Below are 111,068 nucleotides of genomic sequence, written 5' to 3' on the forward strand. Positions count from 1 at the left end.
GTGAGATCGACCTCATCACGAGCGTGCAGAGTCCGGATGCCCTCGCGCAGTTCTCGGGCGACGACTACGTGATCTCGGAAGGCACCTCCACCACCAAGGAGCTGCTGGCGTTCAACGACCGCGTCGCACCGTTCGACAACGCCCTCGTGCGCAAGGCGATCTACTCCGCGATCGACACGAAGAAGCTGCTGAACTCCATCTGGGGCGACTACGGCACACTGATCGGCTCGATGGTCCCGCCGACCGACCCCTGGTACGAAGACCTCACCGCTGTGAACCCGTATGACGTCGACCTCGCCACGCAGCAGCTGGCCGAGGCCGGGTACCCGGACGGCTTCGAGTTCACGCTCGACACCCCCAGCTACGACCCGCACCCGGCCGTGGCCGAGTTCCTGCAGTCGCAGCTGGCCGAGGTCGGCATCACCGTGAACATCAACACGATCAGCGCCGACGAGTGGTACACCAAGGTGTTCAAGGAGCAGGACTTCGAGGCGACGCTGCAGGAGCACGTCAACGACCGAGACGTGGTCTGGTACGGCAACCCCGACTTCTACTGGGGCTACGACAACGCCGATGTGCAGCAGTGGGTGGCCGAGGCGGAACAGGCCACGACCACCGACGAGCAGACCGAGCTGCTGAAGAAGGTCAACGAGCAGATCGCTGCGGACGCCGCAAGCGTCTGGCTGTACCTGTATCCGCAGATCGTCATCGCATCCAGCGACGTCACCGGATACCCTGTCAACGGCCTGAACTCGCAGTTCTTCGCCTACGACATCGTCAAGTCCTGACCTTCTCGACGCCTCGTGGATGTCGTGCCCTCCGGGGCGCCGTCCACGAGGCGTCGCCCGTTTCGTCCCAGAGAACCCATGCTCGCCTATCTCGCCCGTCGTTTCGCGTTCCTCGTGGTGTCGCTCGTCGTCGCCATGATCGTGATCTTCGTGCTGCTGCGGCTCCTCCCCGGCGACCCGGCGAACGCCCTGCTCTCCGTGAACGCGACCGATGAGCAGATCGCCGCGGCGCGGGCCCAGGTGGGATCGGATCAGCCGCTGCTGCAGCAGTTCCTCACCTGGGCGGGGCAGATGCTGCGGTTCGACCTCGGCAGCAGCTACATCTCGACTCTGCCCGTCGGGCCCGAGATCTCCGCACGGCTGGTCGTGACCCTGCCGCTCACGTTGCTCGCCTTCGCACTCGCGTTGGTGCTCTCGCTCGTTCTCGGCATCACGGCCGCGGTGAAGGCCCACCGCTGGTACGGCGCGCTGCTGAGCGGCTTCGCGCAGCTCGGCATCGCCGTCCCGGTGTTCTGGGTGGGCATGATCCTGGTCTGGATCTTCGCACTCGGACTGGGCGTCCTGCCCTCGGGCGGATTCCCGCGCGACGACTGGGAGGATCCCGCCGACGCTCTGCGTTCGCTGACCCTTCCCGTGATCACGATCGCGCTCGTGATGAGCGCTTCGCTGAGCAGATACGTGCGCTCCGCCACCCTCGATGTGCTGGGCAGCGACTATCTGCGCACCGCGCGCGCCGGCGGATCAGGGGTCGGCGAGGCGCTGCTGCGTCACGGCCTGCGCAACGGCGCGGTCCCCGTGATCGCCGTGCTCGGCATCGAGCTCTCGACCACCCTGCTCGGCGCCGTCGTCGTCGAGAGCGTGTTCACGCTGCCGGGCCTGGGCAGCATGCTGCTGAACGGCATCGCGCAGCACGACTTCGCGAACATCCAGGGCGTGCTCGTGGTGAGCACCCTGTTCGTGCTCCTGGTCGGCTTCCTCGCCGACATCGTCCAACGACTCGTCGACCCGCGACTGCGTGCCAGGGTGGCCGTCCGATGACCGCGGTGGTCGAGCAGGTGACGGACGCCGCACCCCGACGTCGCCGTCACACGACCCTGGGCCTCGGTCTGGGCTTCACCGGCGTCATCGTCCTCCTCGCTCTCGTCTCGCTGTTCTGGCTGCCCTTCGACCCCTCCGACATCAGCGGCGGACGCCTCGAAGGTCCGAGCCTCGAGCATCTGCTGGGCACGGACAAGCTCGGGCGCGACCTGTTCACTCAGCTCATGATCGGGGCCCGTATCGCGCTCATCGTCGGCACCGCATCCGTCGCCCTCGCCGCCGTGCTGGGTGTCGCGATCGGCCTGACCGCCGCCTTCGCCCGCCCCTGGCTCGACGACTCGCTCTCGGCCACGCTCGACGTGATCATCGCGTTCCCGGTGCTGCTCCTGGCGATGCTCGTGGTCGCCGTGCAGGGAGCCTCGCTGTGGTCGGCGATCCTCGCGATCGGACTCGCCATGTCGGCCGTCGTCGCCCGACTCACCCGCATCCTCGCCCGCCGCGTGCTGCACGAGCAGTTCATCACCGCAGCGCGCACCAGCGGCACCCGTCTTCCGGGGATCGTCTTCTTCCATGTCCTGCCGAACATCGCGCCGGCCCTCGGCGTGAACCTCGCCCTGCAGTTCGGCGCCGCCGTGCTGGCCGAGGCGAGCCTGTCGTATCTGGGGCTGGGCGCACCGCCGCCCAACGCATCCTGGGGGCGACTGCTGCAAGAAGCGCAGGGCACTGTGCTCACCGCACCGGTCGGGGCCATCGCGCCCGGAGTCGCGCTCGTCGTGCTCGTGCTCGGTGTGAACTTCATCGCCGACGGCCTGCGCGATTTCGCAGACCCGACTCGCAGGAGGAACCGATGAGCCTTCTCGAAGTCGCCGGCCTCACTGTCACCGCGGGCGGTCGACGTCTCGTCGACGACGTGTCGTTCACCGTCGCGGCGGGTGAGCGCGTCGGTGTGATCGGCGAGTCCGGGTCGGGCAAGTCGGTCACCTCGCTCGCGATCACCGGGCTCCTCGGCGGAGGGCTCGAGACATCCGGATCGGTCCTGCTGGACGGCACGCAGGTGATCGGAGCCCCGGATCGGATGCTGCGGCCGCTGCGCGGCCCGGTCGCCTCGTTGCTGTTCCAGGAGCCGCTGACCGCCCTCGACCCGCTCATGCGGGTGGAGCGCCAGATCGCGGAGCCGATCCGGCGCCACCTCGGTCTTCGAGGCGCCGCACTGCAGCAGGCCGTGCTCGGCGCCCTGAACGATGTGTCCCTGCCCGACCCTCGCATCGCCCGCGCATTCCCGCATGAGCTGTCGGGCGGCCAGCGGCAGCGCGTGGCGACCGCGATCGCCCTCGCGGCGAGCCCGAAGCTGCTGATCGCGGACGAGCCGACGACGGCGCTCGACGTGACGGTTCAGGACGAGATCCTGACGCTGCTCGAGCGCCTGGTGGCCGAGCGTGACATGGCGCTGCTGTTCATCAGCCACGACCTCGCGGTGGTCGCGCGGATGACGCAGCGCGTGGTCGTGATGCGACGGGGCGAGGCCGTGGAGCAGGGACCGATCACCGAGATCCTCGGCGACCCACAGCATCCGTACGCCCAAGGCCTCGTGGCGAGCGCCCGGGCGCTGGACTCGGCGCTCGACGCCCCCGCCACCCCGGGAGTGGTGCGATGACCGCCCTGCTCGAGCTTCACGACGCCCGGTTCGCCTACGGCCGGCGCACTGTCATCGACGACGTCACACTCGGTGTCTCTGCCGGTCAGGCACTGGGCCTGGTCGGCGAGTCCGGAGCGGGCAAATCGACGATCTTCTCCCTGCTCCTCGGACTCGCCGCGCCGCACGCCGGCGCAGTGCTGTTCGACGGCGCCCCGTTGGACCGGCGCGACCGACGCATGATGCGCCGGTTCCGCACCGAGGTGCAGACGGTGTTCCAGGACCCGTACTCCTCGCTCGACCCGCGTCAGCGCATCGACCGCATCGTGGGCGAACCGCTGCGGTCCCTGGGGATCGCCCGCGGCGCCGAGGCGCAGCAGTCGGTGGCGGAGGCCGTGCGCTCGGTCGGCCTCGACGCCGACGCCCTGCACCGGTACCCGCACGAGTTCTCGGGCGGCCAGCGCCAGCGCATCGCGATCGCCAGGGCCATCGTGTCGAAACCGCGCGTCCTGCTCGCAGACGAGCCGGTCAGCGCACTCGACGTCACCACCCGCATCCAGGTCATCGAGCTGCTGGCCCATCTGCGCGCCGAGACCGGCATGGCCCTCGTGATGGTGTCGCACGATCTGAGCGCGGTCGCCGCCCTGTGTGAGCGGACCGTCGTGCTGCAGGGCGGGCGCGTCGTCGAAGAGGGGGCGACCCGCGACATCCTCGACGCCCCGACGACCGCCTACACGCGCACCCTCGTCTCGGCGATCCCGCGGTTGCCGCGGTTGCCGCGGGAGGCCTGATTCGGGCACGCCCACGCCGAAGGTGGGATCACCCCCGCCGCGAGCACCGAGGTGCAGCCGCAACGGGTGCGACCTCAGAAGGGCGGCTCGGGTTCGTCGGGAGCTTCGGTGAACGTCACGGTGTTCACCGGCGGAGGCCGGTCGATGTAGATCTGTCCGGTCGGGCTCGTCCACGAGTAGACGCCGCCGTCGAGGTGTTCGACGTGCCACGGGGTGTGATGCTTCAGCACGTGGTGTCTTCGGCACAGTGCACCGAGGTTGGCGTCGGTCGTCTCGCCACCGAAGGCGTGGTCGATCGTGTGGTCGAGGTCGCTGTCTCGGGCCGGCATCCCGCATCCAGGGAATCGGCACCGCTGGTCCCTGGCCTGGAGGTGTCGCCTCAGGTCGGCGGAGGGCCGGTAGCGGTCGACGGCGAGCACGCCACCGGTGACAGGGTGGGTGAGCACGCGATCCCAACCGGATGCTGCACCGACCAGCGCCTTCGCCGTCGCGTCGTCGATCGGGCAGCGGCCGTTCAGCTCGGCAGGAGTGCTGTCGACGCCGGCGAGGCTGAGCACCGGGACCGTGACGGACACGGCCGCTGTGATCGCGGCGAGGAGCCCCTCAGGGGTGTCGTGCCCGGCCGGAGCACCGGTGAGGAGCATGTCGAGAGCGAGATCGCAGCGGATCTCGTCGAAGGTCCGAGCGTCGGGCACCACGTCCGGTTCTGTGGCGGAGTCGCCTGTCGCCGCAGGACCGAACGACGCGCCCGTTGGCACGCAGGAGCCTGTCTGCAGCGCCCTGCCCATCGCGGTGATCCGGTCGTACGCACCGTGGATCAGCGCCGCCGGGCCGTGCATGCCGAGCTCGGCCATGCCGTCAGGGCGATCATTCACCCAGATGCGGCGCTTCGTCCGAGCGTCCTTGTGCCGATCGTCGAGACCGCGCGGCTGGAACCGCTCCGCGACGCGCCGCGCCATCCGCCCCACTCGATTCGGGGACTCCGTCTCCGCGAATCCGATGATCTGCTCGGAGTAGGCGTCCCGGTCGGCCGCGTCATCGAGATGCTCCCCGGCCTCGACGATCACGCGCGCATGCCCGGCGCTGATGCGGCCGGCACCCTGTGCCTGCCACACCCGCGGGAATCGCTCGACCAGGAACGACGCCTCCGCCATCCGGCGCTGCACCGTCCGGTCGGACACCCGCAGCGCCGCCCCCAGCTCCGCGGCCACCGTGCGCGTGGACAGGTCGCCGAAATCCTCGTGACCTGCTTCATCTGCGACCTGCAGCGCCAGACGTGACGCGGTGGCGAGAATGCCATCGCGCACCGCCTGCAGCTGACCGATCGTGCGGTCGACATCGACGAGCATGCCGGTGAGCGCGGCCAGCGCGTCCACCTGTTCGATCGTCGCGTCAACCAGTGCCGTCATACCTACATCATGCTCGGGGCCTCCGACATTGACGCCCTGATCAGGGGCTGAAAACGGGCAGAATCATCACGGAAGGGCAACGAAGCGCGAATGCTCCGAAACGGGCGTTTCGTCTCGCTTCGCTCGCTCGACGACCGCAGGCTCGGGATCCGGCACCTGGGCGAGGACGCCCCGCTGAAACACCGCAGTCACACATACCCTTTAGAGTCGCTGCATGGCTCGACCCTCGCTCCTCGCCGTGTCGCACGGCACCGCCGACGTCGAAGGCGCCGCGGCGATCGCCGCCCTCGTCGCGCAGGTGCGCTCGGCCCTCCCCGACGTCGACGTGATCGAGGCCTTCGTCGATGTGCAGCAGCCGGACGCCGCCGAGCTCGCCCCGCAGCTCGACGGGCCGCTCGTGATCGTGCCGCTGCTGCTGTCCAGCGGGTTCCACGTGCACCACGACCTGCACGGCATCGCGAAGACCCGCCCGTCGACGGTCATCGCGGATCCGATGGGCCCCGATCCGCGCCTCGCCGACGTCCTCGCCCAGCGACTGCCGGAAGGCCAGGATCCGGTGATCCTCGCGGTAGCCGGCTCGCGCGATCCCCGTTCACTGACGGATGCCGAGGGCATGGGCGCGCTTCTCGAAGAGCGTCTCGGCCGAGACGTGCACCTCGCTTACCTCGCCGCGCGGCAGCCCGACCTTCCCTCGGCCCTTGCCGAGCATCCTGACGCGATCGTGTCCACGTACCTGCTCGCCCAGGGATACTTCTTCGACCTCGCCCGGCGGCAGAACGCCGATCGCGCGCTTACGATGCCGCTCCTCGACGGCGGCCCCGTGCCGCAGCCGCTGATCGACCTCGTGGTCGCCCGCTACGAGGCTGCCGCGGCCCGGCTCTGACGGCCCTCCCGCCGCCACCGCGCCGCATCCCGTTCCGGTTGCAGTTCGTGCCGTCGCAGCATCCGTCTCCCTCGTTCCGGGCGCAGTTCGCGTCGCCGAATTCGCGGTCGCCCGGCAGGAACTGCAACCGGAATGAACGGCGCACCGCTGGAGCGGCACGAACTGCGACCGGAAGGGCGCGGTGGCCCGCGCAGCACAGAACCACCGCGAGCACCAGACCCCGACGTCATATTTCACGTTGCGTGACGTCATATGACGCTCCTTGACGTCACATGTCCGTTCGAGTTCTTGAACGCGGTGCAACCTCCATAGCGTGATGCGAAGCCATCCCAGGGAGCAGTGCATGACGATTCAGCAGCCGACGCCGATCCGCGGTGCCCGCACGCGCACCGCGCGCGTCCCCACGAAACCCCACGGCCAGTGGGCGGTCGACGGCAACGAGCCCCTGAACGGCAACGAGGAGTGGAAGCTCGACGACAACGGGCTCAACGTGCGCGAGCGCATCGAGAACGTGTACGCGCAGGGCGGCTTCGAGAGCATCGATCCGACCGACCTGCACGGGCGCTTCCGCTGGTGGGGTCTGTACACCCAGCGCAAACCCGGCATCGACGGCGGCCGCACCGCCCAACTCGAGCCGCACGAACTCGAAGACGAGTACTTCATGATGCGTGTGCGGATCGACGGCGGGCAGCTGACGACCGAGCAGCTCCGCGTGATCGGCGAGATCTCGACCGAGTTCGCCCGCGATACGGCCGACATCACCGACCGCCAGAACGTGCAGCTGCACTGGGTCGAGGTGCAGAGTGTTCCCGAGATCTGGCGCCGCCTCGAGGCCGTCGGCCTGAGCACGACGGAAGCGTGCGGCGACGTGCCGCGCGTGATCCTCGGCTCGCCGGTCGCCGGCATCGCCGCCGACGAGCTGATCGACCCGACGCCGCAGATCCGCGAGATCGCCGACCGCTTCATCGGTGACGTGACTCTGTCGAACCTGCCCCGCAAGTACAAGACCGCGATCACGGGCCACCCCAGCCAGGACGTGGTGCACGAGATCAACGACTGCGCCTTCGTCGCGGTCGAGCACCCCGAACTCGGCATCGGCTACGACCTGTGGGTCGGCGGCGCGCTCTCGGTCGTGCCGCGACTCGGAGAGCGGCTGGGCGTCTTCGTCACCCCCGACCGCGTGGCCGAGGTGTGGCACGGCATCACCCAGATCTTCCGCGACTACGGCTACCGCCGCCTGCGCAACAAAGCCCGCCTGAAGTTCCTGCTCGCCGACTGGGGTGTCGAGAAGTTCCGCGAGGTGCTCGAGACCGAATACCTCGAGAGTCCGCTCCCCGACGGCCCTGCGGCTCCCAAGCCCACGAGCCTCGGCGATCACGTCGGCATCCACGCGCAGAAGGACGGCAGATTCTTCGTCGGCGCAGCTCCCCTGGTCGGCCGCGTCGCCGGCAGCACTCTCACCGCCCTCGCGGACCTCGCCGAGGCGCACGGCTCGCAGCGCATCCGCACGACGCCGCATCAGAAGCTGCTCGTCCTCGACATCGAGGAGAGCCGGGTCGAGAGCCTGGTGAAGGGACTCGACGCGATCGGGCTGTCGGCTCGCCCGAGCCTGTTCCGCCGCGGCACGATCGCCTGCACCGGCATCGAGTTCTGCAAGCTCGCGATCGTCGAGACCAAGGTCAACGCCGCGAAGGCCATCGAGCAGCTCGAGGAGCGCCTCGGCGCGCTCGAGCCCGAGATCGGACGTCCGATCACACTGCACGTGAACGGGTGCCCGAACTCCTGCGCCCGCATCCAGACCGCCGACATCGGCCTCAAAGGTCAGCTCGTGCTGATCGACGGCGAGCAGGTGCCCGGTTACCAGGTGCACCTCGGCGGCGGACTCGCGAACGTCGATCGCGAAGAAGCAGGACTCGGCCGCACGGTCCGCGGTCTCAAGGTGCCGGCAGACGGCATCGCCGACTACGCCGAGCGCGTCATCCGCCGCTACCTCGCCGACCGCGAGAGCGCCGGCGAGACCTTCGCGAACTGGGCGCACCGCGCCGACGAGGAGGCGCTGCAATGAGCACTCCGGTGACCATCCGTCCGGCCCGCCGCTCCCGCGAGGAGCTCCAGGCGCTCGCCGAACGCGGCAACGTCGAGCTGCGCAGCCGGCAGCCCGACGAGGCGAGTCCCGCCGAGGTCGCCGCGTGGGTGGCCGAAAACTTCGCCGTCTCGCAGGCCGCGGTCGCGTGTTCGATGGCGGATGCTGCGCTCCCGCGCCTCGTCGCCGAGCACCTCCCCGGCGTCGACGTGCTCTTCCTCGACACCGGCTACCACTTCGCCGAGACGACGTTCACGCGCAACGAGGTGGCCGAGAGCCTCGACGTGAACATCGTCGATGTGAAGCCCGAGCAGACCGTGCGCGAGCAGGATGCCGAATTCGGCAAGAACCTCTTCGAGCGCGATCCCGGCCTGTGCTGCGCGCGCCGCAAGGTCGAGCCGCTGCAGCGCGCGCTCGGCGAGTACGAGGTGTGGTTCACGGGCGTCCGCCGTGAAGAGGCGCCCACCCGCGCCGAGACCGAACTGATCGTCTGGGACGAGCGCAACGGCCTCGTCAAGGTGAACCCGGTCGCGGCCTGGACCTTCGACGATCTCATCGACTACGCCACCGTGCACGAGGTGCCGGTGAACCCGCTCATCGCGAACGGCTACCCGTCGATCGGCTGCGCGCCGTGCACGAAGCAGGTCGCCCCCGGCGAGGACCCCCGGTCCGGCCGCTGGGCCGGCCTGTCCAAGACAGAATGCGGACTCCACCTATGAGCACCATCACCCGGTCGTTGAGCGAGGAGCGCAGCGACGAGACGAAACGCCCGCAGGGTCTGTCCGCCCTCGACCAGCTCGAGGCGGAAGGCATCCACATCATCCGCGAGGTCGTCGCCGAGTTCGAGCGCCCCGTGCTGCTGTTCTCCGGCGGCAAGGACTCGGTCGTGGTGCTCCACCTCGCCGCGAAGGCGTTCGCACCGGGCAAGGTGCCTTTCCCGGTGCTGCACGTCGACACCGGCCACAACTTCCCCGAGGTCATCGCGTTCCGCGACGAGACCGTCGCCCGCCTGGGCATCGACCTCGAGGTCGCGCGGGTGCAGGACTACATCGACGACGGCCGGCTCGCCGAGCGCCCCGACGGCACCCGCAACCCTCTCCAGACGCAGCCGCTGCTCGACGCGATCGCCGCAGGCAAGCACGACGCCGTGTTCGGCGGGGCCCGCCGCGACGAGGACAAGGCCCGCGCGAAGGAGCGCATCATCTCGCTGCGCGACGAGTTCGGCCAGTGGGACCCGCGCAACCAGCGCCCCGAGCTGTGGAGCCTGTACAACGGCCGGCACCTGCCCGGTCAGCACGTGCGAGCCTTCCCGATCTCGAACTGGACCGAGGCCGACATCTGGAACTACATCGACCGCGAGAACATCGCCCTGCCGCCGCTGTACTACGCGCACCAGCGCGAGGTCTTCCGCCGCGACGGCATGTGGTGGGCAGTCGGCGAGTTCTCGCAGCCGCGCGCCGGTGAAGAGGTCGTCCGCCGCACCGTGCGCTACCGCACCGTCGGCGACATGAGCTGCACGGGTGCGGTGGAGTCGGATGCCGCGGACACGGCATCCGTCGCCGCCGAGGTGCAGCGTTCCACCCTCACGGAACGCGGCGCGACGCGCGCCGACGACCGGATCAGCGAGGCCGCCATGGAGGATCGCAAGAAGGACGGGTACTTCTGATGAGTAACCTCGCTGCAGACGTTTCGTCTCGCTCCGCGCGCTCAACCGCCAGCGAGCGCGCCAGGACCCTGTTCCGGTTCGCGACCGCCGGCTCCGTTGACGACGGCAAGTCGACGCTCGTCGGCCGACTGCTGCACGACGCGAAGGCGATCCTCGCCGACCAGCTCGAGCAGGTCGCCGCGACCAGTCGCCAGCGCGGCTTCGCGCACGGCGAGTTCGACTTCGCCCTGCTCACAGACGGCCTGCGCGCCGAGCGCGAGCAGGGCATCACGATCGACGTGGCGTATCGCTACTTCGCGACCGACCGGCGCAGCTTCATCCTCGCCGACTGCCCCGGACACGTGCAGTACACGCGCAACATGGTCACCGGCTCCGCCACTGCCGACGCCGTGATCGTGCTCGTCGATGCACGCAAGGGCATCATCGAGCAGACCCGCCGCCACCTCGCCGTCGTCTCGCTGCTGCGCGTGGCCCACGTCGTCATCGCGGTCAACAAGATCGATCTGGTCGGCTTCGACGAGAACCGCTTCGTCGAGATCGAGCTCGAAGCGGCACGCGTCGCCGAGCAGCTGGGTCTGCCCGGCATCCACGTGCTGCCCGTCTCGGCTCTCGAGGGCGACAACATCGTCGATCGCTCCGAGCGCACGCCCTGGTATCAGGGCCCGACCCTGATCGATCTGCTCGAGTCGCTGCCCACCGCGGTCGAGATCGAAGACACCGCCGCCCCCTTCCGCCTGCCCGTGCAGCTCGTGCTGCGCCCGCAGGGCGGCCTGTCGCCCGAGATCGCCGACCCCGAGCGCTATCGCGACTTCCGCGGATTCGCCGGGCGGATCGCCGCGGGCACCGTGAGCGTCGGCGACTCCGTCGACGTGTTCCCCGGCGGACACTCCACCACGGTCACCGGCATCCACATCGCGGGGCAGGAGGCGGATGCAGCCACGGCCGCGCAGTCCGTGACCCTCACCCTCGCGGACCAGATCGATGCCGCACGCGGCGCCGTGATCGCCGCATCCGGCACCATCCCTGCCGGCCGCCGGGAGGCCGTCGTCGAGCTGTTCCAGCTCGACCCGCGTGCGACCACCGCCGGGAGCAAGGTCCTCGTCAAGCACGGCACTGCGACCGTGCAGGCGCTGATCGCCGAAGTGATCGACCGACGCGACCTCGAGACGCTCGCCCATCACGACGCCGAGTCGCTCGCCGTGAACGAGATCGGGCGCGTGCGCCTGCGCTTCGCCGCGGACCTGCCGCTCGAGCCGTATGCGCAGAGCCGTGAAGGCGGCTCGCTCGTGCTCATCCACCCCGCCGACGGCGCGACGCTGGCCGCAGCGACCGTCGAGGACTGACCTGCACCACCCATCACTCGCTAAGGAGGCGAAACCGTGAAGATCAACCGCACCACCACCGCTCTCACCGTCCTGGGACTCACCGCGATGATGCTCGCGGGCTGCGCCTCGGCATCCGCTGACCCGGGCTCGGGCGACGCGAAGGGCGACGACCTCGCCGAGGTGCGCCTCGGCTACTTCGCCAACGTCACGCACGCCCCCGCGCTGGTCGGTCTCTCCGAAGGGCTGTTCCAGGATGCTCTGGGCGACGTCGCGTTGAAGACCGAGGTCTTCAACGCCGGTCCGGCCGCGATCGAGGCGCTCTCCGCCGGTGCGATCGACGCGACCTACATCGGCCCGAATCCCGCGATCAACACCTTCATCCAGTCGGGCGGCGAGTCGGCGAACATCATCGCCGGCGCGACCTCCGGCGGCGCGGCGCTCGTCGTGAACGACAGCATCCAGAGCGTCGACGATCTCAAGGGCAAGAACATCGCGACCCCTCAGCTCGGCAATACGCAGGACGTGGCGCTGCGCAGCTGGCTCGCCGACGAAGGCTTCGAGACCTCGACCTCGGGCGGGGGCGACGTCACGATCACCCCGACCGAGAACGCGCAGACGCTGACGCTGTTCCAGGACGGCGGCGTCGACGGCGCGTGGCTCCCCGAGCCGTGGGTGTCGCGTCTGGTCGTCGAGGCGGGTGCGCACGTGCTCGTGAACGAGGCCGATCTGTGGCCCGACGGGAACTTCCCGACCACGGTGCTGCTGGTGCGCAAGGACTTCGCGAAGGAGCACCCGGAGGTGGTCGACGAACTGCTCGAGGGCCACATCGCGTCTGTCGAGTGGCTCGACGAGCACGCCGACGAGGCGCCGGCCGTGATCAACGACGCGCTCGAGGAGGCGACGGGTAAGAAGCTCTCCGACGAGGTTCTTACGCGGGCGCTCGAGAACGTCACGTTCACGGTCGACCCGGTGGCCTCGACGTTCGAGACCCTCGTGGAGAACGGCCTCGCCGCGGGCACGCAGAAGGAGGGCTCGATCGACGGGCTCTTCGATCTGACCGCGCTGAACAAGCTCCTGAAGGATGCCGGCAAGGACACCGTCTCGGCCGCAGGGCTCGGGGAGGACTGATGAGTGCGCCCGCGGGGCCCTTCGGCAAGCTCAGGGACCCAGGTCCCGGTGCCGCATCCGTGGCGCGGCTGACGCCGAGCTTCGACGGCGTCACGCCGCTTGCGGCGCCCGCGCCCGCCGTCGACCCCGCGGTGCGCATCTCGCACGTCACGAAGCGCTACGGTTCGGGCCCGATCGTCCTGGAGGATGTCTCCCTCGACATCGCCCCGGGCGAGTTCGTGTGCCTGCTCGGCGCCTCGGGCTGCGGAAAGTCGACGCTGCTGAACCTCATCGCAGGGCTCGAGCGCACCACCTCCGGCAGCATTCACCTCTCGGCTGGGTCCCTGAGCCCGTCGAAGGGCGGCGCCTCGGTGATGTTCCAGGAGTCCGCACTGATGCCGTGGCTCACCGCGCGGCAGAACGTCGAGCTCGCACTGCGACTGCGCGGTGTCCCTCGTGCGGAGCGGCGCGAGGAGGCCCTCCGTCTGCTGGCGACCGTGAACCTCGCGGAAGCCGGCGACAAGCGTCCGCACGAGCTCTCCGGCGGCATGCGTCAGCGCGTGGCCCTGGCCCGTGCCCTCGCGCAGGACCGCGACGTGCTGCTGATGGACGAGCCGTTCGCCGCTCTCGACGCGATCACCCGCGATCTGCTGCACGAGGAGCTCGAGCGCGTGTGGCGAGCCACCGGCCGCACGATCGTGTTCGTCACCCACAACGTGCGCGAGGCCGCTCGCCTCGGCCAGCGCGTGATCCTGCTCTCCAGCCGCCCCGGACGCGTCGCGGGCGAGTGGCGCATCGCGAACACCCTCGGCCGACGCATCGAGTCGCCCGAGGTCGCGGCCCTCGCCACCGAGATCACCGCCGAGCTGCGGAAGGAGATCGCCCGCAATGCCTCTTGACTCCACGAAGATCTCCGCCGACGGCGACGCCTACGGAGATCTGGCGACGCTCTCGGCCGGTCTCGACCGCCTGCAGTCCGACGACGTGCAGCGCACTCCGCGATGGCGCGAGTTCCTGAGCAAGGCCCTACCGCCGATCGTGCTGCTGTTCGTGCTGCTGGGCGTGTGGCAGCTGTATGTCGTGATCGCGAACCCGCGCCCCGACAAGGCGCCGAGCCCGGCTGCCGTCGTCGGCGCTCTCGACGAGGCCTGGATGTCGGGGCGCCTGCAGGAGGCGGTCGCGACGAGCCTCGAGCGCGGTGTCATCGGCTTCCTGATCGCCATCGTGGTCGGCACCGCACTCGGGATGCTGCTCGCCGAGTGGAAGCTGCTGCGCCGCGCCGCGGGTCCGCTCATCTCAGGCCTCACCGTGCTGCCCTCCGTGGCATGGGTGCCCGCCGCGATCATCTGGTTCGCGCTCAGCGACGCAACCGCGTACTTCGTGATCCTGATGGGCGCGATCCCATCGATCGTGAACGGGCTGCTCTCGGGCATCGACCAGGTGCCGCCGCAGCTGCGCCGCGTGGGCATCGTGCTCGGCGCGAGCCGCTGGCAGCTCGCCACCTCCGTCACGTTGCCCGCGGCGCTCCCCGGCTACTTCGCGGGCCTGAAGCAGGGCTGGGCGTTCTCGTGGCGCTCCCTGATGGCGGCCGAGATCATCACCAGCGGTGGAACGATCGGCTTCGGCCTCGGCACGATGCTGAACCAGTCCCGTGAACTCGCCGACCTCGCAGGAGTCCTGGCCACGATCCTGCTCATCCTCGCCATCGGCATCGTGATCGAGCTGGCCCTGTTCGGCCCGCTCGAGCGGCGGATGCTGCGCAACCGCGGACTGCTGCTGGGAGGCGGGCGATGACCGGACACGTCACGCTCGTCGGTGCGGGACCAGGCGACGCCGGGCTCCTGACCGTGCGAGGTCTGAAGGCCCTGCAGAACGCCGACGTGATCGTCGCCGACCGGCTCGGCGCCCGCGCGGTGCTCGAACAGCTCGCGGCCGAAGGCGTCGTGCTGTCAGCTGAAGTCATCGATGTCGGCAAGCTGCCGGGGCACCATCCCGTGCCCCAGGACGGCATCAACGAGCTGCTCGTCGAACTCGCCGCCGCGGGCAGGAACGTCGTGCGACTCAAGGGCGGCGACCCGTTCGTGTTCGGCCGCGGCCGCGAAGAGCAGCTGTTCTGCGAACAGCGCGGCATCCCGGTCGACGTCGTCCCCGGCGTCACGAGCGCCATCTCGGTGCCTGCCGTCGCCGGCATCCCGCTCACCCATCGCGGTGTCGCCACGTCGTTCACGGTCCTCAGCGGCCACGACCAGATCGATCGGGTGCCCGGCGGAGGCGACCACACGGTCGTCCTGCTGATGGGCGTCAACACGCTCGGGCACTCGGCTCACGTGCTCGCAGCCGGGGCCCGAGGCGCCGACTGCCCAGTCGCGATCATCGAAGACGGCTACGGTGCGACCCAGCGCGTGACGATCGGCACGCTCGGAACGATCACCGGGATCGCTGCCGCCCGACAGGTGCGCTCCCCCGCGGTCATCGTCATCGGCGACGTCGTGCGGTTGAGCCCGCACGCAGCCGGACGATCCACGGATGCGGTGACGATTCACGGAGCATCTTCCGTGAATCCCCCGTCCATCGTCGCCGGCTCCGCAGATCGTCTCTCCTCGAATGCGGATGCCGCGCCCAAACCTCGCTGGACCGATGCCCTCACCGCGGGCCTCGCCGTCGACACCGGACTCGTCCAGGTCGTCGAGACCTCCCTCACCTCCCGCTGAATCACCGAAAGACCAGGCCATGTCAACGACCTCTCTGTCCCTGCGCGTCGCAATCGTCGGCGCCGGGCCCGCCGGCATCTACGCGGGCAATCTGCTCGCCAACGCCGTCAAGGAGCGCGGCGGTCGCGTCGAGATCGACCTGTTCGAGTCGCTCCCCGCGCCTTACGGCCTCATCCGCTACGGCGTCGCACCCGACCACCCCCGCATCAAGGGCATCGTGAACTCTCTGCACGAGATGCTCGACGCGTTCCCCGAGACCGCAGACGGTGACGCTTCGACAGGCTCAGCGACCCAGACCGCGAGTCGACGCACGATCCGCTTCGTCGGCAACGTCGAGGTGGGCCGCGACATCTCTCTCGACGAGCTGCGCGAACGCTACCACGCCGTGATCCTCGCCACCGGCGCCATCCGCGACGCGGCTCTCGACATCCCCGGTGTCGACCTGCCCGGCTCCTACGGCGCCGCCGACTTCGTGGCGTGGTTCGACGGCCACCCCGACGTCGCCCGCACCTGGCCGCTCGAGGCCTCGTCTGTCGCCGTGATCGGCAACGGCAACGTCGCCCTCGACGTCGCCCGCGTGCTCGCGAAGCATCCCGTCGACCTGCGCACCACCGAGATCCCCGACAACGTGCTCGAGGGGCTGGAGTCCTCCGCCGTCACCGACGTGCACGTGTTCGGTCGCCGCGGACCCGCCGACATCAAGTTCACGCCGATCGAGCTCCGCGAACTCGGAGAGGTGAACGACGTCGACATCGTGCTGCACGACGAGGACTTCGACGGCGTCGACCCCGCATCCGCCACCAACAACCAGCTCAAGGTCATGCTGCGCACCCTGAACAGCTGGCGCGAGCGCCCCGCCGGCACGGCGTCGCGCCGCCTGCACCTGCACTTCTGGCACGCCCCCGTGGAGATCACGGGCGACGGCAAGGTCGAGAGCATCCGCTTCGAGAGGACGGCGTTCGTCAAGAGCGAGACGGATGCCGAGGGCGCCCTCGTGCGCACCGGCGAGTTCCGCGACTACGACGTGCAGGCCGTCTACCGGGCCGTGGGCTACTACGGCACCCGTGTCGTGGACGCTCCTTTCGACGAAGCCCGCGGCGTCGTTCCGAACGAGGCCGGGCGCGTCGAGGCCGAACCCGGCCTGTACGCGACCGGATGGATCAAGCGCGGCCCGGTCGGTCTGATCGGCCACACCAAATCCGACGCTCTGGAGACGATCACCAACCTCGTGGCGGATGCCGAGGCCGGGCTCCTCACCGCCCCGACATCCGACGAGGACGTCCTCGATGTGCTCGACGCGGGCGGCACCGAGTACACGACGTGGGACGGCTGGCTCGCCCTCGACGCCCACGAGCGCGCTCTCGGAGAGAACCACCGGCACACGCGCGAGCGCGTCAAGGTCGTCCCCCGCGACGAGCAGGTCGCGGTCTCCCGCGACGCCGAACACGAGAGCGCTCTCGCCCGATGACCTACGTCATCGCGCTTCCGTGTGTCGATGTGAAGGATCGTGCCTGCATCGACGAGTGCCCCGTGGACTGCATCTATGAGGGTGAACGTTCGTTGTACATCCATCCGGATGAGTGCGTGGACTGCGGGGCGTGCGAGCCGGTGTGTCCGGTCGAGGCGATCTACTACGAGGATGATCTGCCTGAGGAATGGGCGGACTACTACAAGGCGAACGTGGAGTTCTTCGACGAGATCGGCTCGCCCGGTGGCGCGGCCAAGACCGGCGTCATCGCCTTCGACCACCCGATCATCGCCGCCCTCCCGCCCCAGGACGGCGGTCATGACTGAGCCCTACGACGTCCTCATCGTCGGCGGCGGGCCCGCAGGACTGTCTGCCGCGCTGAACCTCGGCCGTTCGCTCGTGCGCGTGCTCGTCGTCGACGCCGACCGGCCTCGCAACGCCGCGACGCTGAACTCGCACGGCTTCCTCACGCGCGACGGTGTTCCCCCGCACGAGCTGCGCAAGATCGCGCGGCAGGAGCTCGCGGCCTATCCGAACGTCGCGATCCGCTCGCGCGTGAAGGTGACATCCCTCGCGCAGAGCCTCGGCGGGTTCACCGCTGGCATCGGCCGCACCACGTCCACCGAGACCGTGTCGGCACGCTCGGTGCTGCTCGCGACAGGTCTGCGCGAGACGCTCCCCGACGTGCCGAACCTGCGCGGCTTCTACGGCATGAGCCTGTTCAGCTGCGCGGCCTGCGACGCCTGGGAGCTCCGCGGCCGCCGCATGGCGCTGATCGGAGAGTCCGCGGATCTCGCCGACCGCGCTCGACTGATCGGCCGCTGGACCGAGAGTGTCACCGTGTTCACGAACGGCTCAGACGTCGTCACCACGGCAGAGGAGGCGGAGCTCGCCGCCGCCGGGGTGAACGTGCTGCGGCATCCGATCGTCGAGCTCGTCGGTGAGCGCGGACGCCTCGAGGCGATCCGCCTCGCCGACGGCAGCCTCTTCGAGGTCGAGGGCGGTTTCGTGCGTCCGGAGTGGGAGACCGACCTTTCGTTCCTCGACGGGTTCGCGGCATCCGTCGATCGACACGGCCACCTCGTGACCGACCGATCGGGGCGCACCGACGTCCCCGGTCTGTACGCCGCCGGTGACGCCGCGGCTCCCGGCCCGCAGCAGCTCATCGTCGCGGCCGGCGCCGGCGCCCGCGTCGCCGCCGTGATCGTGCACGACACGATCGGCGTCGCGACCGCGCACTGACCCTCTCCTCGGGGGCGCATCAGGGATAGGCTGACCGGCATGACGCGTACATCGGGGGGCCGTCTCGCCGCGGCGATCGTCGTGGGACTCGCCGTGCTGCCGCTGAGCGGCTGCCTGTACGCGCAGATCCCCGAGCACCCGACGATCGTCGACTACGAGCCCGTCCCGACCGATGAGCCGACCGACGAGCCGGCGACCGGACTTCCGACCTCGATGAGCTTCGCGGACGGCGCGGACCTTCCGTCCACCGCATACGTCGAGTGGGGCGACGGCTTCTTCGCCGATGACGGGTGGAAGGTCACCAAAGCCGACGACGGCAACGGCGGATGGGCCTACGGCACCGTGGACGACGTGTGCATCGCACAGTTCTGGCAAGGCGACATCTCGAGCCTGCCGCTCGTCCCCGGCGACGACAGCGCCAGCTCCGACGCGCTGCTGGCGTACGTGCTCGGCAATTCGACCGCGGCGGAGGTCACGCCTCTCGCCGACACGGTGACGCTCGGATACGGAGCCGGAGGCGACCCGTCACTCGAAGCGCGGCAGGTGGTCGGTGCAGACAGCGGACGCGACTGGTACATCACCGCGCGCGCCTTCACGGCGACCGGCTACGGCGTGTACCTCATCACGGACTGCACGGGCGGCGACGTCGCCGCGACCTTCGCCGAGGTCGTCGAGAAGAACCCGGTCGTCATCACCGGGTGAGGCGCCGAACGGGGCTCAGCCGCAGGAGCAGGGGGCGGAGCCGCCGCCGGGCGGACCCACCAGCAGCAGGATGACGTAGAGCGCGACGACGGCGATCGCGATGAGCGCGCCGAGCACCCACGGCCGTCGCAGGAACCAGCGCATCAGCCTGTCGAACCAGGTGCGGTCGCGCGGGTCGTCGCTCGCGTCCAGACGCCAGTCGCCCGCGAGGCGGCCGGTGCGGTGCAACCAGATCTCCATCGGGATCGTCGCGTAGGGGACGACCGCACTCGCGACGGCGAGCACGGCGGTTCCGGCATGCCAGCGGTTGTTGAGCGCGACGAGGATCGCCGTCGCGCCGTAGGCGAGGAAGACGAAACCGTGGATGCCGCCGCCGATCGTGACCACGATTCCGGGCGCTCCGGCAGCGCGGGCGATGAGCGCGGCGATGAGGATCGTCCAGGTGATCGCCTCGGCGATCGCCAGCGCGCGATAGAGGCGGGAGGGCTGAGTGAACACGGTGCTCCTGAGGTCGGGGGGGTTCCACGCTAGGCGGAGATGCGGCATCCGGAATCCATCGAACGGTTGACACGCCCGTCCGCGGAATAGGCGGAGGCCTCCCGACGTTGCCGAAGGCATGGTGACAGTCGACTCCGAAGCTCTCTCGCAGGTGCTCGGCGCGATCGACCTCAGGGTCGGCGTGGGGCGTCGTGAGCGGCTGGATGCTGGCGGGCTCCTCCCTCTCGCACCGGGAGACGCGACGCTCGTTTACGTCGCAGAAGGTGCGGTGCGCGGCATCCCCCCGCTGGATTCCGGATGCCGGCTCGACATCGATCGCGACTCGCATCGCGTCGAGGTCGACGGGCCGAAGGGATCGGCCGTTCTGCACAGAGGCGACGCGTTCCTCACGCTCGGGCGCGGTCCTGTGGCCCTCGTGTCCGATGAGGCGACGACCCTGATCGTGGTCGCCCTCGAGCTCGCCGACCTCACGCCGGCTCTCCGCAGTGCGCTGCCCGACTACATCACCGTCACCGGATTCGACGTGCTCGAGCCGGCCGCCGCCGCGCTCGCCGAGAACATGGGCCCCGTGGTGCCGTCCGAGCATCCGAAGCGCCAGGGCGACCCGTTGATCTGCCGGCTCATGGCGACGACGGTGCTGCTGTCGGTCATCCGCTCCTGGGCGGAGAACGGCTGCGCCCCGGAAGGCTGGCCCCACGTCTCGAAGGACCCGTTCCTCGACCGCGTGGTCGAGGCGATCCATCAGGCGCCCGGTCGTGAGTGGACCGTCGAGCGGCTGGCCGGCGTGGGCGCCATGTCGCGCTCGGCGTTCGCCGAACGCTTCCGCAGCGCGATCGGCCGCTCCCCCGCCGACTACGTCACCGAGGTGCGCATCGATGCGGCCAAGCGGATGCTCGAGGCGGGCCGCTCCGTGTCGGAGACCTCGCGCGAACTCGGCTACTCCTCGGACGAGGGCTTCAGCCGCGCCTTCCGCCGCCGCACCGGCGTGAACCCGAGCGCCTGGCGCCGGCTGCCGGTCCCCGCGTAGCCCGCGAGGCCGGTGCCCGGCACGCCCGGCACCCGTTCCCACGTTGTGCGAAAAGTCGGAGAGTCCGGCGACACGCCGGGTGCCGCATGCCGTGCACCCGAGTGTCGCGCCAGAACTCCGACTTTTCGCACCGAGCGGGCCGGTGAGACGCGGTGCGCTACGCCACGACCCGCTGCGCGCGCGAGCGGTTCGACAGCCCGAACAGCACCGCGCCGATCACCAGCATCACCGCACCCAGCGCGTAGACGAGTTCGATGCTGAGCGTGTCGACGAGGAGGCCGCCGATTCCCGCCGCGATCGTGATCGCCAGCTGGAAGCCCACGACCACCAGGCTGCCGCCAGCCTCCAGGCGGTCCGGCATCCGATGCCCGACCCAGGTGTTCGCGACGATCAACCAGGACGAGAAGAGGAAGCCCCACACGAGCACGACGATGCCGACACCCAGAACGGTTCCCGAGAGCAGGATCACGGATGCCACGGCCGCCGCGATCACGAGCGGCACGACGACCGACAGGAATGCGAAGGTGCGGTCGATCACGAGGCCGATCACGATGTTGCCGATGAGGCCGCCGAGGCCGAACAGCGCGAGCAGCACCACGATGGTCGACGCGTCGACGTCGGGGATGCGCTCGAGCGCGAGGCGCACGTACGTGTAGGCGAGGAAGTGCCCGAGGACGACGGCGACGTGGCCGATGAGGCCGAGGCCGATTCCCGGCCGGCGGACGGTGTCGACGAGCAGGCGGATGCTCGACGCCTGCGCCGCCGGCACGGAGGGCAGGGTGAAGCGAAGGGCGACGGCGAGCACCACCATGAGCACGCCGGCGAGCGCGAACACCAGGTGCCAGTCGACGAGTTCGGCGAGCATGACGCCGAGCGGAACCCCTGCGACGGTCGCGAGCGAGACGCCCGCTGAGGTGAACATCACCCCTCGCCCCAGGCGCTCAGGGCCGGCGAGGGTCGCGGCGACGGTGATGGACATCGACCAGAACGCGCTGATCGCGGCGCCGAGGAGGAAACGGGCGGCGAGCACGAGCACGAGGTTCGGCGCGATCGCGACGAGCAGGTTCGATACCGCTGCGGCGAGCGCCATCCACACGAGCAGCGACCGCCGGTCGAGGCGAGGGAAGATCAGGCCGATCGTCGGAGCGACGACCAGACCGACCAGTGCCGTGATCGTGACGGTCTGTCCGGCCTGGCCCGGAGTGACGCCGAGCGAGGCCGCCATCTCGGTGAGCACTCCGTTCGGCAGGAACTCCGCCGTCACCAGCAGGAACCCCATGAGCATGAGCACGATCAGCCCGCCGTAGCGGATGCGGTCGGCGCTCGCGACAGGGGTGGTGGGAACAGGAGCGGTGATCGTCATGCTTCCAGACTGGCAGTACGCGGATGCCGTCACCCGACAGGCCGTCCACGGCATCCGACCGATCGTCCGGGTCGGGCGCCCGGCCCGCCGGCGCGCACGCCAGGCCGTCAGCCGAGGAACCGGACGACCCCGCTGACCGTGGCGCCGTCGGAGGCGGCGATGACCATCAGCAGGCCGCGGTCCTCGCCGTCGATCAGACAGCGGAACACCGGATGCCCGCCCGCCCATCCGGAGGGCTCGACGGCGTATCGCGCACCGCGACCGGCGGCGCTCGCACGGAGGAACCGTCCGATCGCTTCCCTCCCGTCGTACCGATGCGGCGCAGGCGGCATCGCGAGCCAGGATCGATCGGTGAGGAGCGCGAGCACCCCGTCCACGTCGTCCGCGGCGTAGGCCCGAGCCAGTCGTTCGGCCAGCCGCAGCTCGTCCTTCGGCGCGGCGAGCGGATCGTTCGGCGGCATCGCGGCACGCGCGCGCTGGAGCAGCCCCTTCACCGCGGTGGGAGACGACTCCAGCATCTCGGCGCACTCGGCCACCGTGAAATCGAGCACGTCGCACAGGACCAGGGCCGCGGTCTGGCGGGGCGGCAGGGAGTGCAGGGCACACAGGAACGCGTACTCGAGACCGTGCCTGACGTCCAGCGGGTCATCGGCCGACGGGGCGGGGTGCGGATGCGGTTCGCACCAGGTCACGCGCTCCTCCCGACTCGGAGCAGGCACGTCGAAGGGCGGCAGCGGAGCAGTCGGAGGGCGCCTGGCACCGGCGCGCACCGCGTTGAGGCAGCGCGATGTGGCGATCCGGTAGAGCCAGGTCCGCAGCGACGACCGCCCCTCGAATCCGGGGAGCGCCTGCCACGCCGAGAGCAGCGTCTCCTGCAGCGCGTCCTCGGCGTCGTGAAGCGAGCCGAGCATCCGGTAGCAGTGCACCCGCAGCTCGTGCTCGTAGGGGCGCACCAGCTCGGCGAACCCGTCGTCGCCGGGTCGTGCCCGAGAGCCCCCGTCATCCGCGCGGATCATGCAGTCATGATGCCACCGTTCCGATCGGCACGCCGCCGGTGTCTACCCGTTCACACCCACCCTGCTGCACGCCATCGAGCGTCGGCACCTGCACCCCTTCGAAAGGATCCGCCATGACCGCTCTCGACACCTCTCTCGACTACCTCCGCCTCTGGACCTCGGGGGCGTTCGACGACGCCTGGGCGCTCCTCAGCCCCGACGTCGTCTGCGTCTCACCCGCCGGTGTACTGAAAGGCCGCACCGCGGTGGTCGCGTTCATGGCGCCGTTCGCCGCAGGACTCGTGAGCTCACAGCTGCTCGGCGCCTTCGGCGACGAGGAGCGCGCCCTGATCCTCTACGACACCGCCACCGCGGCGGTCGAGAGCGCGCCGGCGGCCGAGCTGCACACCGTCGTGGACGGGCGGATCACCGGCATCCGCATCGTGTTCGACCGCCTGCCGTTCGCCCTCGCGCGCGGCGACGTCGCTCCGACGACTCCGGCGTGATCCGCGGCCAGGGTGGACAAAGCGCGGCGCGGGGGCCTAGAGTCGACCGCGCACCGGGATCAGCCCGGAAGGCCAGAGCGAGAGGAGCCGAAGACATGACGAACGTCGTTGTCGCGCCCCTCGCCGACATCCTTCCCTGAGGCCACCGCCTGCGTGGCCTCCTCTTCCTGGAGCCGCACATCGTGACCGATCCCCTCGCGTCGTTCGACGCACTCGAACTCTCCCTCACCTTCGCCGACGTCGAGCCAGGCGAAGGGCAGCGCTGGACCACCTGGCCGGCGACCATCCCCACTCAACGCGGACCACAGCCCTGGCCCGCCTGGATCGTGACGGATGCCGGTGCACTCGACACCGAGCTCGGCATCCTCAAGACCGGCAAGGAGGCCGACGTTTTCCTGCTGGAGCGCGCCGTGCCCGACGATCCCGGGCAGCGCACCCTGCTCGCGGCCAAGCGCTACCGCGGCGAGGAGACCCGCAGCTTCCACCGCTCGGCCGTGTACACCGAGGGCCGCGGCGTGCAGAACACGCGAGATGCCCGTGCCCTCGCCAAGAAGTCCTCGCACGGGCGCGAGGTCGCGGCATCCGCCTGGTCGATCGCCGAGTTCGACGCCCTGTGCCGCATGTACGAGCTCGGCGCCCCTGTGCCGTATCCGGTGCAGGTGAACGGCACTGAGATCCTGATGGAGTTCATCGGCGATGCGTCCGGGGCCGCAGCGCCCCGACTCGCGCAGGTGCGCTCCTCGCGCGAGGAACTCGCCGGGTACTTCGCGCAGATCGCCGAGCTGATGCGGATCTTCGCGGCGGCGGGCTTCGCGCACGGAGATCTGTCGGCGTACAACCTGCTCGTGCACGAGGGCCGGGTGCGCGTGATCGACCTGCCGCAGATCGTCGACATCATCGCGAATCCGCAGGGTCTCGACCTGCTGCACCGCGATTGCGTCAACGTGTGCGACTGGTTCACCCGGCAGCGGGTCGAGTGCGACGCGGAGGAGTTGTTCGCCGAGCTGCTCGCGGCGTCGTTCGCGTGAAGCCGGTCGCGGTGTGCAGCTTCCGGTCGCAGTTGATGCTGCCTCCATCCCGTCATCCCGTTTCCGGGTGCAGTTGATGCCGCCTCGTTCGTGATCGGACGGCGTCAACTGCACCCGGAGCGACTGGGGAGGCGGCCCGGGCGGCAGGAACTGCGACCGGAAGGCGAGAACGGATGCCGGTCGCGGCGTACAGGGGGCGAGCGTCCGCGCCCGTCGGCGGCCTAGCGCGCGAGCTGCGCCGCGAGCAGAGTCACGAGCTCGTAGACGACGTGGCTCGCGGCGATGCCGGTGATCTGCGCGTGATCGTAAGCGGGCGACACCTCCACGACGTCGGCGCCGACCATGTTCGTCGCCGACAGTACACGGATGATGCGCAGCAGCTCTCGACTGGTGAGTCCGCCGGCCTCGGGCGTCCCCGTGCCCGGCGCGTGCGCCGGGTCGAGCACGTCGATGTCGATCGACACGTACAGCGGCCTGTCGCCGATGCGCTGCAGCACGCGACGGATGCCGGCTTCGACGCCATGCTCCTCGATGTACTCGCTCGACACGATCGAGAAGCCGAGACGCGCGTCGTCCTCGAGATCCTGCTTCGAGTAGAGCGGGCCGCGGGTTCCCACGTGACAGCTCGCGGTGAGGTCGATCAGGCCCTCCTCGCTGGCTCGGCGGAACGGTGTGCCGTGCGTGACGGGCGCGCCGAAGTACGTGTCCCAGGTGTCGAGATGAGCATCGAAATGCAGCACGGCCACGGGCCCGTGCTTCGCCGCCACCGCGCGCAGCAGCGGCAGCGCGATCGTGTGGTCGCCGCCGATCGTGACGATCCGCTGCGACCGCTCGCCGAGCGCCTTCGCCGCGGCCTCGATCTCGATCACGGCCTCGGACAGGTCGAACGGGTTCACCGGGATGTCTCCGGCATCGACCACCTGGGCGATCTCGAACGGCGAGACGTCCTGGGCGGGGTTGTACGGTCGCAGCAGACGCGATGACTCGCGCACGTGCGACGGCCCGAACCGGGCGCCGGGCCGGTAGCTGACGCCTGAGTCGAAGGGGATGCCGACGACGGCGATGTCGGCGCGCGGCACGTCCTCGATGCGGGGAAGACGCGCGAAGGTCGCGATCCCGGAGTAGCGCGGGTTCTTGGAGGCGTCGACGGGCCCGACGTTCTCGATCATCTGATGTGTCCTGTTCTGCTCGGTCATGTATTCCTCAGTTCGCCCGCTCGATCGGCCGCTCCGCGGGCGCGGCGACCCTCACGAACCGCGGCCCTTCGGGCCCGTAGGCATCGGCCGGCTCCGGGAAGATCCAGAGCAGCGCGGGGTACAGCACGAGCGCGGTGCCCAGCCCCAGCGGGATCGAGAGGTCGATACCTCCGGCGAGGTTCCCCAGCGGCCCCACGATCTGCCCCGGAAGATTCACGAAGCACAGGCCGACGATCGCGGCGACGATCCAGGCGACCAGCCCGCGGAAGTTCCAGCCGTGCGCGAACCAGTAGCGGCCACCGCGCTGACGCCGGTTGAACACCTGCAGCGAGTCGCTGTCGTACCAGCCGCGACGTACGACCCAGCCGATGGCCATCACGACCATCCACGGCGCCGTGCAGGTGACGATCAGCACGGTGAAGGTGGAGATCGACTGGACGACGTTGAATGCGAACCGTCCGACGAAGATCCCGAGGATCGCGAGGATGCCGATGAAGAGCGTCGCCTGAACCCGGCTGAAGCGCGGGAACACGCTCGCGAAGTCGAGGCCGGTTCCGTAGAGGGAGGTGGTGCCCGTCGACATGCCGCCGATCAGGGCGATCAGGCACACCGGCAGGAAGTACCAGTCCGGCGATATCGACAGCAGTCCGCCGGCGTAGTTGCCCGAGGCGATGAAATCGGGCCCGACGACGGCGACGATGGATGCCGTGACGAGACCGAACAGGAACGGGACGATCGTCGCCATCTGCGCGAGGAACGTGGCTCCCATCAGGCGCCGCGGCGAGGTCTTGCGCGGGATGTAGCGCGTCCAGTCGCCGAGGAAGGCCCCGAAGGAGACAGGGTTCGACATCACCACGAGCACCGAGCCGATGAAGGCGGGGGCGAACGCCGGGTCTCCGGGCGCGATGGCTCCCGCGTACCCGGGGTCGAACGAGCCGCCGAACGCGATCACGCCGACCACGAACAGCAAGGTGGCCGCGATCACGGCGACCCTGTTGACCAGCAGCATGAAGCGGAAGCCGTAGATGCAGACCACCAGCACGAGCACCGCGAAGACGCCGTATGCGAGCCCCAGGACGAGGTCGTTCTCGGGGAGGCCGAAGCCGCGGTGCGCGGCGCCGACGAGGATGTCGCCCGAAGACCACACCGAGATGGAGAAGAAGGCGAAAGCCGTGAGCAACGAGAGGAACGAGCCGACCACGCGGCCGTGCACGCCCAGGTGCGCAGAACTCGACACGGCGTTGTTGGTGCCGTTGCGGGCGCCGAACAGCGACAGCGGCGCGAGCACGAGCGCCCCCACCACGAGCCCGATGACGGTCGCGAGCAGCGCGTTCCAGAATGAGAGCCCGAACACGATCGGGAAGCTGCCGAGCACGACGGTGGCGAAGGTGTTCGCCCCTCCGAAGATGAGGCGGAACAGGTCCATCGGCCGCGCGGTGCGCTCCTTGTCGGGGATCGGCTCGACGCCGTGCGCCTCGACCTCGGTGACGGCCGGTGCGGCGATCAGCGTGGTCGTCGCCGGTTCGGGGGCGCTCATGCCTCCACCTCCGCGGCGTCGGAGAGATGCTCGTGGACGGCGAGAAGCTCGTCGCCGACGCGGGTCAGGACGATCGATTCGCGCTCGACGGTCGATTCGCGGATGCCGTCGACCTCGGTCGTGGTGCGCACGGTGTGCGAGAACACACCCGTGCTGCCGACGATCGTGACGTGCCTGTCGTCGCTCTCGCACGACACGACGCGCCACCCGGCGTCCACCCATCGACTCCAGAGGGCGCGGTAGGCGGCTCGATCCGGGAGGAGGCCCGGTTCGGTGTGGAAGAGGAAGCTCGCCTCAGGGTGGAAGCAGGAGAAGTACGCGTCGGTGTCGGTGGAGCGGAAGGCGTCGATGAGACGATCAGCCGCGGAGAGCACCATCGATGCTGTCAGCGGCGCGGTGCCGGTGGTTGAGGTCATTGCCGTTCCTTCGCAGAAGATGTCGGATTCCGGGATGCTAGGGGCACGCAGACCGGGCCGGCAAGAGCATAAATCTGGCTGAAAGAAGACCAGTCTGGAGTTCTGCCGCCGTGCGCCCGCAGAACGGCCCCAGACAGCATGTGACTGCGGTCGTACACTGTGGATATGCACGCTCGTCCGTGCATCCGCGGGAATCTGGAGGAATCGGTGACTGCCAGGGATTTCGACGCCGACCTGGTCCGATCGCTGCAGCGCGACGGCCGGACGAGCATCCGCTCCCTGGCCGCAGAGCTGGGGCTGACACGGGCCGCGGCTGCCGCACGTCTGCGCGCACTGGTCGACAGCGGCGCCGTACGCGTGGTCGCCGCCGTCGACCCCGCGCTGCTCGGCCAGCACGTCCTCGCCCACGTGTCCATCCGCACCGACCGGGAGGCCGCCGGGATCGCCGAGCGTCTGCGAGCCATGGACGAGACCGTGTTCGTGTCGACGGTCGGCGGCTCGCATGACCTCGTGATCGAGGTGTGGACGGGGTCGATGCCCGAGCTGCACGACCTGCTCGGACAGATCCGCACGCTCGTCGGGGTGGCCGACATCGACACCCTCATCTACACCGCCGTGACCAAGGGCTTCTTCGTGTCGGACTACCACGGGGACGTGAGCCTCGACGCGATCGATGAAGCCCTCGTCGATCGTCTGCAGATTGACGGAAGGACGACCTTCCGGGTGCTGGGCGAAGAGGTCCGCCTCTCCCCCTCCGCGGTGGCGACGCGCGTGCAGCGCCTGATCGGCGGCGGCGTCATCAAGATCAGCGCGGTGGAAGCCCGCGGGCTCTCGCACCGGCAGCTGTCGATGGGCATCGGGCTCAGCCTGACAGACGACGACGAACAGGTTCTCGCCTCTCTTCACGCGTCGCGGGGCGTCGACTTCGTGGCGCGCACTTTGGGGCGCTTCGACGCCGTGGCGACACTCGTCGAGCCCTCGGCCGGCGCCCTGTACGCGAGTCTGGAGAACCTCCGCGCACTCCCAGGGGTCGCCCATGTCGAGAGCTGGCTGCACCTGGCGGTGCTGAAGGAGGACTACGCGCGTCGGCTCGGCTCGCGAGCCGCATCCGCCTGAACACCACGCATCCTGCCCCGCCGCAGCGAGGACGCCGACCGGCATCCGGCGCGCCGTCACCGCCCGTTCACCCGGCGCCGCCAGACTTCGTTCATGAGCGAACCCGAACGGCGCATCGGCGCGCCCGAACCCGCCGCGACTGCGAACAGCGGCGCGGTCGGCGTGATCGGCCTCGAGCTTCGCGGCGACACGCCGGCCCCGAAGAAGCAGGTCTACTCCTGGGCGCTGTGGGACTGGGCGACGCAGCCGTTCAACTCGGTGATCCTCACGTTCATCTTCACAGCCCTCTATCTGGTCGGCCCCGACTTCCTGCCGCCCGAGGTGGCCGCGCTGGGCGACAAAGATCCCGTGCGCGTCGCCGCTGAGGCCGACCTCGCCTCCGGTCTCGGACTCGGCAGCACGATCGCCGCCTTCGCGATCCTTCTGCTCGCGCCGGTCCTCGGCCAGCGGGCGGATGCCGCGGGCAAGCAGAAGCTGTGGCTCGGCATCGGAACCGGCGCTCTGATCCTCAGCATGTTCGGGCTCTGGTTCGTGACCCCGCAGGTCAGCATGTTCTGGGTCGGCGTGGCGCTGATCTCGGCCGGCACGGTGTTCCAGGAGATCGCCGCGGTGAACTCCAACGCGATGCTCATCGGCATCGCCAACCCGAAGACCGTGGGTCGCATCTCGGGTCTCGGCTGGGGCTTCGGCTACATCGGCGGCATCATCGCGCTCGTGATCGTCGTCGTTCTCGACGCTTTCGACTGGTTCGGCATGTCGACCGACAACGGACTGCCGTTCCGCCTGATCGCGGTCGGCTGCGCGGTGTGGGCGATCGTGTTCAGCATCCCGATCTTCCTCAACGTGCCCGAGCCCTCGTTGGGCCGCCCCGAACGCAAAGTCGGCTTCTTCGCCTCCTACGGCCTGCTCGTGAAGGACGTCACGGGGCTGTACCGCTCTCCCGAGACCCGCAACACCTTCTGGTTCCTGCTCGCCAGCGCCGTGTTCCGTGACGGCCTCAGCGGCGTGTTCACCTTCGGCGCCGTGATCGCCTCGACGATCTTCGGCTTCGAGTTCCAGGAGCTGGTGATCTTCGGCATCGCGGCCAACCTGATCGCCGGAGTGTCGACCATCATCGCAGGACTCTTCGACAACCGCTTCGGTCCGAAGCGCATCATCCTCGGCTCTCTCGCGGCGATGGTCGTCGCCGGACTCGCGGTCTTCTTCCTGAGGGATGCCGGCACCACGGTGTTCTGGATCGGCGGCCTCGTGCTGTGCGCTTTCGTGGGCCCGGCACAGGCCGCCGCCCGCTCCTTCCTCGCCCGCGTCACTCCCGCGGGGCGCGAGGGCGAGATCTTCGGCCTGTATGCGACGACGGGTCGCGCAGCGAGCTGGATGGCTTCCGGCGCCTGGACGCTGCTGATCGTGCTCACTTCGCAGACCGCCTACGGCATCCTGGGCATCGTGGTCGTGCTGATCGCCGGGTTCCTCCTGCTGCTGCCGGTGAAGACGCCGCGATCCGCGTGAGCGATGCTCCTCACGCAGGCGACTGGAACTCGCGTGCGGACGGCACGGCCTCATGCCATCCGATCCGTGCGTGCAGCCGCCTCATCGGAGCAGGCGCCCACCAGTTCGCGCGCCCGGCGAGACGCATGAACGCCGGTAGGAGGATGCCGCGGATCACCGTGGCATCCACGAGCACGGCGAGCGCCATCCCGACGCCGAGCTGCTGCAGGAAGGTGACCTCGCTCGTCGCGTAGACGAGGAACGACGTGCCCAGAGTGAGCGCGGCGGCGCCGATGAGCGGCGCAGATCTGCCGATTCCCCGCACCACCGAGGCGCGCGGATCCCCCGTGAGGTCGTAGTCCTCCTTGATTCGGGCGAGCAGGAAGACCTCGTAGTCCATCGACAGGCCGTAGGCGACGCAGAACATCAGCAGCGGGATGCTCGGTTCGATGACGCCGGTCGGCGTGAAGCCGAGCAGGGGCGCGAGCGCTCCCTCTTGGAATCCCCAGACGAGCACGCCGAACATCACGGAGAGCGACAACAGGTTGAGCACGGACGCCTTGAGGGGTGCGACGACGCTGCCCGTCATCAGGAAGAGGAGCACGAAGGTGACGACGAGGATGAGCAGCAGAACCACCGGAAGGCGCTCGAGCACGGCCGCGCGATAGTCCACGAGTTCGGCGGGGTAGCCGCCCACGAGAGCGGGAAAAGCATGGTCGACGCCGCGGACGTCGGCGATCAGTCCACCCGGGTCGCTGGAGAGGCGATCCGAGGTCGGCAGCGCCGTGAGATAGGCCGCGTCGCCGTCACGGAACCGCTCACGATCGGCGCCCGCCGATTCGACGAGGGCGCCGTTCTCGAACGACCCCGTCGCCGAGTCGACCCGCACGATGCCGTCGACGAGCGACACGTCGAGGGCGAACCGGCCGATCTGGGCGTCGGTGGCCGACTCGGCGACGATGTACACGGCATCCGCGTCCTCCGCCTCGAACTCCTCGCGGATCGTGTCGTACATGTCGCGAACGGGCTGACCCGCGCGGAGCAGTCGGTCATCGGGCGCTCCGAACTCGGTGGCGACCGCAGGCGCCCCGAGGGCGATCAGAAGCACCAAGCCGAGCGCACCGAATGCGACCGGGCGCCGCATCACACGTGAGGCCAGGCGCGCCCACCCGCCGGCGTCCACCGCGGTCGCCCCCTCGTTCCTGCGGAGCACCCGCGTGCCGAGGAGGCGGAGAACAGCGGGGAGGAAGACGGTGGATCCGAGGATCGCGGTCAGCACGACGGCGATGCCCGCGTAGGCGAAGGAGGAGAGGAACGGCAGCGGGAACACGAAGAGCACGGCGAGGGATGCGGCGACCGTGGCACCGCTGAAGAGGATCGTCCGGCCGGCGGAGCGCATCGCATCCTTCGTCGCCTGCTCGGGGTCAGATCCACGGCGCAGCTCTTCGCGGAAGCGATACGTCATGAACAGCCCGTAGTCGACGCCCAGGCCGATGCCCATGACCAGGGCGATGTTGGCCGCGAAGGTCGAGATGTCGGTGAAGGCGCTGACGAGGCGGAGGATCGCGAGCGTACCCGCCACCGAGTAGAGGCCGACTGCGAGGGTGGCCGCCGCCACGCGGAAGCGGCGGTACACGAGCCAGAGCAACCCGAGCACCAACGGCACGACGATCATCTCGGCGCGGAGGAAGTCCGCGCGCGCCTGCTCGGCGACCGTGCGGAAGACCTCGTCCGCCCCGCCCAGTGTGAGACGGATGGAGGCATCGTCGAACTGCCTGTGGATCGCCGCGTCCAGCGCCGGCAGCACTTCGCCACGGACCAGGTCGGCGTCGCCCGGCGCCCAGGCGAGGACGAGTGCCGTCGTGCCATCCCTTCCGGCGAGCGACTCCGGCGCACCCGGCGTCCAGTAGGACCGGGCCGCTCCGATGCCCGGGAATCCGGCGAGGAGCGCAGTGACCTCCTTTCCGACCGCGGCGACGTCGGGATCATCGACGTCGGAGTCCGACGTCACCAGCACGGCGATGTTGGGGCTCCCGGTGCCGAACCGCTCCGCAAGCGCTGTGCGCACCTGGAGCGACTCCGAGCCGGGAGCCTCGTAGCGATTCAGAGACAGTGCGTCGAAGACGGCGGCGCTCAGCGCCAGATACAGCGCGAAGATCAACCCCGAGACGGTGATCACCGTTCGCGGACGAGTCGAGACTGCGCGTATGAGCACCAGAGACCTCCGATAGAATGCGAGCAGTTAGTCGCGTTTAGTTTTACGAGCAAATACTCGCATTCAATCGAGAGCAGGTCAAGCAGTGCCCGAAGACGCGGGAGCGCCACGACGCCAGGCGCGCGGACGAGCACGCATCGAACAGATCCTCCTGGCCGCCGCCGCCGTGTTCGGAGAGGTCGGATACGAGGCCGCGACGACGAATGCGATCGCTGCAAGGGCGGGGATCTCCCCCGGCTCGCTCTATCAGTTCTTCGCCAACAAGGACGAAGTCGGGCGAGCTCTCGCCGAAGCCTACGCCGAGCGTCTCGCCACGCTCGAGCTCTTGGGCGGACTCACTCCGGAGAACCTCGACAGGGTTCTGGATGACGCCCTCGCCCGCATCGTCGGCTTCAGCATCGAGCATCCGGGCTTCAAGGCGCTGTTCGCCCGCACCGACATGCCGCCATCGATGCGCGCGGCCGTCGCCCCCGCTCATGACGCGATCGAGGCGAGAGTCCGCGAGGCGATCGCAGCCATCATGCCGGACGCGGATGATCGTCGGATCGCGACCATGGCCACGGTGATCCTGAGCATGGTCAAGGGGCTGATGCCACTCATCGTCGCCGAGGCCGACGCCCCGCAGCGCCGACTCCTCGTCATCGAACTGCATCGCGGCATCGTCGCCTACGTGAGTTCAGCGAGAGGCGACGTCGCCTGATGCGAGGCGCGGAGTAGTCTTCCCGCGTGACCGTCTTCATCGCCTTCCTCGCCAACGTCCTGGTCGCGGTCGCGAAGACCGTCGCCGCGCTCATCACCTCCTCGGCGTCGATGGTCGCCGAGGCTGCGCACTCGTGGGCGGATGCCGGCAATGAGGTGTTCCTGCTCATCGCCGACCGCCGCGGCGGGCGCACGAAGGATCAGCGGCATCCGCTCGGATACGGGCGCTCGGCCTTCGTGTGGTCGCTGATCGCCGCGTTCGGCATCTTCACGGCCGGGTCGATCGTGTCGATCATGCACGGCATCCAAGAGCTGTCCGACACCGGTCCCGTCGAGAGCCCCCTGGTCGCGTACACCGTGCTCGGCATCTCGTTCGTGCTCGAGGGCGCCTCGTTCACGCAGGCGATGGTGAAGTCGCGGCGCCTCGCGCGGGAGCGCGGCACATCGACCTGGGATTTCGTGCTCGAGACGAGCGACACGACTCTGCGGGCGGTGTTCTTCGAAGACGCCGCCGCGCTCATCGGTCTCGCGCTGGCGGGCGGGGCGATCGCGATGCATCAGATCACCGGTCTCGCCGCGTGGGATGCCGTGGGCTCGATCCTCGTGGGCGTGCTGCTCGGCATCGTCGCCCTCATCCTCATCAAGCGCAACGTCGCGTTCCTCGTCGGAACGAACGCCTCGCCGACCGTGCGGACACGAGTGGGCCGGGCACTGCTCGCCTCTGAGCAGATCCAGCGCGTCACGTACCTGCACATCGAGTACGTCGGCCCGAACCGCCTGTTCATCGTCGCGGAGGTGGATCTCGCCGGCGACGCCCGCGAACACGACGTGGCGCGGCGGATGCGCGCGATCGAGCAGCAGATCGAGGCCAACGCTGTCGTCGAGACCGTGGTGCTCTCACTGTCGGTCGACGATGAGCCCTCGCTCGATTTCGGCGAGAGCGCCTCCTAGCTCCAGTTGTCGGCGAGCTTGTTCAGCAGCCGGGCGAGCTCGGTGCGCTCGTCGTCGGTGAAGGCCCCGAGCGCCTTGCCCAGCGCTTCGCGACGCTCGCCGCGGACGCCTTTCGCTATCCGGCGGCCCTCGTCGGTGAGCGCGATGCGCGTGCGGCGCGCGTCGTCGGGATCGGCCTCCCGACGCACGAACCCGTGCGCGACCCCCTGCTGCACCAGGCGCGAGGCGCGAGGCTGATCCACGCCGATCGCCGCCCCGAGGTCGCTCACGCTGAGCGGGGCGGATGCCGCGGCGAGCGCTTCGAGCATCCGCATGCGTGCGGGACCGCCGAAGCGGCCAGCGGGGTCGCCCATCCAGGGCGGTCCCGGGTAGGCGGATCGGCCGGGGTGCCCATGGTGCATGCCGTGATGATCCGGCCCGTCGTGCTCGCCCGCTCGATGGCGCTCCGCGTGGGGGCCGTCATGCCAGCCGGGCCCTCGCCCGCCGGGTCGGCGCCCGCGCAGGCGCGACAGGGCCTCTGCGATGATCTCGGCCGGGTCCTTCTCTGCTGCGCTCACAGGTCGATTTTACATGCGACTTGACATGCATCGACATCACATGTCACTATACATATACATGCACTGTGACAAGCACATGCACACTGACATTCAAGGACTTCACCATGAACAGCACTTCAGATACACAGAACCCCCGCGCGTTCGGCTACTGGATCAAGGCGGTCGACCGCCTCATGTCCGCCGAGTTCGCCACCGCCTTCGAGAGCGAAGGAGCGACGCGCCGGGACTGGCGCCTGCTCAACGTCATCGACGGATCCGCACCGGCCGCCCGGCCGCTGCACCCCGGCAAGCTCCGCGGACTCGTCGAGCGCGGCTGGGTCGCGAAAGACGGCGACGGCTGGACCCTCACCGATGAAGGACGCGCGGCCAAGGAGCGCCTCGGCGCCGTGGTCGACGGCATCCGGGCACAGGTGGCGGATGCCGTCTCGCCCGACGACTTCGACACCACCGTGGCGACGCTAGAGCAGATCGCTCGCACGTTCGGCTGGGACGAGAACACCCCGCTGCCGCGTGGACGCCGCGGCGAGGGCCGCGGCCACGGCAAGACCCACCGCGGCGAGCACCACGGTCACGCCGAACACCACGGTCACGGTCGCCGGCATGGCGCGCCGTTCGGCCGCGGGCACGGTTTCGGCCGCGGCTTCCGTCACGGCTTCGGTCACGATTTCCCCCGCGATGCCGACGCGCACGAGTGCCAGCACCCGCACGCGCACGGCGAGGGCCACGGCCGCTCTCACGGCCGTCCGTTCGATCGCGAACGGGGTCCGCGCTTCGCGCCCGAGTTCGGCCACGGCGTCGAGCACCCGCACGGACGCGATCGCCGCGCCGCTCAGGTCGCCTTCGAGCGAGGCTTCGACGCCGGCTTCTCCCGCGGTCGCGACGCCTGACCTCCGCGCCACCCGGTTCTCGACGCCCCACCGCCGAAGCTGCACACGCAGCGTGGTGGGGCGTCGCCGTCGTGGTGGCGGAGCGCTGAGCCTCAGAGCGGCAGGGCGTAGTAGAACTGCTGCACGGCGCCGGTGCCGTGCACCTGCATGACCCAGGGTTGCGATCCGTCGCCGAGCTTGCTCCAGACGATCGTGGTCTGCGACCCGTCGTCGAACGTGCTCTGCTCGCCCGTGCCGTCTTGGAACGCCGCCCCCGAGTCCGAAGGCTCACCGAGAGATTCGATGAGCAGCTCCTGCGCGTCCTGCGCGGCATCGTCGTCGGTGAAGCGCCAGATCGTGAAGGTCAGCTCACCGTCATCCGATCGATAGTCCGCGCCGGCCGCTTCCTCCGCAGACAGCGACGCGGTCTCGACCGTCGACCAGCCGCCCGTCAGCACCCATGTCGACTCCCCGTCGGCACCCACGATCTGCGGACCGACGAGACCGGCGACCTCAACACAGAGATCCGTGCAGAGCGCCCCGGTGAGGGGCTCGGGCGAGGTCTCCTCACGCGGAGCCTGAGGGGTCGCCGACTCCGAGACCTCTGTCACGACCGGCCGGGGATCAGGATCGGCCGAGGGGAACGACAGCGTCGTGTGCCCGGCGAGGTAGACGATCAGCGCGATCGCGCCCGCGAGCAGCGCCACGAGGAACAGCATGATCACCGCCGTCAGCACGCGGTAGTTGCCGGATGCCGCCACCGATCCGCCGATGTACGGCGAGATCACGGCGTCGGACGGCCACTGCTGATCAGGGGCATCGGGTTCGGCCGATGGCGGCAGCGGGGCGGATGCCGCGGCGTAGCCGACGGGCGGTGCGAGATGGGGGTCGGCGTGCGTGCCGACGGGCGGTGCCGGGGGACGCACGGGCTCCTGTGGCGGGTCCTGCGCGACTGGAGGCGGAGGCACGACCGGGGTCGGAGGCACGACGGGGTCAGGCCCGACGGGAGCAGGCGGCGGCACCGCGCCTCCAGCATCCGCGGGAGTCGGGTCCGTACCGTCGCCGCTCATCTCAGCCGCCGACCGCTCCCACATCGGTCACCCCGACGTCTGTGCGATGGAAGTTCTGGAAGGAGCGGGATGCCGTCGGCCCACGCTGCCCCTGATAGCGGTTGCCGTACGGGCCCGAGCCGTACGGGTTCTCGGCGGGCGAGGTCAGGCGGAAGAAGCACAGCTGGCCGATCTTCATACCGGGCCACAGCTTGATCGGCAGGGTCGCGACGTTCGCGAGCTCGAGGGTCACGTGCCCGGTGAAACCAGGGTCGATGAAGCCCGCCGTCGAGTGCGTGATGAGACCCAGGCGACCGAGCGACGACTTGCCCTCGAGACGGGCGGCGATGTCGTCCGACAGAGTGACCTGCTCGTAGGTCGCACCGAGCGCGAACTCGCCGGGGTGCAGGATGAACGGCTCGTCCGGGGAGACCTCGATCAGCCGGGTCAACTCTGGCTGATCGACCGAAGGATCGATGAACGGATACTTGTGGTTGTCGAACAGTCGGAAGTACCGGTCGAGCCGCACGTCGATGCTCGACGGCTGGATCATCTCCGGCTCGTGAGGCGCGAGGCCGATCCGGCCGGATGCGAGTTCTGCCCTGATGTCGCGATCGCTGAGAAGCACGGCACCAGCCTAGCTGTCGACGTTGCGGCCCCGTCGCGGCGTTGCGTGGTCAGAATGACATCGCCGCAGGGGGATCCGGATGCTCTTTCGACCACTCATCGACGACAGGCCGCGTTCTCGACGCAGTGCCCGGCTCGGATGAGGCTCTGGGCGAGATCGGGTAGGCTGACGGCATCCGCTCTTCACGATGCGGGTGCGGGGCTGTAGTTCAATGGCAGAACTTCTGCTTCCCAAGCAGATAGCGCGGGTTCGATTCCCGTCAGCCCCTCCACATACGGTGCTCCCCCGAGGCCTCCGCAGGCTCGTGGTCCAGCGCCGACGAGTTCATGGTCGAGAATGTTCCCGTGTCGGAACATTCGAACAGCACCGGAACCGCTGGATCAGCATGGGCGCCCCTGCGGCACCCGATCTTCCGCATGCTGTGGTTCGCGCAGACCGGCTCGAATCTCGGCGGCTGGATGCAGACGGTCGCCGCGCAGTGGTTCCTCGTCCAGACCGGCGCGGGCTCTGCGGTGGTGGCCTGGGTGCAGGCCGCGAGCCTGTTGCCCGTGCTCTTCCTCTCGCTGTTCGCGGGAGTGCTCGCCGATCGGTTCGATCGTCGCGGGTGGCTCCTCACGATGAACATCGTGTCGGCAGCGTTGGCGCTCGTGCTCACCGTCCTGTCGGCCGTGGGAGCACTCGGGGCACCGTCGCTGCTCCTCATGACGTTCCTGCTCGGCAGTTCGGCCGCGCTCACAGCCCCGGCCTGGCAGGCGATACAGCCCGACCTCGTGCCCCACGACGAGATCCCGGCCGCGGCCGCACTCGGCGGGATCACGGTCAACGCCGCACGCGCCGTCGGTCCGGCCATCGCCGGCGTCCTCGTCGCGTGGTCCGGCCCGACCTCTGTCTTCGCGATCAACGCGGTGTCGTTCGCCGGCGTCGTGTTCGCGCTGCTGCGATGGCCGCGACCCGAGCGCCCGAAACGCGCGTGGAACGAGCCTCTCGGCGAAGCCATCGTGGCCGGCATCCGCTATCTGGTCGCCGGCCCCGTCGTCCGTCGCCTGCTGCTGCGCAGTCTGATGTTCGCGGTCCCGGCCGGCTCGCTGTGGTCGCTCCTTCCGTCAGCCGCCGACGGCGTGCTGCATCTGGGAGCCGCCGGCTACGGCCTGCTGCTCGGCATGCTCGGGATCGGCTCGATTCTCGGCGCCGTCCTGATGCCGCTCATCACGAGACGACTGTCGTCGTCGGCGGTGCTCGGCGTCTCGGCCGCCGTCTTCGCGTTCGGAACGCTGTGCATCGCCTGGTGGCCCCTCGTCATCGTCGTCCCCGTCCTTCTCGTCGCCGGGGTCGCGTGGACCGCCACCCTCACGACGCTGAACGCGGCCATGCAGCTCAGCGCTGCTCCCTGGGTGCGCGCGCGGGCGATCTCGGTCTACCTCCTCGCGCTCCTCGGCGGCCAAGGCGTCGGCGCCGTCCTGTGGGGCGCGGTCAGCTCCGTGGTCGGGGTGTCGATGACGCTCGTCATCGCCGCCGGCCTCCTCGGGCTGGTCGCGCTGAGCGTGCTCCTGCTCCCGCTGCACCCGAACACCGGGCGCCTCGATCGTTCCATCCAGCCGTACTGCGCCCCCGAGCCGCAGCTCGTCTTCGAACCAGAACCGACCGACGGCCCCCTCACGGTGTCGGTCTCGTACCGAGTGGAACCCGAGAAGGAAGCCGGTTTCCTTGTGGCGATGTCCATCCTCCGCGACAGCCGACGAAGGACAGGCGCAGCGGGGTGGACGCTGGAGCGGTCGGCCGATGCCGCAGGCAGCTTCCGCGAGGAGTTCCGGGTGCGCTCGTGGGGCGAGTACTCGGCCGCCCGCACCGAGCGATGGACCGGACAGGATGCGGCGGTCATGGCGCGCGTCCGGGAGAACGCGGAGGTCGTCACCGAGTCGCACGAGTTCGTCGTGCGGATGCCTCGACGCTGAACTCATCGGCGGGCGCACCGGCCAGCGGGGTCGGTTCCGCGGCGCCTTTCATCGGCACGCGGGCTAGTTTATTGACATCGGCAATTAATGCCGCATACGCTGTCGCTGCACCGCGAATCCCCCGCTCCGACTCGACACACACAGGGACCTTCGATGACCGAGACCCTCCGCCTCTCCTGGGCTACGTCCGCCGCACGCTGGGAGGAGGCGACGCCGCTCGGCAACGGCCGCATCGGCGCGATGGCGTTCGGCGGAGCATCCGGAAGGTTCCAGATCAACGACGCCACGGTGTGGTCCGGCACGCCGGACGGCCCTGCGCTGTCGCTTGCGCAGGTGGTCGCCGCCGGAGCGGGACCGCAGCGGCTGGCCGACGTCCGCGCCGCTCTCGACGCCGGCGACGTCCGCACGGCCGAACGGCTGCTGATGGCGTTCCAGGGGCCGTACTCTCAGGAGTTCCTCCCGCTCGCCGACCTGCTCGTCGCTGTGTCCGGAACCGGAGACGGCGACCAGGCGCGAGTGCTCGATCTCGACGAGGCCGTGTTGACGGAGTCGTTGCGCACCCCGTCCGGTGTGGTCCGGAGACGGTCGTGGGTGTCGGCTCCCGCCCAGGGACTCGTCGTGGAGCTCACCGCGGATTCCGCGTTCGACGTCACGATCGAGTTGACCACGCCACTTCGTCGGCTCGATGGCGAGCCCGAAGACGCGACGCGGCACGGGCTGACGCTCGACGTGCTACTTCCCATCGACGGAGCTCCCCTTCACGAAGAGCAGGTCGACGAGCCGCTGCGCTATGCGGATCAGGATGCGGCCTACGACGCCTTCGCGGCCGTCGCCGCCTCGTTGCGCACCGACGGGATCGCCGAGCGGACAGCATCCGGCCTGACGGTGCACGGTGCCCGCCGAGTGCTGATCGCGCTGTCCACAGGGACACGCGCAGAATCCTGGTGGGCCGAGCCCGAGGGCGATTGGCGCACGGTCCCCAGAGAGGCGATCCGCGGGCTCGCCCGCACGAGAGCGGACGCCGCGGCTCGATGCGAGGCGACGGATCTGCTCGCCGACCACATCGCCGACCACCGGAGCCTCACCCCGACTCGCTTCGCGATCGGCGGGCGGCGCGAAGGCACCTGGGACGTGCATCGCGACGTCCTGCACGGGGACGACCCGCAGCTCCGTGCCACGGTGATCGCCGAGTTCGGGCGCTATCTGCTCGTCTCCTGCTCACGCGCCGGCGGACCCGCGGCGAACCTGCAGGGCATCTGGAACGACCAGCTTCGGCCCGCCTGGTCGTCGAACTACACGATCAACATCAACACGCAGATGAACTACTGGGCCGCGCCCCTGCTCGGCGCTGTCGACGCCTTCGAACCGTTGATCGCTCTCGTCGAGCACCTCGCCCGCACGGGCGCCGACACCGCACGCACCCTCTACGGCGCCCGTGGATGGGTGGCTCACCACAACAGCGATCTGTGGGGCTGGAGCCTCCCGGTCGGCGGTGGACACGGCGCACCCAGCTGGGCGATCTGGATGATGGGCGGGGTGTGGCTCACCCACAATCTGTGGGACGCCTACGAGTTCACCGGAGACCTCGACCTGCTGCGCGCGCGCATCTGGCCTCTCCTGCGCGGGGCGGCGGAGTTCTGTCTCGACTGGCTGGTCGAGGACGCCGAGGGGATGCTGCGCACCTCCCCCTCCACATCCCCGGAGAACTCGTTCTTCGCCGCGGACGGCGCGCCGACCGCACTCGGTCTGACCTCGGCATCCGATCTGCTTCTGATCCGCGCGCTCTTCGAACGTGCGCTCCATGCGGTCGAAGTGCTGGACATCGACGATCCGATCTCTGCGGAGCTCGAACGCGCGCTCGCACGCCTCACCCCCGTCGGGATCGGCGACGACGGGCGCCTGCGCGAGTGGTCTGCGGAAGTCGAGGAGGTGGAGCCGCTGCACCGGCACATGACCCCGCTCGTCGCGCTCTACCCGCTCGACCTGGTCACCCGCAAGCGGACGCCCGAGCTGTTCGACGCATCGGTGCGACTGCTCGACGCTCGGGGCACCGGAGCCATGGGCTGGTCGTGGGCCTGGAAGGTCGCGCTGCGGGCGCGGATCGGAGACGGGGATGCCGCCGCCGGCCTCCTCGCCGAGGCGCTCGCCCCGTTCGAAGGGGATGCCGCTCGGCACGGCCCCGTCGACGGCTCGGAATGGGGTGGGCTGCTGCCGAACCTGTTCAGCACGCATCCGCCGTTCCAGATCGACGGCAACCTCGGCTTCCCCGCAGCGATCGCGGAGATGCTCGTGCAGAGTCATGACGGCGTCGTGCGTCTGCTGCCCGCGCTGCCGTCCGATTGGGAACGCGGCGAAGTGCAGGGTGTCCGCGCACGCACGGCGCTCGCCGTCGCCCTCACCTGGGGCGGTGGACGGCTGAGTTCCGCGCATCTGCAGAACCTCTCCGACACAGAGCGCACGGTCACCGTCGAGCATGGAGGGAATCGGATCGCGGTCGAACTCGCCGCCGGGGCGTCGACAGAGCTTCTGCTTGCGGACTTCCGTACGCCGGCCGCAGCACAGGGAGGTGCGCTCCATGCGCGGTGACCTCTCGATCGTCGATGTGCCGACGACGCAGACCGAGCCGGCCGACTTCGACGCGTTCTGGGCGGACACTCTTGCGGTGACCCGCGGGTTCCCGCTCGACGTCACCCTGACGCCGCATCCCACGCTCCTGACTCAGCTCGAGGTCTTCGACGTCACGTTCCGCGGTTTCGGCGGGACGCCCATCCACGCCTGGCTGCGGGTTCCGGCCCGAGCCAGGGGCCCCCTGCCGGGTCTCGTGCAGTTCTTCGGCTACGGCAACGGTCGCGGCCACGCGCTCCGCGATCTGCGCTGGGCATCGGCGGGGTACGCCCATCTCGTCGTCGACGCCCGCGGGCAGGGTCACGGCCACACCGACGACGACCACCCATCGGGTGGCCCCTCAGCGGGCGGCTTCCTCACCCGCGGCATCCGCTCTCCTGAGGAGTACTACTACCGCAGGGTGTTCGCCGACGCGGTGCGCGCCGTGGAGGCGCTGCGCACGCTCGAGCTGGTCGACCCCTCGCGGGTCGGCGTCGTCGGCGCGAGCCAGGGCGGAGGGATCGCACTGGCGATGGCGGGTCTCGTGCCCGACCTCTCGGCCGTGATCATCCAGGCACCCTTCCTGTGCGAGCTCGACCGGGCCGCAGTCCTCAGCACCGAGTTCCCGTACGCGCTCTTGACCCAGTACCTCGCAGACCGCCGAGAGGATGCCGCCGCCGCTCTCGACACTCTGCGGTACTTCGACGGTGTGAATCTCGCCAAGCGGGCCAGCGCGCCTGCCCTCCTCAGCACAGGCCTGCTCGACGGCATCGCGCCGCCCGAGACCGTGCTGCCCGCGTTCACGGCCTACGGCGGCGAGAAGCAGATCGTGCTGTGGCCGTACAACGGGCACGAGGCGGGCGGTGACCTCGACGAGGAGAACGCCCTCGAATTCGCCGCCGCCCGGCTCGCCCCGCGGTCGCTCGCCGATTCGCTACGATGACCGACAGAGACCGAGGGACCTGATGGATCACGAAACCGCAGCACGAACGACCCTCATCCGCTCCGCCTCGGATGCCGGATCGAAGGTGTTCGCGACGATCCTGACCCAGAGCCCGATCAGCCGCATCGACATAGCCCGCCAGACCGGCCTGTCGCAGGCCGCGGTCACCAAGGCCGTCGCCCCCCTCGTGGCCGCGGGCCTTGTCGACGCCCCGCCGGTGTCTCAGCGCGATGGCACGCCAGGACGCCCCGTGAGCCCGGTGTCGATCGTGCGCGGAGCCATGGTCATGCTGGGGATCAAGGTCAACGTCGACGAAGTGATCGCAGTGGCCACCGACCTCTCCACCCGGATCCTCGTCGACGAACGGCGCACCCTGACCGCGAGCGATCCCGACACGGTCGTCGGCGCCATCCTCGAGGTGGTGGCCTCCCTCTCCGACCAGATCGGCGACAAGGCTCCCTCGATCGCGGGCGTCGGCGTGTCCGTCTCCGGCGACGTCGACACCTCGACAGGTATCGTCCGTGAGTCCACCCTCATGGGGTGGACCGATGTGCCGCTGGGCGACATGCTCGGCGAAAGACTCGGCTGGCCCGTGACGCTGGAGAACGACGTGCACGCGCTCACCGTCGGCGAGCACTGGTTCGGCATGGGTCTCGGAACGGCATCCTTCGCGATCGTCACGATCGGGCGCGGCATCGGCAGCGGGCTTCACCTCAACGGCGAGGTCGTCACCGGCGCGTACGGAGTCGCCGGCGAGATCGGCCACCTCCCGCTCGCGAGCCCCGAGCTCGTGTGCCCCTGCGGCCGCCGCGGCTGCGTCGAGGCTGCCGCGTCCACCGGGGCCATCGAGTCCGCGGTGTCGCGTGCGCACGGACGCCGCATCAGGATCGACGAAGCCGTGCGGCTGGCCCACGCCGGCGATCCCGGCGCGCACGCGGCCTTCCGCGAGGCGGCGCGGATCATCGGCACCGCGATCGCCACGCTCGTGAACCTCACCGGCCCTGAAGTCGTCATCATCGGCGGCGAGGGCGTGTCAGACTTCGACCTCTTCGAGGAGACGCTGCGCGACGCATTCCAGGCGCATGCCTTCGGCGCCGCCGCGCGCTGCCGCATCGTCACCCGCCCGCACACCTTCCAGGACTGGGCCCGCGGAGCCGCAGCGGCGGCGATCCAGTCGCTCGTGCGCTGAGCCCGCAGCCGTTGCTGCGCTCGCCTGCTGACGCCGACACGGCACTGCCCGGGACCCTTCAGAGTCCCGGGCAGTGCCGTGTCGGGGGTCAGATGGCGTCGTAGAGCTTCTTCATCATCTCGAGGTATCGCGGCAGGCCCAGCCCGTCGAGGTCCGAGAGATACGCGTCCCACGCCGCGTCGTCGTTCACGTCGCGCTGCCCTGTCACGAACTCGGCCTGCGCCTGGGTCACGTAGTTCGTGATGTTGGTCTGCAGGTCAGCGAGCTCGGCCGCGCTGTCGAGGTCCGGCCACAGCTTCTCGACGGGGAACAGGATGCTCTCGTCGGGCTTGAACGGATCGTACTCCAGCGTCGCGTTGAGCAGACGGCGCTCGTAGCCGGAGGGCGAGTAGACGTCCTCGGGCACGACCTGCGCGTTGCGATACTCGAGCGAGTCCCAGTACTGCCCCATCGAACGCCATGACGCATTCGACGTCTCGTCGTATGTGAGCGGCTTGAAGGTCGGCTCGAGCTCCGGGTCGAGCGCGACATCCCCCGCCTCCGCGGGCACCCACGCCTCGCCCTCGGGTCCCATGGCGCCCAGCCGATCGCCCTCGTCCGTGACCAGGTAGTCGATGACCTTGATCGCCTTGATGCGCTCCTCCTCGGTCGACTTGTTCGTCAGCGCGAACATGCCGAGCGGGTTGACGGGCGAGCGCCAGGTGGCCAGCTGCGTGCCGTCGGGACCTGCGAGCGGGGCGACCGCGTCGTAGTTCTTGTCGCGGCCGTCCGGGGAGTCGGCCGTGACGAAGTCGTACGGGTGCAGATCGACCGCGGCGCCGAGGACCTCGGCATCCGCATTGTCGCCGAGCGCCTTGAGCGCCTCGGCGTTCTGGGTGAACGCCGCCTTGTCGAGCAGTCCCTCGTCGGCGAGCGACGTGATGTACTTCAGCCCTTCCCGCCAGCCGTCCGACGCCGCGGCCAGCGTGACGTCATCGCCGTCCATCACGAGTCCAGGGGGAGTAGACGGGCTCGTGTACGGCGCGTAGGTGAATGCGTTCATCAGATAGTTGATGATGGGCTGCGTCGATGATCCGCTCAGCGCCACCTCGTCCTGCACGCCGTTGCCGTTCGGATCGTTCTCCTTGAACGCCCTGAGAACGTCACGGAGTTCCTCGGTGGTCGTCGGCTGCGCGAGCCCGAGCTTGTCCAGCCACGTGGTGTTCATCCACAGCTTCGACGGATAGCTGCAGTGGAAGCACTCGCTCCACTGGGTGATCGCGTAGATGTGACCGTCAGGCGCCGTGACTGACTCCTTCCAGTCCGGCTTCTCCTCGAAGCGCTCCTTCAAGGCGGGTGCGTACTCGTCGATGAGGTCGTCGAGCGGCACGAGCACGCCCTGCTGGCCGTACTTCAGGATCTCGCTGCGCGAGAAGGCGTCGACCCACGGCACGAGGAAATACGCGTCGGGGTAGTCGCCGCTCGCCAGCGACACCTGACGCTTCTCGCCAGCCACGCTGCCGTCGTAGGTGGTGGTCTGCCAGTCGAAGTCGATGTCGAACTTCTTCTCGACCTGCTGCGTGAACAGGTTGTCCGCGAGCGATCCGTTGTCTCCCTGAGGCCCGAAGGCGACGAGCTTGCCGTTGTCGTCGTCGCTGGGCGAGGTGCAGGCGGAAAGCGCGAGTGCCGTCGTCGCGACTGCTGTCGCTGCCGCGACGACGCGGATGATGCTGTGTTTCATAGCCGGTGACTCCTTTGGCCGGTTCATTCTGGTGGGTGTCGGGTGTGAACGGGGGGGGATCAGCCCTTTACGGCGCCGATCATGATCCCCTTGGTGAAGTACTTCGCGACGAACGGGTAGGCGATCAGCATCGGCACGGTCGCGATCACGACCGTCGAGAACTTGAGCAGATCCGCGAGTTCGCGGCGACGGAGCTGCTCGGCGACGTCGCCGCCGCCGCCGACGTCGTTCAGGACGAGCAGCCCGCGCAGCACGAGCTGAAGCGGCTGAAGGTCGGCGCTGCGGAGATAGAGCAGAGCGTCGAAATAGGAGTTCCACTGCATGATCGCGTACATCAGCGCGATCACCGCGAGCAACGGCTTGGCGAGCGGCAGCACGACCGTCCACAGGATCCGCAGCTCGCTGGCGCCGTCGAGCTGCGCCGCCTCGTACACCTCGTCGGGTATCGAACTGCGGAAGAAGACGATCGCGATGATGACCTGCCAGACGCCGATCGCGTTCGGCAGCAGCATCGACCATCGCGTATCCAGCAGGCCGAGCGACTGCACCACGAGGTACATCGGGATCACGCCGCCGCTGAACAGCATCGTGAACACGACGCCTGCGGTGACCGCCTTGCGCCCGAAGAGGTTGTTGCGTGACAGCGGATAGGCGATCGCCACGGTGCCGAGCACGCTGATCAGGGTGCCGACGACCGTGTAGAAGATGGAGTTCGCGAAGCCCGTGATGATCGCGGGGTTGCTGAGAGCTTCTGTGTACCCGCGGAACGTGAAGTCCACGGGCCAGAACAGCACTCGCCCCGAGGAGACCGCCTGCGGGCTGGAGAAGGAGCTGGCCAGGATGTTGAGCAGCGGCAGCAGCACCACGAGCAGGAACACCGTGAGCAGGAGGTAGGCCGCGGCGATGAACACCCGATCGGTCCTGGTCTCCTTGACCTTCACGCCGCGCGCGGGCCCCCCGCGTCGGCGTCCGCCCCTCCCCGCTTCGGGAACGACGATCTCCTCTGTGAGGAGGGTTTCATTGCGGAGAACAGTCACCACAGCCCGCTTCCTGTCACTCGCTTGGACACGCCGTTGACGACGAGCAGCAGCACGAGGCTGATCAGCGCGTTGAAGAGGCCGATCGTGGCCCCCAGACTGAAGTTCGCGTTCAGGATGCCGGTCTTGTAGACGTATGTGGGGATGATCTCGGAGGTGGAGAGGTTGAGCGCGTTCTGCAGCAGGAACGCCTTCTCGAATCCGATCGCCATGATGTTGCCGACGCCCAGGATCAGGATGATGGTCGCCGTGGGCAGGAGCGCCGGCACGTCGACGTTCCAGATCTTCTGCAACCGTGTGGCGCCGTCGATCTTGGCGGCCTCGTAGAGCGACACGTCCACCGAGGCGAGGGCTGCGAGGTAGATGACCGCGGAATAGCCCGTTGTGGTCCAGATGTCCGTCGCGACGTAGATGTGGCGGAAGAAGTCGGCATCCGCCAGAAGGTCGACCTGACCGGCGCCGAAGAAGCTGAGCGTGCGCCCGAGTAGGCCGACACGCGGTGACAGCAGGAGGATCGTCATGGAGACGACCACGACGGTCGAGATGAAGTACGGGGCGTATGTGACGAGCTGCACTGTCCGCTTGAAGAATCGCAGCCGCACCTCGTTGAGCGCGAGGGCCAGGATGATCGGGAGCGGGAAGCTCGCGATCAGCGTGTAGCCCGCGAGGACGACGGTGTTGCCGACGAGACGCGGGAAGACCGGGTTGCGGAAGAGCGCCGCGAAGTTGTCGAGGCCGACCCAGGGGCTGCCCCACACTCCGTCGATCGGGTTGTAGTTCTTGAAGGCGATGATCGCGTTGGCCATCGGAACGTAGCGGAACACGATGAACCAGATCACCGGCAGGAGCAGCAGCAGATAGAGCTGCCAATAGCGACGCAGGCTGCGACGGAACCGCGACCGTGCGGTGACGATGCGCGGACTCGTCGTCGGAGCCTCGTGTGTGGATGTGCGCTCAGCAGTGAGCTTCATGGTCGCCCTCCGGGCAGAGTTACTTTACGCCGTAATATAATCATGCCGAGCGCAAAATGCAAACACTTCCGCGAAGTCGGTCCCGCCGTCGGGGCTCTTCCGATGAGCGGGTGGCGGGGACTTCGGCTTCTCACTCGGCACCGCCCCGGGCAGTCCCGCCCGGACGCGACGGCTGCGGGTTGCACCCTTCTCGCAAACATGATTTATTGACGTTGTCAAGTAATACCGGAAGGCCTGCATCCATGAACACCAGTGCCGACAATGTCGTCGCGCTCCGCGCGGACGGTGTCGCCTTCATCCTCGAGCTCGCTCAACCTCTCCCCCGGGTCCTGCACTGGGGCGCCGATCTCGGCGAGCCGGTCGGCGAACTCACCAGCGCACTCGCCCTCACCGCCGTTCCCGCGCTGCTGAACAATTCGCCCGACTCGCCACGAGACTTCTCGGTATTGCCGACGGAGTTCGAGGGCTGGTCGGGGATACCTGCGATATCGGGCAACGCGCAGGGGCGGGCGACCACGCCACGTCCTCGCCTCACCGGCCACAGCGTCGACACGTCCACCACAGGGCACGGAGGCTCGATCACGCTCGAGTTCGCCGATGAGATCACCGGCATCCGCACCGAGGTCCGCTACCGGCTCGACCGCTTCGGGGTGCTCTCCGTCGACCTCTCCCTCGTGAGGGATGCAGGACTCAGCCCGCTCAGCGGCGCGATCCCGTACACGCTCGATGGCCTCATCGCGCTCCTGCCCGTTCCCGACCGCGCCACCGAGATCCTCGACTTCACGGGCAAGTGGTGTCGCGAGAGATCGCCGCAGCGTTCGCCCTTGGGGTTCGGCACACACCTGCGGACCGCGCATCGCGGCAAGCCCGGACATGACTCCCCTTTCCTCCTCGCCTGCGGCACGGCGGGCTTCGGCTTCGGCCACGGCGAACTGTGGGCGGTGCATCTCGCCTGGAGCGGAGATCAGCGGTACCTGGCCGAGCGCCTGCCCGAGGGCGCGGGCGCGCTCTCGGCCGCGCTCGGCGCCGGAGAGGCCCTGCACTCCGGCGAGATCATCCTGGACGACGGGGAACGATACGACGCGCCGACCGCCCTCTTCGTGTGGTCGAACCGCGGACTGGATGCCGTCACCGATCGCCTCCACCGCCGCCTGCGAGCACGACCGTCGCACCCGCGCTCCCCGCGCCCGCTCGTCCTCAACACCTGGGAGGCGGTGTACTTCGACCACGACCTCGATCGACTCACCGCGCTGATCGAGCGCGCGGCATCCGTCGGAGTCGAGCGGATCGTCCTCGACGACGGCTGGTTCCGGGGGCGGCGCCAGGCGGATGCCGGACTCGGCGACTGGTTCGTCGATGAGGATGTCTGGCCGGAGGGACTCGCTCCTCTCGTGGAGGTCGTGCGCGCGCACGGGATGCAGTTCGGGCTCTGGTTCGAGCCCGAGATGATCAATCTCGACTCCGACCTGGCGCGGGAGCACCCCGACTGGGTTCTCGGTCCGAGGCAGGGTCTGGGGCCGGCGTCCCGCTCGCAGCACGTCCTCGACATCGCGAACCCGGAGGCGTACGAGTACCTGCTCGAACGCATCGACCACCTCGTGCGACTGCACGAAATCGACTACCTCAAGTGGGATCACAACCGCGATCTGCTCGAGGCCGTGAGCCGGGGCCGTGACGGCGACCGGCCGAGCGTGCACCGGCAGACTCTCGCGCTGTATCGGCTGCTCGACGAACTCAGACGACGTCATCCGCACCTAGAGATCGAGACCTGCTCCGGCGGCGGCGGCCGCATCGACCTCGGGATCCTCGATCGGACCGACCGGGTCTGGGCCTCCGATTGCAACGATCCGGTCGAGCGGGCGCAGATCGAACGGTGGACGCGCACGATCGTGCCGCCGGAGTTGATCGGATCGCACCTGGGCGCCGATCGATCGCACACGACGGCCCGGAGAACCGATCTGTCCTTCCGGCTGGGCATCGCGCTCACTGCGCACGCGGGCATCGAGCAGGACCTCACGGCCGTGGATGACGAGCAGCTGGCGCTCATCGCCCACTGGAGCGCCATGTACCGCGAGTTCCGCGCCCTGCTGCACAGCGGCAGGATCGTCAACGCCGACCTGGCCGACGACGCGACGGCGCTGTCCGGCATCGTCTCGGAGGACGGCGGCGAAGCGCTCTTCACCTGGGCACGCTTCGTCACCTCCACACCAGGGCAGTCGGGCAGGATCCGCCTCCCCGGCCTCGACCGCGAACGCGATTATCTGGTGTCCGTCCGCGAAGACCTCGGGGCGGCGAGCCGCCACCAGGGCGACGATCCGGCATGGGTGGCGCTCGCGGCCGAGTCCTCGGTGCGCATGCCCGGGACCCTGCTCGCGGATGCCGGCATCCCCCTGCCAACCCTCAATCCGCAGCAGGCCATGCTCATCCACGTGCGCGCGAGCGCCTGACCCTTTCAGGTTCTCGCCCTTGCGCGATACGTGCGCCCTGTGGTTAGTTAACGCCGGAAAGTAACTTCGCCCCGCGACAGAGACGTCGCGTACGAGAGGAAGCCATGCATAATCCCCCATCCGGACGGCGAGCGCTCACGCTCACCTCGGCCGTCGCCGCAGCAGTGCTCGCACTCACGCTCACCCCCGGTGCCTCCTGGGCCACCGGATCGAGCGGCGAGACCCCGACTCCGTCACCCACGGATTCCGCCACCACGACCCGGCAGGCGACGTCGGCTCCTGAGACCACTCCGCCGGCTGACGCGACCCCCACGCCGCAGGCGACGCCGTCGTCCGGGCCCGAGCAGACCGCTGTCCCACAGCCCGAGAAATCGGCAGCGCCGGTGACCCCGCCGGCGGTCGTCGCCGACGACGGTGTCTCGGAACTCTCCTCGAAGCCTTACATGGGCTGGAGCAGTTACAGCATGCAGGTGTACTCCGGCAACGGAAAGTGGATCACCGCCGACCAGATCACGGCGCAGTCCGACGCGATGCACGACAAGCTGCAGGACTTCGGCTACGAGTACATCAACGTCGACGCCGGCTGGAACGACGGTGTCGACGACTACGGACGCCCGCTGCCGAGCGCCACCCTGTACCCGGACGGTCTCGACGCGGTGATCGACCATGTCCACGCCAACGGGCAGAAGTTCGGGCTGTATCTGATCCCCGGCGTGAGCCTGCAGATCGCAGAAGCCGCCTACCCGATCCACAACGCGCCGGGCTGCACGACTAACGACATCCTGAAGCGTCCGCTGCAGCAGGGAGACTACTGGGGCATCGGCTACCGTCTCGACTTCTCCAACCCGTGCAGCCAGAAGTACATCGACTCGATCGCCGATCTGCTCGGCGAGTGGGGCGTGGACTTCCTGAAGTTCGACAGCGTCACCCCTGGCTCCGGAGTGAGCGATCTGTCCCTCGACGCGCGCGATGATGTCGCCGCCTGGTCGCAGGCGCTGAAGCGCAACGGCATCTGGTTCGAGCTGTCCTGGGCGGTCGACATCAACTACGCCGACTACTGGAAGCAGTACGCGGACGGCTGGCGCGTGGACTGGGACGTCGAGTGCTACTGCGAGAAGGAGGCGCTGACGACCTGGGACAACATCGCTCGGCTCTTCCCCCGCACCGCGGAGTGGTGGCGGCACGGCGGCCCTGCGGGATGGAACGATCTCGACTCACTCAATGTGGGCAACGGCACCATGGATGGCTTGACCCGCGACGAACGGCGCACGGCGACGACGCTGTGGGCCATGTCGGCCGCGCCCATGTACCTGGGCAACGACCTCACGAACCTCGACGAATTCGGGCTCAAGCTGCTCACGAACCCCGAGGTCATCGCGGTCGACCAGGCAGGCGTTCCCGCGCAGCCGGTGTCGACGGCGACCAAGCAGCAGGTCTGGTACTCGCTGAACACCGACGGCACGTACACCGTCGCGCTCTACAACCTCGGCCGCACGGAAGCCGACGTCACGGCGTCGTTCTCCGACTTCGGCCTCACCGGGTCCGCCACGGTGCGCGATCTCTGGGCCGGCAAGAACCTCGGCGGCTTCGACGGCTCGTTCACCGCCGAGGACGTGCCGATCCACGGTGTGCGACTGCTCACCGTGACCCCGGCGAAGAAGTCGAAGCTCGCGGTGAACGACGACTCCCTCCGAGTCGCCTACGACGGACAGTGGACCCGCAACGGCGGGGCCGAGGTCGCCGCGACGACTCAGCCGTTCACGGTCGCGGTCACCGATACCCCCGGTGGTGGCCAGCCGAACCCGCCGGAGACGGGACGCACGGTGACGGTGAACGACAACGCGCCCGGCATCACGTACACGGGCAACTGGGGCTACAGCAACAACCGCGGCCTCGGCGACCACGCCGATGATGTGCATTACGCCGAAGCGAACGGCGCCTTCTTCGAGTACGCGTTCCAGGGCACCGGGATCGACTTCGTGACCGAGAAGCATGAGTCGCAAGGAGACGTCGACATCTACCTCGACGGGCAGTTCGTGCAGACCGTGAGCACCTACCTCGACCCCGCGCAAGGACGTGGCGTGCAGCAGACCGTGTTCAGGCGCCTCGGGCCTTGCGAGTGGAAGCCACACGCTGCGCGTCGTGAAGAAGTCGGGATCGTTCATGCTCCTCGACAAGCTCGTGGTGACGCTCGACAGCCTGCTGAGCACGACCTCGGGCGCGTTCAACAAGGCCGACCCCGCAGATGTCGTCGTCGACGTGCTGCGCGATCCAGGCGAGCTGAGCGACGTCTCCGTGAACGGCGAGGCGCTCGAGCGGGGAACCGACTACGAGCTCAGCGGCAGCACGGTGACCATCAGGTCGTCGTTCCTCGCCACGTTGCCGGTGGGCGACGCCACGCTGGACTTCGCCTTCCGCGGCGACCGCCACAGCGACGTCCATGCGACGACGGAGGACGGCGCCTCGGTGTCGTTCACGTTCCGCGGGACCGCGGTGTCGTGGATCACGGCGAAGGGCCCCGACCAGGGCACCGCCGACGTCTACATCGACGGCGTCAAGGTCGAGACCGTCGACACGCACGCCGACACGCGCGTCACCGGCCAGAAGGTCTTCACGGCCGATGGTCTGCGCGACAAGGAGCACACCATCACGATCGTGAAGACCTCGGGAGACGTGCTGCGCACCGACGTCTTCGAGTACACGGTCAAGAAGGTCAAGTGATCCGTCCGGGGGCGGGCCGTGCAGCCCGCCCCCGGATGCCCCGGACACCCCAGAGAAGTGAGGAAAGCGGATGACGAGCACTCCCTCCGCAGGCGATCCGATCGTAGCGGCGCGAGCCTGGATCAGCGACATCGCCGTCGAGACGGTCCGCACGGACGCGATCCAGGCTTTCCTGAAGCAGGAGACGATCTTCGTCGAGATCACGACCGCCACAGGCGTGCAGGGTCTCGGCTACAGCTACACGATCGGGATGGGCGGGACATCCGTGCTCGCCCTCCTCGAGAGCACGATCCTGCCCCTGCTGCTCGGGCAGGATGCGCACCGCCCCGAGGCCGTCTGGCGATCCTGTTTCGCCGCGATCCGCTCGACGACCGGAGGCGTCATCGCCGCCCTCGCCCTGGCCGCGGTCGACACCGCGGTGTGGGATGCGCGATCGCGGAGCACGGGTGTTCCGCTCTGGAAGCTCGCGGGCGGCGCGGACCGGTCGATCCCTGTATACGACACCGAGGGCGGGTGGCTGCACCTGAGCGAAGAGGAACTGGTGGCCCAAGCCCTCGCGACCAAGGCGAGAGGGCTGTCCGGTGTCAAGATCAAGGTCGGACGACCAGACCCGCATGAAGACCTCGACCGGTTGCGCGCGGTCCGTGAGGCCGTCGGCCCCGCCTTCGACATAATGGTCGATGCGAACCAGTCCTTCACGGTCGCCCAGGCCGTCCGGAGAGCGCGTCTCTTCGAAGAGGTCGACCTGTACTGGTTCGAGGAGCCTCTGCACGCCGACGACGTGAGCGGTCACGCGGCTCTCTCACAACGCTCGACGATTCCGGTCGCGGTCGGCGAGAGCCTGTACTCGATCGGGCGGTTCCGCGACTACCTCGAACGGGGCGCCGCGTCGATCGTGCAGGTCGATGTCGCGAGGATCGGCGGCATCACGCCCTGGCTCAAGGTGGCGCACCTCGCCGAAGCATTCGGCGTCGACGTCGCCCCGCACTTCCTCATGGAACTCCACCTTCCGCTGGTCGCGGCAATACCGAACGGCCTCTACCTCGAGCACATCCCGCAACTGCGGACGCTCACCAGCGAACAGGTGCGGATCGTCGACGGACGTGCGGAGACGTCGGATGCTCCGGGCCTCGGGATCGTGTGGGACCGCGACGCCATCAGGAGAGCGCGCGTCTCCTGACGGCGGATGGCGTGCGCAGCCCCCGCCTCACGGCGCGCCGTCGTAGGAGCGGATCTTGTAGTCGGTGGTCGCCAGTGCGAGCGTCAGCTCCTCCAGCTGCCGCGAGATGCGGTCTCGCTGATCGATCATCATCTGCCGCCGCTCGGGCATCGTCTCCACGCCGCGCTCGACTAGTTGCACGTAGTGACGCAGGTCGCTCATGGTCATGCCCGACACCCGCATCCGGATGAGGAAGACGAGTCGGCGCAGGTGGGGCGCGGAGTACTCGCGGTATCCCGACGAGTTCCGGGAGGGACGCACGAGCCCTTCCCGCTCGTAGTATCTGAGCGTGTGCGGGGACTGACCGAGCAGCTCCGCCGCCTCGGCGATTCCGAGGCGCGCAGAGGTCTCCTCGACCGTCGAGTCGTCGAGAAGCGTGTGCAAGGCGTCGATGGCCGAGGCGGATGACGCGTGCGGCTCGGCGAGCATGCGTTCGATCAGGTCAGCGGTCGCCATTCCCACACCCTACTTCCGTCAGAACGCCCGGGCAGCGGGGCCCTGACCGGGGAAGTCAGCGGATGCGCTGAGTTCGGCCCATTTCCGGATCTCGGCGAGACTCCGATCGTGGGCGGTCGTGAGATTCCTCACGGCTTCGGCCCCGAGCGCGAGCCGCAGCGGCGCATCGGGCTCCTGAAGAACCCGCCGGATGATCGAGGCAGCCCTGACCGGATCGCCCTCCTGCTGTCCGTCGGCGCCCGCCATGTCGGCGCGCACGGCCGCGATGACCCCGTCGTACGCGGTGTTCTGCGTGGCCGAGCGAAGCACGTCGCCCGCGTTGAACCGCGTGCGAAAGCGGCTCGGCTCGACGATCAGCACCCGGATGCCGAACGGCGCGACTTCACCCGCCAGAGCTTCCGACCATCCTTCCAGCGCGAACTTCCCGGCGGAGTAGCTGCCGACAGCGGGGAACGACATGCGCCCACCCTGGCTGCTCATCTGCACGATGGCGCCGGATCCCGCCTCGCGCATCCCGGGGAGGACGGCTCTCACGAAGGCGGCGGGACCGAACAGGTGCTGATCGAGCATGTCTCGCAGCTCATCGCCGGTGACCTCTTCCGCGGCGCCGACCTGGCCGACTCCCGCGTTGTTGACCAGGACGTCCACGCCGCCGAACCGGGCGACCGAATGCGCCACGACCGCCGCCGCTCCCTCCGTGTCACGCACGTCGTGTGCGACAGCGGAGAAGCGGTCGGGGTAGTGCGAAGCGAGATCATCCATCCGCTCCGGACGACGGCCCGTGCCGACGACCTGATCCCCCGCCTCGAGCGAGGCCTCTGCCAGGGCTCGTCCCAGTCCCGAGCCGGCCCCGGTGATGAGCCATGTCTTGTGTCGCTGTGCTGTGTCCATGTCCGCCACGCTAGAGAGTGAAGCGCGCTCGAAGGCAAATGGGCGGACTCAGCGTCTCCGCGACTCCAGGAGCCTCGAGAGTGCGGCGGTGTACGCGTCGCCGCTCGCCCGCGCCGCCTCGCCCTCGCGGAGCACAACGATGAACAGTCCCTGATCTCCCGAGGAGATGCGGGCCGCCAGAAGGGCTCGTTCCCAGAGCAGCACGACCTCCAGCCCACCGGCGTATGCAGGCTCGGCCATGGCGCTGGTCGTGAGGAACCGGCGTCGCTCTGTCGCTCCGGCGAGCGCCGTCAGTCGCGCGCGAACCTCTCTGAACGGCTGAGGAGACGGCGCGTCGTGGGTGAACACGTCGGCGAAGACCCGCGCCGCCACCTGGTCGGCGCCACTGGCGAGCAGGCTCGAGATGGGATCGCTCACGGCGTCGTTCCCCTGCTCTCGAGTTGCGCGACGCGCCGTTCCAGCGCTGCGATCCGGTTGTAGAGATCGACCAGCGTGACGCCGTCGGCGACCACTCCCGGTCGACTGCTGAAGCGGCGGACGAAGTCCTCGCGGGACTCCCCGGGCAACTGGTCGAAGTACCCCATTGCGATCTCCAAGTCTGTGACACGGCGGATTCACTCTGCGTCGAACCACCGTAGCCGCTTCGTCGCCGCATCCGATGCTCAGCTCATCAGCGATCGTGCACGACCATCGCTCCGCCCTTGCGCATCAGCCACGCGGCGGCGGCGAGCGTGAGCGCCCAGCCGATCACCTCGATGAGCAGATGATCGGTGGCGTTCGGTACGGACTGCAGCAGGAACACGCGGATGCTGTTGATTGCTCCGTGCGTCAGGACGGCGGGCCAGACGCTGCCGGAGCGCCAGCGGAGCGCGAGCAGCAGAGGGGCCCACGGCAGCATGCCCGCGAAGTAGATGACGATGTCCCAGAGGGGCCGATCCCCGATGACGGCGAGGACCGGAAGGTGCCAGACGATCCAGACGAGACCGCTGACGAGGGCGAGACGCCAGAATCCCCACGATGCCGCACGAGTCGCCAACCAGCCACGCCATCCGAACTCCTCGCCGATCGCGAAGACCGACTGCATGACGAACACCGGGATGATCCACACCGACGCGGCCAGGATCTCGTCGACCGGGTTCAGCGGCCAGATTCCGGATGACACGGCGATGGCCGTCTGGATCGCGGCGATCGCGGCTATGAGGCCGATGCCGATCCCGAGCCACTTCGGTGCGCCCCGCCATCCTGTGGCGAAGGTCTCGCGGAACGTGCCCGGCCTTCGCGCGAGCCACATGATGATGGCGGCGAGCAACGGGGTCAGCTGCATGATCGGGGTGATCAGGTTGTAGAGATCCGTCGGCACGAGCCGGAACACCATCGGCACCGAGAGCGCGAAGCACAGCGCGATCGCGATCGCGAAGAACCAGGTGACGTCGACGACGACCGATCGTCCGGTCGCGCGGTGGGCGGGGAGGGATGTCATCGGTGGCCTCTGTCCGTCGGCTCGGGGCGCGAGAAGTCCCTCGCACCACGCACTCTACGAAGACCGGCCCGGCCACCGGAATGCAGGAAACCCGACACTCTCCGGGGGATATCCGGAACGGACGGCGCCCGACGCCCGCCGCCCGAGGTCAGCCCCGCCCGGTCCCGCGGAGCGCCTCGATCTGTTCGCGGTTGATCTCGGCGGCCTCGGCCAGCAGGTCGCCCGCGAACTCGATCTGTTCGTCGGTGAGCGTGGCGAGATACTCGTTCCAGCGTTGCGCGACCCTGGCGTAGACCGGGCCGACGCCCGCGAGGACCGGTTCGGGGTTGGCCGTGACGATCACACGCCGACGATCGGCGTCGTCCCGCGTGCGGGTGACATACCCGGCGCGTTCGAGCCGATCGATCATGGCGGTGACGGCTCCACCGGCGGTGAGGCCGGTTCGTGCGGCGAGTTCGCCGGGCGTCGCCGGCCCGGAGCTCATGAGAAGCCCCACAGCCTGCAGGTCGGTGCCGTTGAGGCCGACCGACCGGGCGACGGCGTCTTGGAACAGCACCGCGCGCGCCATGAACTCCTGCATCGCCTCACCCTGACGCGCGATCGCGGCAGAACGGCGCGCAGATCCGTCGGTCATCTGATAACCTCTCTATTATCGAGAGACTCTTTCTTCGAGACTCTCTGTCTCCTTCCAGACTATCGAAAGGCCGGACCGATGCCCACAGCGCTCATCATCGGCGGCGGAGTCGCAGGACCCGCCGCCGCCCTCTTCCTGCAGAGCGCGGGCTGGGCGGTCGAGATCTTCGAGGCCAGATCAGCCCCCGATGCGTTCGGCGGACTGTTCCTCAACGTCGCGACGAACGGCCTCGCGGTGCTCGAAACCCTGGGCCTGCGCGATCGCCTCCTCGCCGACGGCCACTTGAGCCCGTACATGGAGATATGGAGCGGACGCGGCCGCAAGCTCGGCACGGTGCCCAACGGCCCCGCCGGAGAGCCGGCACGAGGAAGCGTCGTGGTGCGGCGGGAATGGCTGAACAGCGTCTTGCGCGAGGCGACGGATGCCGCCGGCATCCGCTTCCGATGGGACGCACGTCTCGAACGCATCGAGCAGTCGGATGCAGGCGTCACCGCTTACTTGGCAGACGGCACGAGCGCGACCGGCGACATCCTGATCGGCTGCGACGGCATCGGCTCGCCGACACGACGATGGATCGATCCCGCCGCGCCGGACCCGGACTACAGCGGACTGCTCAGCATCGGCGGGTTCGCCCGGGTCGACGGCCTTGCGCCTACGCCTCTCACGCAGCACATGGTCTTCGGCGCCCGCGGATTCTTCGGCTATCTCGTGCGAGACGACGGCACGGTCTACTGGTTCGCGAATCCCGCCAGGGCCGAGATCGACCGCGACGAGATCCGGGCTGTGCCCGACGAGGCCTGGCTCGACGAGCTCCGCACGATGCACGCCGACGACCCGTACCCCGTGCCGCAGATCCTCGACGCCGCGACCGGCGCGGTGGGCGTCTACGGCATCTACGAGCTGCCCCACGTCCCGCACTGGCATCGCGGTCGGGTCGTAACGGTCGGGGACGCCGTGCACGCGACATCTCCGAGCGCCGGGCAGGGAGCGTCCCTCGCCCTCGAGGACGCGGCAGTCCTCGCCATGTGCCTGCGTGACGAGCCGGATCACGAGCGCGCCTTCGCTCGTTACGAGTCCATCCGCCGCCGCCGGGCGGAGGAAGTGGTCGCCTACGCGCGCGCCATCAGCAGACAGAAGACCGTGACCTCGTCGAAGTTCGCGGTCATCGTGCGCGACGCCCTGCTTCCGCTCTTCCTTCGCGGCGCGATGCGCGACACCCGCAACAATCATCTGTACAACCATGTGGTCGCCACGGAGGGACGGCCTCTCGGCGACTGAGCTCGTGCAGCATGTGGAACACGGGGCCGCACCCGGCATAGTCTCGATGACATGACCCCTGATCCGCGATACGCGGCCCTGCTCGGCGACTGGTCGGGCGACGAAGAACTCTTCCCGACCGCCTGGACGGCCGCGGGCAGGGCGCGCGGCGCCCTCACCGTCGAACCTGGCCCCGACGGCATCCTGATCGACTATGTGGAGCTTCAGGACAGCGGGCATCTGCTCGCACATGCGGTGATCGTCGGCACGGGATTCTGGTGGTTCGACTCCTACGGCTTCGTTCCAGAGACTCCCGGTTCCGCCGTCTGGGACGACGACACACTCGTGCTCGACCGCCGCTCCGCCCGTGGACGCACGATCATGCAGCTGCGCCGCGACGGCGAACGCCTCGAAGTCGCGCTCGATACGGCGGTGCCGGCGGATGCCGACCCGGCCCCGCTCGTGCGCGGAACCTACGCCAAGCAGGACGCCTGATCGCGGGACCTCCGCGAACGTCACCGGTCGCGGTCAGGGCAACAAGATCGTGGCGAGCGTGACCGCTCTCGTGCCCTGCCGGTCCGGGTCGAGGTACGGGGCGAGCATCTCGCCGAGGCGCGCCTGCAGATCGGCGAGATCGTCCGTCGTGACGTGCAGCTGGGTCATGCCGAATCCGAGGTAGTCCCGCGCCCGCGCGTCATCCGAAGACAGTGACTCATCGAAGCGCTCGGCGACCTGACCCAGGTACGTGAGGAAGGCTCGACGCAGCTGCTCGGCGTCCATCGCCTGCAGTTCTTCGCGATCGACGTGCGCCATCCGCTCTCCGAGGGCGAGCGTCCGTTCGACCGCACCACGGATCTTCCGCTCCCCGACCACCGCGACGATGCCGGCGTCGACGAGCGCGGCCACATGACGGTAGAGCGTCGCCGTCGAGACGTCGGGCAGGGTCTCGCGCAGCGCGGTCGTGGTCAGCTCGCGCGCTCCGATCTGCTGGATGATCCGCATCCGCACGGGATGCATGATCACATCGGCGATAGGCGTCGTCTTGCGCATCGGCCCTCGATTCATTATTCTCAGTGTGAGAACATTCGCATCGTTCTCATACGAAGACTACCTGAGGAGCCGAGATGAACCCTGCCCCCACCGACGCGAATGCCGTGCGGATCGAGGTGCGCAGAATCTCGAAGCGGTTCGGCGACGTGACGGCCGTCGACGACATCACGTTCCGGGCCGAGCCCGGCCGGGTCACCGGGTTTCTGGGACCCAACGGCGCCGGCAAATCGACGACCCTCCGCATGCTGCTCGGACTCACCAGACCCGACTCCGGCGACGCCCTCCTCGGCGGGATCCGCTACCGCGACCTGCCCAGGCCTGCCCACACGGTCGGCGCGGTCCTCGACATCGCAGGAGCACACCCGGCGATGACGGCCAGGGCGCACCTCGGTGTCAGCGCCGCCCTCGCCGGCATCCGCGGTCACCGCATCGACGAGGTGGCGGAGATCACGGGCATCGCCGGATTCCTCGACCGCCGCATCCGCGGGTTCTCGACGGGCATGCGGCAGCGCCTCGCAATCGCGAACGCCCTGATCGGCGACCCGCAGGTGCTCGTCCTCGATGAACCGTCCAACGGCCTCGACCCAGCGGGGATCGCCTGGCTGCGCTCCTTCCTCCGCGATTTCGCCAGCCGCGGAGGCACCGTCCTGCTGTCGAGTCACGTGCTGTCCGAGTTGGAGCAGTGCATCGACGAACTGGCTCTCATCGATCGGGGCCGCATCGCCTGGGCAGGCCCACTCGCCGACTTCGTCGCCGACGGCGGAACCCTGGAAGACGCCTTCCTCCGCGCCACTCGACACCCCGAACCCGCCACCCCTTCGCTGGAGCACACGTCATGATCGCCCTCATCCACGCAGAGATCCGCCGACTGTTCGCCACCCGTCTGGTCTGGTGGGCTCTCGTCACCGCAGCTCTGTGCGGCGGCGTCCTGCCCGGCCTCCTCGCCGTCATCGGTCCCGAGAACGCCAATCCTCCCCTGCCGGGGCTCGACACCGCCGCGGGCGTGGAGATGCTGCTGAGCCTCACCTCCGTGCTCCTGTTCATCCCGGCGCTGATCGGCACGGTGGCAGTCACCTCGGAGTACCGGCACCGCACGATCGGCACGACCTTCCTTCTCGCCCCTCGCCGTGTGGGTGTCGTGCTCGCCAAGCTGGCGGTCTACGCGCTGCTCGGCCTCAGCTACGGCGTCATCGCGTCGACGTCTGCGGCCGCGTCCGTCGCCGGCGGTGCGGCGCTCCGCGGTGAGACTCTGGGGATGCCGTGGAGCGATCTCGCCCCCCTCCTCGTCCGGCTCGCGCTCGCGGCCGCGATCTACATGATCATCGGCGTCGCGATCGGCGCCCTCGCCCGTCACCAGCTGATCGCGATCGGCGTCACACTCGGGTACTTCTACGTGATCGAGTACGTGCTCATGCTCATCCCGGGAGTGAACCGGATCTACCCGTACCTGCCGGGCGGCGCGACCTCCGCCCTGACCGACTTCACGTTCCTCCGCGACGCGCTCTCGGCCGAACTCCCCGCGGCGGCACCGCCCGCAGGCCTCAGCGCACTCGGTGGAGGCCTCGTCCTCCTGGCGTACGCCGCAGCGGCCATCGTCGTGGCCGTCGTCGTTCCCCTGCGGCGCGACCTCCGCTGACCGCGGCACGATCGCGCTCCCTGATCATGGGACGACGCTCGGATCGATCGCCTCCACGATCACCGGCCCATGGGCATCCGGCATCCCGACGCTCCAGATCCGCACCCGCGACCTGATCGGGGGCACCTGAGTCTGCAGCAGGGTCGCGTCGCCGTTCTCGGGATTGCTGCGATGCCACCGGGCGCGCAGCGGTGGCCCCGGAGCCTCTGCGACCGTGAGGGTGAAGGCCGAGACCCCGCCGTGCTCGGTCAAGGACACCTCGCGCTCGGATACCCGCCCCATGATCGGCTTCGCGTGCTCGCGAGCACGCGCCCACTCCTGCACGAGGTGCGCCTCGCGCCGCGACAGACGTGCGGACTCTCGCAGCGCGACGCCGCATCCGAAGATGAAGAATGTCGGCATCACGGTGAAGATCACCGAGAACCACCAGGGCGCGTCGCTCGTCCACAGCGCCGTCAGCGCCGCGACGGTGCCGATCGCAGCCGCGCCGACCAGCATCCAGAGCACGATTCGCGTTCGCGGTCGCACCCTGGTCCCGAAGCCGATCGCCGAGGGCGCGGCGTCGTCGTCGAACGACCTGACCAGGTGCACGACGTGCCCGACCGGCGCCTCTTCCTGCATGACCGCTCCTCCGACCTCGATGCCCCGCCCGTTGCCGACGACATCGTAGGGCCTGAAGGTGTCGCGCGGCCGTCGAACGCAGAGATGCCGCGCCCTCCGAAGAGGACGCGGCATCTGTGGTGCAGCGTGGAGTCAGGCGCCGATCTTCTTGGCGTCGTCCGTGTTCAGCACACGGAACAGGACTGCGGCGACGACTGCGCCGACGACCGGAGCGAGGATGTAGAGCCACAGGTTGCTCCACGCGAACTGGCCGCTGATCGAGAGACCCAGCGCCACGGCCGGGTTGAAGCCGCCGCCCGAGATCCCGCCAACCGCCACTGCGCCGACGAAGACCGTGCCACCGATCGCGAGCCCGTAGAACGAGTTGCCGTCGGTGTCCTTCGAGGTGGCGGAGTTCAGAACGGCCCACACGAGGGCGAGAGTGAACAGAGCCTCGACGAGGAAGGCAGGGCCGACCTCGATCTCCGTGGCCTTCTCGGCGGCGGGCCAGACGGCGAAGCTGACGAGTGCGGCGAGCGCGCCGCCCACGAACTGCGCCACGATGTACGCGACCAGGTCGATGGCGCTGAGACCGCCGCGGAGGAAGACGCCGACCGAGACGGCCGGGTTCAGGTGGGCGCCGGAGATGTGCCCGGTGCCGTAGATCAGAACCGCGAGTGCGAGGCCGATCGCGAGCGGCGTCAGCGGGCTGCCGCTGTTCACCGCGCCGATGATGCTGAGAACGAAGAGGAATGTGGCGATCGCTTCAGCGAGCGCCTTGCGTGCTGTCCCGGTCATGGGAGTGCTCTCTTTCTTGATGTCGAATGCGGTGAGCACTTCGACCGCCCGCGCACTCCGGCCGATGCACCCTCCATGGCGTCACCGAGAGTAGCGGCCCCGTATGCCGAATCGAGGGAGCCGCGCGGCGATCCTGTGAATCTCCTGAGCGAAATGCCCGGTCCCGATGGAGTCAGTCCCAGGAGTCAGGCATCCTCTGTCAAGCCCTTCGCCTGTCGCACCGCGCCCGCCTACCGTGGCCGGATGACCGATTCGCTGTCCGACGCCGAGCCTTCCACCCGCCTGCGCCGCGCCGTCACCGGCCCGCTGCTTTTCGCCTTCATCCTCGGCGACGTGCTCGGGGCCGGCATCTACGCGCTGATGGGCGTGCTGTCCGAGAAGGTCGGCGGCATGCTGTGGGCTCCGCTGGTCCTCGCGCTCCTCCTGGCCCTGCTCACCGCCGGCTCGTATGCGGAACTCGTGACGAAGTACCCCCGCGCCGGCGGCGCCTCGGTGTTCGCCGAGCGCGCGTTCCGCAGCCCGCTGGTGTCGTTCCTCGTCGGCTTCTGCATGCTGGCCGCCGGGGTCACGAGCGCGGCCGGGCTCGCGATCGCCTTCGCCGGCGACTACCTCGGCACCTTCTTCGACCTGCCCACCATCCCGGTCGCGATCGCGTTCCTCGCCCTCGTCGCCGCACTCAACGCTCGCGGCGTGCGCGAGTCCCTGGGCGCCAACCTCGTGATGACCGCGATCGAGCTGAGCGGCCTCGTGATCGTGATCGTCGTCGTGGCCGGGTTCCTCACCGCCGGCGGCGGCGACGCCTCGCGCCTGATGCAGACGCCCGAGGGGACGCCCGCAGCCCTCGCCGTGCTCGGCGGAGCGGTGATCGCGTACTACTCCTTCGTGGGCTTCGAGACATCGGCGAACATGATCGAGGAGGTCAGGAACCCTCGCAGGACCTACCCTCGCGCCCTGTTCGCCGCGCTGTTCACGGCGGGCGCCGTCTACCTGCTGGTCGGCCTCGCGAGTTCGATCGCGCTCCCTGCCGCAGAGCTGCAGGAGTCCAGCGGACCGCTGCTCGCGGTGGTCGAGGCGACCGGCGTCAGCATCCCGTCGTGGCTGTTCAGCCTTATCGCACTGGTCGCCGTCGCGAACGGCGCGCTGTTGACGATGATCATGACGAGCAGGCTGACCTACGGGATGGCCGAGCAGGGCCTGCTCCCCGACGCCCTGTCACGTGTGCTGCCACGCCGGAAGACGCCCTGGGTGGCGATCCTCGTCACCACAGCCGCCGCCATGCTGCTCACCCTGATCGGCGATCTCGCGACCCTCGCCGAGACGGTCGTGCTGCTCCTGCTCTTCGTCTTCCTCAGTGCGAACGTGTCGGTCCTCGTGCTGCGGCGGGATCGCGTCGAGCACGACCACTTCCGCATCTGGACGCCGATCCCGGTGCTCGGCATCGCCTCGTGCATCCTGCTGCTCACCCAGCAGCGGCCCGTCGTCTGGCTGTACGGAGCAGGTCTGCTCGCGATCGGCATCGTGCTCCACCTGCTTGCCCGCTGGCGGCGCTCGCGCTCCGCCGTGCCACCTGCGCCTACAGCCACCCGTTCTTCTTGAACACGAGATACAGCCCGCCGCCCATCGCGATCATGAGTCCGATGGCCATGGGGTAGCCGAAGACCCAGTCGAGCTCGGGCATGTTCCGGAAGTTCATGCCGTAGACGCCCGCGACCAGGGTCGGTGCGAACAGGATCGCGGCCCAGCCGGAGATCTTCTTGACCTCGTCGTTCTGACGGATGCTCAGCTCCGTCATCCGCTGCATCTCCGCGTTCTGACGACGGGCGACGATCGTCGACTCGACCGTGAGCGCGTTGTCGAGCAGCGTGCGGAAGGTCGTCGCCCTGTCGGCGATCCGGAGCGCATGATCGAGCACGTCGCGCAGGTACTTCTGCAGTTCGTCATCGACGGCGTACTTCTCGGAGCCGCGCAGCAGCGCCTCCAGCATCCCGGCCAGCGGCTGTGTCGCACGCTGGAAGTCGATGACCTCACGGCTCAGCTCGTAGATGCGCTGAGTCGCATCGGTGTCCTCTTCGAAGAGCTGGCTCTCGATCTCGTCGATGTCGTTCTCGAGCCCTGCGAGCACAGGCGAGTACTCGTCCACGACCTCGTCGACGATCGCGTACAGCACCGCCTCGGGTCCTCGACGCAGCAGCGCCGCATCGCCCTCGAGCCGACGGCGCACCCGCCCCAGATCGGGGGCCTCGGCGTGGCGGATCGTCACGACGAAGTCCGGTCCGACGATCACGTGCACTTCGCCGAACTCGACCTCTTCGACGTCGTCGAGGTAGCGTGCGGGGCGGAGCACCATGAAGAGGATGTCGCCGTAGCGCTCGAGCTTCGAACGCTGGTGGCCCGTGAGGGCGTCTTCGACGACCAGCTCGTGCACGCCGAACTCGTCTGCCACCGCCCTGATCTCTTCTTCACTCGGCCGGTACAGCCCGATCCAGCTCATCCCGCCGCGATCGCGCATGCACTCGAACGTCTCGTTCAGGCTCTGCGGATTCGCGGTGCGCACGCCGTCGACGTAGATCGCGTTGTCGACGATGCTCATCGCAGGGCCCGAGCGGGAAGGCGGATCATTCCGCCGGAGCGACGCACGGGATCGCGGCGTCGGTGATCGCCTGGTTGTACTGCTCGGCCGTGAACGGCAGCCCGAACTCGGGCGCCGTCTGCCCTGACGCGGCCGGGGCCTTCGACGCGATCGCTGCCAGCTCCCAGGCCAGGAACTGGGCGAAGGTCGCGCCTGCCGTCGAGTCGTTCAGCACGACGGCGACCGTGAACCCGGTCGCCGGGTCGGAGTACGCCGCGGTCGCGTACCCGGGCGTCCACCCCTGCTGCCCGATCATGGATCCGGCCAGGAACCCGCCCCCGGCGGCCTGGAACCACGACGGAGCACCGTCGTAGGGGGGCAGCGGCGCGTCGAAGCGGGCGGGCTTCTCGTCCTTGCCCCGCAGCGCCTGCGCGGCCTCGGCTTGCGCGTACCGGCCGAGATCGTCGATCGTCGACACGACGCCCGAATCGGTGTATCCGGTGCTGGACGACAGCTCGGTGATGTCGACGGGGGCGGCGCAGTTGTACCCGCCCTCGACCGCCGAGAGGTAGTGCCCGTTCATGACGGACCCGCTCGACGGCGCAGCGGCCGCCGGCGCGGGCAGAGACGTGCCGGACAATCCGAGCGGGCCGGTGACGTACGTCGCGATCAGTTCTGACGCGGTGAGCTTCGATGCGCGCTCGAGTGCAAGACCGAGCATGAGGTAGCCGGCATCCGAATCGCGATACGTGGTGTGCGCCGCCGTGCGGGCCTGGCCGAGGCCGTAGGACGCGAGTTCGAGCGGAGCCCACTCGCGGGCGGGTGTGTTCAGCCACGCGCCCTTCACCGTGGCCTCCGACGATCCGATCCCGCTCGTGCCGTTGCACAGGTCGAGCAGGGTGACGCCGTCCATGGCGGCGGCGCCTGAGACGTAGTCCTCCACGGGCGCGTCGAGCTTCACAGTGCCCTCATCGGCCAGAGCGTAGAGAACGTCGCAGGTCATCAGTCGTGTCACGTCGGCGATGCGGAACGACATGTCGGTGCTGAGTTCGCCGCCTTCACCGCCCGGCTTCTGCGTGCCGACCCCGGTCACCCAGGTTCCGCTCCACGGCACCCACACGCCCACGATCGCTCCCGAGGCGCCGGAGGCGGTCAGCGCGTGAGACACGGCATCCTGCATGGCGGTGACGGTATCGTCGGGCAGCGAGCCGTCGACCTGAGCGGGGGGTTCGTAGGTGAAGGTGTCGCCGGCGGCGCAGCCGGTGAGCAGGAGGCTGAGCGCAACGACGCCGGCCGCGGCTGCGCGCACGCGGCGCGACGAGAGAAGCTGCATGAAAGGGGACCCCCGGAAGACGTGTCTGCAAAGTCTAGAACGCGGATGCTGAAAACAAGCATCGCGAGACGGCTTAGGGTGAGGTTCGTGACCCACCACTTCGATTCCGATGTCGTCTCCGCCGTCCTGCGCCATATGAACGGCGACCACACCGACGACAATCTGCTGATCGTCCGTGCGTTCGCAACCGAGGCGCAAGGCGACATCACGGAAGCCGTGATGACCGGCTTCGACGGCGACGGCGGCGTCTGGACGTACACCCGAGACGGCGCGGCATCCGAGCTCCGCGTCCCCTGGCCCGGAGGTCCGATCACCGAGCGTCCGGCCGTGCGAAGCGAGGTCGTCGCGATCTACGACCTCGCGTGCGAGCGCCTCGGCGTATCGGCTCGCCCACACGCCTAGAAATAAGGTTAGGTAACCCTTACACTGAACCCATGTCCGAGATCCTCTCCTTCTCCGCAGCCCTTCGCGAGCGCTCCTCCGGTTCGCACTCCCAGAGCGAAGGCGCGGGCTTCATGTCCGACCTGCTCAAGGGCGAGGGCTCGCGCGAGGACTACATCTCGCTGGTCGCGCAGCACTACTTCATCTACGAGGCTCTCGAGAGCGCGGGCGAGCGGATGCGGGCGGATGCCGTTGCCTCGGTCTTCCTGAGCGACAAGCTCACTCGCCTGCCCGCCCTCGAGGCCGACCTCGAGTTCCTGCTCGGCCCCGACTGGCGCGAGCGGATCGCCCCGCTGCCCACCACGCAGCGTTATGTCGAGCGCATCCGCCAGGTCGGTGCGACCTGGGCCGGCGGTTTCGTCGCGCACCACTACACCCGCTATCTCGGCGATCTGTCGGGCGGCATCTTCATCGGTCGTGTCATGGCCCGCCGGTTCGGCTTCGAGACCAACGGCATCGGCTTCTACCTGTTCGACGACATCGCCGACCCTGCCGCGTTCAAGGACGTCTACCGCGAGCAGCTCGACGCTGCCCCCTGGGACGACGCCGAGCGTGAGCGCGTGATCGCCGAGGTGCTCCTCGCCTACCGCTTCAACACCGAGCTGTTCGAAGACCTCGACCGGGCCCGCGCGGCCGCCTGAGGTTCGCTTTCGGTCGTTGAGCGAGGGTTGGTCGTTGAGCGAGCCGCAGGCGAGACGAAACGCAGAGACGAAACGCACCGTGCCGCTCAGGCCTTGGGCAGCTCGGGAGTCGACCTGGCCTCCCAGGCCTCGCGCATGAATCGGCGGACATCCTCGTCGACCTTGATGTCGCTCGGACGCAGAGCCCGGGACAGGTAGAGCCCGTCGAGTGAGGTCAGCCGGCTGAGCGCGACGTAGGTCTGCCCCGGGGCGAACGCACCAGAGCCGAGGTCGATGATCGCGCGGTCGTAGGTCTTGCCCTGCGACTTGTGGATCGTGACCGCCCACGCCAGCCGCAGCGGGAACTGCGTGAACTCGGCGACGACGTCGCGCGTGAGCTTCTTCGTGCTCGGCTCGTAGGAGTATCTGAAGCGCTCCCACACGGCCGGCTCGACATCGACCTCTTCGCCGTCGATCTCGACGCGCACCTTGTCGCCGAGGATCCGGACGACGGTACCGATCGTGCCGTTGACCCATCGCGGCGGCTCCCCCGACATCGCCGTGTCGTTGCGCAGGAACATCACCTGCGCTCCGACCTTGAGCTTCAGCTCGGACTCCGCCGGGAGTGCCGCCTCGCCGCGTCCGAAATCGCCGCTGACCTCGGCGCGCGCCGTCTGCTCCTTGCCGGGGAGCGCCGCGAGGTGCCGGCTGTTGATGCCGTTCACGATGTCGTTGCGGGTGGCGAGCGTGATCATGGGCACTTCGCCCGGCTCGGGGTCGGGGGGCGTTCTGGCGCCCTGCGTGTTCAGCACGCCGGCGATCTCGGCCGTCACCCGCCCGTAGCGCACGGCGTTCAGCATGGCCTTGAAGCCGTCATCGGCCTGGCGGTGGATCTGCACGAGTTCGCGCACGTGCAGATCGGCATGCGTGTCGACCGCGAACAGGCCGTCGCCCGACGCCCCCTCGCGCGGCCCGGCCCACACCTTCGCATCGAAGAACCAGAACGAGCGGTAGTGGTCTCGCACGTACGCCAGCTCGTCTCCGCGCGGTGGCACCGGGGCGAGCTGATACGGGTCGCCGAACATCACGATCTGCGCGCCGCCGAACGGAATGCCCCGCTTGCCGCGCGCCTGCCGGAGAGAGCGGTCGATGGCATCCATCAGATCTGCGCTGACCATCGAGATCTCGTCGATCACGAGCGTCTCGATCGCATTCAGGATGCGCCGCGTGTTGTCGTTCTGATCGATGTCGCTGTCGCCGATCAGGCCGATCGGCAGCCGGAACAGCGAGTGGATGGTCTGCCCCTCGACGTTCAGCGCCGCCACGCCGGTGGGTGCGCAGATCGCGATCTGCTTCTTCGTGTTCCACGCGAAATGCTGCAGCAGCGTGGACTTGCCCGTGCCCGCCCGTCCGGTGACGAAAACGTGCTCGCTGGTGTCCTCGATGAGCCGGAACAGCTCGTGCTGCTCGTCGGACAGGGCGGGAAAGGACACGGCTCACTCACGAAGGAAGGACGGATGCAGGGCGCTCCCCATGGTACGTGGCATGACCGCCGCGCGGCGTCACCCTCGGCGTCGTCCCAGGCCGCGCTCATAGACTGGCGCCATGGACCACGCGGAGACGACGGCGCCTCGGCGCTCCCGTCTCGGCGCCGACCTGGCCATCCTCGCGCTGGTCGGCGTTCTGCTGATCGCCGCCGTGGGGGCAGGCATCTCGACGCTGTACACCTCGTACTACGGCCCGTCCGCGTTCGTCACGCGCTATCTCGATCTGCTCTCCGCCGGTCGTGCGGCCGACGCGCTGCGCATCCCCGGCGTCGCGATCGACAGCGCGACGCTCGAGGCGGCGGGCATCACCGGTTCCCCCTCGGAGGCGCTGCTGCGCGCCGCAGCGCTGGCGCCGCTCACGGACGTGGCGATCGTCTCCGAGAAGAGCGACGGCACGCAGACCTCCGTCACGGTGGCGTACGAGGCGGGCGGTCACGCCGGGAAGACGACCTTCCAGGTCGAGCAGGACGGCTGGGCCGGCATCACGCCGAACTGGAGGTTCTCGACGAGCCCGCTCGCCGTCATCGATCTCACCGTGCGCGGGGCGGACCGGTTCTCCGTGAACGGCTTCGAGGTGCAGCGCGGACAGATCTCCGCGGCCGGGGCGGATGCCGCGCCACTCGATCCGCTGCCGATGCTCGTGTTCACGCCCGGGCTGTATGCGGTCTCGGTGGACACGGCGATCTCCACAGCATCCGGCACCGGCGTCCTCGCCGATACACCGCTCGCCACCACTCCCGTCGACGTGCAGACCACCCCCACCGACGACTTCGTCGCGGTCGTGCAGCAGCGCGTCGAGGAGTTCCTCACGCAGTGCGCGACCCAGGAGGTTCTCCAGCCGACGGCGTGCCCGTTCGGGCTCGAGGTGCGCAACCGGCTCGCGTCGCTGCCCGAATGGTCGATCACCGTGCAGCCGAAGGTGTCGGTGGCACCCGACGGTGCGCAGTGGCAGATCCCTCCCGCCAGCGCGGTCGCTCACATCGAGGTCGAGATCAAATCGCTGTTCGACGGCAGCGTCGAATCGGTGTCCGAGGATGTGCCGTTCCAGGTCGACGGCACGATCACGATCCTCCCCGACGGATCCGCATCGATCAGGGTGGGCTCACCCGGCGATGCCGTCCCGCAGGACTGACGGCGACCCGCGTCAGCGACCTTCGCGCTCGGCCTGTCGCCGGTCGCGTTCGGCGATGCGCGCGAGCCTGGCGTTGTACTCCTCGAGCTCGGCGTCTCCCGTGCGATCGGCATGCCGGTCCCGGCGCTTCTGCAGCTTCGTGTCGCTGCGGCTCCACTGGATCGCGACCGTGATCGCGAGGATGAGGGTGGGGATCTCGCCGATCGACCACGCGATGCCGCCGCCGATGTACTGATCGGCCATCGGGTCGGGTCCCCAGGTGCGGCCCATCGAGCCGAACCAGTCGGCGACGAGGAGCCCGGACTGCATCATCATCGCGATGCCGAAGAACGCGTGCATGGCCATGACGGCGATGAGGGTGATCAGGCGACCGGGGTACGGGAGCCGGTAGGGCACGGGGTCGGCGCCGATCAGGCTCATCACGAACAGGTAGCCGGAGATCAGGAAGTGGATGACCATCCACTCGTGACCCAGGTGCTCGTACATCGACCAGCGCACCAGATCGGTGAAGTAGAACGCCCACAGCGACACGATGAAGATCGCCGCGGCGACGAAGGGGTGCGTGACGATGCGTGCGAAGGGCGAGTGCACGGCCCACATGATCCACTCGCGGCCGCCGCGGGTGCCGTCGTCGCGCTTGTGGATGGCCCGCAGTGCGAGCGTGATCGGAGATCCGGTGACGAGCAGCAGCGGGATTGCCATGGACAGCATCATGTGCCCGAGCATGTGCACGCTGAACAGGTACTCCTGATAGGCGTTGATGGGGCCGCCGGTCACCCACACGAGCATCAGCATGCCGAGCACCCAGAAGACCGTGCGGTGGATCGGCCAGCGGTCGCCCCGCAGCTGCAGGCGGCGGACGCCGGCGAGGTAGAAGAACACCCCGAAGCCTGCGGCGACGAGCCACAGGATGTCGATGTTCCACTGCGTGAACCAGCGGTCGATCGTGAACTCGGGCGGCAGCGCTGAGCCGGTCAGGTGCTCGGCCGGAGTGCGCACGAAGGCGGCTTCTGTGCCCGCGGGCGGCGGGGTGCGAGCCAGCGCGGCCGCCGCGCCGGAAGCCAGGCCCATGAGCCCCACCTCGCACAGCACGAGCAGCCAGAACCACCGAGCGGCACGGTCTCCCTCGAGCTTCGGAATCAGGCGGATGCGGTACCAGGCCCCGAGCACGCCCATCGCGCCGAGCAGCACGACCTTGGCGAGCACGATGATTCCGTAGGGGCTGAACACCGAGCCCCAGTCGCCGATCGCCACGATCGAGCGGGTGACGCCTGACACGGCGACGACGGTGAAGGCTGCGATCGCGAGGGTCGAGTACCGGCGGACGAGGTCGGCCACCGGCATCCGTCCGCGCACCAGCACGACCAGCAGCAGACCGCCCAGCCACACTGCTGCGCCGACCGTGTGCAGAAGGATCGAGTTCACGGCCATGGTGTGACCGGACAGCTCGCCCGAGTGTCCCTGGGTGGCGAGCGGAACGAAGGATGCCGCGGCGAGCACGGCCGTGATGAGCGTCGCCGTCCAGCTGCGCCACGCGAAGGCGAGGATCGTGACGACTGCTCCGACGATGGTCGTGATGAGCCACGACTGCCCGAGGGGCAGGTTGAGCAGGAACTTGCCGAGCTGTGCGCCGAACAGCGGGTCGGCGCTGAGCTCAGGGGTGAACGCCGCCATGAAGGCGAAGAACCCGCTCACCCCTGACGCGACGGTGAACACGGCGGCGCTCACGGAGGCGGTGTTCAGCGCCAGATCGAACGAGCTGTCGCCGCTGCGGAGGGCGAACAGCGCCAGCACGAGCGAGCCGAGCATGCCTGCTGCGGACAGGTTCATCACGAGCTTCACCAGCGGCAGCGCCCACCGCACGAAAGGACCAGGGTCTCCCAGCAGCAGCGGGGCCGCCGCTCCGCCGTACATCATGGCGATCGTGACGGCCACGAGACCGGCCGCCAGCAGGATGCCGATTCCGCCGAGACGGTACGCCGTCGTCGTGGTCTGGGCGGAGGAGGTCATCCCTCAAGCCTAAGCCGCGGTGGAGAGGCGTCCGACCGGTGCCCGGACGCACGAAGGCCGCCGCCCCGAGGGGCGGCGGCCTTCGTGCGGAAGCGTCTTACTTGACGGCTGCCTTGAGCTTGGAACCAGCGGTCACCTTGACGCGCTTGCCGGCCGGGATCTTGATCTCGGCGCCGGTCTGCGGGTTGCGGCCCGTGCGGGCGGCGGTCGCGACCTGCTCGAACGAGATCCAGCCCGGGATCGAGACCTTGCTGCCCTTGGCGACGGCGTCGGAGACAGAGCCGAAGAGTGCGTCGAGGACACCGGAGACGGTGGCCTGGCTCTGGCCGGTGGCGGAAGCGATGCTCGCGACGAGCTCGGTCTTGGTGATGGACTTGTCAGCCATGTCATCCTCCAGCGACGAGGATCCCGTCGCATCGTTGTGTGAATCGGAGCGGATGCTCCTGGTCGAGTGACCGCCTTGAATGTACCAACCACCACCCACATTTCCGCGTCATTTCGCGGGTTTTGGGCTTTTTCAGGGCGTGTCGCGTCACTTTTGTCACTTCAGTCACAGGAATCGGGGTCTGGCGGGGCGCCGGATCGGGTTTGAAGGAGATCACCCGCAACGAAGGATCGGACGCCGGATCGGCACCTTCGAATCATGCGATCTCCTCCGCGGCGCGCGGCGTCATGCGAGATGAAGCTCGCATGCGATGGCGTTCATGATGACGGCTTGCACCTCGGGCCAGCGTTCCATGATCTGCTCGTAGCTGAACCTCAGCACGTGATAGCCGCGGAGCGCGAGCTGCGCATCGTGCTCGATATCGATCGTGCGCTGGGCTCCCGTATGGGTGGCGCCGTCGATCTGGATGATCAGACGATCGCCGATCAGCAGGTCCACCCGGTGCCCGAGCACCCAGGCCTGCGGAATCATCCGCACGTTCAACCACCGCAGTCGCGTGACGAAGATCGTCTCGAGGCCGGAATCCGAGAACGGCGTGGCCTGATCAAGGACCGCTCGAGCGGCGGGCGGCAGATCCAGTCCGCTCAACAGGGCGCGGTCCGTGAGCCCCTTGTTCAACGCCGACTCCCAGATCACGAGTGCAGTCTCCACCGGCTGGCATTGCGCGACCAGTGCAAGGGCATTCGCCAGACAGTCTTCTCCGGCATCGGGGTCCCGCGGCACGATCGGCGTCGACCAGTGCACCACCACGCCCTTCGGCACCGTGATGCGCGCCGCGTTCGGACGTGCCGCCACGTGGATGAGACCGCGTTGCGGCACCCACAGCCCCTGACGTTCCGCGACCGTGAGACAGCTGAGGACGACTCCCCGCCTGATGGCACCGAGCAGCCTCTTGTCGGCATCCGCTCCTGCCACCCAACCCTTGCGGATCGTGCGAATCTGGCCGGACTCCTTCGCACGTCGGAGTGCGTGTGCGCTCACGCCGGCCGCTATGAGCGTTCGGACACGGGCGATCCCGCCTCGCTTGCGAAGTTCGGTGGACAGATCCATCGGCTCAGCTTGAGCCACCCGGGCATACGGTCCTCCCCGAAAAGACAGTGGCGGTGCACAACTCCGCAGCCGGCAGAGGATGTGCAGGCGCAGTCGCGCCGTCGCTGCGAAGGAGTTCGCACGGAACGAAGGAGCGGATGCCGTATCGGCACCTTCGAATCGTGCGATCTCCTTCGCAGCGGCCGGGTACGCGAAAGGGGCGAGGATCCGAAGACCCTCGCCCCTTTCAGGTTGCGATGCTTACCAGCTCGACTTGGTCACGCCGGGCAGCTCGCCACGGTGTGCCATGTCACGGAAGCGGACACGCGAGATGCCGAACTTCGTGAGGACACCGCGGGGGCGGCCGTCGATGACGTCGCGCGAACGCACGCGAGCAGGCGACGCGTTGCGCGGCAGCTTCTGCAGGCCGACGCGTGCGGCCTCGCGGGCCTCGTCGGTGGCGTTCGGGTCGACCAGGGTCTTCTTCAGCTCGGCGCGACGCTCGGCGTAACGCTCGACGATGACCTTGCGCTGCTCGTTGCGAGCGATCTTGCTCTTCTTAGCCATTGATCAACGCTCCTCTCGGAATTCGACGTGCTTGCGGACGACCGGGTCGTACTTCTTCAGCACGAGGCGGTCGGGGGTGTTGCGGCGGTTCTTCTTCGTCACGTAGGTGTAACCCGTGCCGGCGGTCGAACGCAGCTTGATGATCGGACGGATGTCCTGAGCCTTCTTGGCCATTAGAGCTTCACACCCTTCGCCTGGAGGTCCTTGACGACGTTCTCGATGCCGCGGACGTCGATCACCTTGATGCCCTTGGCGGACACGTTGAGCGTGATCTTACGACCGAGCGACGGAACGAAATAAGTCTTCTTCTGCACGTTCGGGTCGAAGCGGCGCTTCGTCCGGCGGTGCGAGTGCGAGACGTTGTGACCGAAGCCGGGAACAGCTCCTGTCACCTGGCACACTGCTGCCATGATGTGACTCCTTCTATACCGTGAGACCGGACGGCCTCACCCAAGATCCCTTGTCTGCGCGCTACCCACGACCCGCCGCCCTTCGACAAGCTCAGGGACCGATGAATAGGGGAAGCACACGAACTGCGCACAGGAGTGTGCGCAGACAAGGAGTCAGTTTAGCACGGATGCGGTCTGCCACCGGTCCGTCCAGGATGGAGGCATGAACTGGACCGGCGTGCGCGCCACCACCGCAGTCTCCGCGTTCCTCCTCGGCCTTCTTCTCGGCGCCTTCGCTCCTGCTCTCCTCCCTCTGCCCGGCAGCTTCGCGACGGTCTATTTCGGGGTGCTCCTGATCCCGCTGCCGCTGTGCGTGATGCTGATCGTGACCGCTGTCCTCTTCGGACGCGTCAGAGAGAACGGAGCCGAGACGATCGCCGCCCGCGCAGAGGGCATCGCGAGCGGGACCCTGCGATCGGAGACGACATCGGCGCTCGTCTGGCGAGTGCCGATGCTCGCACGCACGGGGCCGGTCGGCACGATGCTGCAGAGTCCGACCGTCGCGCCGGCTCGACTGGTTCAGTTTCGCGTACTCCCCGCGAACTCGACGGCCCGCCTGGCCCACGCCCTGGTTCCGGTGCACATCACCCTGGCGAAGGGCATGCCTGCCGCACTGTTGCTCGATCGCGCCCACCCCGACCTCGCTCTGCTCGACGACCGCGCCACTCCGGAGACGCTCGCAGCGGTGAACGCCGACCCTCGCTGGACCACCACGAAGTTCCCGAGCGCGTTCGCACACCAGGGAGGCAGAGAGCTGCTGATCGGCCTCGCCGCCGGGTTCGTCACCGCGGTGATCATCGCCCTGATCCTGAACGCCGCGTACTGACCTCGCCGGAGCTCGCACCCACCCCGAGCTATCCGGGGCTCTGGCGCGATTCGGCCTGAGCCAGCTGCGCCCCGCGCCCCCACCGGAACGGCGAGACCGTGGGGTCGCCGTCGATCCAGAAGCGCCAGGGGAAGGCGTCGGTCCCTGCCACCCCGGCGACCCCGACACGGGGCCCGCTGGCGATCTCGACCGGGGCATCGGGCAGCCAGAGTTCGGCCACGGCACCGTTCAGCTCGGCGCCGATGATCGCATCGATTCCGTCGTGCCGCGGATGCTGCAGCCCTGAGGCCTGGCCGAATCGCCCGGGTCCGCGCGCCAGATCGCGTCGAGCGGCGGCGGTCAGAGGCAGAGCCGCCCTGCGGCGGCGGGCCGCCGCATCCGCCCCCTCGATCACCTCCGCCGCTCGCAGCAGCACACCGCCCGCGACCCCTTCGGGTCCGCACACGACATTGATGCACGAGTGGATGCCGTGGCTCAGGTACACGTACAGGTGGCCTGGTTCGCCCCACATCGTGGCGTTCCGCGCGGTGCGCCCCATACGGGCGTGCGACCCGGGATCAGGAGTGGGGCCGGTGCCCTGTCCGTGATACGCCTCGACCTCGGTGATGCGCAGGCGCACCTCTGCCGCGTCGACGACGGTGCGCAGCTCCGCTCCGAGCAGCCGCGGCGCGGCCTCGAGAGGCAGCGGAGTGAAATCGTCGCGGGTCGCTCGGCGCATCAGTAGTGCGGGGCGGTCGCGCACCACGACGAATCGAATCCGGTCAGCGCGACCAGCTCCTTGCCGGTGCGCAGGTCGAGCAGGTGCGTCTCGACGTTCTCGGGCAGCGGCAGCAGCATCTGGTCGTAGGCGTTCTTCGCGAGGTCGGGAGCGATCGCCACGGCGGCGTACTGTCCGCTCGGCGACGCGCACGCCTGCAGGATCGAGTCGGTCGATCCGACCTCGACGATCGAGGTCGCCGTGCCCGCGTCATCCACCCGGATGATCGCCTGTCCGTTCGGATAGCCGGTCGCGTCGACCGACACGACGTGTCGCAGGGTGCCACCGGGGAAGGGCACGATCGTGATCGCGCTGCCGTAGTCGGGGTTGGATGCCGCGAGCGGCTGCTCCGACCCGTCGGCGAGGTTCAGCTCGACCACGCTGCCGTCGATGCGTTCCACGACCGCGGTGTACGTCCCGCGGGAGATGCCCTGGATGTTGGCGGCCAGCCCCAGGGACTGCACGCCCGCGTCGGTGGAGTGGTCGATGAGCGAGAGCGCGCCGTTGAAGTCGATGAACAGCATCGCCGCCGAGTCGGGGACGAACTGCCACACCAGGATGCTCGTCTGCTCACCGCCGACTTCGGCGATCTTCGGCTTGTCGCCGCCGGAGAGCGACTGCGTCACGAGCACGCTCGCCCGGCCCTCGTCTTCGCTGATCTCCTTGTCGGAGTACGTGTAGCCGACCAGTCCCCCACGTTCGGAGACCTGGATCGATCCGATGTAGCCCTTGCCCGGAAGCTTCAGCTCTCGCGGGTTCTTGCCGTCGCGGTCCATCACGTAGAGCTTGGAGAGGTCGTCGTCTTCCACCGAGACGACGAGCTTCGTCGACGTCGCGCGGAAGTCGTCGATCTTGTCGTGGCTGTACACCGGCACCGCGTTCTCACCGCTGAGATCCGTGAGGAAGATGGTGTCCTTGCCGGAGACGTCACGGCGCAGGATGAACATCGAGGATGCGGGCGTCGTGAAATGAGCCTTCAGGGTGGCGCTCGGCCCGCCGCCCGTCGACTCGACGTCGGCCACGGTGATCGCGTATTTCGTCGAATCGTCGAGGGGAACGGTGAAGCGGATGCCGATGCCCCGCCCTGCCGCGTCGACAGTGAAGGGCACGGCAGGCTCGACGGTCACCTGCGAGGCGTCGATCGCCGACAGCGCCTGGTTCGCGGTGAGGATCACGCGGCTGCCGCTCGACTCGATCGCCTCAGCGGGCGCGACCTGGACGTTCGTGATGCGCGGGCCCTGGGTGAGGCTCACGAATCCGAGAGCTGCGCCGACCACGACGAGGACGCCGAGGACGGCGGTGAGGGCGAGCAGGAAACGGCGGGAGGGGGTGCGGGCTTGCGACACCGACGCGGCGGCCTGCTCGGTCGTTGAGCGAGGGGGTTCCTCGCTCGACGGGCGGGCGGTCGGCTCCTCGGTGGTTGAGCGAGCGGCGCGAGACGAAACATCCTCATCCGACGTCGATGCAGGAGACGCGCGCTTCGCCTCGTCACTGCGCTCCTCGCTCGACGAGCGGGGGGCGTTCTCGTCCGACGGGTGAGCGGGTGATTCCTCGGCCAAGGGGCGGAACGGATCCCTGATCGTCGACCGGACGGGACGCGGCGACCGGTCAGGGGCTGGTGCTGCGGCCTCTCGCGCGGCCGCCTCGGCTGCGGCGGCGGCTTCGACCATGGCGGCACGCATCGCCGCTTCGCGCTCGGCGGCGGGGTCGACGGACCGTCCGCCGGCAGCCGAACCGCCTGCTACGGATGCGGCCGACTCCGACGTCACGCTCGTTCCGCCGTCCGCTCCGGGGGTCGACGCGCCAGATCGGGGGATCGATTCGTGATTCCGTCCGACATCTGGCGTGTCGACCCCTGAAGCGTCTTCGGCGGCCGACTCCGACACCGGTTCGGATGCAGCGGCCTCGGCACCGGCACCAGCCGCGGCCTCGCGCGCGGCGCGCAGTTCAGCGCGTGTGCGCGGGACGACGGGGACCTCGGGCTTCTCGTCGTCAGTACTCATACGGATCCCCCGGCTCGTCGATGGCCTCGACCGTGGTCGGGTCCACGTGCAGAGCGCCGTCGGCATCCGCCTTCACGGTTCCGGTGACCTTGACCCACTGACCGGTCTTGTACTCGCCGGCGTCGATCGTCACTGGCACGTTCGCGGGCTGCGCGTCGATCACGCAGTGCGTGATCACGAGACGGGTCAGGTCGACCCCGCCGTCGCCCGGCGTGATGAACCCGGTCAACGTCACGGTCGTGCCGTCGTACGACGCCGTGTTTGTCGCGGTGGCGAAGACGCTGGCCCAGTCGCCCACGCCGAAAGTGGAGGTGTCGGCCTTGCCGAGGGTCACGTCATCCGCACCCGCGAACAGCGCCGCAGACTCACCCGCACGCGACATCGCGAGCTCGACCGACAGCGACGCCGGCGGCAGCACCAGCGCGGCGACCACGACTCCTGAGGCGATCACGCCGCCGGCGACGGTCGCGGTCGTGGCGAACACGCCCGACTCCGCATGCTCGTGACCGTGGTCGTGTCCCTCTTCGGCCCCGAGCGGCAGGGTGCACGACCAGATCGCCCCGACCAGCGTCACGACGGCCGCGGCGCACGCGAACCAGACCGACTCGGGGCTGATGTAGAGCGTGAGCCTTCCGGTGAGGCCGAGACCGAGGGTGACGACCGACAGCACCGTCGCGAGGCCGATGCCCAGCCAGCGGGAGCCGAGGGAACGCGTGCGCTCAGACAAAGACGTTCACCCCGATCCCGATCGCGAAGGCGGCGAGCACCACGACGCCGACGATGCCCGCCAGCACACGCGTGGTGAAGGTCGTGCGCATGAGCGCGAGCATCTTCACGTCGACCAGGGGGCCGACGAGCAGGAACGCCACCAGCGCTCCCGACGAGAAGGTCGACGCGAAGGACAGGGCGAAGAAGGCGTCGACGTTCGAGCAGATCGCGACCGTCATCGCGAGGGCCATCATGGCCACGATCGACAGCACGGGGTTCGAGCCTATGGCGAGCAGCACGTCACGCGGGATCAGCACCTGCACGGCTCCGGCGAGCGCGGAGCCGATCACGAGGGCCGGCATCACGGCCCGCAGCTCGACGAGGAACTGCGTGAGGCTGCGGCGCACGGGCGTGCCGGGCTCGTGCGTCACCCGCTCGCAGGTGTCGACGAAGCGCTGCGTGAGCAGGGCGTCGGGCGAGGGATGCCGGCTGTAGATCCAGCCGATGAGGTTCGCGATCAGGTAGCCGCCGACCAGGCGGGCGACGAGGATGCCGTCGTCGAATCCGAATGCGGCGTGAGTGGTGAGGATCACGATCGGATTCACGATCGGCGCCGCGATGAGGAACGTCAGCGCCTCGGCGGGCGCGAGCCCGCGCATCATCAGCCCGCGGGCGAAGGGCACGTTGCCGCACTCGCAGACCGGGATCAGCATCCCGAGCAGCGACAGCACCGCTCTGCGCGCCCAGGCGCGCTTCGGCAGCCAGCGGTGGATCACATCGGCAGGCAGCCACACCTGCACCACGATCGACAGCAGCACACCCAGCACGACGAAGGGCAGCGCCTCGATCAGCACGCTCATGGCGAGAGTCAGGCCGTCCTGCGCGCGGTGCGGGAGGGATGCGGTGTACAGGGTCGGGACGAACCGGTCGATCAGGAACAGCGCCGCGACGATGGCCGCGCCCAGCGCGACACCTATCCACGGCGACCGGCGGGGGCGATCACCCGGACGGTGGCTCCCTGAGCCTCCCCCATGCGCCCCCGAGCCTGTCGAAGGGTGCGAGTGGCCGGCATGGTCCGCAGCCGACGCCCGCGTCGTCGCCGATGTCACGCGACGGGTTCCTCAGGCGGACGCTGGGCCTCGGCATCGCGCTTCGCGGTGCACGCGGCGCACAGTCCGAAGATGTCGACGACGTGCGCAGCATCCGTGAATCCGTGCTGCGCCGCCGTGCGATGCGCCCAGTGCTCGACGTCCTTCGCCTCGATCTCGACGGTCAGCCCGCACGATCGGCAGATGAGGTGGTGGTGGTGGCCCTGCGTGCTGCAGGCGCGGTAGAGGGCTTCGCCCTCGGGGCTCTGCAGCGAATCGGCGTCGCCCGATGCGGCGAGTCCTGCGAGCGCGCGATACACCGTCGCCAGGCCGATGCCGGTGTTGTCGTCGCGGAGTCCCGCATGCAGGGTCTGCGCGCTCACGAATCCATGGGCGTCGGCGAGCGCTTCGCGCACGCGTTCGCGCTGCCAGGTGTTCCGCTGAGCCATGTCTCGAGTCTAATCGCCGGGGTTCTCCGTGGGCTGGGAGGTTCTGCCACCGCCCTCACCTGACCGCTCACGCCGCGAATGCACGGGATGCCGCCGAGCGCACGGGTCGTTCACGTCGACAGGCCGTGCACTCGACACGATGCCGTGCACTCGGCGCTGGCGGGGCCGGCGGGTGCGCGTGCGACTCAGGGGCGGGCGAGACGCGTGACCCGCTCACGCCGGGCGCCGACCGCCCGGCAGACCAGGTAGATCACGAATGAGATCGTCGTGATGTACGGGCTGACGGGAAGAGTGCCCATGATCGCGAGCAGGATGCCACCCACGGCCGACGAGATGCCGAAGACGGCCGCGAGCACCGGGACCGCCACGGGCCCGGTCGCCACTCTCAGGGCGGCGGCGGCAGGAGTGACGACCAGCGCCATCACCAGCAGTGCGCCGATGATGTGCACGGCGACGGCGACGACGAGTCCGAGCAGCAGCATGAAGGCGAACGAGACGCCGACCACGGGCACTCCCCGCGCCGCAGCAGCCTGCGGGTCGAGCGAGTCGAATCGCAGCGGACGCCAGATCAGCAGCAGACCGACGAGCACGAGGCCGCAGATGCCGGCCAGCCAGCTCAGCTGCGCCGACTGCACCGACACGATCTGCCCGGTGAGCAGACTGAACCGCCCGGCGGCCCGGCCGTTGTAGAGCGACAGGAACAGGATGCCGAGGCCGAGGCCGAACGGCATCAGCACGCCGATGATCGAGTTCCGATCCCTGGCGCGAGCGCCGAGCCAGCCGATGATGGCCGCCGCCAGCAGCGAACCGACGAGCGATCCGGCGACCACGTCGACGCCGATGAGCAGCGCCGCCGCGGCTCCGGCGAAGGAGAGCTCGCTGATGCCGTGCACCGCGAACGCCATGTCGCGCTGCATCACGAACAGGCCGATGAGACCGCCGACCAGTCCGAGGATCGCGCCTGCCCAGACGGAGTTGGAGACCAGGGCGAGGATCTCGCCGTACTGCGCGACGCCGCCGAACATGGCGTTGCCGATGTCGTCGAGGTTCACGCCTCGTCCCCTTCATGGTCGTCGTGGTGGTGCGCGGTCTGCTCAGCATCCGGAGCACCGACGACGACGAGCCGCCCGCCCGCCTCGAGCACGTACACCGGCGCTCCGTACAACTCTGAGAGCACCTCTGTCGTCAGCACCTCCTGCGGGGTGCCGAGGGTGAACTGCCCGTTGGCGATGTACAGGATGCGGTCGACGATCTCGAGCACGGGGTTGACGTCGTGGGTGACCAGCAGCACTCCGGCACCGGTGCGGCGATGTGCATCGATGAGGCCCACCACGGCCTGCTGGTCGGCGAGGTCGAGACTCGTCAGCGGCTCGTCGCACAAGAGCAGGCGCGGGCTCCCGGCCAGCGCCTGGCCCACGCGGAGTCGCTGCTGTTCTCCCCCGGACAGGATGCCGACGGGCTTGTCGGCGAATGCACGGGCGCCCACCGCATCGATCAGCTCATCGGTGCGCGCCCGATCGCCGCGCCGGGGGATGGGCAGTCCGAAGCGGTGCCCGTCGATGCCGAGCGACACGAGGTCTCGGCCGCGCATCGAGGTCTCGGCGGGCAGCGGCCGCGCCTGGGGCAGGTAGCCGATGCGCCGGTTGCCGCGCCCGCGGACCGGATGGCCGAGGGCCGTGATGCTCCCTGCCGAGAGCTGCTGGAGCCCGAGTATCGCGCGCAGCAGGGTCGTCTTGCCGGATCCGCTCGGGCCGAGCACGGCGACGAGCTCGCCGGGCGCGACGTCGAGGTCCAGGCCCTGCCAGAGCTCGCGGTCGCCCCGCCGTATCGCGGCGCCGCGGATCTGCAGCGGCGCCGCGTCGGAAGGAGAGGTCACTTGTCGAGATTACCCGCGAGAGTGGTGATGTTGTCCTGCATCCACGTGATGTAGGTCTTGCCCTCGGGCACCACCTCGGTGACCTCCTGCACGGGGGTGCCCGCGGCCTTCGCCGCGTCGATCACCTGGGTGGTCTCGGCCCCGCCGGTCTGCGCGTTGGCGAACAGCACCTTGACGTCACCGGCCTTGAGCAGATCCAGGGCGTCCAGCAGGGTGGCCGGCGGCACGTCCTGACCCTCCTCGACTGCTTCGCTGAACGCCTCGGGCGTGACGTTCTCGAGACCGGCGCTCTGCGCGAGGTGCAGCGGCACGGGCTCGGTGACGAAGATCTTGTCACCCTCGTGGCTGCTCTTGATCGTGGCGAGCGATTCCTCGAGACCGGCCAGATCGCTCTGGAAGTCGGCGAGGTTCTTCTCGTAGTCGACCTTGTTCGCGGAGTCCAGGTCGATGAGCTGCTCGGCGATGGCCTCTGCGACGTGCTCCATGGTGTGCGGGTCGTACCAGACGTGCTCGTTGAAGCCCTCGATGTGGTCATGCCCCTCATGCGTGTCGGCGCCGTCCGCTTCGCCGTCATGCGTGTCGGCGCTCTCGGTGGGCTCACTCTCGTGCTCGTGGCCGTCCTCGCCCTCGGCGTGGTCGTGCACCTCGGCGCCCGGGTAGTCGTGCGAGTACTCGACGGCCGTGACGACCTCGGCATCCGCGCCTGAGGCGTCGCGCAGCGATTCCATGTACGAGTCGTAGCCGCCGCCGTTCTCGACGATCAGCTTCGCCTTCTTCACGGTGAGCTGATCGGATGCCGACGCCTCGTACTCGTGCGGATCCTGAGACAGCGAGGAGATGATCGACGTCACGTCGACGTGGTCGCCGCCGATGCGGCTGGCGATGTCGCCGTAGACGTTGGTCGAGGCGACCACGCTGATGCCCCCCTCGCCGTCGGTCGCCGTCGAACCGGTCGATGCCGAGCACCCCGCGAGGGCGAGAACGGCGACGGAGGCGAGCGTGACGGAGGCGAGTGGCTTGTGCATGCCTCCACTCTAAACGCTAATGAGAACCATTATCAACTCGGCGGAAACAACCCCGTAGCCGGTCGTTGAGCGAGCGATGGTCGTTGAGCGAGCGAAGCGAGACGAAACGCAGCATCCGCCCTACGGGTAGGACACAGGCGTTTCGTCACTTCGACTCGCTTCGCTCGCTCAGTACGGCGCTCGTCGCTGCGCTCCTCGCTCAACGACCGGCACACACGAGGCGCTGCGAGAGTCCTGGCGTCAGCCGATCAGGCCCGCCGGCGCGATCCACACCGTCGAGTCCCCCGGCAGCGCCCCCTCGGTCACCGGTCCGAGCACGACGTCCGCGGCATCCGCTCCCAGGTCGAAGGACTCAGAGCCGAAGTTCGTCACGACCTGCCATCCGTTCGGTCGCGCGAACCGCAGCACGTCGGCACGGCCCGTCTCGATCCACTCCAGGGTCTCGTCCGCCTGCAACCGGCGGCGCAGCCGCAGAGCCTCGCGATACAGCGACAGCGTCGATGCGGGGTCCGCGGCCTCGACGTCGACCGCGTAGTCCGCGAACCAGGCCGGCTGCGGCAGGTGGGCGTCGCCGCCGAATCCGAAAGACGATCCGGATGCCGTCCACGGCAGCGGCACGCGGCATCCGTCCCGCCCGAGCCCGTCGAACTCGCCGCCGCGGAAGAACGCCGGGTCCTGGCGCTGTTCGGGCGCGATCTCGGCGACCTCCTGCAGGCCGAGCTCCTCACCCTGGTAGAGATACGCGCTGCCGGGCAGGCCGAGCAGCAGCAGCGTGGCGGCGTGCGCACGGCGCAGACCCTGTTCGAGATCGATGCCGTCGGCCGGTCCGCCTGCGGCGACCCACTCGGTGCCCTGCTTGACCGCTCGTCCTTCGAGAGCCGGCAACCCGTAGCGGGTCGCGTGCCGGGTGACGTCGTGGTTCGAGAGCACCCACGTCGTCGACGATCCGCTCATCTGCGACTGCGCGAGGTTCTCGGCGATCACCGAGCGGAACTGCCCCGCATCGAAGTCCGCGACCAGCAGGTCGAAGTTGAACGCCTGGCCGAGCCCCTCCGCCGATGCGTACCGCGCGCGACGCTCAGGCGTCGACACCCACGCCTCGGCGACCGCGGTGCGGGGCGGGTCGTACTCGTCGAAGACCCGACGCCACTCCGCGTAGATCTCGTGCACATCGTCGCGGTCGATCAGCGGATGCTTGCCGTCCTGCGGGAGCGCATCGAGCTCGGCCCGACTGGGCAGGGGCTCGGTGAGATCCTTCGTGAGCATGTGCGCCACGTCGATGCGGAAGCCGTCGACGCCGCGGTCCGACCAGAAGCGCAGGGTCTTCAGGAAGTCGGCCCGCACCTCGGGGTTGTCCCAGTTCAAGTCGGGCTGCTCGGTGGCGAAGTTGTGGAAGTACCACTGGCCGTCCTCGACGCGCTCCCACGCCGGGCCGCCGAACACCGAGACCCAGTCGGTCGGCGGTTCGGAGCCGTCGGGGCCCGTGCCCTCGCGGAAGATGTAGCGCTCCCGCGCGGCCGAGCCGCGCCCTGCGGCGAGCGCCTCCTGGAACCACTCGTGCAGGTCGGAGGTGTGGTTGGGGACGATGTCGACCACGACGCGGATGCCGCGCTCGTGGAGAGCGGCGACCATGTCGTCGAAGTCGTCGAGCGTTCCGAGCCGCGGGTCGACGTCGCGGTAGTCGGCGACGTCGTATCCACCGTCGGCCAGCGCCGAGGGGTAGAACGGGCTGAGCCAGACGGCGTCGACTCCGAGGTCGGCCAGGTAGTCGACACGGGAGACGATGCCGGGGATGTCGCCCAGTCCGTCTCCGTTCGCATCGGCGAAGCTCCGCGGGTAGATCTGGTAGACGGCGGCCTGACGCCACCATGCGGCGGCGTCGACCTTGCGGGTCTCGACGAGAGCGTCGGTCATGAGAGGTGGTGCTCCTTGTTTCTTGTAGGTGGTTCTTCGACCGGAACGCCCGGTCGTTGAGCGAGCGAAGCGATGCGAGACGCGGGCTCAGCCCTTGACGGCGCCCTGCGTGACGCCCTCCATGACCCAGCGCTGCGTGAACAGGTAGGCCACGATAGCGGGTGCCATCGCCATGAGGTACGAGGCGAACGAGACGTTGTAGTTGTTGCTGAACTGGGTCTGGAACAGGTTCTGCCGCACCGGCAGGGTCTGCAGCGCCGGGTCGGAGATGATCAGCGACGGCATCATGAAGTCGTTCCAGGCGTAGAGGAAGGCGAAGATCCCCACCGTGGCGCTCATCGGCGCGAGCAGCGGGAAGATCAGCTTCCAGAACGTCTGCCAGGTCGTCGCACCGTCGATACGCGCGCTCTCCTCGAGCTCCAGCGGGATCGACCGCAGGAACGCGGTGAACAGCAGCACGCTGAAGCTCAGCTGGAACATCGTGGCGAGGATGATCACGCCTGCCGGGTTGTCGAGACCGACCCGTCCGGTGAGCTGGATCTGCGGCAGCGCGACGACGGGGAACGGGATGAACATGGCCGCGAGCAGGTAGAAGAACGAGTAGCGGAACAGCCGGCGGTCCCAGTTGCGGACGATCGCATAGGAGGCGAAGGCCGCCAGCACGATCGTGGCGATCACGGTGCCGGCCGTCACGAGCAGCGAGATGCCTGCTCCGACCGGGAACTTCGTGAGGTTCCACGCCGCGATGAAGCCGTCGATGCTGAACGGCGCCGGAAGCGAGAAGGCGTTGCCGTCGACCGCCTGACCGTTGGTCTTGAACGCCATCGAGATCGTGACGTACAGCGGCAGCAGCACGGTGACGGCGCACAGGATCAGGATGATCGTGCCCGACCAGTTGACACGCTCCATCCTGACGCGGGGCTTGCGGCCGGAGGCGGTGACGGTGGTGAGTGTCTGCGTCGACATCAGAGTGCGTTCCTTCCGCGAGTCATCGAGAGTTGGAGCAGCGAGATGAGGATGGCGACGATGAAGAAGATGGTCGCGTTGGCCATCTGATAGGCGTAGTCGCCGCCGTTGAAGCCCGCGATGATCGTCATCGCGACGCTGCGGGTGGAGGTGCCGGGGCCGCCGTTGGTGAGGCCGATGATGATGTCGTAGGCGTTCAAGAAGCCCTTGAAGCCGAGGATGATGTTGATCACGACGTAGCCGGCGACGAGCGGGACGGTGATGCGCAGCAGCTGCTGGCTCTTGTTCGCTCCGTCGATCGAGGCCGCCTCGTACACCTCGCCGGGCACAGACAGCAGCCCGGCGATGTAGATGAGCAGCGTGCCGGGTACCGCCTGCCAGGCGGTGACGATCACGATCGCGATCCACGCGAGGTCGGGATTCGCCAGCAGGCTGGTCTCCAGCCACGGGATGCCGGTGGCCGCACCCGCCGCGGGGAGCGAGTTCGAGAACAGGAAGTTGAAGACGTAGGCGATGATGATGCCCGAGATCACCATCGGGATGACGAAGATCGTGCGCAGTCCGGTCTTGAAGCGGATGCGCGAGGTGAGACCGACCGCGAGCAGGAACGCGACCACGTTCACCACGATCACGGTGGCGATCGAGAATCCGAACGTGAACAGGTAGCTCTGCAGAACAGCCGGATCGCTGAAGATGGCGATGTAGTTGGTCAGCCCGTTGAAGCTCCAGTCGCCGATGCCGATGGAGTCGGTGAAGCTGAAGAAGATGCCGATCACGCCGGGCAGGGTGATCGCCAGGGTGAACAGCAGCAGCGTGGGCAGCAGGAAGAGGTAGTAGATCGGCTCGACCCGACGTGAGCTGCGGCGTGCGATGCGATCGCCTCGTGTGACGATCGTGGTCGTGGTGCTCATTCGCCGGACTCCTCTGTCTCGGTCTTCACGACGGGTGCGCGGAACGCGACGCGCGCCCAGTCGGCATCCATCGTGCTGAGTGTCTTGCGCGGGTCGGCTCCCAGCACCATCGCCTGGGCGTAGTTGAAGACCGGGATGGTCTTCGGCACGAGCACCGACGGGCCCTGGTAGATCTTCCCGTCGTCGTAGTAGTCGATCATTCCGGCGATCCGCGGATCGCTCGGTGCGGGAGCGTTCTTGGTCGGCGTGAACCCGAGCTGGGACTCGTTGTAGGCCTCGATGTGCTCGGGTTGATACAGGTACTCGAGGAAGTCGCGGGCCGCTTCCTGGTGGCGCGAGCCCTCGGGGATCATCGCTGCGAGATCCATGTTGACCCGCACGGCCAGGTCGGACGCGTCGTCGGTCATGGGCAGCGGGAATGTGCCGAGCTGCAGGTCGGGCGCGGTCTTGGCGATCTCACTGAAGGCCCACGGGCCCTGCAAGTACATGGCCGCCTCGCCCTTCGAGAATGCGAGGTTGCCGTCGCCGTAGCCGCGGCTCGCCGCGTCGTCATTGACGTAGCCGCCGGTGAGCTGCAGCATCCGATCGATCGGCTCGGCGAAGTCGTTCTGGAACGACGCCGACGACTCGGGCCCGACGTCTGCGCCCTCCGCGTTCAGCTGGTCGAAGAAGTCGATCACGTCGGTCGAGCCGCCGATCGAGTAGTCGTACCAGCCCTGGCCGATGGTCCAGTCGTCCTTGAAGGTGGCGTAGAACGGCGTGATCCCTGCGGCTTTCAGTTGATCGCACACGGCGATGAGCTCGTCCCAGGTGGTGGGCACCTCGAGTCCCTGAGCCTCGAAGATCTCCTTGTTGTAGATGACGGATGCGGCCATCACCGAGTAGGGCAGCGCACTGGTGCGCCCCTCGCACGAGCCGTACTGGTCCATCAGGGGCTGCAGGTCGTCGCGGACGGATGCCGCGGCATCCGTGTCGGAGAGGTCGGTCAGCGCGCAGCGCTGCACGAAGCGGGCGACCTCCATGTTGTAGTTGGCGAGCATGATGTCGGGCGGGTTGCCCCGGACGAAGCTGGCCGAGACGACGTCGACGCCGGAGGTGTCGATCTCGACGCGCACGTCGTCCTGCGATGCGTTGTAGTCGGCGACGAGCTCGGTCATGAACTCGATCGCCTCGCGTTTGCTGAATGTGAAGCGGATGGTCTCGCGGCCGTCGCCGGCCGCGCATCCGGCGAGGGCCGTGCCGAGCAGGGCCAGCGCTGTGGCGCCGGCCGCGGCGCGTAGGGGTTTGGGAGACACCGTCGTCCTTCCGATTGCTAGATCCGTTGAGTAAATCTAGTGAGCGAATTTACTTCGTCCGGGGGTACTCTCTCATTGGGGAGAGGGACGGGTCAAGAGTCGTGACAGAAGTTTCCGCAGGTCTGGGTACCGGTCGCGCGAGCGTCGGGGCCGTTCTCGACTTCGCTTGGGCCGCCGGGGAGTTCACCGCCACCGAGGTCATGGCAGGCACCTCTCTCACCCGCTCGACCGCGATAGACGCGGTCGACACCCTGGTCAGCGCCAAGATCCTGCGCGAGCTGCCGAACGCCCGCGCCGCGGGCGCCTACCGCTCGGGGCGCCCCGCCCGCCGCTTCGTGCTCTCCCCCGACCTCGGGGTCGTGATCGGCGTGGATGCCGGAGACACGCACCTCGCGGTGACCGTCGCCGACCCCCTCGAGTCCACCCTCGTGAGCCATCGGACACAGCTCGATCCCACCCACTCCCCCGCCGAACGCCGCGCGGCGATCCTCGAGCAGCTCGCGGCCGCCCTCGCCGAGGCCGGCCGCGACCGCGACGACGTGCTCGCGATCTGCGTGGGAGTCGCCGCCCCCGTCGACCGCGACGGGATCTCACCTCCGCATCCCGACGGATTCTGGGAGCGCACGAATCCGGGCCTCGCAGCAGCGCTGAACGACTGGGCGCCCGTCGTCGAGGTCAAGAACGATGCGCTGCTCGCGGCCGTCGCCGAGGGCTCGCAGGGCGCGGCGATCGGATGCCGTGACTACGTCGCCCTGCTCGCGGGAGAGCGCTTCGGCGGAGGGGTCGTCGTCGACGGTCACCTGCTGCACGGAGCGCACGGCGGCGTCGGCGAGGGCGTCGTCTTCGACCACATCATCGGCGTCGGATCGGCCTTCGGCCTCAGTTACGCCCTGCAGGACGAGGTGCGCGCAGCGGTGTCGAGCGGCGAGATCGCCCGCGACGGATTCATCGGCCGGCTGGCGGGGGCCCGACGAGTCGACCCCCGCGCGGTGCTCGCCCTGGCTGCCGACGGAGACGCGGATGCCGCACTCGTCAGCTCACGCGTCGGCGAGACCCTCGCTCGTGTGGTCGGCGTGCTCGGCAGCATGTACGACCCGGCGCGCGTGATCATCTGCGGCGCCGTCGCGGAGAGCATCGAACCGGTGCTCTCGGCCGCACGGCACGTGCTGCCCTCGCAGCTGCATCTGCCCGCCCCCGAGCTGCTCGCCTCGTCGCTGGGGGCCGAGGTCGTGTCGCTCGGCGCGGTCGCGACAGCTCGGCGTGCGGCGCAGGAGCGTGCCGTACCGCTGCTCGCGGAGCGGCGGCTGGCGGTGCGGGCGTAGCGCCCACCTGCGGGTGGGCAGCCGTCCGCGGGTGCGCAGCCGCTGTCGGTCTGGTCGCGTCTGGCACGGCCCGATACGAGTCCCGTCGCCGGAGCGGCGGGCGAGCGTCGGGACAGAGCTCAGTCGACGAGCAGTGCGGGCTCCTCCAGCACCGACGCGACGTCGGCGATGAAGCGGCTCATGCCGTCGCCGTCGATCACGCGGTGGTCGAACGAGCCGGCGACCGTGGTCACCCAGCGGGGGCGCACCTCGCCGTCGACGACCCACGGCTTCTGACTGATCGTGCCCATCGCGATGATGCCGGCCTCGCCGGGGTTGATGATCGGAGTGCCCGCATCCATCCCGAACACGCCGATGTTCGTGATCGTGATGGTGCCGCCCTGCTGATCGGCAGGGCTGGTCTTGCCCTCGCGCGCCGTGAGGGTCAGACGGTTCAGAGCGCGAGCGAGGTCTTTCATGCCGAGGTCCTGCGCGTCCTTGATGTTCGGCACGAGCAGACCGCGCGGCGTGGCCGCGGCGATGCCGAGGTTCACGTAGTGCCGCACGACGATCTCGGCGCCGTTGTCGGTCTCGACCCAGGCGGCGTTCACCATCGGGGTGCGGCGGGCGGCCCAGATCACGGCGCGCGCCATGATGAGAAGCGGGGAGACGCGGATGTCGGCGTAGTCCGGCGAGGCCTTCAGGCGCTTGACGAGCTCCATGGTGCGGCTCGCGTCGATCTCCTTCCACACCGTCACGTGCGGCGCGGAGTAGGCGCTCTGCACCATCGCCGACGAGGTCGCCTTGCGCACGCCCTTCACGGGGATCGACTCGGTGCGCGAGTCGTCGACGGGAGCGGATGCCGGAGCCGGCGCGACCCCACGGGCGAGGCCGGCGGGCGCCGCCTGCGGTGCGGGCACGGTCTCCTCGCGCACGGCGCCCCACTCGGGGGTCTGGATGTTGCGGAACACGCTGGCCTGCGAAGCGTGGTTCACCACGTCGTCGCGGGTGACCTCGCCGTCGGCACCCGTGGGGGTCACGGAGGTCAGGTCGACCCCGAGGTCGCGCGCGAGCTTGCGGATCGGGGGCTTCGCGATCACGCCGACCGACGAACGGACGGGACGTTCGGCCGGACGCTTGCGACGAGAGGTCGCACCGCCGCCGGTGCCGTAGCCGACGAGCACCGAGCCGCCACCCTCTTCGGGAGCCGGGGCCTCGGCCGTCACGACGTGGCCGGGACCTGCGTCGTCTCGAGCATCCGTCACGAACGTGATGATCGGCGTGCCGACCTCGACCGTCGCGCCCTCGGCGACGAGGAGCTCGCCGACGACACCCGCGTGCGGTGACGGCAGCTCGACGAGCGACTTCGCCGTCTCGATCTCGCAGATCACGTCGTTGATCGCGACCGAGTCGCCGGGGGCGACCTTCCAGGTGACGATCTCGGCCTCGGTCAGACCCTCGCCGACGTCCGGGAGGGTGAAGTTCTGCGTGCTCATGGGTGGGGTCCCTTCAGAACGATCAGTAGGCGAGCGAACGGTCGACGGCTTCGAGGATGCGGTCGGCATCCGGAAGGTAGGAGCCCTCGAGCTTCGCGGGCGGGAACGGGGTGTCATAGCCCGACACCCGCAGCACGGGCGCTTCGAGAGCGTAGAACGCGCGCTCCATGACGGTCGCCGCGACCTCGCTGCCGACGCTCGTGAAGCCCTGCGCCTCCTGCGCGTAGACCATGCGGCCGGTCTTGCGCACGGAGTCGAGGATCGGCTCGTAGTCGATCGGCGACAGCGAGCGCACGTCGACGACCTCGCAGCTCGTGCCCTCGGCTTCGGCGAGCGCCGCGGCCTGCAGCAGCGTGGTGACCATGGCGCCGTGACCGACGAGCGTGACGTCGCTGCCGGTCCTGACGACGCGAGAAGCATGCAGCGGGGCGGCCGACGCATCCAGTTCGACCTCGCCCTTGGGCCAGTAGCGGCTCTTCGGCTCCATGAAGATCACGGGGTCGTTCGAGGCGATCGCCTCCTGGATCATCCAGTACGCGTCGTTCGGCGTCGACGGGCTCACCACCCGCAGACCCGGAGTGTGCGCGAAGTACGCCTCGGGGCTCTCCTGGTGGTGCTCGACGGCGCCGATGTGTCCGCCATAGGGGATGCGGATCACGATCGGGAGCGAGAGCTTCCCCTCGTGGCGGTTCGTGAGCTTCGCGAGCTGCGTGGTGATCTGGTCGAAGGCCGGGAAGACGAACCCGTCGAACTGGATCTCGATCACGGGACGGAATCCGACCATCGCGAGACCGATCGCGGTGCCGACGATCCCCGACTCGGCGAGCGGGGTGTCGAGCACCCGCTTCTCTCCGAAGTCGCGCTGCAGGTGCTCGGTCACACGGAACACGCCGCCGAGCTTGCCGATGTCCTCACCCATGAGCAGTACCTTCTCGTCGTCCTCCATGGCGCGGCGGAGTCCTGCGTTGAGAGCCTTGCTGAACGGCATCGTCTCGAGAGTCATGATCAGTTGCCTCCTTCGAACGACGCCTCGTAGGCGGCGCGCCACGCCTTCTGCTCAGCGATGAGCGGATGCGGTTCGCTGTACACGTGGTCGAACATCTTGTCTGCGCTGGGCGGGCCGAGCTCGACCGTGCGGGCGCGGAGGTCTTCGGCAGCATCCGCCGCCTCGGCCTCGACCTCGGCGAAGAAGCCCTCTGCCGCTCCCCTGTCCGACAGGAACGCGCGCATGCGGGCGATCGGATCGCGCTGTGCCCACGACTCCTCTTCCTCGGAGCCGCGGTACTTCGTGGGATCGTCGCTCGTGGTGTGCGCGCCGACGCGGTAGGTCACGGCCTCGATGGCTCGAGGGCCTTCGCCGTTGCGGGCCTCGTCGAGGGCGATGCGCGACACGGCGTAGCTGGCGAGGACATCGTTGCCGTCCACGCGGACGCTGGGGATGCCGTAGCCCGCGCTGCGCTGAACCAACGGTACGCGCGACTGGGTCGACACGGGCACCGAGATCGCCCAGTGGTTGTTCTGCAGGAAGAAGACCGTAGGGGACTGGTAGCTCGCGGCGAAGACCATGGCCTCGTGCACATCGCCCTGGCTGGATGCGCCGTCGCCGTAGTAGACGATGACGGCCTCGTCGCGGTCGGGGTCGCCGGTTCCGCTGCGGCCGTCGAACGACAGCCCCATCGCGTAGCCCGTGGCGTGCAGCACCTGCGAGCCGAGCACCAGGGTGTAGAGCCGGGTGTTGCCGTTCTTCGGGTCGGTCGGATCCCAGCCGCCGTGCGAGACGCCGCGCATGAGCTTGATGATGTCGACCGGGTCGACGCCGCGGATGCGGGTGACCGCATGCTCGCGGTACGACGGGAAGATCGTGTCCTGCGCGCGGGCCGCGCGGCCGGAGCCGACCTGCGCGGCCTCCTGCCCGCGAGACGGCGGCCAGAGCGCGAGCTGGCCCTGCCGCTGCAGGTTGGTGGCCTGGGTGTCGATCGCCCGGATGACGACCATGTCGCGGTAGAACTGCTCGAGTTCCGCGTCGCTGATCTTCTCGATCAGCGGGAGGTAGCGCTCGGCGGCCTGGGACGGGGCGAACCGTCCGGCTGCGTCGAGGACTTGCACGAGGGGGGTCTCGGAGGTGGTCACGTGCCCACGCTACCCGCGCCCGCATTCCCGGGCACGCATACCTAGGACGCCCTTGTATCTGTCGGGAAACCGGAGGATTGCGCTCAGCGAGCGGTCCGCGCGACCTCGAGCACGCGTCCGATGGACGCTTCTTCTCCGACCGAGATGCGGATGCCGTCGCCCGAGAACGGACGCACGACGAGGTCGTTCTGGGCGAAATGGGCGGCGACGGCATCCGTCTGCTCCCCCGTCGGCAGCCACACGAAGTTGCCCTGCGCATCGGGCACGTCCCAGCCTTGAGCCCGCAGACCGTCGACCAGGCGCGTGCGGCGCTCGGCGATCTGGGCGACGCGCTTGAGCAGCTCGGGTTCGGCGTCGAGGCTCGCGATCGCGGCGTTCTCGGCGGAGGAGGTGACCGACAGCGGGATGCCGGTGCTGCGGGCGGCGTTCAGGACGGTCTCGTTGCCGACCGCATAGCCGATGCGGAGGCCGGCGAGTCCGTAGGCCTTCGAGAAGGTGCGCAGCACGACGACGTTCGGGTGCCGCTCGAACACGCGCTCGGCGAGGCCGTCGACGGCATCGGGAGCCGTGACGAACTCGGCGTACGCCTCGTCGAGGACGATCAGGACGTCGCCGGGCACGCGGGCCACGAAGTTCGCGAACTCGTCGCTCGTGATGATCGGCCCGGTCGGGTTGTTGGGAGTGCACAGGATGATCGCGCGCGTGCGCTCGGTCACGGCATCCGCCATCGCGTCGAGGTCGTGACGGAAGTCGGCGGTCAGCGGGACCTGGATGCCGGTGGCTCCCGCGACCAGCGGCAGACTCGGGTAGGCCTCGAAGGAACGCCACGCGTAGACGACCTCGTCGCCGACGGACGCAGTGGCGAAGATCAGCTGGTGCAGGATCGACACGCTCCCTGCGGCGACATGCACCTGGTTCGGGTCGACGCTGAAGCGCATGCCGAGACGTTCGCGCAACCGGCCGGCCGTGGCGTCGGGGTAGCGATTGATCGGCGTCGTGTGCTGGAGGGCCTCGAGGACCGACGGGAGCGGCTCGAACGGGTTCTCGTTGCTCGAGAGCTTGAACGCTTCGGGACCAGCCTGCTTGCCCTGACGGTACGGCGCGAGGGCGGCGATGGCGGGGCGGATGCGGGGCAGGATCGGGTCGGTCACGGTTCCGAGTCTAGAGATTCCGAGATCATGACACCCGCTGACATCTCAGGCCGGGCGTGTGAGACTGAGAGGACTATGCGCTTCATCATCAGAGTCGTCGTGAACGCGTTCGCCCTGTGGGTCGTGACGCTGATCCCCGCCTTGCAGGTGACCGTGACGGCGTTCCCGCCCGGCGAGACGCTGCAGCTCGTGCTCACCCTGCTCGCCGTCGCCGCGATCTTCGCGCTCGTCAACACGATCATCGGCACCGTGGTGAAGATCGTGGCGTTCCCGCTCTACATCATCACCTTCGGACTGATCGGCTTCGTGATCAACGGCTTCCTGCTGTGGCTCACCGCCTGGATCACGCAGTCGTTCGGCTGGGGTCTCACGGTCGGCGACTTCTGGTGGGGCGTGCTGGCCGCACTGATCATCTCGGTCATCAACGGCGTCTTCGGCTTCATCCTGCGCCCGCAGGCGAAGCGGGCGCGCCGCGACTGATCGACCGCCGCCGCCCGCTCGTTCAGCGCATCGCCGACACGAGTCCGGCGATCACCACGATCACCGCGATGCCCGCCCACGCGAACGCGAGGTACTGCATCGGGATGAAGAACAGCGTGTGCACGTTGTAGGCCTTCTTGGTCTGCTCGACCTCGTGCGCGAGCACGGCATCCGCCATCTGCCGCGCCTCCTCGAGAGACGTGGGCTGCGGCTGACCGGGACCGAGTGAGAACCGACCGGTCGCGACGAGTTCGTCGAGCTGAGCGCGGCGGCCCTGAGCCCAGGCGTCGATCTTGCGCTGCGGACCGGTGCGGTTCATGGCGATGCCCGTGAACCAGGTCGCTGCAGCTGCGCCCAGGAGGCCGACCGCGGCGGTGAAGGGCAACGCCGCATCTGGAACGAGCGTCGACGCGAGCCCCAGGAAGAGCATCATGGCGACCGCGGCGTAGATGAACGCCAGAATCCCCCACCCGCGCCAGATGATCATCAGCATTCCCCCCGGTCGTGCTCGCTCCCGACGCGCATGCGCCGTTGCGCACCACCCTATCCATTCCGCTCAGCGTGATACTCGGTCCTCTCGATCTTGACGGCCTCGCTCAGGCCCGCCCAGAAGTCGTCGAGGGACTCGACCCGGGGATCGCCCGACTTCTCGGCCAGCTCGGCCGACTCGATGTACGAGTCGAGCATGTGCGTGTCGAGCAGCAGATCCTGCAGCCCGGCTCCGGGGTCGCCCTCCCTCGTGACCGTGAAGCTGCCGGGGCTTCCGCTGGCGCCGGGCGATCCCCCGCCGGACAGACTGCTGACGACGTCGTCGGTGTGCCGGAACTGCACGAGGATCTGGTCGTCGCCGACGGTCGGCTCGACCGGGCTGCCTGCCGTGATCTGCACACGCACATCGAACTCGCTCTCCATCGAGAGATGCGCCGCGATCATCCCCGACTGCGAATGCGCCACGATGTCGACCTCGTCGCCCGGTCGCGCGCCTGCCGCGTCGAGGGCATCGAGCGTCGCCTGGTACGACGCCGACGTCTTGCCGCCGTACAGCTCGGTGTTCGACGCCATGTCCCATGGCTCTTCGCCGCCGAAGCCGACGCTCTGCGTGCCCTTGAGGTACGCCACGTACTTCGCGCTGCCGTCTTCCATCGTGTACTTCTCGACGGCCACCTGCGCGCCGTCGCTCTGCGGCATCCGCCGGAAGGCCTCGGGAATGCTCACCGGTGCACCGGTCGGCGACGTGGTCTTCACCGGGCACACCTGGACCTTGTGGAACAGGTGCGTGAGACGCATCCCCGGCCAGATCTTGCCGAAGCCGGCGTGGGCGCCGACGAGGCCGCCCATGCCGAACAGCACGCCCAGCCCGCCCGGGATGAACTGGCTGTCGAGCCCCTCGAAACGAGCATCCTCCCAGCCCTGCACGAGCATGGTCGACATGTCCACCACGCGAGGCTCCGTTTCGGCGAGCGCCTCCATCCGCAGATACAGGGCGTCTGCGGCCGCCCGATCGCTCAGCGCCAGCGCGTCGGCCTCGGCCTTGAGCTCGGTGTACTCGTAGACGTCGGCCATGAGCCGCGTGCCGACGACGGCCGACTCGCAGTCCGCGCGGAGCTGATCGGCCGCGTCTCCGCTGGCCCACAGAGCGACAGTGTCGACCTGTTCGCTGAGGCCGGCGGTGTCGACGACGAGCTGATGCGCGGTGCGGATCGCGGAGCACGCGTCGTCGAAGTCGCCTCCCAGGCCCACCATCCGCGCCGCCACGTCGCGCAGCGCCGCGGGATCGACCGAGATCGCCCCGCCGTAGCCGATGTCGATGCCGGCACTCACGACAGCGCCCGATCGAGTTCCCAGGCACGGCTGCTGAGCCGGCCGACTTCGACACCGGCCGCCGTCTGGAACGCCGCGAGCGTGTCGTGAAGCGCCCTCACGCCGTCGGACTGCCACTGGGTGTCGACCGTGAGACCGACGAGCGCGGCGCCTGCGGCGTTCAGGGCGGAGATCGCCTGGTCGACGGCGGACGCCGCCTGCAGGCAGGCCCAGGCGTCGGCGGAGGTTCCGGATTCTGCGATTGCGAAGGAGTGCATGCCGACAGCATCCGCTTCTCGGACCCGGCTCCGCTCCCGGAAATCGGCCGATCCGCATGTCCTGTGGAGAGCCCGCGACCGAGGCGGACTGTGCAGGAAGACAGCACGACCGGCAGAATGGGTGAGTGATGTCCCCGGATCCCTTCCGCGTGCTCTTCGTGTGCACGGGGAACATCTGCCGATCGCCGATGGCGGAGGTGGTGTTCCGCGATCTCGCCGAGCGCCAGGGACTCGGCACGCGCATCGTCTCGCGCAGCGCGGGAACCGGCGACTGGCACCTCGGCGAGCGGGCCGACGAACGCACGATCGAGTCTCTCGCGCGTCGAGGATACGACGGCTCTCAGCACCGGGCCAAGCAGTTCACCGCCTCGTCGTTCGCCGACAACGATCTGATCGTCGCCCTCGATCGCACTCACGAGCGCATCCTGCGCGAGTGGGCGCACGACGAAGACGAAGAGGGAAAGGTCACCCTGCTCCTCGCCTTCGACCCGGATGCGTCGACTCAGGACGTGCCGGACCCGTACTACGCGGGCACCGAGATGTTCGATTCCGTGCTCGGTATGATTGAGGCGGCGACCCGCGGCCTGTTCCGTCAGCTCGAACCGGCCCTCCGCGCCCCTCGCACGCCCCGCGCTTAGGGGCCCTATCAGGAGGACTCCCCTGACTTTCCAGCCCTCTCTCCCGCCGCAGCCCCTGAGCCCTCTCGACGGCCGCTACCGCGCCGCCGTCACCGGCCTCGCCGACTTCCTCTCGGAGGCGGGTCTGAACCGCGCTCGCGTCGAGGTCGAGGTCGAGTGGCTGATCGCGCTCACCGACCGCTCGCTCTTCGAGACCTCACCGCTGTCGGATGCCGACAAGGAGCGCCTGCGCGCCCTCTACCGCGACTTCGGACAGGCCGAGATCGACTGGCTCGCCGAGAAGGAAGCCGTCACCCAGCACGACGTCAAGGCGATCGAGTACCTGGTGCGCGACCGCCTGTCGACTCTCGGGCTCGACGCGATCGCCGAGCTCACGCACTTCGCGTGCACGAGCGAGGACATCAACTCCGCCTCGTACGCGCTCACCGTGAAGCGCGCGGTCGAGGAGGTCTGGCTTCCGGCTCTCGACACCGTGATCGCGAAGCTGCGCGAACTCGCCGTCGAGCACGCCGACGCCGCCATGCTCTCCCGCACGCACGGTCAGCCGGCGACCCCGTCGACCATGGGCAAGGAGCTCGCCGTCTTCGCGTGGCGCCTCGAGCGCGTGCGCGGCCAGATCGCGGCATCCGACTACCTCGCGAAGTTCTCGGGCGCGACGGGCACGTGGTCCGCCCACCTGGCCGCCGACCCGGATGTGAACTGGCCCGAGGTCGCCCGCGAGTACATCGAGGACCTCGGTCTCGGCTTCAACATCCTCACCACCCAGATCGAGTCGCACGACTGGCAGGTCGAACTCTACGACCGTGTGCGTCACGCAGGCGGCATCCTGCACAACCTCGCCACCGACATCTGGACCTACATCTCGCTCGGCTACTTCGCGCAGATCCCCGTGGCCGGCGCGACCGGCTCGTCGACGATGCCGCACAAGATCAACCCGATCCGCTTCGAGAACGCCGAGGCGAACCTCGAGATCGCAGGCAGCCTGCTGAACTCGCTGTCGCAGACCCTGGTGACCTCGCGCATGCAGCGCGATCTCACCGATTCGACGACGCAGCGCAACATCGGGGTCGCGTTCGGCCACTCGCTGCTCGCCCTAGACAACCTGCGCCGCGGACTCAACGCGATCTCGCTGTCGCGCGACGTGCTGCTCGCCGACCTCGACGTGAACTGGGAGGTCCTCGCCGAGGCGATCCAGACCGTCATCCGCGCCGAGGTCGTCGCCGGACGCTCGACGATCAGCGACCCCTACGCGCTGCTCAAGGAGCTCACGCGCGGTCACCGCGTCGGCGCCGCCGACCTCGCGGAGTTCGTCAAGGGGCTCGAGATCGGCGATGCCGCGAAGCAGCGCCTGCTCGAGCTGACCCCCGCGACCTACATCGGCATCGCCGAGCAGCTCGCGAAGTAACCCGGATGGACAGCGCACAGCTCGCCGGGGCGACGCTGCCGCTGCGTCGCACCGGAAGCCGGTACGACGTCGAGGAGGTCGACGCCTTCCTCGCGTGGTGCGTGGACGCGCTGAGGTCCGGGGAGCGCGGGTTGCGCCCCGCGCTCCGAGTGGATGAGATCGTGCTCGCCCAGTTCCGAAACGTGCCGTTCTTCGGCGCCGGCTACGACGCGGATGCAGTGGACAACCTGCTCGACGAGGTCAGCGTGCGGCTGCGCGCGTACGACCCGGAGTCGGCGCAGGAGGCCGAGCTCCGCGCCATGCTCGACGACATCAAGAAGCGCCCCCGGAGCTGACCCGCGCTCCCTGCGTCGCGCCGCCGCCGTCGAGTGCACGTGAACTCGTCGAGCGCACGGCATCCTCGCGCCGAGAACCCGTGCATTCGACGACTTCACGTGAAGCCGACACGACCCTGGGGCGCGAGAGGGAGCTAGCGCGCCTCTCCGGAGTGCTCCTCCACGGAGTCGCGCGGCATGAAGAACGCCGCAGCCAGGGTCAGCGCCGCGACGACGGCGGCGCTCACGAAGACCCAGACGGATGCCGAGACGATCGTCGCGGGATCGTCGGGCCCCGCGCCTCGAGCGATGACCGCGTTCGAGATCGCCCCGAAGACGGCGACGCCGAGGGCGCTGCCGGCTGAACGGGCGAAGGCATTCATGCCCGTCACGGCTCCGCGCTCGCCCCAGCCCACCGAGGCCTGCGCCGCGATGAGCGTCGGCGCGGCGCTCCAGCCCAGTCCGAAGCCCAGGACGAACGCGATCCCTGCGACCGAGAACGGGTTCGGCCACGGCGACACCGCGGCGAGGGCGATCGCGGCGATCGTCGTGATGCCCATGCCGGTGAGGGTCGTGCGGCGGAAGCCGATGCGCAGGTACAGGCGTCCGGCGTTGGCCGCCGAGATCGGCCAGCCGAGCGTGAGCGCCGCGACCGCGAGGCCAGACAGCAGCGGGGCGATGCCGATCGACCCCTCGAGATAAGCCGGCGCGAAGCTCGTGACGCCGGTCATGAGAGCGCCGATGCCGAGCGACACGATGGTCGTGGTGAGGATGAGCGGCCGGGCCGCGAGCCGCAGATCGACGATCGGCTCGGCGGCCCGGCGCTCGACCAGGCCGAACGCCACGAGCGCGAGCGCACCGATTCCGAAGCACAGAGCGCTCGGCGCCGAGATCCAGTCCCAGGCGTTGCCGCCCTCGAGCATGCCGAGGATCAGGCCGGTGAGGCCCACCGTGAGCAGTGCAGCGCCGGCGTAGTCGATGCGGTGCTTCTGCGTCTGCTTCTTCTCGTGATATTCGCGCAGCAGCATCCATCCTGCGATCAGACAGAGCGGCACATTGACCCAGAAGATCCAGCGCCAGGCGTCGAGCTGGGCGAAGATGCCGCCGAGGGCGGGACCGACGACCGACGAGATCGCCCACACCGAGGCGATGTACCCCTGCACCTTGGCGCGCTCGGCCACCGTGTAGATGTCGCCCACGATCGTCATCGACATCGGCGCGACCGCGCCGGCTCCGAGACCCTGCACGATGCGGAACAGGATCAGCGCGGGCATGCTCCACGCGACGCCGCAGAGGATCGATCCGAGCAGGAACAGTCCGATGCCGAGCAGGATGATGGGCTTGCGTCCCACCGTGTCGGCGAAGCGCGAGTAGATCGGCACGCTCACCGCCTGCGCCAGCAGGTACACCGAGAACAGCCACGGGAACTGCTGGTAGCTGCCGAGGTCCCGCACGATGCTGGGCACAGCGGTGGCGAGGATGGTCGCATCGATCGCGATGAGGCCGGTCGACAGCATGAGCGCAGCGAGCACCGGACCACGCTCGGATCTCAGCCCGATGGAGGCGCGGTCGACGGAGGCGGTCACCACAAGGACAAGGCGCGAGCAGCCTGTCGTATTCCTTCGACGACGACGGATGCCGCGACGCGAGCGGGTCGTGCCCGCGAAGGGGCTATGAAGCGGAGGGCCCGCCGGTCGAGCCTGTGGTCGCGTCGTCGTCGGACTCGGCGTCGTACAGCACGGGACGGTCGATCGTCTTGGTGACCTTGTTCGGATCGACGGCCAGGATCAGCATCGACAGCATCAGCAGCGTCACGATGAACGCGCCGCCGCCGACGACCAGACCCAGCGCGAGGGGCGTGAGCCCCTGGTACGTGCCGTCGATGATCGCGTTGTTGACTCGGGCGGTGAAGGCGCCGGTGGAGACCAGGGTCACCAGGGCGGCGAACACGCCGCAACCCAGGGCGATGCCCAGTAGGTGCAGAGGCCGCAGGATGTCCCGGCGGGTGGGCTTCTCGTCGCTCATCGCTCTCCTCCGGGCGCGATCTCGCTCGCGCTCCGTTCGTTCTCGGATGCCCTGGCGATGGCATCCGCTCGCTGCGGGGTGAGACCGGCGATGCCGAGGAAGACGGCCACGATCGCGGCGTATCCGCCGAACATCCCCACCCCGAGGATGATGCCGGTCAACAGGAACTCGCCCGCGTCTTTGATGGCGTACGGCTGCGCGAGCCCTGCGGGGATCGCGAGAAGCGCGACGCCGAGGATAAGCCCGAAGGCGCCCACCGTGATCGAATCGCGTGCGGTTTGCTCACCGGCGCGCCGCGCGCGGAGACCAGCGATCAGCTCGATCGCTCCCGTGATCAGACCCCATGCGACGACAACGCCGAAGAACACGTCGTTCGTGCGCCAGGCGGGAACGCCGCCGGCCATGCCCGCGAGGAGGTCGACGGCGGCCAGCATCACATACGGCCAACGTCCGCCGGCGGGGAGCACCAGCCATGCGGAGAGCGCGAGCACCAGGGCCGTCGCGATCGCGAATCCGCTGAAGACCGACAGGCCGATCGCGGCCGAGTGGTCGGGAGAGAAGGTGATCATCGCTGCGGCCGCGGCGGCGAACAGCGCGCGCACGAGTTGAACGTTGCGCACGGTGAACGTGCGAGCAGGGGCAGACATGACGGTTCTCGGTCCTCCGGGGTGGTGTTCCCAGTCTACGCGCGGGCGCGAGACGCCGCCGCCGGAGACGTTCGTGGGGTCCGGGCGGATCTCCCCAGATCGTCCACCGGACCCCACGAGATACGCAGCGAGGGGGGCATCACTGCGTGAAGCTGTTCGTCCGCAAGGTCGGGCACCCTGCTTGCGCCGAGACAGCCAATCGACCCCACGAAGTGCGCCCGGTCCCCTGAGACGCATGCGTGCGGTCGTATGCTCACTCTAGAGCGCAGTTCTTCACATACCGGAGGGGGTCTGTGATGAGTTCGAGAAACGAACTCCGCAGGGCGCGGGCGGATGCTTTCGCCAGCGCCCTCCGTGACGGCATCAACGCGCGCGGAGTCACGCTCGCCTGGCTGCAGGAGAACCTGCGGCTGCGCGGCAACACCGTGTCGATGGCCACTCTCAGCTACTGGCGCTCCGGAGCACGGCGCCCCGAGGGAGCGCAGTCGATGGCTGCTCTGGGCGACATCGAGTCGCTGCTCGGCCTCACCGCCGGCGCCCTCACAGGGTTGCTCGGCAGCACCAAGCGAACCGGTCCGCTCGGGCCGAACCAGTTCCCGATCGACGAGGCCGCTCTCGAGCAGATGGTGAAGGACGCGTTCGCCGCCCTCGGCACGCCCTACCCCGACACCAGTCGCGAGGTGACCACGCACTCGGTGACCGACGTCGACGCCGACGGCAACGTGTCGCACTGCATCACGCGCAGCGTCGTGCAGTCGACGGTGGGCACCGTGACCGCGATCCCGTTCCTCGAGCTGAGCCCCGGGGTGAGCACGCCCGCCCCCGTGCTGTCCGCCGTCTCGGGCGGACGCATCTCTGCGCGATACTCGCATCCGAGCGGCGAGGTGCACGGCGCGCTGTTCGAGCTCGAGGCACCGCTGACGGCTCCCGGCACCGCGGTGATCGAGTGGTCAGTCGGCTTCCCGCCCGGCTACCCGCCCACGCAGGAGACCGGCCATGCGGTGGCGCGGCAGTGCCGCGAGCTGATGGTGTGGACGCGCTTCCACCCTGATGCGCTGCCCGACTGGGTGGAGGAGAAGATCGAGACGCCGACCGGCATCCGCCTCGCTCCGCTGTCGTTGGCCGGCCGCACCTCGGTCCATCAGGTGCGCAGGGCTTTCGGACCGGGAGCGATCGAGCTGCGCTGGGGATACGGTGAGCGCGCGGATCAGCCCGGCTGATCACCCGTAGCGACGGGACGACCGGGCGTGTTCGACCACTGACTCCATGAGCCGGGGTAGACCTTCAGCGGAATGCCCACCTCGTCGGCGACGAGGGCGGTGTGCGCGGCGGTCACGCCAGAGCCGCAGTACGCGGCGACCGGGATGCCGGGGGTCACGCCGACCCCGGCGAAGGTCTGCTGCAGCGTGTCCGTGTCGAGGATCTTGCCGTCGGCATCGAGATACGCCGCCATCGGCACGTTGAGCGCTCCGGGGATGTGCCCGGCCGCCGGATCGTAGGGCTCGGTCTCGCCGCGGTATCGCTCGGGGGCCCTCGCGTCGAGGAGGATGCCGGATTCGGGGAACGCGGCCGCCTCGTCGATCGAGATCGCATCCGCGCCGATCTCCTCGAGAACCGCATCGCCCGGTACGGGAACGACGTCATCGGTCGCGATCTCGAACCCGGCGGCCTTCCACGCACGGATGCCGCCGTCGAGCACGCGCACGTCGACGCCCGCCTGCCGTAGCAGCCACCATGCACGTGCAGCTCCGAGACCCTTGGAGTCGTCATAGGCGATCACGATGTCGCCGTGGTTCACACCCCAGCGGCGCGCGGCGTTCTGCAGCTCCTCGGTGGACGGGAGCGGGTGCCGGCCGTCGGCGGCTTCGCCGTGCGTGGCGAGTTCGGTGTGCAGCGGAACGAAGACGGCCCCCGGCACGTGGCCGGAGAGGTACTCGCCGCACCCGTCCGGACGATCGAGGCTCCAGCGCACGTCGATGACGCGCACCGGGGAGCCCGAGGAGAGGAGGTCTTTCAGCTCGGCGGCGGAGACGAAGTTGCTCATGATCCCGAGCGTACCCGGGCTCGATGAGCCGTCGCCCGCCACGGATGTCGGCGGGTTCCACAGATGTCAGCCGAGAACGGCGATCCGGACCGGCATCCGTGATCTGGGCCGACAAGTGCGCCGAACGATATCCTCGATTCGGCAGATCGAGAAAGGCTCCGTATGCCCTCCCGTCTGCGTCTTCTGCGCTTCCGCCCTCAGGAAGCCGCCCTCGTCGCGATCACAGCGGTGTGGGGCAGCACGTTCCTCCTCGTGCACTGGGCGATGGAGCATTCGGGTCCGTGGTTCTTCATCGGCATCCGCTTCCTGGTCGCCGGGCTCATCAGCGTGATCATCTTCCGCCGCTCGATGCGCGGCATGCGCTGGTCGGACATCGGCGCCGGCGCCGCGATCGGCCTGATGATCCACCTCGGCTACGGCCTGCAGACCGTGGGGTTGCAGACGATCGAGTCGAGCACCTCGGGCTTCATCACCGCGATGTACGTGCCGCTCGTGCCGTTCGCGCAGTGGGCCGTGTTCCGCAAGAGACCGCCGGCGATGGCGTTCGTCGGGGCCGGTCTGGCGTTTCTGGGCCTTCTGCTGATCGCCGGCCCCGAGGCGATCGTCACGCTCAGCCTCGGGGCCGGCGAGGTCGCCACGCTCATCGCCACGCTGCCGATCGCTGCGGAGATCATCCTCATCAGCGTGTTCGCCGCGAGGGGCGTCGACCTCGGGCGCGTCACCGTGGTGCAGCTGTTCACGGCCGGTCTGCTCGGCATCCTCACGATGCCCATCGCGCGCGAGGCGGTGCCCTCGTTCAGCTGGGTGTGGCTCGGCGCGGCCGTGGGGCTCGGGGCGGCGAGCTGCGTCATCCAGCTGACCATGAACTGGGCGCAGAAATCGGTGTCGCCGACCCGCGCGACGATCATCTATTCGGCGGAACCGGTCTGGGCAGGCGTGGTCGGACGCATAGCCGGAGAGCGCCTCCCCCTCACCGCGCTGATCGGCGGCGGACTCGTCGTGCTCGGCATCCTGGCGAGCGAGCTGCGCATCGTCCGCCGCCGCGCAACGCCGGTGGACGACGACAGTTCCTGACGGAGGTCCGGATGCCGCCTCGTGACGCACCGGGAATAGATCCGCACGAACCCCGGGTTGCACCCGACATGATTGAAACTTCAACCGTCGTTCCGGTCGTCACCGAGCGGACTCGCGTGCGAGTGCCGATGCAGTTCGCCGACGGGTTCGCCACCACGGCCGACGTGATCACGTTCGACGGTCTCGTCGACGGCCGCGAGCACCTGCTGCTCGGTCTCGGCGATTGGCGCGCGGCGCTCGAGCGCGCAGCCGACGGCGGCGAGGCTCCTCTGGTCCGCCCGCACAGCGAATGCCTGACCGGCGACGTGTTCGGCTCCCAGCGCTGCGACTGCGGCCCGCAGCTGCGCGAGGCGGTCGAGCGCATCGCGACCGAGGGCGGATTCCTGCTCTACCTGCGCCAGGAGGGCCGGGGCATCGGCCTGTACGCCAAGCTCGACGCCTACGCGCTGCAGGACACGGGTCTCGACACCTACGAGGCGAACGTCGCCCTCGGCCACGGCGAGGACGAGCGCGATTACACGGTGGCCGCGCAGATGCTGCAGGCGTTGGGCGTCGACACCATCCGCCTGCTCAGCAACAACCCCGACAAGGCTCTTCAGCTCGAGGTCCTCGGCATCCGCGTCGCAGAGAGCGTCCGCACGGGGGTGCACCTGTCAGAGGCGAACACCCGCTACCTGCAGGCGAAGCGCGACCACACCTCGCACACGCTCGACCTGTCCGCAGCGTGAACGAGCGGCGGCTCGATGACGCCGAGATGGCGACGTGGCTGCCGACGATCCGGTTCGTGCAGCTGCTTCCGCAGGTGCTCGATCGCGCTCTGAAAGCCGAGACTGGCCTGAACCACGCGCACTACGCGATCCTCATCACCCTCGCGAACGACTCGGAGAAGGCGATCCCGATGACCGAGCTCGCGCGCATCGCGGGGCTGAGCCGCTCGCGTCTCAGCCACGCGATCGACTCGCTCGAGGAGCGCGGGTGGGTCACCCGCACATCCTGCAGCAGCGACAAGCGCACGCTCACCGCAGCCCTGACGGATGCCGGACGCGAGCTGCTCCGATCGGCGGCGCCCGTGCATGTGGCGCAGATCCGCGAGCTCGTGCTCGACCCCCTGAGCGCCGAGGAGCGCGAGCAGCTGGGCAGCATCGTGTCGAAGCTGCTGCCGGGCATCACCGCCGCCCTGTAGGCCTGCTCGTTCGGGAGGGGACTCGCGCTCGGGAGGACGGATGCCGTCCTCGTGCCCGCTCGTTCGGGAGGAGATCTCACGTTCCGAAGGACGGATGCCGTCCTCGGCTCCTCCCGAACGTGCGATCTCCTTCGGATCGTGTGGACCGATCGACCGACCAGGGTGTTTCCACCAGTACCTGTCTCGGGCGAGACGAAAGGCGTAGCGTCGACGGCATGGACACACGCAGCGACGTGCGCGAATTCCTCTCGTCGAGGCGCGCGCGCCTCACCCCCGATCAGGCGGGCCTTCCTGCGTTCGGCGGCAATCGCCGGGTACCCGGGCTGCGCCGCGAAGAGGTGTCGCTGCTCGCCGGGGTCAGCGTCGACTACTACACGAGGCTCGAGCGCGGTGATCTGTCGGGCGTATCGAACACCGTGCTCGATGCGCTCGCCCGCGCGCTGCAACTCGACGACGCCGAGACCGCGCATCTGTTCGACCTCGCCCGCACGGCCAACGCCTCACCGGTGGCACGCAAGCCGCGCAAGAAGGCCACCGGGCTGCGCCCCAGCATCCTGCGCCTGCTCGACGCGATGACCGAGGCGCCCGCCGTCGTGCGCAACAACTACTTCGACTACCTGGCGGGCAATGCGCTCGGGCGCGCCTTGTATCTGCCGGTCTTCGCGTACCCGGCGCCGAACAGTGCGCGTTTCGCGTTCCTGGATCCGGCAGCCCGTGACTTCTACCCGGAGTGGGAGCGCAACACACGTGAGCTCGTCGCCGCCATGCGGGGCGACGCCGGTCGCGACCCGTACGACAAGAAGCTCACCGATCTGGTCGGCGAGCTCTCGACGCGCAGCGAACGGTTCCGCACGCTGTGGGCGGCACACGACGTGCGCTACCACCGCACCGGAACCAAGCGCATCAACCATCCGATCGTCGGCGAGATGGAACTGACATACGAGGCGTTCGAGCTTCCCGCCGATCCGGGCCTGCAGCTGTCGACCTACACCGCCGAACCCGGCACGTCGTCGGCGGAGAAGCTGACGCTGCTGGCCAGCTGGGCGGCGACGGATGCTGCGGCACCCGCTCCGACCGGGGCCGACACCGCTTCGCCCGCATCGGCCCCCGACCACGCCGAGGCCTGATTCGCGCCCCGACGCATTCAGCCGATGCACTCCGGGGGGCGACGCGCCAGATCGGGGGTCCGTTTCGCGATTCCGTCCCCCGATCTGGCGTGTCGACCCCCGTTCTGCTCTGAGCAGAACTGCTTCGACCGAGGCGCGGGTGCGGATTATCGTGAGGCATGGCCGACATCGTCCCGTTCCCCCATGCACCCCGTCGTCCCGCCGACCCGGAGCCGCTGTGGCGGCACCTGCTCGGCGATCAACTGCGCCGCCGCCGACATGACCGCGAGGAGACGCTGACCGAGACCGCCGAGAAGGCGGGCGTCTCACCGCAGTACCTCTCTGAGGTCGAGCGCGGACTGAAGGAGCCGTCGAGCGAGATGATCGCAGCGATCGCGGGGGCACTCGACGCGTCGCTCATCGAGCTCACGAGCTCGGTCGCCGACGAACTGCGGTCGGCGCCGGCATCAGCCGCCGTGTCCTCCGGACGCGGAGCCTTCGCGCTGGCCGCCTGAGCCTGCCCGTCATTCGGCCGGACGCCGGCTCGCATTCACCGGCATCCGCCTCGCATCCGCCCTTGGGGCCGTCCCCGGCCACACCGCTCCCGGGGACGACACGCCAGATCCGTGGACGAGACCGCGAAACGGTCCCCCGATCTGGCGCGTCGGCCCCCGAAGTAGGGCGCCCGGGGAGCGGTCGCCCGTACCGCTCAGGCGTCGCGCGCGCCCAGCACCGAGTCGATCAGCCCGTACTCCAGGGCGGCGGATGCGGTGAACACGCGGTCCCGGTCGGTGTCGGCGCGGAGCTCTTCGAGCCTGCGGCCGGAATGCCTGGCGAGCACAGACTCCATGTCGGCACGCACCCGCACCACCTCGTCGGCCGCGAGGATCAGGTCGGGGATCGCCCCGCGCGACTGCCCGGCCGGCTGATGCAGCACGATGCGGGCGTGCGTGAGCGCCGACCGCTGACCGGACGCACCGGCCGCGACGAGCAGAGCCGCCGGGCCGATCGCCTGTCCGACGCACGTCGTCGCGATCGCGGGGCGGATGTGCTGCATGGTGTCGTAGATCGCCAGCGCCGCACCCGGATCACCGCCTTCGCTGTTGATGTAGAACTGCACAGCGCTCTCCGGACTGTCGCCGTCGAGGTGCAGCAGCTGGGCGATCAGGGCGTTCGCGACTCCGGCGTCGATACCGGTGCCGAGGTAGACGACCCGCTCGGCGAGCAGGTGCGAGTAGACGTCCATCACGCGTTCGCCGCGCGGATGCTGCGCGATGACGTTCGGGATCGTGTAGCTGCTCATGCGTCCACCCCCAGGCCGACACGAGCCTTCCGCCGCGGCATCACCTCGGCGAACGACGAGACGATCTCGTCGATGAAGCCGTAGTCCTTCGCCTGGGGCGCGGTGTACCAGCGGTCGTGCAGGGAGTCCTCGAAGATGCGATCGCGTGGCTGACCGGTGTCGTCGGAGATGAGCCCGAGCACGGTGTCGCGCATGTGCCGCAGATCGTCCGCCTGCGTCTCGATCTCGACAGCGGAGCCGCCGATGCCCGCCGATCCCTGATGCATGAGGATCCGCGCGTGCGGCAGCGCTCGACGTTTTCCTGCGGTCCCCGCGGAGAGCAGGAACTGACCGGCGCTGCAGGCGAGCCCGAGCGCGAGGGTCGAGACGTCGTTCGGCACGAGCTTCATGAGGTCGCGGATCGCGAGCATCGACGGCACCGAGCCGCCGGGCGAATGGATCCACAGGGCGATGTCGGCTATCGGGTCCTCGGCCGACAGGGTGAGCAGCTGCGTCATCAGCAGCGTGCCGTTGTCGTCGTCGAGGGCTCCGTCGAGCACGAGGATGCGCTCGTGGAACAGCGCCCTGCGGGCTTCGGGTCCGAACTGCGGGATGGGGTTCTCTTCGCTCATGGGCCCAGCATCCCCCGCTCCCCCCGGCCCCGCTCCGGAATCCGCCCTGAGCGGCTCTGCCGACAGCGGAGCCGGGCTGTAACACCCCCGACTCACGACCCTCCTACCCTCGGAGACATGGCGAAGCAGAAGGAACCGACATGGTCGGAAGACGGGCTGAACTTCCGCACGCGCAAGTGGGTTCGGCCCGAGGATCTCAACGCGAACGGCTCGCTGTTCGGCGGAAGCCTCTTGAAATGGATCGACGAGGAAGCGGCCATCTACGCGATCGTCCAGCTCGGCAACCATCGGGCGGTGACCAAGCACATCTCGGAGATCACCTTCGAGGCATCCGCGGTGCAGGGTGATCTGATCGAGATCGGCCTGAAGGCCACGCACTTCGGCACCACCTCGCTCACGATGCGCGCGGTGGCTCGCAACATGATCACGCGCAAGCGGATCCTCACGATCGACAAGATCGTGTTCGTGAGCCTGGGCGACGACGGCAAGCCGACGCCGCACGGCTACCGCGAGATCACCTACGACCGCGATCGGATGCCGACGGAGCACGCGGTGACCGGGACGATCCGCCTGCCGTAGCGGGGTTGCTCTCAGCGCACCGCGTGCAGCTCCTCCGGGGCCGCCCCGGCGGTCTCGTCGGCAGGCAGTGCAGCGAAGGCCCGGGCGAGATCGGCGATGAGATCGTCGGCGTTCTCGAGCCCGATCGACAGCCGCAGCACGTCGGCGGCGGGACGCGCCTCCGGCGGCACCGGCCGGTGGGTGAGCGCCGCCGGATGCTGGATGAGAGAGTCGACTCCGCCCAGCGACACGGCGTGCGTGAACAGCTCGGTGGCGGAGGTGACGGCGGATGCGGCGGCGAAGCCGCCCCGCATCCGCATCGCGATCATCGCGCCTGTTCCGCGCATCTGTCGTTCGAGGATGCCGTGCTGATCCCCGTCGAGTCCGGGGTAAGACCCCTTGCTTCTAAGCCCGGGGTACCATACCTCGGCGACCTCCGGCCGATCGATCAGCCACTGCACGATGCGACGAGCGCTCTCCTGCTGGGCCCGCATGCGCACGGGCAGGGTCGTGAGCCCGCGGTGCAGCAGGTACGCGCCGAGCGGATGCAGCAGTCCTCCGGTGACGGCGCGCACCCGCCGCAGCGCCTCGGCGGTCTGCTCGCTGCACGCGACCACGCCGGCGATCACGTCGCCGTGCCCGCCGAGGTACTTCGTCGCGCTGTGCAGCGACATGGCCGCGCCCAGGTCGATCGGGTTCTGCAGCACAGGCGTCGCGAAGGTGTTGTCGACGACCACCGGAACGCCGCCGGCCTGCGCGACGACGGCCGCGATGTCGGCGATGTCGAGTGTGGGGTTCGCCGGGGTCTCGACGACGACGAGACCCGTGTCGGGTCGGATGCTCGACGCGACCTCGTCAGGCTCGCAGTACGTGGTCTCGACTCCCAGCAGCCCGGAGCCGAGCAGGTGATCGGTGCCGCCGTAGAGCGGACGCACGGCGACCACGTGGCGCTTCCCCGCGGCGGCGCCGTGCGCGAGGATG

Annotated in this window: 112 protein-coding genes, 1 tRNA gene and 1 pseudogene (2 of these 114 cut by a window edge); 56 read left to right on the forward strand and 58 right to left on the reverse strand. The window is 68.9% G+C overall.

All coding sequences use genetic code 11. The features are described from left to right. From QFZ53_RS01035 to QFZ53_RS01055, 5 genes are all read left to right on the forward strand, one after another. A protein-coding gene (locus tag QFZ53_RS01035; protein WP_307292574.1) for an ABC transporter substrate-binding protein crosses the window boundary here: on the forward strand, nt 1-788 show its 3' portion. 703 nt of this gene lie to the left of the window's left edge; the window shows 788 of its 1,491 coding nt (coding positions 704-1,491); its start codon lies beyond the left edge, outside the window; it ends in the stop codon at nt 786-788. A 78-nt stretch (nt 789-866) separates the two neighbouring features. Next, nucleotides 867-1,826, forward strand: coding sequence for an ABC transporter permease (locus tag QFZ53_RS01040; RefSeq protein ID WP_307292575.1), 960 nt, complete (start codon nt 867-869; stop codon nt 1,824-1,826). Further along, the gene (locus QFZ53_RS01045; RefSeq protein ID WP_307292578.1) at nt 1,823-2,677 is read left to right on the forward strand and encodes an ABC transporter permease; all 855 of its coding nucleotides are present in this window, start codon (nt 1,823-1,825) and stop codon (nt 2,675-2,677) included. Before QFZ53_RS01040 ends, QFZ53_RS01045 begins: the two co-directional genes overlap by 4 nt. Then, a complete protein-coding gene (locus tag QFZ53_RS01050; protein WP_307292581.1) occupies nt 2,674-3,480 on the forward strand; it encodes an ABC transporter ATP-binding protein in 807 nt (268 codons plus the stop codon). Before QFZ53_RS01045 ends, QFZ53_RS01050 begins: the two co-directional genes overlap by 4 nt. Beyond that, nucleotides 3,477-4,250: an ABC transporter ATP-binding protein gene (locus tag QFZ53_RS01055; protein WP_307292584.1), complete on the forward strand. Its 774-nt coding sequence runs from the start codon at nt 3,477-3,479 to the stop codon at nt 4,248-4,250. The genes QFZ53_RS01050 and QFZ53_RS01055 overlap by 4 nt, the downstream gene beginning before the upstream one ends. A 74-nt stretch (nt 4,251-4,324) precedes the next feature. Here the strand turns inward: QFZ53_RS01055 and QFZ53_RS01060 are convergent, their stop codons facing one another. Further along, nucleotides 4,325-5,659, reverse strand: a complete 1,335-nt coding sequence (locus tag QFZ53_RS01060; protein WP_307292586.1) for an HNH endonuclease signature motif containing protein — start codon at nt 5,657-5,659, stop codon at nt 4,325-4,327. A 214-nt stretch (nt 5,660-5,873) separates the two neighbouring features. Between QFZ53_RS01060 and QFZ53_RS01065 the strand changes: the two genes are divergently transcribed. From QFZ53_RS01065 to QFZ53_RS01125, 13 genes are all read left to right on the forward strand, one after another. Next, on the forward strand, nt 5,874-6,542 hold the full coding sequence (locus QFZ53_RS01065; protein ID WP_307292587.1) for a sirohydrochlorin chelatase: 669 nt from the start codon (nt 5,874-5,876) through the stop codon (nt 6,540-6,542). A gap of 343 nt (nt 6,543-6,885) precedes the next feature. Continuing rightward, nucleotides 6,886-8,607: a nitrite/sulfite reductase gene (locus QFZ53_RS01070; RefSeq protein WP_307292589.1), complete on the forward strand. Its 1,722-nt coding sequence runs from the start codon at nt 6,886-6,888 to the stop codon at nt 8,605-8,607. Further along, the gene (locus QFZ53_RS01075; RefSeq protein ID WP_307292590.1) at nt 8,604-9,344 is read left to right on the forward strand and encodes a phosphoadenylyl-sulfate reductase; all 741 of its coding nucleotides are present in this window, start codon (nt 8,604-8,606) and stop codon (nt 9,342-9,344) included. The genes QFZ53_RS01070 and QFZ53_RS01075 overlap by 4 nt, the downstream gene beginning before the upstream one ends. Next, on the forward strand, nt 9,341-10,291 hold the full coding sequence (cysD, locus tag QFZ53_RS01080) for a sulfate adenylyltransferase subunit CysD (RefSeq protein WP_292904779.1): 951 nt from the start codon (nt 9,341-9,343) through the stop codon (nt 10,289-10,291). Before QFZ53_RS01075 ends, cysD begins: the two co-directional genes overlap by 4 nt. Continuing rightward, a complete protein-coding gene (locus QFZ53_RS01085) occupies nt 10,291-11,634 on the forward strand; it encodes a sulfate adenylyltransferase subunit 1 (protein ID WP_307292592.1) in 1,344 nt (447 codons plus the stop codon). Before cysD ends, QFZ53_RS01085 begins: the two co-directional genes overlap by 1 nt. 87 nt (nt 11,635-11,721) lie before the next feature. After that, complete coding sequence (locus QFZ53_RS01090; protein ID WP_373426310.1) at nt 11,722-12,744, forward strand: ABC transporter substrate-binding protein; 1,023 nt, start codon at nt 11,722-11,724, stop codon at nt 12,742-12,744. Then, nucleotides 12,741-13,622, forward strand: a complete 882-nt coding sequence (locus tag QFZ53_RS01095) for an ABC transporter ATP-binding protein (protein WP_373426311.1) — start codon at nt 12,741-12,743, stop codon at nt 13,620-13,622. The genes QFZ53_RS01090 and QFZ53_RS01095 overlap by 4 nt, the downstream gene beginning before the upstream one ends. Next, nucleotides 13,612-14,517 (forward strand): ABC transporter permease, encoded by a 906-nt coding sequence (locus QFZ53_RS01100; protein WP_292904773.1) that lies wholly within the window; start codon nt 13,612-13,614, stop codon nt 14,515-14,517. The genes QFZ53_RS01095 and QFZ53_RS01100 overlap by 11 nt, the downstream gene beginning before the upstream one ends. Next, entirely contained in the window at nt 14,514-15,434 is a 921-nt protein-coding gene (cobA, locus tag QFZ53_RS01105) for a uroporphyrinogen-III C-methyltransferase (RefSeq protein ID WP_307292599.1), read from the forward strand. Before QFZ53_RS01100 ends, cobA begins: the two co-directional genes overlap by 4 nt. A gap of 19 nt (nt 15,435-15,453) precedes the next feature. Then, nucleotides 15,454-16,902: an FAD-dependent oxidoreductase gene (locus QFZ53_RS01110; protein WP_307292601.1), complete on the forward strand. Its 1,449-nt coding sequence runs from the start codon at nt 15,454-15,456 to the stop codon at nt 16,900-16,902. Then, entirely contained in the window at nt 16,899-17,228 is a 330-nt protein-coding gene (gene fdxA, locus QFZ53_RS01115) for a ferredoxin (protein ID WP_292904767.1), read from the forward strand. Before QFZ53_RS01110 ends, fdxA begins: the two co-directional genes overlap by 4 nt. Beyond that, nucleotides 17,221-18,144: an NAD(P)/FAD-dependent oxidoreductase gene (locus tag QFZ53_RS01120; RefSeq protein WP_307292604.1), complete on the forward strand. Its 924-nt coding sequence runs from the start codon at nt 17,221-17,223 to the stop codon at nt 18,142-18,144. Before fdxA ends, QFZ53_RS01120 begins: the two co-directional genes overlap by 8 nt. A 39-nt stretch (nt 18,145-18,183) precedes the next feature. Beyond that, a complete protein-coding gene (locus tag QFZ53_RS01125; RefSeq protein ID WP_307292606.1) occupies nt 18,184-18,846 on the forward strand; it encodes a hypothetical protein in 663 nt (220 codons plus the stop codon). A gap of 15 nt (nt 18,847-18,861) precedes the next feature. On the opposite strand, the gene QFZ53_RS01130 is transcribed toward QFZ53_RS01125, so the two are convergent. Beyond that, nucleotides 18,862-19,344, reverse strand: a complete 483-nt coding sequence (locus QFZ53_RS01130; RefSeq protein ID WP_307292608.1) for a DUF3817 domain-containing protein — start codon at nt 19,342-19,344, stop codon at nt 18,862-18,864. A gap of 118 nt (nt 19,345-19,462) precedes the next feature. Here QFZ53_RS01130 and QFZ53_RS01135 point away from each other — a divergent pair, with 118 nt between their 5' ends. Next, nucleotides 19,463-20,371, forward strand: a complete 909-nt coding sequence (locus QFZ53_RS01135; protein WP_307292610.1) for a helix-turn-helix domain-containing protein — start codon at nt 19,463-19,465, stop codon at nt 20,369-20,371. Between the two features lie 157 nt (nt 20,372-20,528). On the opposite strand, the gene QFZ53_RS01140 is transcribed toward QFZ53_RS01135, so the two are convergent. Together QFZ53_RS01140 and QFZ53_RS01145 are read right to left on the reverse strand one after the other, a co-directional pair. Beyond that, nucleotides 20,529-21,734, reverse strand: coding sequence for an MFS transporter (locus QFZ53_RS01140; RefSeq protein ID WP_307292612.1), 1,206 nt, complete (start codon nt 21,732-21,734; stop codon nt 20,529-20,531). Nucleotides 21,735-21,841: 107 nt separating this feature from the next. Beyond that, a complete protein-coding gene (locus QFZ53_RS01145; RefSeq protein ID WP_307292614.1) occupies nt 21,842-22,750 on the reverse strand; it encodes an RNA polymerase subunit sigma-70 in 909 nt (302 codons plus the stop codon). A gap of 113 nt (nt 22,751-22,863) precedes the next feature. On the opposite strand from QFZ53_RS01145, the gene QFZ53_RS01150 reads away from it, so the two are divergent. Both QFZ53_RS01150 and QFZ53_RS01155 read left to right on the forward strand, forming a co-directional pair. Beyond that, nucleotides 22,864-23,235, forward strand: a complete 372-nt coding sequence (locus QFZ53_RS01150) for a nuclear transport factor 2 family protein (protein WP_307292616.1) — start codon at nt 22,864-22,866, stop codon at nt 23,233-23,235. Nucleotides 23,236-23,417: 182 nt separating this feature from the next. Continuing rightward, entirely contained in the window at nt 23,418-24,263 is an 846-nt protein-coding gene (locus QFZ53_RS01155) for a serine protein kinase RIO (protein ID WP_307292618.1), read from the forward strand. A gap of 221 nt (nt 24,264-24,484) precedes the next feature. Here the strand turns inward: QFZ53_RS01155 and speB are convergent, their stop codons facing one another. Genes speB through QFZ53_RS01170 form a run of 3 tightly spaced genes read right to left on the reverse strand, consistent with a single transcriptional unit; the run spans nt 24,485 to nt 27,412 of the window. After that, complete coding sequence (speB, locus tag QFZ53_RS01160; protein WP_307292620.1) at nt 24,485-25,432, reverse strand: agmatinase; 948 nt, start codon at nt 25,430-25,432, stop codon at nt 24,485-24,487. Between the two features lie 34 nt (nt 25,433-25,466). Then, on the reverse strand, nt 25,467-26,996 hold the full coding sequence (locus tag QFZ53_RS01165; RefSeq protein WP_307292622.1) for a purine-cytosine permease family protein: 1,530 nt from the start codon (nt 26,994-26,996) through the stop codon (nt 25,467-25,469). Further along, entirely contained in the window at nt 26,993-27,412 is a 420-nt protein-coding gene (locus QFZ53_RS01170) for a nuclear transport factor 2 family protein (protein ID WP_307292624.1), read from the reverse strand. Before QFZ53_RS01170 ends, QFZ53_RS01165 begins: the two co-directional genes overlap by 4 nt. A gap of 165 nt (nt 27,413-27,577) precedes the next feature. Between QFZ53_RS01170 and QFZ53_RS01175 the strand changes: the two genes are divergently transcribed. Further along, entirely contained in the window at nt 27,578-28,528 is a 951-nt protein-coding gene (locus QFZ53_RS01175; RefSeq protein ID WP_307292626.1) for an Lrp/AsnC family transcriptional regulator, read from the forward strand. 93 nt (nt 28,529-28,621) lie between these two features. Continuing rightward, nucleotides 28,622-30,034 carry an MFS transporter gene (locus QFZ53_RS01180; protein WP_307292628.1) on the forward strand — a complete coding sequence of 471 codons (1,413 nt, stop codon included), beginning with the start codon at nt 28,622-28,624 and terminating at the stop codon, nt 30,032-30,034. 10 nt (nt 30,035-30,044) lie between these two features. On the opposite strand, the gene QFZ53_RS01185 is transcribed toward QFZ53_RS01180, so the two are convergent. Beyond that, a complete protein-coding gene (locus QFZ53_RS01185) occupies nt 30,045-32,192 on the reverse strand; it encodes an MMPL family transporter (RefSeq protein WP_307292630.1) in 2,148 nt (715 codons plus the stop codon). A gap of 121 nt (nt 32,193-32,313) precedes the next feature. On the opposite strand from QFZ53_RS01185, the gene QFZ53_RS01190 reads away from it, so the two are divergent. Together QFZ53_RS01190 and QFZ53_RS01195 are read left to right on the forward strand one after the other, a co-directional pair. Further along, on the forward strand, nt 32,314-32,928 hold the full coding sequence (locus QFZ53_RS01190) for a TetR/AcrR family transcriptional regulator (protein WP_307292632.1): 615 nt from the start codon (nt 32,314-32,316) through the stop codon (nt 32,926-32,928). A gap of 26 nt (nt 32,929-32,954) precedes the next feature. Continuing rightward, nucleotides 32,955-33,878: a cation diffusion facilitator family transporter gene (locus QFZ53_RS01195; protein ID WP_307292633.1), complete on the forward strand. Its 924-nt coding sequence runs from the start codon at nt 32,955-32,957 to the stop codon at nt 33,876-33,878. On the opposite strand, the gene QFZ53_RS01200 is transcribed toward QFZ53_RS01195, so the two are convergent. Beyond that, nucleotides 33,875-34,435 (reverse strand): MarR family winged helix-turn-helix transcriptional regulator, encoded by a 561-nt coding sequence (locus QFZ53_RS01200; protein ID WP_307292635.1) that lies wholly within the window; start codon nt 34,433-34,435, stop codon nt 33,875-33,877. The genes QFZ53_RS01195 and QFZ53_RS01200 overlap by 4 nt on opposite strands. 104 nt (nt 34,436-34,539) lie before the next feature. Here QFZ53_RS01200 and QFZ53_RS01205 point away from each other — a divergent pair, with 104 nt between their 5' ends. Continuing rightward, nucleotides 34,540-35,322: a MarR family winged helix-turn-helix transcriptional regulator gene (locus QFZ53_RS01205; protein ID WP_307292636.1), complete on the forward strand. Its 783-nt coding sequence runs from the start codon at nt 34,540-34,542 to the stop codon at nt 35,320-35,322. Nucleotides 35,323-35,414: 92 nt separating this feature from the next. Here the strand turns inward: QFZ53_RS01205 and QFZ53_RS01210 are convergent, their stop codons facing one another. Together QFZ53_RS01210 and dcd are read right to left on the reverse strand one after the other, a co-directional pair. Then, a complete protein-coding gene (locus QFZ53_RS01210; protein WP_307292638.1) occupies nt 35,415-36,227 on the reverse strand; it encodes a hypothetical protein in 813 nt (270 codons plus the stop codon). Between the two features lie 145 nt (nt 36,228-36,372). Beyond that, a complete protein-coding gene (gene dcd / locus QFZ53_RS01215; RefSeq protein WP_045257217.1) occupies nt 36,373-36,978 on the reverse strand; it encodes a dCTP deaminase in 606 nt (201 codons plus the stop codon). A 197-nt stretch (nt 36,979-37,175) separates the two neighbouring features. Between dcd and QFZ53_RS01220 the strand changes: the two genes are divergently transcribed. From QFZ53_RS01220 to QFZ53_RS01240, 5 genes are all read left to right on the forward strand, one after another. Beyond that, nucleotides 37,176-37,249, forward strand: a tRNA-Gly gene (locus tag QFZ53_RS01220). Nucleotides 37,250-37,322: 73 nt separating this feature from the next. Further along, entirely contained in the window at nt 37,323-38,930 is a 1,608-nt protein-coding gene (locus QFZ53_RS01225; protein ID WP_307292640.1) for an MFS transporter, read from the forward strand. Between the two features lie 153 nt (nt 38,931-39,083). Beyond that, on the forward strand, nt 39,084-41,516 hold the full coding sequence (locus QFZ53_RS01230; protein WP_307292642.1) for a glycosyl hydrolase family 95 catalytic domain-containing protein: 2,433 nt from the start codon (nt 39,084-39,086) through the stop codon (nt 41,514-41,516). Next, complete coding sequence (locus QFZ53_RS01235) at nt 41,506-42,477, forward strand: acetylxylan esterase (RefSeq protein WP_307292643.1); 972 nt, start codon at nt 41,506-41,508, stop codon at nt 42,475-42,477. The genes QFZ53_RS01230 and QFZ53_RS01235 overlap by 11 nt, the downstream gene beginning before the upstream one ends. Nucleotides 42,478-42,499: 22 nt before the next feature. Continuing rightward, entirely contained in the window at nt 42,500-43,666 is a 1,167-nt protein-coding gene (locus QFZ53_RS01240) for an ROK family transcriptional regulator (RefSeq protein WP_307292644.1), read from the forward strand. A gap of 88 nt (nt 43,667-43,754) precedes the next feature. Here QFZ53_RS01240 and QFZ53_RS01245 read toward each other — a convergent pair whose 3' ends face one another. From QFZ53_RS01245 to QFZ53_RS01255, 3 genes are read right to left on the reverse strand one after another with little or no spacing between them, the layout of a single operon-like run. After that, the gene (locus tag QFZ53_RS01245) at nt 43,755-45,386 is read right to left on the reverse strand and encodes an extracellular solute-binding protein (protein ID WP_307292645.1); all 1,632 of its coding nucleotides are present in this window, start codon (nt 45,384-45,386) and stop codon (nt 43,755-43,757) included. Between the two features lie 59 nt (nt 45,387-45,445). Then, nucleotides 45,446-46,426, reverse strand: a complete 981-nt coding sequence (locus QFZ53_RS01250; protein ID WP_307292646.1) for a carbohydrate ABC transporter permease — start codon at nt 46,424-46,426, stop codon at nt 45,446-45,448. Then, complete coding sequence (locus tag QFZ53_RS01255; RefSeq protein WP_307292647.1) at nt 46,420-47,394, reverse strand: ABC transporter permease; 975 nt, start codon at nt 47,392-47,394, stop codon at nt 46,420-46,422. The genes QFZ53_RS01250 and QFZ53_RS01255 overlap by 7 nt, the downstream gene beginning before the upstream one ends. 242 nt (nt 47,395-47,636) lie before the next feature. On the opposite strand from QFZ53_RS01255, the gene QFZ53_RS01260 reads away from it, so the two are divergent. The 4 genes and pseudogenes from QFZ53_RS01260 to QFZ53_RS01275 all read left to right on the forward strand — a co-directional run bounded on the left by QFZ53_RS01260 (nt 47,637) and on the right by QFZ53_RS01275 (nt 53,742). Beyond that, nucleotides 47,637-49,841 (forward strand): alpha-galactosidase, encoded by a 2,205-nt coding sequence (locus QFZ53_RS01260; RefSeq protein WP_307292649.1) that lies wholly within the window; start codon nt 47,637-47,639, stop codon nt 49,839-49,841. Nucleotides 49,842-50,371: 530 nt separating this feature from the next. Further along, nucleotides 50,372-51,424: pseudogene (locus QFZ53_RS01265) on the forward strand (glycoside hydrolase family 27 protein); the annotation flags it as partial. Nucleotides 51,425-52,004: 580 nt separating this feature from the next. Then, nucleotides 52,005-52,562, forward strand: coding sequence for a X2-like carbohydrate binding domain-containing protein (locus tag QFZ53_RS01270; RefSeq protein WP_307299329.1), 558 nt, complete (start codon nt 52,005-52,007; stop codon nt 52,560-52,562). Between the two features lie 70 nt (nt 52,563-52,632). After that, nucleotides 52,633-53,742, forward strand: a complete 1,110-nt coding sequence (locus QFZ53_RS01275; RefSeq protein ID WP_307292651.1) for a mandelate racemase/muconate lactonizing enzyme family protein — start codon at nt 52,633-52,635, stop codon at nt 53,740-53,742. Between the two features lie 27 nt (nt 53,743-53,769). Here QFZ53_RS01275 and QFZ53_RS01280 read toward each other — a convergent pair whose 3' ends face one another. From QFZ53_RS01280 to QFZ53_RS01305, 6 genes are all read right to left on the reverse strand, one after another. Next, the gene (locus QFZ53_RS01280; RefSeq protein ID WP_292904735.1) at nt 53,770-54,237 is read right to left on the reverse strand and encodes a MerR family transcriptional regulator; all 468 of its coding nucleotides are present in this window, start codon (nt 54,235-54,237) and stop codon (nt 53,770-53,772) included. A gap of 18 nt (nt 54,238-54,255) precedes the next feature. After that, a complete protein-coding gene (locus QFZ53_RS01285; RefSeq protein ID WP_307292653.1) occupies nt 54,256-55,128 on the reverse strand; it encodes an SDR family NAD(P)-dependent oxidoreductase in 873 nt (290 codons plus the stop codon). Nucleotides 55,129-55,176: 48 nt separating this feature from the next. Beyond that, nucleotides 55,177-55,545, reverse strand: coding sequence for a hypothetical protein (locus QFZ53_RS01290; protein WP_307292654.1), 369 nt, complete (start codon nt 55,543-55,545; stop codon nt 55,177-55,179). Beyond that, complete coding sequence (locus QFZ53_RS01295; protein WP_292904729.1) at nt 55,542-55,712, reverse strand: hypothetical protein; 171 nt, start codon at nt 55,710-55,712, stop codon at nt 55,542-55,544. Before QFZ53_RS01295 ends, QFZ53_RS01290 begins: the two co-directional genes overlap by 4 nt. 86 nt (nt 55,713-55,798) lie before the next feature. Beyond that, a complete protein-coding gene (locus QFZ53_RS01300) occupies nt 55,799-56,608 on the reverse strand; it encodes a CPBP family intramembrane glutamic endopeptidase (RefSeq protein WP_307292658.1) in 810 nt (269 codons plus the stop codon). 148 nt (nt 56,609-56,756) lie between these two features. Next, the gene (locus tag QFZ53_RS01305) at nt 56,757-57,242 is read right to left on the reverse strand and encodes a MarR family winged helix-turn-helix transcriptional regulator (RefSeq protein ID WP_307292659.1); all 486 of its coding nucleotides are present in this window, start codon (nt 57,240-57,242) and stop codon (nt 56,757-56,759) included. Between the two features lie 78 nt (nt 57,243-57,320). On the opposite strand from QFZ53_RS01305, the gene QFZ53_RS01310 reads away from it, so the two are divergent. Both QFZ53_RS01310 and QFZ53_RS01315 read left to right on the forward strand, forming a co-directional pair. Next, the gene (locus tag QFZ53_RS01310) at nt 57,321-58,520 is read left to right on the forward strand and encodes an FAD-dependent oxidoreductase (protein WP_307292662.1); all 1,200 of its coding nucleotides are present in this window, start codon (nt 57,321-57,323) and stop codon (nt 58,518-58,520) included. 51 nt (nt 58,521-58,571) lie between these two features. Next, nucleotides 58,572-58,994, forward strand: coding sequence for a hypothetical protein (locus tag QFZ53_RS01315; RefSeq protein WP_307292664.1), 423 nt, complete (start codon nt 58,572-58,574; stop codon nt 58,992-58,994). Between the two features lie 33 nt (nt 58,995-59,027). Here the strand turns inward: QFZ53_RS01315 and QFZ53_RS01320 are convergent, their stop codons facing one another. After that, nucleotides 59,028-59,564: a helix-turn-helix domain-containing protein gene (locus tag QFZ53_RS01320; protein WP_307292666.1), complete on the reverse strand. Its 537-nt coding sequence runs from the start codon at nt 59,562-59,564 to the stop codon at nt 59,028-59,030. A gap of 59 nt (nt 59,565-59,623) precedes the next feature. Here QFZ53_RS01320 and QFZ53_RS01325 point away from each other — a divergent pair, with 59 nt between their 5' ends. Both QFZ53_RS01325 and QFZ53_RS01330 read left to right on the forward strand, forming a co-directional pair. Then, nucleotides 59,624-60,388 carry an ABC transporter ATP-binding protein gene (locus QFZ53_RS01325; protein ID WP_307292668.1) on the forward strand — a complete coding sequence of 255 codons (765 nt, stop codon included), beginning with the start codon at nt 59,624-59,626 and terminating at the stop codon, nt 60,386-60,388. Then, the gene (locus QFZ53_RS01330) at nt 60,385-61,185 is read left to right on the forward strand and encodes an ABC transporter permease (protein WP_307292670.1); all 801 of its coding nucleotides are present in this window, start codon (nt 60,385-60,387) and stop codon (nt 61,183-61,185) included. The genes QFZ53_RS01325 and QFZ53_RS01330 overlap by 4 nt, the downstream gene beginning before the upstream one ends. 24 nt (nt 61,186-61,209) lie before the next feature. Here QFZ53_RS01330 and QFZ53_RS01335 read toward each other — a convergent pair whose 3' ends face one another. Beyond that, a complete protein-coding gene (locus QFZ53_RS01335) occupies nt 61,210-61,806 on the reverse strand; it encodes a hypothetical protein (protein WP_307292673.1) in 597 nt (198 codons plus the stop codon). 132 nt (nt 61,807-61,938) lie between these two features. Continuing rightward, nucleotides 61,939-62,583 carry an MIP/aquaporin family protein gene (locus QFZ53_RS01340; protein ID WP_307292675.1) on the reverse strand — a complete coding sequence of 215 codons (645 nt, stop codon included), beginning with the start codon at nt 62,581-62,583 and terminating at the stop codon, nt 61,939-61,941. Between the two features lie 243 nt (nt 62,584-62,826). On the opposite strand from QFZ53_RS01340, the gene QFZ53_RS01345 reads away from it, so the two are divergent. Continuing rightward, on the forward strand, nt 62,827-64,179 hold the full coding sequence (locus tag QFZ53_RS01345) for an APC family permease (RefSeq protein WP_307292677.1): 1,353 nt from the start codon (nt 62,827-62,829) through the stop codon (nt 64,177-64,179). On the opposite strand, the gene corA is transcribed toward QFZ53_RS01345, so the two are convergent. Further along, nucleotides 64,157-65,173, reverse strand: coding sequence for a magnesium/cobalt transporter CorA (gene corA, locus QFZ53_RS01350; RefSeq protein WP_307292679.1), 1,017 nt, complete (start codon nt 65,171-65,173; stop codon nt 64,157-64,159). The two genes, QFZ53_RS01345 and corA, sit on opposite strands and share 23 nt — an antisense overlap. Before the next feature lie 25 nt (nt 65,174-65,198). Further along, nucleotides 65,199-66,485 carry a serine hydrolase domain-containing protein gene (locus QFZ53_RS01355; protein ID WP_292904709.1) on the reverse strand — a complete coding sequence of 429 codons (1,287 nt, stop codon included), beginning with the start codon at nt 66,483-66,485 and terminating at the stop codon, nt 65,199-65,201. Between the two features lie 87 nt (nt 66,486-66,572). Here QFZ53_RS01355 and QFZ53_RS01360 point away from each other — a divergent pair, with 87 nt between their 5' ends. Further along, nucleotides 66,573-66,887 carry a DUF2470 domain-containing protein gene (locus QFZ53_RS01360; RefSeq protein WP_307292680.1) on the forward strand — a complete coding sequence of 105 codons (315 nt, stop codon included), beginning with the start codon at nt 66,573-66,575 and terminating at the stop codon, nt 66,885-66,887. Nucleotides 66,888-66,919: 32 nt separating this feature from the next. Beyond that, nucleotides 66,920-67,567 carry a biliverdin-producing heme oxygenase gene (locus tag QFZ53_RS01365; protein ID WP_292904705.1) on the forward strand — a complete coding sequence of 216 codons (648 nt, stop codon included), beginning with the start codon at nt 66,920-66,922 and terminating at the stop codon, nt 67,565-67,567. A gap of 86 nt (nt 67,568-67,653) precedes the next feature. Here the strand turns inward: QFZ53_RS01365 and QFZ53_RS01370 are convergent, their stop codons facing one another. Then, a complete protein-coding gene (locus QFZ53_RS01370; RefSeq protein ID WP_307292681.1) occupies nt 67,654-69,039 on the reverse strand; it encodes an ATP-dependent DNA helicase in 1,386 nt (461 codons plus the stop codon). 112 nt (nt 69,040-69,151) lie between these two features. On the opposite strand from QFZ53_RS01370, the gene QFZ53_RS01375 reads away from it, so the two are divergent. After that, nucleotides 69,152-70,225, forward strand: coding sequence for a hypothetical protein (locus QFZ53_RS01375; RefSeq protein WP_307292683.1), 1,074 nt, complete (start codon nt 69,152-69,154; stop codon nt 70,223-70,225). Between the two features lie 12 nt (nt 70,226-70,237). Here the strand turns inward: QFZ53_RS01375 and QFZ53_RS01380 are convergent, their stop codons facing one another. The 6 genes from QFZ53_RS01380 to rpmB all read right to left on the reverse strand — a co-directional run bounded on the left by QFZ53_RS01380 (nt 70,238) and on the right by rpmB (nt 74,686). After that, nucleotides 70,238-72,235, reverse strand: a complete 1,998-nt coding sequence (locus QFZ53_RS01380; RefSeq protein WP_307292685.1) for a cytochrome c oxidase assembly protein — start codon at nt 72,233-72,235, stop codon at nt 70,238-70,240. A 97-nt stretch (nt 72,236-72,332) separates the two neighbouring features. Continuing rightward, nucleotides 72,333-72,620, reverse strand: a complete 288-nt coding sequence (locus QFZ53_RS01385) for an HU family DNA-binding protein (RefSeq protein WP_045257248.1) — start codon at nt 72,618-72,620, stop codon at nt 72,333-72,335. Between the two features lie 285 nt (nt 72,621-72,905). Then, nucleotides 72,906-73,730 (reverse strand): type IV toxin-antitoxin system AbiEi family antitoxin domain-containing protein, encoded by an 825-nt coding sequence (locus QFZ53_RS01390; protein WP_307292692.1) that lies wholly within the window; start codon nt 73,728-73,730, stop codon nt 72,906-72,908. A 240-nt stretch (nt 73,731-73,970) separates the two neighbouring features. Continuing rightward, nucleotides 73,971-74,276 carry a 30S ribosomal protein S14 gene (gene rpsN / locus QFZ53_RS01395; RefSeq protein ID WP_017829734.1) on the reverse strand — a complete coding sequence of 102 codons (306 nt, stop codon included), beginning with the start codon at nt 74,274-74,276 and terminating at the stop codon, nt 73,971-73,973. A gap of 3 nt (nt 74,277-74,279) precedes the next feature. Next, complete coding sequence (rpmG, locus tag QFZ53_RS01400) at nt 74,280-74,450, reverse strand: 50S ribosomal protein L33 (RefSeq protein ID WP_045250846.1); 171 nt, start codon at nt 74,448-74,450, stop codon at nt 74,280-74,282. After that, entirely contained in the window at nt 74,450-74,686 is a 237-nt protein-coding gene (rpmB, locus tag QFZ53_RS01405; RefSeq protein WP_017203559.1) for a 50S ribosomal protein L28, read from the reverse strand. The genes rpmG and rpmB overlap by 1 nt, the downstream gene beginning before the upstream one ends. Before the next feature lie 202 nt (nt 74,687-74,888). Between rpmB and QFZ53_RS01410 the strand changes: the two genes are divergently transcribed. Beyond that, nucleotides 74,889-75,551, forward strand: coding sequence for a hypothetical protein (locus QFZ53_RS01410; protein ID WP_292904694.1), 663 nt, complete (start codon nt 74,889-74,891; stop codon nt 75,549-75,551). Nucleotides 75,552-75,579: 28 nt separating this feature from the next. On the opposite strand, the gene QFZ53_RS01415 is transcribed toward QFZ53_RS01410, so the two are convergent. The 12 genes from QFZ53_RS01415 to QFZ53_RS01470 form a co-directional block, all read right to left on the reverse strand. Next, nucleotides 75,580-76,269 carry a DNA-3-methyladenine glycosylase gene (locus QFZ53_RS01415; RefSeq protein ID WP_307292766.1) on the reverse strand — a complete coding sequence of 230 codons (690 nt, stop codon included), beginning with the start codon at nt 76,267-76,269 and terminating at the stop codon, nt 75,580-75,582. Beyond that, nucleotides 76,269-78,311 carry a hypothetical protein gene (locus QFZ53_RS01420; protein WP_307292767.1) on the reverse strand — a complete coding sequence of 681 codons (2,043 nt, stop codon included), beginning with the start codon at nt 78,309-78,311 and terminating at the stop codon, nt 76,269-76,271. The genes QFZ53_RS01415 and QFZ53_RS01420 overlap by 1 nt, the downstream gene beginning before the upstream one ends. Continuing rightward, nucleotides 78,301-79,038, reverse strand: a complete 738-nt coding sequence (locus QFZ53_RS01425; protein ID WP_292904688.1) for a TIGR03943 family putative permease subunit — start codon at nt 79,036-79,038, stop codon at nt 78,301-78,303. Before QFZ53_RS01425 ends, QFZ53_RS01420 begins: the two co-directional genes overlap by 11 nt. Continuing rightward, entirely contained in the window at nt 79,031-80,128 is a 1,098-nt protein-coding gene (locus QFZ53_RS01430; protein WP_307292773.1) for a permease, read from the reverse strand. Before QFZ53_RS01430 ends, QFZ53_RS01425 begins: the two co-directional genes overlap by 8 nt. Beyond that, nucleotides 80,125-80,556 carry a Fur family transcriptional regulator gene (locus tag QFZ53_RS01435; protein ID WP_292904684.1) on the reverse strand — a complete coding sequence of 144 codons (432 nt, stop codon included), beginning with the start codon at nt 80,554-80,556 and terminating at the stop codon, nt 80,125-80,127. Before QFZ53_RS01435 ends, QFZ53_RS01430 begins: the two co-directional genes overlap by 4 nt. 185 nt (nt 80,557-80,741) lie before the next feature. Continuing rightward, nucleotides 80,742-81,608: a metal ABC transporter permease gene (locus QFZ53_RS01440; RefSeq protein ID WP_292904682.1), complete on the reverse strand. Its 867-nt coding sequence runs from the start codon at nt 81,606-81,608 to the stop codon at nt 80,742-80,744. Beyond that, on the reverse strand, nt 81,605-82,432 hold the full coding sequence (locus QFZ53_RS01445; RefSeq protein ID WP_307292777.1) for a metal ABC transporter ATP-binding protein: 828 nt from the start codon (nt 82,430-82,432) through the stop codon (nt 81,605-81,607). The genes QFZ53_RS01440 and QFZ53_RS01445 overlap by 4 nt, the downstream gene beginning before the upstream one ends. Further along, nucleotides 82,429-83,457, reverse strand: a complete 1,029-nt coding sequence (locus tag QFZ53_RS01450) for a metal ABC transporter solute-binding protein, Zn/Mn family (RefSeq protein WP_307292780.1) — start codon at nt 83,455-83,457, stop codon at nt 82,429-82,431. Before QFZ53_RS01450 ends, QFZ53_RS01445 begins: the two co-directional genes overlap by 4 nt. A 240-nt stretch (nt 83,458-83,697) precedes the next feature. Further along, a complete protein-coding gene (locus tag QFZ53_RS01455) occupies nt 83,698-85,371 on the reverse strand; it encodes a glycoside hydrolase family 13 protein (RefSeq protein ID WP_307292783.1) in 1,674 nt (557 codons plus the stop codon). A gap of 87 nt (nt 85,372-85,458) precedes the next feature. Beyond that, nucleotides 85,459-86,337 carry a carbohydrate ABC transporter permease gene (locus QFZ53_RS01460; protein WP_292904674.1) on the reverse strand — a complete coding sequence of 293 codons (879 nt, stop codon included), beginning with the start codon at nt 86,335-86,337 and terminating at the stop codon, nt 85,459-85,461. After that, a complete protein-coding gene (locus QFZ53_RS01465; protein ID WP_307292786.1) occupies nt 86,337-87,248 on the reverse strand; it encodes a carbohydrate ABC transporter permease in 912 nt (303 codons plus the stop codon). The genes QFZ53_RS01460 and QFZ53_RS01465 overlap by 1 nt, the downstream gene beginning before the upstream one ends. Beyond that, the gene (locus QFZ53_RS01470; RefSeq protein WP_307292788.1) at nt 87,245-88,543 is read right to left on the reverse strand and encodes an ABC transporter substrate-binding protein; all 1,299 of its coding nucleotides are present in this window, start codon (nt 88,541-88,543) and stop codon (nt 87,245-87,247) included. The genes QFZ53_RS01465 and QFZ53_RS01470 overlap by 4 nt, the downstream gene beginning before the upstream one ends. 101 nt (nt 88,544-88,644) lie before the next feature. On the opposite strand from QFZ53_RS01470, the gene QFZ53_RS01475 reads away from it, so the two are divergent. Then, the gene (locus QFZ53_RS01475) at nt 88,645-89,865 is read left to right on the forward strand and encodes an ROK family protein (protein WP_307292790.1); all 1,221 of its coding nucleotides are present in this window, start codon (nt 88,645-88,647) and stop codon (nt 89,863-89,865) included. Between the two features lie 119 nt (nt 89,866-89,984). On the opposite strand, the gene QFZ53_RS01480 is transcribed toward QFZ53_RS01475, so the two are convergent. The 4 genes from QFZ53_RS01480 to QFZ53_RS01495 form a co-directional block, all read right to left on the reverse strand. Continuing rightward, the gene (locus tag QFZ53_RS01480; RefSeq protein WP_307292793.1) at nt 89,985-91,340 is read right to left on the reverse strand and encodes a dihydrolipoamide acetyltransferase family protein; all 1,356 of its coding nucleotides are present in this window, start codon (nt 91,338-91,340) and stop codon (nt 89,985-89,987) included. 22 nt (nt 91,341-91,362) lie between these two features. Continuing rightward, nucleotides 91,363-92,343: an alpha-ketoacid dehydrogenase subunit beta gene (locus QFZ53_RS01485; protein ID WP_292904664.1), complete on the reverse strand. Its 981-nt coding sequence runs from the start codon at nt 92,341-92,343 to the stop codon at nt 91,363-91,365. Between the two features lie 2 nt (nt 92,344-92,345). Continuing rightward, complete coding sequence (gene pdhA / locus QFZ53_RS01490; protein ID WP_292904662.1) at nt 92,346-93,470, reverse strand: pyruvate dehydrogenase (acetyl-transferring) E1 component subunit alpha; 1,125 nt, start codon at nt 93,468-93,470, stop codon at nt 92,346-92,348. A gap of 83 nt (nt 93,471-93,553) precedes the next feature. Then, nucleotides 93,554-94,621 carry a histidinol-phosphate transaminase gene (locus tag QFZ53_RS01495; protein ID WP_307292796.1) on the reverse strand — a complete coding sequence of 356 codons (1,068 nt, stop codon included), beginning with the start codon at nt 94,619-94,621 and terminating at the stop codon, nt 93,554-93,556. A 75-nt stretch (nt 94,622-94,696) separates the two neighbouring features. Between QFZ53_RS01495 and QFZ53_RS01500 the strand changes: the two genes are divergently transcribed. Continuing rightward, on the forward strand, nt 94,697-95,101 hold the full coding sequence (locus QFZ53_RS01500; protein WP_292904658.1) for a phage holin family protein: 405 nt from the start codon (nt 94,697-94,699) through the stop codon (nt 95,099-95,101). 22 nt (nt 95,102-95,123) lie between these two features. Here QFZ53_RS01500 and QFZ53_RS01505 read toward each other — a convergent pair whose 3' ends face one another. From QFZ53_RS01505 to QFZ53_RS01515, 3 genes are read right to left on the reverse strand one after another with little or no spacing between them, the layout of a single operon-like run. Further along, on the reverse strand, nt 95,124-95,588 hold the full coding sequence (locus tag QFZ53_RS01505) for a hypothetical protein (RefSeq protein WP_292904656.1): 465 nt from the start codon (nt 95,586-95,588) through the stop codon (nt 95,124-95,126). Between the two features lie 56 nt (nt 95,589-95,644). Next, nucleotides 95,645-96,922, reverse strand: coding sequence for a hypothetical protein (locus QFZ53_RS01510; RefSeq protein ID WP_307292798.1), 1,278 nt, complete (start codon nt 96,920-96,922; stop codon nt 95,645-95,647). Next, nucleotides 96,919-97,179 carry a hypothetical protein gene (locus tag QFZ53_RS01515; RefSeq protein WP_307292800.1) on the reverse strand — a complete coding sequence of 87 codons (261 nt, stop codon included), beginning with the start codon at nt 97,177-97,179 and terminating at the stop codon, nt 96,919-96,921. The genes QFZ53_RS01510 and QFZ53_RS01515 overlap by 4 nt, the downstream gene beginning before the upstream one ends. A 128-nt stretch (nt 97,180-97,307) precedes the next feature. Between QFZ53_RS01515 and QFZ53_RS01520 the strand changes: the two genes are divergently transcribed. Genes QFZ53_RS01520 through QFZ53_RS01530 form a run of 3 tightly spaced genes read left to right on the forward strand, consistent with a single transcriptional unit; the run spans nt 97,308 to nt 99,557 of the window. Then, nucleotides 97,308-97,817 (forward strand): low molecular weight protein-tyrosine-phosphatase, encoded by a 510-nt coding sequence (locus tag QFZ53_RS01520; RefSeq protein WP_292904650.1) that lies wholly within the window; start codon nt 97,308-97,310, stop codon nt 97,815-97,817. 22 nt (nt 97,818-97,839) lie between these two features. Beyond that, nucleotides 97,840-99,222 carry an adenylosuccinate lyase gene (gene purB / locus QFZ53_RS01525; protein WP_373426312.1) on the forward strand — a complete coding sequence of 461 codons (1,383 nt, stop codon included), beginning with the start codon at nt 97,840-97,842 and terminating at the stop codon, nt 99,220-99,222. Nucleotides 99,223-99,227: 5 nt separating this feature from the next. Next, nucleotides 99,228-99,557, forward strand: a complete 330-nt coding sequence (locus QFZ53_RS01530; RefSeq protein ID WP_307292802.1) for a hypothetical protein — start codon at nt 99,228-99,230, stop codon at nt 99,555-99,557. A 134-nt stretch (nt 99,558-99,691) separates the two neighbouring features. Here the strand turns inward: QFZ53_RS01530 and QFZ53_RS01535 are convergent, their stop codons facing one another. The 3 genes from QFZ53_RS01535 to QFZ53_RS01545 form a co-directional block, all read right to left on the reverse strand. Further along, nucleotides 99,692-101,122 carry an MFS transporter gene (locus QFZ53_RS01535; protein WP_307292804.1) on the reverse strand — a complete coding sequence of 477 codons (1,431 nt, stop codon included), beginning with the start codon at nt 101,120-101,122 and terminating at the stop codon, nt 99,692-99,694. 85 nt (nt 101,123-101,207) lie between these two features. Next, nucleotides 101,208-101,561 (reverse strand): hypothetical protein, encoded by a 354-nt coding sequence (locus tag QFZ53_RS01540; RefSeq protein WP_307292806.1) that lies wholly within the window; start codon nt 101,559-101,561, stop codon nt 101,208-101,210. Continuing rightward, entirely contained in the window at nt 101,558-102,208 is a 651-nt protein-coding gene (locus tag QFZ53_RS01545; protein ID WP_307292809.1) for an acyl-CoA synthetase, read from the reverse strand. The genes QFZ53_RS01540 and QFZ53_RS01545 overlap by 4 nt, the downstream gene beginning before the upstream one ends. A 296-nt stretch (nt 102,209-102,504) precedes the next feature. Between QFZ53_RS01545 and QFZ53_RS01550 the strand changes: the two genes are divergently transcribed. Then, nucleotides 102,505-103,428 carry a hypothetical protein gene (locus tag QFZ53_RS01550; protein ID WP_292904640.1) on the forward strand — a complete coding sequence of 308 codons (924 nt, stop codon included), beginning with the start codon at nt 102,505-102,507 and terminating at the stop codon, nt 103,426-103,428. On the opposite strand, the gene QFZ53_RS01555 is transcribed toward QFZ53_RS01550, so the two are convergent. After that, on the reverse strand, nt 103,416-104,252 hold the full coding sequence (locus QFZ53_RS01555) for a sulfurtransferase (RefSeq protein WP_307292811.1): 837 nt from the start codon (nt 104,250-104,252) through the stop codon (nt 103,416-103,418). The two genes, QFZ53_RS01550 and QFZ53_RS01555, sit on opposite strands and share 13 nt — an antisense overlap. Nucleotides 104,253-104,414: 162 nt before the next feature. Between QFZ53_RS01555 and QFZ53_RS01560 the strand changes: the two genes are divergently transcribed. From QFZ53_RS01560 to QFZ53_RS01580, 5 genes are all read left to right on the forward strand, one after another. Further along, complete coding sequence (locus tag QFZ53_RS01560) at nt 104,415-105,326, forward strand: DMT family transporter (protein ID WP_307292813.1); 912 nt, start codon at nt 104,415-104,417, stop codon at nt 105,324-105,326. A gap of 68 nt (nt 105,327-105,394) precedes the next feature. Then, nucleotides 105,395-106,054, forward strand: a complete 660-nt coding sequence (locus tag QFZ53_RS01565) for a GTP cyclohydrolase II (protein WP_292904635.1) — start codon at nt 105,395-105,397, stop codon at nt 106,052-106,054. Further along, nucleotides 106,051-106,509, forward strand: a complete 459-nt coding sequence (locus QFZ53_RS01570; RefSeq protein ID WP_307292815.1) for a MarR family winged helix-turn-helix transcriptional regulator — start codon at nt 106,051-106,053, stop codon at nt 106,507-106,509. The genes QFZ53_RS01565 and QFZ53_RS01570 overlap by 4 nt, the downstream gene beginning before the upstream one ends. Before the next feature lie 215 nt (nt 106,510-106,724). Then, complete coding sequence (locus tag QFZ53_RS01575; RefSeq protein WP_307292818.1) at nt 106,725-107,636, forward strand: helix-turn-helix transcriptional regulator; 912 nt, start codon at nt 106,725-106,727, stop codon at nt 107,634-107,636. Between the two features lie 158 nt (nt 107,637-107,794). Further along, nucleotides 107,795-108,130: a helix-turn-helix domain-containing protein gene (locus QFZ53_RS01580; protein WP_307292820.1), complete on the forward strand. Its 336-nt coding sequence runs from the start codon at nt 107,795-107,797 to the stop codon at nt 108,128-108,130. A 194-nt stretch (nt 108,131-108,324) separates the two neighbouring features. Here QFZ53_RS01580 and QFZ53_RS01585 read toward each other — a convergent pair whose 3' ends face one another. Together QFZ53_RS01585 and QFZ53_RS01590 are read right to left on the reverse strand one after the other, a co-directional pair. Further along, the gene (locus tag QFZ53_RS01585; protein WP_307292822.1) at nt 108,325-108,918 is read right to left on the reverse strand and encodes a ClpP family protease; all 594 of its coding nucleotides are present in this window, start codon (nt 108,916-108,918) and stop codon (nt 108,325-108,327) included. Further along, nucleotides 108,915-109,529 carry a ClpP family protease gene (locus QFZ53_RS01590; protein ID WP_307292823.1) on the reverse strand — a complete coding sequence of 205 codons (615 nt, stop codon included), beginning with the start codon at nt 109,527-109,529 and terminating at the stop codon, nt 108,915-108,917. The genes QFZ53_RS01585 and QFZ53_RS01590 overlap by 4 nt, the downstream gene beginning before the upstream one ends. A 117-nt stretch (nt 109,530-109,646) precedes the next feature. Here QFZ53_RS01590 and QFZ53_RS01595 point away from each other — a divergent pair, with 117 nt between their 5' ends. Then, the gene (locus QFZ53_RS01595) at nt 109,647-110,108 is read left to right on the forward strand and encodes an acyl-CoA thioesterase (RefSeq protein ID WP_292904623.1); all 462 of its coding nucleotides are present in this window, start codon (nt 109,647-109,649) and stop codon (nt 110,106-110,108) included. An 11-nt stretch (nt 110,109-110,119) separates the two neighbouring features. Here QFZ53_RS01595 and QFZ53_RS01600 read toward each other — a convergent pair whose 3' ends face one another. Next, nucleotides 110,120-111,068, reverse strand: partial view of a trans-sulfuration enzyme family protein gene (locus QFZ53_RS01600; protein ID WP_307292825.1) — the 3' portion only. It continues 302 nt past the right edge of the window; 949 of the gene's 1,251 nt are visible here — the last part of the coding sequence; its start codon lies off the right edge, out of view — the gene reads right to left on this strand; its stop codon occupies nt 110,120-110,122.

This window comes from Microbacterium natoriense (genome assembly GCF_030816295.1).
GTDB lineage: Bacteria > Actinomycetota > Actinomycetes > Actinomycetales > Microbacteriaceae > Microbacterium > Microbacterium natoriense_A.

What these genes read in the sequence shown, in the direction of transcription:
- rpmG (WP_045250846.1), bottom strand. Translation starts at nt 74,450, where the DNA reads ATGGCCAAGAAGGCTCAGGACATCCGTCCGATCATCAAGCTGCGTTCG.
- QFZ53_RS01550 (WP_292904640.1), top strand. Translation starts at nt 102,505, where the DNA reads ATGAGTTCGAGAAACGAACTCCGCAGGGCGCGGGCGGATGCTTTCGCC.
- QFZ53_RS01040 (WP_307292575.1), top strand. Translation starts at nt 867, where the DNA reads ATGCTCGCCTATCTCGCCCGTCGTTTCGCGTTCCTCGTGGTGTCGCTC.
- QFZ53_RS01330 (WP_307292670.1), top strand. Translation starts at nt 60,385, where the DNA reads ATGATCGCCCTCATCCACGCAGAGATCCGCCGACTGTTCGCCACCCGT.
- QFZ53_RS01505 (WP_292904656.1), bottom strand. Translation starts at nt 95,588, where the DNA reads ATGATCATCTGGCGCGGGTGGGGGATTCTGGCGTTCATCTACGCCGCG.
- QFZ53_RS01280 (WP_292904735.1), bottom strand. Translation starts at nt 54,237, where the DNA reads ATGGCGACCGCTGACCTGATCGAACGCATGCTCGCCGAGCCGCACGCG.
- QFZ53_RS01125 (WP_307292606.1), top strand. Translation starts at nt 18,184, where the DNA reads ATGACGCGTACATCGGGGGGCCGTCTCGCCGCGGCGATCGTCGTGGGA.
- QFZ53_RS01530 (WP_307292802.1), top strand. Translation starts at nt 99,228, where the DNA reads ATGGACAGCGCACAGCTCGCCGGGGCGACGCTGCCGCTGCGTCGCACC.
- QFZ53_RS01555 (WP_307292811.1), bottom strand. Translation starts at nt 104,252, where the DNA reads ATGAGCAACTTCGTCTCCGCCGCCGAGCTGAAAGACCTCCTCTCCTCG.
- QFZ53_RS01175 (WP_307292626.1), top strand. Translation starts at nt 27,578, where the DNA reads ATGCACGCTCGTCCGTGCATCCGCGGGAATCTGGAGGAATCGGTGACT.
- fdxA (WP_292904767.1), top strand. Translation starts at nt 16,899, where the DNA reads ATGACCTACGTCATCGCGCTTCCGTGTGTCGATGTGAAGGATCGTGCC.
- QFZ53_RS01110 (WP_307292601.1), top strand. Translation starts at nt 15,454, where the DNA reads ATGTCAACGACCTCTCTGTCCCTGCGCGTCGCAATCGTCGGCGCCGGG.
- QFZ53_RS01065 (WP_307292587.1), top strand. Translation starts at nt 5,874, where the DNA reads ATGGCTCGACCCTCGCTCCTCGCCGTGTCGCACGGCACCGCCGACGTC.
- QFZ53_RS01540 (WP_307292806.1), bottom strand. Translation starts at nt 101,561, where the DNA reads ATGAGCGACGAGAAGCCCACCCGCCGGGACATCCTGCGGCCTCTGCAC.
- QFZ53_RS01410 (WP_292904694.1), top strand. Translation starts at nt 74,889, where the DNA reads ATGAACTGGACCGGCGTGCGCGCCACCACCGCAGTCTCCGCGTTCCTC.
- QFZ53_RS01060 (WP_307292586.1), bottom strand. Translation starts at nt 5,659, where the DNA reads ATGACGGCACTGGTTGACGCGACGATCGAACAGGTGGACGCGCTGGCC.
- rpsN (WP_017829734.1), bottom strand. Translation starts at nt 74,276, where the DNA reads ATGGCTAAGAAGAGCAAGATCGCTCGCAACGAGCAGCGCAAGGTCATC.
- QFZ53_RS01460 (WP_292904674.1), bottom strand. Translation starts at nt 86,337, where the DNA reads ATGTCGACGCAGACACTCACCACCGTCACCGCCTCCGGCCGCAAGCCC.
- QFZ53_RS01255 (WP_307292647.1), bottom strand. Translation starts at nt 47,394, where the DNA reads ATGAAGCTCACTGCTGAGCGCACATCCACACACGAGGCTCCGACGACG.
- QFZ53_RS01415 (WP_307292766.1), bottom strand. Translation starts at nt 76,269, where the DNA reads ATGCGCCGAGCGACCCGCGACGATTTCACTCCGCTGCCTCTCGAGGCC.
- QFZ53_RS01520 (WP_292904650.1), top strand. Translation starts at nt 97,308, where the DNA reads ATGTCCCCGGATCCCTTCCGCGTGCTCTTCGTGTGCACGGGGAACATC.
- QFZ53_RS01580 (WP_307292820.1), top strand. Translation starts at nt 107,795, where the DNA reads ATGGCCGACATCGTCCCGTTCCCCCATGCACCCCGTCGTCCCGCCGAC.
- QFZ53_RS01335 (WP_307292673.1), bottom strand. Translation starts at nt 61,806, where the DNA reads ATGCAGGAAGAGGCGCCGGTCGGGCACGTCGTGCACCTGGTCAGGTCG.
- QFZ53_RS01545 (WP_307292809.1), bottom strand. Translation starts at nt 102,208, where the DNA reads ATGTCTGCCCCTGCTCGCACGTTCACCGTGCGCAACGTTCAACTCGTG.
- QFZ53_RS01320 (WP_307292666.1), bottom strand. Translation starts at nt 59,564, where the DNA reads ATGAATCGAGGGCCGATGCGCAAGACGACGCCTATCGCCGATGTGATC.
- QFZ53_RS01165 (WP_307292622.1), bottom strand. Translation starts at nt 26,996, where the DNA reads ATGAGCGCCCCCGAACCGGCGACGACCACGCTGATCGCCGCACCGGCC.
- QFZ53_RS01585 (WP_307292822.1), bottom strand. Translation starts at nt 108,918, where the DNA reads ATGAGCAGCTACACGATCCCGAACGTCATCGCGCAGCATCCGCGCGGC.
- QFZ53_RS01515 (WP_307292800.1), bottom strand. Translation starts at nt 97,179, where the DNA reads ATGCACTCCTTCGCAATCGCAGAATCCGGAACCTCCGCCGACGCCTGG.
- QFZ53_RS01245 (WP_307292645.1), bottom strand. Translation starts at nt 45,386, where the DNA reads ATGAAACACAGCATCATCCGCGTCGTCGCGGCAGCGACAGCAGTCGCG.
- QFZ53_RS01435 (WP_292904684.1), bottom strand. Translation starts at nt 80,556, where the DNA reads ATGGCTCAGCGGAACACCTGGCAGCGCGAACGCGTGCGCGAAGCGCTC.
- QFZ53_RS01120 (WP_307292604.1), top strand. Translation starts at nt 17,221, where the DNA reads ATGACTGAGCCCTACGACGTCCTCATCGTCGGCGGCGGGCCCGCAGGA.
- QFZ53_RS01380 (WP_307292685.1), bottom strand. Translation starts at nt 72,235, where the DNA reads ATGACCTCCTCCGCCCAGACCACGACGACGGCGTACCGTCTCGGCGGA.
- QFZ53_RS01260 (WP_307292649.1), top strand. Translation starts at nt 47,637, where the DNA reads ATGAACACCAGTGCCGACAATGTCGTCGCGCTCCGCGCGGACGGTGTC.
- QFZ53_RS01560 (WP_307292813.1), top strand. Translation starts at nt 104,415, where the DNA reads ATGCCCTCCCGTCTGCGTCTTCTGCGCTTCCGCCCTCAGGAAGCCGCC.
- QFZ53_RS01595 (WP_292904623.1), top strand. Translation starts at nt 109,647, where the DNA reads ATGGCGAAGCAGAAGGAACCGACATGGTCGGAAGACGGGCTGAACTTC.
- cysD (WP_292904779.1), top strand. Translation starts at nt 9,341, where the DNA reads ATGAGCACCATCACCCGGTCGTTGAGCGAGGAGCGCAGCGACGAGACG.
- QFZ53_RS01385 (WP_045257248.1), bottom strand. Translation starts at nt 72,620, where the DNA reads ATGGCTGACAAGTCCATCACCAAGACCGAGCTCGTCGCGAGCATCGCT.
- QFZ53_RS01315 (WP_307292664.1), top strand. Translation starts at nt 58,572, where the DNA reads ATGACCCCTGATCCGCGATACGCGGCCCTGCTCGGCGACTGGTCGGGC.
- QFZ53_RS01230 (WP_307292642.1), top strand. Translation starts at nt 39,084, where the DNA reads ATGACCGAGACCCTCCGCCTCTCCTGGGCTACGTCCGCCGCACGCTGG.
- QFZ53_RS01305 (WP_307292659.1), bottom strand. Translation starts at nt 57,242, where the DNA reads ATGACCGACGGATCTGCGCGCCGTTCTGCCGCGATCGCGCGTCAGGGT.
- QFZ53_RS01135 (WP_307292610.1), top strand. Translation starts at nt 19,463, where the DNA reads ATGGTGACAGTCGACTCCGAAGCTCTCTCGCAGGTGCTCGGCGCGATC.
- QFZ53_RS01075 (WP_307292590.1), top strand. Translation starts at nt 8,604, where the DNA reads ATGAGCACTCCGGTGACCATCCGTCCGGCCCGCCGCTCCCGCGAGGAG.
- QFZ53_RS01340 (WP_307292675.1), bottom strand. Translation starts at nt 62,583, where the DNA reads ATGACCGGGACAGCACGCAAGGCGCTCGCTGAAGCGATCGCCACATTC.
- QFZ53_RS01295 (WP_292904729.1), bottom strand. Translation starts at nt 55,712, where the DNA reads ATGGGGTACTTCGACCAGTTGCCCGGGGAGTCCCGCGAGGACTTCGTC.
- QFZ53_RS01300 (WP_307292658.1), bottom strand. Translation starts at nt 56,608, where the DNA reads ATGACATCCCTCCCCGCCCACCGCGCGACCGGACGATCGGTCGTCGTC.
- QFZ53_RS01270 (WP_307299329.1), top strand. Translation starts at nt 52,005, where the DNA reads ATGCTCCTCGACAAGCTCGTGGTGACGCTCGACAGCCTGCTGAGCACG.
- QFZ53_RS01565 (WP_292904635.1), top strand. Translation starts at nt 105,395, where the DNA reads ATGATTGAAACTTCAACCGTCGTTCCGGTCGTCACCGAGCGGACTCGC.
- QFZ53_RS01235 (WP_307292643.1), top strand. Translation starts at nt 41,506, where the DNA reads ATGCGCGGTGACCTCTCGATCGTCGATGTGCCGACGACGCAGACCGAG.
- QFZ53_RS01485 (WP_292904664.1), bottom strand. Translation starts at nt 92,343, where the DNA reads ATGACTCTCGAGACGATGCCGTTCAGCAAGGCTCTCAACGCAGGACTC.
- QFZ53_RS01240 (WP_307292644.1), top strand. Translation starts at nt 42,500, where the DNA reads ATGGATCACGAAACCGCAGCACGAACGACCCTCATCCGCTCCGCCTCG.
- QFZ53_RS01045 (WP_307292578.1), top strand. Translation starts at nt 1,823, where the DNA reads ATGACCGCGGTGGTCGAGCAGGTGACGGACGCCGCACCCCGACGTCGC.
- QFZ53_RS01455 (WP_307292783.1), bottom strand. Translation starts at nt 85,371, where the DNA reads ATGACCGACGCTCTCGTCGAGACCCGCAAGGTCGACGCCGCCGCATGG.
- QFZ53_RS01085 (WP_307292592.1), top strand. Translation starts at nt 10,291, where the DNA reads ATGAGTAACCTCGCTGCAGACGTTTCGTCTCGCTCCGCGCGCTCAACC.
- QFZ53_RS01205 (WP_307292636.1), top strand. Translation starts at nt 34,540, where the DNA reads ATGAACAGCACTTCAGATACACAGAACCCCCGCGCGTTCGGCTACTGG.
- QFZ53_RS01345 (WP_307292677.1), top strand. Translation starts at nt 62,827, where the DNA reads ATGACCGATTCGCTGTCCGACGCCGAGCCTTCCACCCGCCTGCGCCGC.
- rpmB (WP_017203559.1), bottom strand. Translation starts at nt 74,686, where the DNA reads ATGGCAGCAGTGTGCCAGGTGACAGGAGCTGTTCCCGGCTTCGGTCAC.
- QFZ53_RS01150 (WP_307292616.1), top strand. Translation starts at nt 22,864, where the DNA reads ATGACCGCTCTCGACACCTCTCTCGACTACCTCCGCCTCTGGACCTCG.
- speB (WP_307292620.1), bottom strand. Translation starts at nt 25,432, where the DNA reads ATGATCGAGAACGTCGGGCCCGTCGACGCCTCCAAGAACCCGCGCTAC.
- cobA (WP_307292599.1), top strand. Translation starts at nt 14,514, where the DNA reads ATGACCGGACACGTCACGCTCGTCGGTGCGGGACCAGGCGACGCCGGG.
- QFZ53_RS01590 (WP_307292823.1), bottom strand. Translation starts at nt 109,529, where the DNA reads ATGAGCGAAGAGAACCCCATCCCGCAGTTCGGACCCGAAGCCCGCAGG.
- QFZ53_RS01140 (WP_307292612.1), bottom strand. Translation starts at nt 21,734, where the DNA reads ATGACGATCACCGCTCCTGTTCCCACCACCCCTGTCGCGAGCGCCGAC.
- QFZ53_RS01145 (WP_307292614.1), bottom strand. Translation starts at nt 22,750, where the DNA reads ATGATCCGCGCGGATGACGGGGGCTCTCGGGCACGACCCGGCGACGAC.
- QFZ53_RS01100 (WP_292904773.1), top strand. Translation starts at nt 13,612, where the DNA reads ATGCCTCTTGACTCCACGAAGATCTCCGCCGACGGCGACGCCTACGGA.
- QFZ53_RS01355 (WP_292904709.1), bottom strand. Translation starts at nt 66,485, where the DNA reads ATGCAGCTTCTCTCGTCGCGCCGCGTGCGCGCAGCCGCGGCCGGCGTC.
- QFZ53_RS01325 (WP_307292668.1), top strand. Translation starts at nt 59,624, where the DNA reads ATGAACCCTGCCCCCACCGACGCGAATGCCGTGCGGATCGAGGTGCGC.
- QFZ53_RS01500 (WP_292904658.1), top strand. Translation starts at nt 94,697, where the DNA reads ATGCGCTTCATCATCAGAGTCGTCGTGAACGCGTTCGCCCTGTGGGTC.
- QFZ53_RS01055 (WP_307292584.1), top strand. Translation starts at nt 3,477, where the DNA reads ATGACCGCCCTGCTCGAGCTTCACGACGCCCGGTTCGCCTACGGCCGG.
- QFZ53_RS01390 (WP_307292692.1), bottom strand. Translation starts at nt 73,730, where the DNA reads ATGGATCTGTCCACCGAACTTCGCAAGCGAGGCGGGATCGCCCGTGTC.
- QFZ53_RS01375 (WP_307292683.1), top strand. Translation starts at nt 69,152, where the DNA reads ATGGACCACGCGGAGACGACGGCGCCTCGGCGCTCCCGTCTCGGCGCC.
- QFZ53_RS01465 (WP_307292786.1), bottom strand. Translation starts at nt 87,248, where the DNA reads ATGAGCACCACGACCACGATCGTCACACGAGGCGATCGCATCGCACGC.
- QFZ53_RS01090 (WP_373426310.1), top strand. Translation starts at nt 11,722, where the DNA reads ATGATGCTCGCGGGCTGCGCCTCGGCATCCGCTGACCCGGGCTCGGGC.
- QFZ53_RS01420 (WP_307292767.1), bottom strand. Translation starts at nt 78,311, where the DNA reads ATGAGTACTGACGACGAGAAGCCCGAGGTCCCCGTCGTCCCGCGCACA.
- QFZ53_RS01275 (WP_307292651.1), top strand. Translation starts at nt 52,633, where the DNA reads ATGACGAGCACTCCCTCCGCAGGCGATCCGATCGTAGCGGCGCGAGCC.
- QFZ53_RS01070 (WP_307292589.1), top strand. Translation starts at nt 6,886, where the DNA reads ATGACGATTCAGCAGCCGACGCCGATCCGCGGTGCCCGCACGCGCACC.
- QFZ53_RS01170 (WP_307292624.1), bottom strand. Translation starts at nt 27,412, where the DNA reads ATGACCTCAACCACCGGCACCGCGCCGCTGACAGCATCGATGGTGCTC.
- QFZ53_RS01480 (WP_307292793.1), bottom strand. Translation starts at nt 91,340, where the DNA reads ATGAGCACGCAGAACTTCACCCTCCCGGACGTCGGCGAGGGTCTGACC.
- QFZ53_RS01450 (WP_307292780.1), bottom strand. Translation starts at nt 83,457, where the DNA reads ATGCACAAGCCACTCGCCTCCGTCACGCTCGCCTCCGTCGCCGTTCTC.
- corA (WP_307292679.1), bottom strand. Translation starts at nt 65,173, where the DNA reads ATGAGCATCGTCGACAACGCGATCTACGTCGACGGCGTGCGCACCGCG.
- QFZ53_RS01310 (WP_307292662.1), top strand. Translation starts at nt 57,321, where the DNA reads ATGCCCACAGCGCTCATCATCGGCGGCGGAGTCGCAGGACCCGCCGCC.
- QFZ53_RS01575 (WP_307292818.1), top strand. Translation starts at nt 106,725, where the DNA reads ATGGACACACGCAGCGACGTGCGCGAATTCCTCTCGTCGAGGCGCGCG.
- QFZ53_RS01050 (WP_307292581.1), top strand. Translation starts at nt 2,674, where the DNA reads ATGAGCCTTCTCGAAGTCGCCGGCCTCACTGTCACCGCGGGCGGTCGA.
- QFZ53_RS01365 (WP_292904705.1), top strand. Translation starts at nt 66,920, where the DNA reads ATGTCCGAGATCCTCTCCTTCTCCGCAGCCCTTCGCGAGCGCTCCTCC.
- QFZ53_RS01180 (WP_307292628.1), top strand. Translation starts at nt 28,622, where the DNA reads ATGAGCGAACCCGAACGGCGCATCGGCGCGCCCGAACCCGCCGCGACT.
- QFZ53_RS01285 (WP_307292653.1), bottom strand. Translation starts at nt 55,128, where the DNA reads ATGGACACAGCACAGCGACACAAGACATGGCTCATCACCGGGGCCGGC.